We start from the raw sequence: 115,343 nt of genomic DNA on the forward strand, positions 1-115,343 counted from the left end.
GTCACGAGCCCTGGACGGGTCACGAGCCCGGCCACTGGGGTGGCCACGAACGCCGGCTCGAGTACGACGGGCGACATGGAGTTGATCGCCAGTCGGGCTACGGCTGGTAGCCCGCGCACGACGGCGGGCCGGGATCCGCGTTCCGCTGGCTGCCCGAGGGCGCCGTAACCTCCAGGCCGGGGTAGAAGCGGGTGGAAGGGAAGGATGGTCATGATCGTTGCGGTCATGGGGGCGGGACGGCTCGGCGGGGCGATGCTGTCGGGGCTGCTGCGGTCCGGGCATGCCGCTCAGGACATCGTCGTGGCCGAACGTGATGCCGACCGGGCTGGTGAGATCGTGGCGCGTCACGGCGTCGAGGTGCAGGCGCCGACGGTGGCCGCAGCCAAGGCGGATGTTCTGATCATCGGGGTGAAGCCCCAGGACGTCGGGACCCTGCTGGCCGAGATCGGGTCGGTGGTCGCGAACGGGACGCTCGTGGTGTCGTTGGCGGCGGGCATCACCACTGATCTTCTCGAGGAGCGGCTACCTTCGCTTCCCCCGGTGGTCCGGGTGATGACGAACACCCCGCTGCTCGTCGGGGAGGCGATGTCGGCGATCTGCGGGGGCCGCTACGCCGAGGAGAAGCACCTCGCCACGGCAGAAGCCCTGCTGACGCCGGTCGGCCGGGTGACGCGGGTGGCAGAGTCCCAGCTCGACGCGGTGACGGCCCTGTCCGGCAGCGGACCGGCGTACTTCTTCTATCTTGTCGATGCGATGATCGAGGCGGGTGTGCTCCTTGGGCTGCCCCGCACCCTGGCCGCGGAACTCATGACCCAGACCGCCCTGGGCTCGGCGCGGATGCTGCGCGAGAGCGGTGAGCATCCGGCGCTGTTGCGGGAGGCCGTCACCTCTCCGGCCGGGACCACGATCGCGGCACTGCGGGAGCTGGACCGTCGCGGTGTGCGCGCGGCGCTCATGGACGCCCTGGAGGCGGCGAGCAGTCGGTCGCGGGAACTCGGCCGTAGTTGAGGGCACCCGGGTACCGGAGCACCCGGGCTCCGATGGTTGCCCGCCGTGGCGGGTAGGCTCGCCCGGTAACTTCCTCAACATAGATCGGTCGGGNACGTGGGNTCTGTCATCAAGAAGCGTCGTAAGCGGATGGCCAAGAAGAAGCACCGCAAGTTGCTGAAGCGGACGCGCGTTCAGCGCCGCAACAAGAAGTAGGCCGCTGCCAGGAAGTCAGGCCGCTGCCAGGAAGTCAGGCCGCTGCCAGGAAGTAGGTAGCGCACTAGGACGCGGGTCGCCCACCGGGGGGTGGGGCGTACCCGGGAGTCCGGTCGTACCTGGAGACAGTCGGCCGATCCGCGGTCCCCGGCGTCCGGTGTCCACCCCGCACGTCGCGAGTTCGTACCGCCATGCCGTCTCGTATCATGTGGCTTTGCGTGCTGTAACTGTCACCGTGTGACAGGCTGTTTCCCTCGGGTGGCAGCGTGGCCGGCCCGCAGCCAGGGAGACGGCATGACGGGATCGTGGATCAATTTCCTGTCCGACTACGGCGTCGACGATGCCTCTGTAGGGGTGTGTCACGGGGTTATCGCGCGGCACGCCCCGTCGGCGCGCGTCCTCGACGTCTGCCACGCCATCGCGCCGCAGGACGTCGGGCATGCGGCCGTCACCCTGGTCGGCGCGATCGGTTATCTTCCGATGGGGGTTCATCTCGTCGTCGTGGAGCGGCTCGATGCCGACGGTTACACCCGCGGCGCGGCGATCCGGAGCACGGACGGCTCGACCTTCGTCTGCCCGGACAACGGCGTGGCGTCGCTGGCCTGGGATGCGCTCGGTGGCGTCGCCGCGGTGCACGAGATCTCCAACCGGGAGCTGTGGCTGCCGCTGCCCACCGCGGTGTTCCGGGGACGGGACGTCTATGCGCCGGTCGCGGCCCGGCTTGCGGCCGGACTCGCCCTCACCGACGTCGGCCCCCGGCTCGACCCCGACGCGCTCACGCGTTTCCAGCCGCGGGCGTGCAGCGTCGACGACGACCATGTGCACGGCGAGGTCGTGTCCGTCGACCACTTCGGCAATCTCTCGCTCAACATGACCCGGGCCGAGCTGGAGGCCGCCGGTATTCTGTTGGGAGATCTGGTCGAGGTCCGCGCCGGCAACCGCGTCATGCGGCTCACGTTCACGCATACCTACGGCGATGCGCCCCGCGGTGGAGTCACCTTGTGTGAGGACGCGTTGCGTCGAGTGATGATCGCAGTAAATTGTGGGCGAGCGGCCGACCTGCTGCGGCTGCGGCGCCAGGACGCGGTCGTCGTGGCGCAGCTGCCGAGGAGCCCGTCACCGGGACGCTCCATCCTGGATTTTCCGCTGCCGGCCCAGCGGTGATGCCGGCATCACCGCTGGGCCGGCAGCGTCGGCAGCGGCACCGGGCCTGGCCGGCGTCGATCCTCGTCCGGCTCGGACGGGTTGTTTTTCCCCTACTTTCCGTATTCGATGTGCGCGGCTGGCCTTACGCTGTGCAATGAGCGGTCGAGGGACGGGCGTACGATGAGCCCACGATCGGACCGCGTGAACCTTTCTCGGCCGGACATCGCGGCCCCCGGTCCCGGGGAACGGTGGCGCGCTCCGGTCGGCCTGGTTCGGGCTGCCCGGTCGCCCGGCCATCCGGTCCGGGTGCCGGGCTGGACCATGCGGGCGTTGCGGGAGACTGCCATGAGACCACGCCGTGTGTTGGTGACCGGTGTAGCGCGGCCGTTGGGGGCGCAGGTGGCGATGGCGCTCGCGGCTGACCCGGGGGTCGAGGCCGTCGTCGGGGTCGATACCACTGCTCCCACCAGCGACCTCGGGCGGACCCAGTTCGTGCGCGCGGACATCCGGCATCCGTTGATCGCAAAGGTGATCTCCACCACGGAGATCGATACGGTGCTGCATCTGAACGTGATCGCCACGCCGCTCGGTGCGGGTGGACGGGCCGCGATGAAGGAAATCAACGTCATCGGCACGATGCAGCTGCTGGCCGCGTGCCAGAAGGCGCCCAGTGTCACCAAGCTGGTCGTGAAGTCCACGACGTCGATCTACGGGTCGTCCGCTCGCGACCCCGCGCTGTTTACAGAGGACACTGAGCCGCGCGCCCTGCCCGCCGGTGGCTATGCCAAGGACGCCGTCGAGGTCGAGGGTTACGTGCGTGGATTCAGCCGGCGACGTCCCGACATCGCGGTAACCGTGCTGCGGTTCACCAACATCCTCGGTCCGCAGATCGACAGCCCGCTCGCGCGCTATCTGGACCTTCCGCTGGTTCCCACGGTCCTCGGCTTCGACCCCCGCATCCAGCTGCTGCACTCCGATGACGCGTTGGCCGTGCTGATGCGCGCGACCCGCCGCGCCCACCCGGGGACGTTCAACGTGGCCGGGGACGGTGTGCTCCTGCTTTCGCAGGCGATCCGCCGAGCGGGTCGGCCGTCCACGCCGGTGCCGTTCCCCGCGATCGGGGTGTTGGGCGGGATCGCCCGGCGGCTGCGGCTCGTCGACTTCTCCGCTGAGCAGCTTGACTTCCTCGCGCACGGCCGGGCCGTGGACACGACCCGGCTGAAGGAGATCTTCGGTTACCGGCCCCGGTACTCGACGATGGAGACCTTCGACAGTTTCGTCCGCCAGCGCGGGCTCCGGTTCACCATCGACCACGATCTGATCTCCCGAGCCGAGCACAGGATGCTCGATTCGCTGGCCCGACGCCGGCTGGTGGGAACAGGGTGATGGAGGGCGGTTGCGGCCCGCCGGGTGCGGGATCGGATAGGGGGGAGGCGGAACACGTGATAAAAGGTGACGAATCCCGGGGTGAAGCGCAGATCATGCCTTGGAAATCCGCCGCAGCCGATTCGGCTTCGCGTGACCCGGCTTCGCGTGACCCGGCTTTTCTCGACGAGGTTTCCCCCGACGAGGTCTTCCTTGGTCCAGCCGCCGCGTCCCCTCGCTCCTCGCTCAACGGTGCCGAGGCGACGCTGACCGAAAGCCGGTCGGCGGNGGGTGGGCCGTCCGNCCCGGCGACGGGTCCCACCGCCGCTGCCGGGCCCGATGGCGCTGCCAGGACGGACGGTGCGCCACCGCCGACGGCCGAACCCGGTGATCTGGAGACGGCCCTCGCGGGAGCGCTGGCCTTCCTGCGGCGGCGCATCACCGGCGACTACGTCGTCGACGAGCACGGGTTTGACCCGGACCTCACCGAACACGTCGTCGCTCCGCTGCTGCGGCCGATCTACCGGGACTACTTCCGGGTCGAGACCCGGGGGCTGGAGAACATCCCGGACACGGGTGGCGCTCTGGTGGTGGCCAATCACTCGGGCACCCTGCCAATGGACGCGCTGATGATGGCCGTGGCCATCCTCGATCATCATCCGGCCCATCGCCACCTGCGCATGCTCGCCGCCGACCTGGTGTTCGCGGTGCCGTTCCTGGCCCCGCTGGCTCGTAAGATCGGCAACACTCTGGCGTGTCAGGCTGACGCGGAACACCTGCTGAACACCGGGCACCTTGTCGGGGTCTGGCCGGAGGGCTTCAAGGGCGTCGGCAAGCCGTTCAGCGAGCGGTACAAGTTGCAGCGGTTCGGGCGCGGTGGATTCGTCTCGGCCGCGTTGCGGACGGGTGTGCCGATCATTCCGTGCACGATCGTCGGAGCCGAAGAAATCTATCCTATGATCGGTAACGCGAAGTCGCTCGCTCGCCTGTTCGGGCTGCCCTACCTGCCGGTTACACCGACCTTCCCGTGGTTCGGTCTGCTGGGGCTCATCCCGCTTCCGTCCAAATGGATCATCGAGTTCGGGGAGCCGGTCCCAACGAAGACGTACACCGCTGAGGCGGCGGACGACCCGATGCTGGTGTTCGAGCTCACCGACCGCATCCGGGAGACCATCCAGCATACGCTGTACAGCCTGCTGATGCAGCGCCGCTCGGTGTTCTTCTAGGTTCTTTCCCGGCGCCGAAGGTGCTCTAGGCGCCCGCGGCCCGGCGCCGCAACGCCATGCCGGCGGCGACCCCGCCGGCGAGCGCGCCCACCCCGGCTGCCGTCGGAATGCCGATCTTGGCTGCCTTGCGGGCCGTGCGAAAGTCCTTGATCGGCCATTCGCGTTCCCGGGCCACGGTCTTCAGGTCCGGATCCGGGTTGATCGCGACCGGGTGGCCCACCAGGGAGAGCATGGGCAGATCGTTGATCGAGTCCGAGTAGGCCCAGCACCGCGACAGGTCCAGGCCCTCCCGCTCGGCGAGCGCCTGCACGGCCTCGGCCTTCGCCTGGCCGTGCAGCAGGCCGCCGACCAGGTGGCCGGTGTAGGTGCCCTCGGCGGAGACCTCACTGACCGTGCCGAGGGCGCCGGTGAGGTTCAGCCGCCGGGCGATGACCGAGGCGAGCTCGACCGGGGTGGCCGTGACCAGCCACACTCGCTGGCCCGCGTCAAGGTGCTGCTGGGCGAGCGCGTGCGTACCCGAGTAGATCTGCTCGGCCATCCGTTCGTCGTAGATCTCCTCGCCGTAACGGACGATCTCGGCCACCGTGCGCCCGGCGACGAAGGCAAGCGCGGTCTCCCGAGCATCCCGGATGCCGCTCGGGTCCTCGAGCCCACGCAGCCGGTAGGTGATGTGCTGCCAGCCGAACCGGATCAGGTCACGCGAGTTGAAGAAGTCCCGGGCGGCCAGGCCGCGGGCGAAGTAGAAGATCGAGGCGCCCGCCATCATGGTGTTGTCCACGTCGAAGAACGCGGCCGCCGACTCGTCCAGCGGAGCCCGCGGAACCTCCTCGGCCGCGACCTTCAAGGCGGCGATCGCGGCGGCCTCGGCGGCCTGCCTCGTCGTGGCCAGGTCCCTGCGTCGTCGCACCCTCATCGTCAACTCCATGCTGTCCGGGGCGGAGCAAGGGCTCGGCTCGGGAAGTGACCGGGGCCGCCACCCACCCCTTGTCGCCACCTCCGCGCGCCGCGATCCACGCCATGGTTCGCCGGCACGCCGTCAGAGTACGGTGCGGCACGACTTCGCGGCGGCCGCCGCTCGAACGTGACGGCGGGAAAGTGCCGGTGGAACAACGACCGGGCCGGGGNTGCGACGTGATCTGGGATATCGCTCACGGCGAGGGGCCCGGAGGTCAGGCCGTGCCTGCTGCGGGAAGGGCGCGGGCAAGTGTCCGAATTGCTCTGAACTGCAAGGATTTGACCGCCCCTTCGTTGCGGCCCATGGCCAGCGCGGTCTCGCGGACCGACAGCCCTTCGAGGAACCGGAGCGCGACGCACTCCTGCTGGTCCGGGCGCAGTTCGCGGACGGCGTCGAGCAGCTCGCGGCGGGTCAGCACGGCCAGGATCGACTCTTCGGGGCTCGGCGCCGTCAGCGCCGTGGCTCGGTGCTCGGCCGCGGCGAGGATGTCCGCCGTCGGGATCTCGAACCGGCGCCGCGCCGAGCGGGCCTGATCGACCAGCAGGTTGCGGGCGATGGTGATGAACCAGGCACCGATGTCCCGTCCCTGCCACTGGAACGTGCCGATGGAGCGGAAGGCACGCAGGAAGGTCTCGCTGACGATGTCCTCGGCGGCCACCGGATCCCCGCCCAGCCGGTACAGCGCGTACCGGAACACGAGGTTGGCGTACCGGTCGTAGAGCAGCCCGAAGGCGTTGACGTCACCTCGCCGGGCCCGGGCGACGAGCGCCGTCCGGTCGTCGTCGGCCGGATCGCCCTGAGGGTCCCCGACTCGCTCGCGGTCCTCCCGGGCGCCCACCGGGGACATCGCGTCCTGCCGGCGGAGGGGGCCGCGGCGCGGGGCGGCGAGGTCGACGAGGTCGACGAGGTCGGCGAGCGTGCATTCGGTCACAGCCCGGGCTCCGGAGGATGCGGTCGCGGCAAGGTGGGCCGGAAGGCCCGGCGCACATGGTTCCGTTAGTAGCTGAGTGTAGCCGGAGGAGGGAGCGCGGGAAGTCGGAGATCGTCCGGGCGCAGGCAGAGGGCGTCTTCCGGCGAGGTCCGGACCGGACCGCACGCCGGGGCCGGGGCCGGGCCCCTGAACGGACCTCGGTCCCACCGAGCGGTTCGGAAAGCCACTCGGCGGCGACGGGGATCGCGCCTACCATCGGGGAATGGACGACGGGTTGGAACAGGCGGATTCCGGCCGCGACGGTGTGCGTATCACACTGCTCACCCGGACGGGATGTCATCTGTGCGACACCGCGCGGGCGGCGGTCGTCCGGGTCGCCGAGCAGGAGCAGGTCGGGTGGCGGGAGGCCGATGTCGACGCCGATCCCCAGCTTGCCGACGCCTACGGCGACCGGGTGCCGGTCATCCTGCTCGACGGCCGGGAACACGGTTACTGGCGGGTGGAGGAGGACCGGCTGCGGCGGGCGCTCGCCGGCGGCCGGTGGGCGCTGCGCCCTGCCAAGGGTGGTCGCTGATCAGGGGGCCGGCTCTCCTCGGCACTTCGTGAATCCCTTCACGAAGTCGTACACTGCCCGAGGACAGCCGACTTGTGGCGCCGACTACCGCACGCCGGGACTACCGCACGCTGGGTGTCGGCGGGGCCACGGATTCGGGCCCATAGCTCCGGGCGTAACCGCGCGCCTAGAGATCGGAGCCGCGGATGAGTCAGCCACGGCGTCGCCCGGCGGTGATCCGGCGACGTACACGTAGTGACACGGCTTCCAGGCGTTCCTCCGACGTTCCGGAGGCGACGGTCGCGCGGCTTCCGCTCTACCTCCGGGTGCTGACGACATTGGCGGAAAGCGGGGTTTATACTGTGTCTTCGGACACGCTCGCGGCCGCCGCCGGAGTCACTCCGGCCAAGGTTCGCAAGGATCTGTCCCATCTCGGTTCCTACGGCACGCGGGGCGTCGGCTACGAGGTGGATGTCCTGCTCGACTGCATCGCCGCGAAACTGGGCCTCACCGAGGACAGAGCGGTTGTGCTGGTGGGAGTCGGCAACCTCGGCCACGCCCTGGCGGGTTACGGCGGCTTTTATGCCAGGGGCTTTCGGATCGTGGCCCTGGTCGACGCGGATCCCGAGCGAGTCGGCGAGCGGGTCGGTGAGGTTGTCGTCAGTCCCGTCGGCGATCTCGAACAGGTGATCGTCCAGGGTCAGGTCACGATCGGGATGATCTGCACGCCGGCAGCCGCGGCGCAGGGGGTGTGTGATCGTCTGGTCGCTGCCGGGGTCACCAGCATCCTCAACTTCGCCCCCACGGTGCTTTCGGTACCCGACGGTGTGGACGTGCGTAAAGTCGACCTTGCCGTGGAACTGCAGATCCTCTCGTTCCATGAAGCACGTAAACGTCCGTCGCCGGCACGGGACACATCACCGAGACGGGGCGCGAGATCCACACCGGGCGCCGGCTCCGGGCGTGACGCCGTGCCGCCGCGCCGGGCGCGCCCGGCGCGGCGGGCGCCCTCGGCACGCGAGGCGCTGCCAGGCGGCGACGAGGTCCTCGCCGCGCTCGGGGCGGCGGGCCTGGACGGGGTGACGAGCGCGGACGGGACGGAGCCCTCCGCGGGCAGGCTGGAGACCGATACGGATGAGGTCGTGCGGGTGACTCGGCAAGTAGGCATGACTCGTCCGGCGGGGGCAGCTCGTCCGGCCGGGATGGCTCGGGACGATCGGCCGACCCGGGATGATCGGGAGGGGGAACCGGGCGCGGTGCGCCTGGAGCACACCCCGGAGCCTGGATCGCCGGCGCGCGGGACGCTGCCGGCCGCGGGAGCGCTGATGGCCGGAGGTGAGGCGTCGTGAGCCTCCTGGTGGTCGGGCTCAACCACCAGACCGCGCCCACGTCGTTGCTCGAACGCACCTCGGTCTCGGCCGAGGACATCCCGAAGGTCCTGCACGATCTGGCCGAGGGCACCCACGTCAGCGAGGCTGTGGTGCTCTCGACGTGCAACCGCATCGAGATCTATGCCGAGGTTGAGACCTTCCACGGCGGGGTCGCCGACATCTCCGACCAGCTCAGCCGGATCTGTGGGATCGACCTCGGTGATCTTGCCGGCCACCTGTACGTCCACCACGAGGCGCGGGCCATCGGGCACCTGTTCTCGGTGGTGTGCGGCTTGGACTCCATGCTTGTCGGGGAGAGCCAGATCCTCGGTCAGGTACGCACGGCCTTCCGGGCCGGTCAGGCCGCCGGGGTGGCGGGCAGCGCGCTGTCCGGCCTGTTCCAGGCCGCGCTGCGGGTCGGCAAGCGGGCCCACTCCGAGACGTCCATCGATGCCGCCGGCGCCTCCATTGTCTCGGTGGGTGTCCGGCTGGCCGCTTCCGGCCTGGGCCTCCACAGCGAGGTTCCGGCCGTGCCGGTGGCGCCGCCGGGCGGGCGGGCGCTGGACGGGGGAGGAGTCGCGGCCGAGGGGCCGCGACACGCCGTGACGCCCGAACCCCCGCCGTTGGCCGGGACCCGGGTGCTGCTCATCGGTGCCGGCGCGGTGGGATCGCTGGCCGCGCAGACCGTCCGGCGAGCTGGCGCCGGGGAGGTTGTGATCGCGAACAGGACCGCCGCCCGGGCGGCCCGCGTCGCCGAGGCCCACGAGGCCCGGGTCGTCGGTCTCACCGACCTGGCCCACGAGATCACCATGGCGGACCTGGTGATCTCCTCGACCGGCGCGAGCGGTCTCGTTGTCGAGCACGAGCTGGTTGCCGCGGCCCTGCCCGGCCGGGCAGGGCGCCCGCTGGTCTTCCTCGATCTGGCCCTGCCGCACGATATCGACCCGGGGGTGCGCGAGCTGCCCGGGGTGAGTCTGATCGACCTGGACGCACTGCGCATCGCGCTGGACGGCGCCCAGGTGACGCACGACGTGGAGGCGGTCCGCGCGCTGGTCGCCGCCGAGGTCGCGAGCTTCCTCGACCGCCGGCGGGCGGGCCGGGTGGCGCCGACCGTCGTCGCGCTGCGGGCCCACGCCGCCGCCGTGGTGCGTAGCGAGCTCGCCCGGTTGCACACCCGCCTGCCCGACCTCGACGATCGGGAGTGGAGCCTGGTGGAGGGCTCGGTCCGGCGCGTCGTCGACAAGCTGCTGCACGCCCCGACCGTGCGGGTACAGGAGCTGGCCGGGGCGCCCGGTGGGGACGCCTACGCCGAGGCCCTGCGGGAACTGTTCGATCTGCCGCGTGAGGTGCCCGCCGTGGTGTCCGCGCCTGACCTTGATCTGCTGGAGCGTTCGTGACGGGGATCGACCCGACGAGTACCGACCCGACGAGTACCGATCCGACGAGCATCGGCGCCACGGGTACCGGCGCCACGGGTACCGGCGCCGACCTGCTGGCCCGTTTCGCCGGCCGCCGGCTGCGGCTGGGAACACGGCGCTCGGCGCTGGCGCTGGCCCAGTCCGGGACGGTCGCTGCCACCCTGCGGGCGCGGGTGGGCTGCGCCGTCGAGCTGGTGCCGATCGTCACGGCGGGGGACCGCTCGTCCGGGGAGATCAGCCAGATCGGCGGGACCGGCGTCTTCGTCAGCGCGCTGCGCGACGCCCTGCTGTCCGGCGAGATCGACCTGGCGGTCCACTCGTTGAAGGACCTTCCGACGGCCACCCCACCCGGTCTGGTGCTCGCCGCGGTCCCGCCGCGGGCGGACCCCCGGGACGTGCTGGTCGCCCCGAGCGGGCGGCGCCTGGCCGAGCTCAGGGCCGGCGCCCGGATCGCGACCGGATCCCCACGTCGCGCCGCGCAGCTGCGTGCTCTCGGCCTCGGGCTGGAGGTCGTCACGATCCGCGGCAATGTCGACACCCGGTTGAAGAAGGCCATCGACGGTGAGGTGGACGCGGTCGTCCTCGCGCACGCCGGGCTGGCGCGGCTCGACCGGCTCGATGCCGTCACCGAGATCCTCGAACCCACGGTGATGCTGCCCGCGCCCGGCCAGGGAGCCCTGGCGATCGAGTGCACGGGCGGTGCCGGGCTCGTCGTGGCCGGTCCGGCGCGCGCTCTGGTGCCCGCCGGGCCGGGTTCAGGTCCCGCTGTGGGACAAACCGGTGGCGAAACGTGGTCAGATGGCGGCCAGCCCGTCGATACGGGCCTCGCCGAGCTGCTACGGTTTGTGCTCGATGACGCATCGTCGTCCGTCGCGGTCAGAGCGGAACGCGCGTTCCTCGCCGGCATCGAAGCTGGTTGTACTGCCCCGGTCGGCGCCTTGGCCGAGCTTCTTCCGGAGCTGGCCGAAGGAGCCGCGGCGGAGGCCGGCGGTGCGCCTCCCGCGGGTCGTCTGTGCCTGCGGGCGGTCGTCGCCGCGCCGGACGGAAGCGATGTCCTCCGGCGTGACGTCACCGGATCCGCCGTCGACCCGGAGGCGCTCGGGCAGCGCCTCGCGGACGACATGCTGTCCGCCGGAGCACACTCGCTGATGGGAACCCGCTGAGCATGGCCACCCGACGAACGAAGAAGCCCGTCTCCCCGGTCGCCCTGGTGGGTGCCGGACCGCGTGACCCCGGACTGCTCACCGTCCTCGCGGTCGAGACCCTGGCCGCCGCCGACCTGGTGGTTGCCGATCCCGAGGTGGCGCCGGCGGTGGTGGAGAACCTCACCGCCGAAGTGCTGCGCATCGGCGACCTCGAGGCGCCGAAGCCGGTCCGTGACGCGGAGGCGGCGACCGCCGCGGTGGTGAGCAGGGCCCGTGCCGGTGACAAGGTGGTCCGGCTCTACGCCTCCGATCCGTGGCTGACCCGCATCGGCGCCGCGGACGCCCAGGCGCTCGCGAAGGCCAAGATCCCCTATCGGGTGGTGCCCGGCATCCTCACCGGCGCCGCGGTCGCGACCTACGCCGGGGTCGCCCCGGGCGCGCCGGTCACCTTCGCCAGTACCTCCGGGGTCTTCTCGTCGTCGGGCACCGTGCCGGCGTCCTCGCCGTTCGGCGGGAGCGAGCCGGTGGGTCCGCTCACCGGTCCTCCGTTCGGGGCCTCGCGGCTGGGCGGACGGCCGATCGCCGGTCTCGGGGGCGGGCTCGGCGGTGGCCTGGGAACCGGCGGGTTCGGCTCGCCGCTGGGCCTCGGTGCCGCGGGCGGCTTCGGCGGGTTCGGTGCGCCGATCTCCTCCCCCGGTGACCTGGACTGGGGTGCCCTCGCCCAGACCCCGGGCACCCTCGTGGTCACGGCGGCACCGACGGAGGTCGGCAAGGTCGCGGCGGCGCTCGTCGAGCACGGGCGGCCCGGTGACACCCCGATCGCGGTGACCGTGGACGGCACCACCACCGACCAGCGCACCGTCACCTCGACGCTCGACCGGGTCGAGGCGGACACGGCACCGCTGTTGACCGCGGCCCCCACCCCGATCACCCAGGTCGTGCTGTCCATCGGCCCGGTGGTCGCGACCCGCGGCAAGCTCTCCTGGTGGGAGACCCGGGCGCTGTTCGGTTGGACGGTGCTGGTCCCGCGGACCAAGGAACAGGCGGCGATCCTGTCCGACCTGCTGCGTTCGCACGGCGCAAGCCCGCTGGAGGTGCCGACGATCGCCGTCGAGCCCCCGCGGACCGCCGCCCCGATGGAGCGCGCGATCACCGGTCTGGTCTCTGGGCGCTACCAGTGGGTGGCCTTCACCTCGGTCAACGCGGTCAAGGCGGTGCAGGAGAAGGTCGAGGAACGCAGCCTCGACGCCCGCGCGTTCGCGGGGGTCAAGGTTGCGGCGATCGGCGAGGCGACGGCCGACGCGCTGCGTACCTTCGGTATCCGGCCCGATCTCGTCCCGTCCGGGCAGCAGTCCAGCGAGGGGCTGCTGGCGGACTGGCCGGACTTCGACGACACCCTCGACCTGCTCGACCGGGTGCTGCTGCCGCGTGCCGACATCGCCACCGAGACCCTGGTCGCCGGCCTGAAGGAACGCGGCTGGCAGGTCGATGACGTGACGGCCTACCGCACCGTGCGTGCCGCTCCGCCGCCCGCATCCATCCGGGAGGCGCTGAAGGGCGGCCGGGTCGACGCGGTCGTCTTCACCTCATCCTCGACCGTGCGCAACCTGGTCGGCATCGCCGGCAAGCCCCACGAGACGACGGTGATCGCCGTGATCGGTCCGGCGACGGCCGCCACTGCCCAGGAGCTCGGGCTGCGCGTCGACGTGCAGGCTCCGGAGGCGTCCATCCCCGCCCTTGTCGGGGCGCTGGCGGAGTTCGCTGCCGAACACCGGGAGGAGCTCGGGAAGATCGGGCCGCTCGCTGCGCGGTTGCCGAAGCCACGGCGAGGCTCGCGGCGGTGAGGGCGCAGGCCCGGGGGAACGGGGCCGGGGCCGGGGCCGGCTATCCGACGGCACGTCCCCGCCGGCTGCGCCGCTCGTCCGCGCTGCGCCGGCTGGTCTCGAACGTGCGGTTGCACCCGTCCGACCTGGTGCTGCCGATGTTCGTCAAGGAGGGCGTGGCCGATCCCGTTCCACTGGCCTCGATGCCTGGTGTCGTCCAGCACACCCGCTCCTCGCTGCGGGGGGCGGCCGTCGAGGCCGCCGAGGCCGGCGTGGGCGGGCTCATCCTGTTTGGTGTGCCCGCGGAGAAGGACGCCCGGGGCTCGGCCGCCGACGACCCGGACGGCATCGTCCAGCTCGCGCTCGCCGATCTTGCCTCCGAGGTCGGTGGCGACGTCGTCCTGATGACGGACCTGTGCCTGGACGAGTACACCGACCACGGGCACTGCGGTCTGCTCACCGACTCCGGGGAGGTCGACAACGACGCCACCCTGGCGCGCTACGGCGCGATCGCCGTGGCGCAGGCCCGTGCGGGTGCCGAGGTCGTCGCGCCGAGCGGGATGATGGACGGCCAGGTCGGCGCGATCCGGGCCGCGCTGGACGCGGAGGGCTTCGTCGACCTGCCGATCATCGCCTACTCGGCTAAGTATGCTTCGGCGTTCTACGGGCCGTTTCGCGAGGCCGCCGAGTGCGCCCCGCAGTTCGGGGACCGGACCGGTTACCAGCAGGATCCGGCTCGCTCGGCCGAGGAGGCCCGGCGCGAGGTCGCGCTCGACCTCGCCGAGGGCGCGGACGCGGTGATGGTGAAACCGGCGCTGGCCTACCTGGACGTGCTGCGGGCGGTGGCCGACACGGTGGACGTACCGGTGGCGGCCTACCAGGTGTCGGGCGAGTACGCGATGGTGGAGGCCGCCGCGGCGGCCGGGTGGATCGACCGGGACCGGGCGATCGACGAGACGCTGACCGCGATCTCCCGGGCCGGGGCGGACATCATCCTGACCTACTGGGCCACCGAGGTTGCCCGCCGCTTGGCCGCCGCCCGCTGACTGTCCCCCTCGGTGACGATTCCTGTCCGCCGGCAGCTTTCTGGACAGGTATCCGGGCGGGAGGCCGCGCTCAACGGAGCGGGCCGCGCCGGGAGCGGGCCGCGCCGGGAGCGGGCCGCGCCGGGAGCGGGCCGCGCCGGACCGGTGGGTGACCACCGCGAGGCGGCGCCCCGACGTGCCGGGTCGTGGGTGCCCGGCTGATGTGCCGGTCGTCCGTCCGCGCAGGATCTGATGGACTCTGGACCATCCGGCCGTATTGCGATGCGCTGATGTGATGCGCTCCCGTCGCCCAGCTGGCCGCCCATCCGGTCACAGTCCCGTGCGCCTGCTCTCCACGATGGTGCCGGAAGCTCGACATGTGCGGAAAGTGTTCGGCATGTTGCCCGAAGTAGGCCGGCGGGTTGGCCAAGGTGGGGCTGTGCGTCGCGGCCTTCCTGTGTCGGCGTGGGTGGGATCTCCCCCGTGATGATCGACCATTGGTTCGGAAGATACCCCCACCGGGTACCGGTACACCATACGGGGGGAGGGTATGTTCGGGAGGTGGGACGGGCGCCGGTGGGCCGGTGGGTCGGGCAGATCCATTGGGGCNGGGGCGGCTTACAAGAGGAGACGAGGAGACGGGAACGGCCATGACGACAACCGCCTACACGACCACCTACACGGTGGCCGGGATGACCTGCCAGCACTGCGTCCGATCCGTGACCGAGGAGCTCGCGCGGCTGCCGACCGTGTCGGACGTCGCCGTGGACCTGGCCGAGGGTCGGGTCACCCTCGTCAGCGATGGCGTCGTCGAGGACGGCGCCGTCCGGGAGGCCGTTGCGGAGGCCGGATACGAGCTTGTCGGGCGGGCGTAGCGCTTCGGTGGTGCCAACGGTGCCGGTGGTCGGCGGGTGTGTCCGCTCCCACCGCCCGTGACCGGCGGTACCTTCCGGTCCGCCGTCAGGAATCCGCCGTAAGGGGAGAGCTGATGACCACTCTCGACGTCGGAAGGGGTCACCCCGCGCGGATCGAGCTCGCGATCGGCGGGATGACCTGCTCGTCGTGTGCCGCGCGGGNGGAACGCAAACTCAACAAGCTGGACGGCGTCACCGCTTCGGTGAACTACGCCACCGAGAAGGCCACCGTGACCCTCACGGACACGGAGGCCCCCGCGGTCCGTCTCGACGATCTGATCCGCGTGGTCCAGGCCGCGGGCTACTCCGCGGCCCCGGCCGCCGGACGCGCGGCTGACACCAGGGCCGAGACGGCGGCCTACACCGGGGCCGAGACGGCAGCCGATGCCGAGGCTGACACCGAGGTCGTAGCCGGCACCGCGGCCGAGCAGGTGGCGGGTGCGGCGGATGCCAAGGACGGCGGCGCGCAGGACGGCGGCGGCACGCAGGACGACGCACCCGGCGCGGCGCTGCGGGCGCTGCGCGTCCGGCTGGCGGTCTCGGCGGCGCTCGCCATGCCGGTGATCGTACTGGCCATGGTGCCCGCCTGGCAGTTCGACTACTGGCAGTGGGTCTCGCTGGCCCTGGCGACGCCGGTCGTGCTCTGGGGAGGCTGGCCGTTCCATCGGGCCGCGGCCCGGGGCGCCCGGCACGGTGTCGCGACGATGGACACCCTGGTCTCCCTCGGAACGCTGGCCGCCTTCGTCTGGTCGCTGTACGCCCTGTTCCTGGGCGGAGCGGGCGAGCCGAGGATGCGGCACTCGTTCTCGTTCACCGGCGGATTCCCGGGCCCGGAAGCCTCGGCCGGCGAGATCGTCCACTCGGGGAGTGGTCACGGCACCGGCGGGAGTGCCCACGGCGGCGCGGGCACGGCCCTCTACCTGGAGGNCGCCGCCGGGGNGACGGNGTTCCTGCTCGCCGGCCGATTCCTGGAGTCACGTGCCCGCCGGCGTTCCGGCGCGGCCCTGCGGGCGCTGCTCCACCTCGGGGCGAAGGACGTCACCGTGCTGCGCGTCCGGCCGGCGGACGGCGCGCGGGGGACTGGCCCGCGGCGGGTCGAGGAGCGGATCCCGGTCGAGGCGCTGCGGATCGGGGACGAGTTCGTCGTCCGTCCGGGCGAGAAGATCGCCACCGACGGCGTCGTGCTTGATGGGCTGTCGGCGGTGGACGCGAGCATGGTCACCGGCGAGTCGGTGCCCGTCGAGGCCGGCCCGGGTGACGCGGTTGTCGGGGCGACGGTGAACGTCGGCGGGCGGCTCGTGGTCCGGGCCACCCGGGTCGGTGCCGACACGCAGCTGGCGCGCATCGCCCGGCTCGTGACGGAGGCCCAGAGTGGCAAGGCCCGCGTCCAGCGCCTCGCCGACCGGGTCTCGGCGGTGTTCGTTCCGGTGGNGATCATTTTCGCACTCGTCACCCTCGGGGTCTGGCTGGCTCTCGGGCAGCCGGCGACCGACGCCTTCACCGCGGCCGTCGCCGTGTTGATCATCGCCTGCCCCTGCGCGCTGGGCCTGGCCACGCCGACGGCGCTGCTGGTCGGGACGGGACGCGGTGCGCAGGTGGGCATCCTTATCCGCGGCCCGGAGGTGCTGGAGTCGACGCGGCGGGTCCAGACCGTCCTACTCGACAAGACCGGCACGGTGACCAGCGGGCGGATGCAGGTTGTCGCGGTGCTGCCGGCTCCCGGCGAGGACGCCGCCGAGGTGCTCCGGCTCGCCGCGGCGGTGGAGGACGCGAGCGAGCACCCCATCGCCCGGGCGATCGCCGACGCGGCCAGGGAGCACGCGGTGGCCGCTGGTGCGGCTGGGGAGCACGCGGTGGCCGTCGGTGTGCTGCCGCCGGTCGCGGACTTCGCGAACACCGCGGGCCTCGGCGTGCGCGGCACCGTCGAGGGGCATGCGGTGCTCGTCGGGCGGCCCCAGGTGTTCGTGGAACTCCCGGACGCGCTCGCCGCCGAGCTGGACCGGGAACGGGCCGCCGGGCATACCGCCGTCGTGGTCGGCTGGGACGGCCGTCCCCGTGGACTGATCAGTGTCGCCGACACGGTGAAGCCCACCGCGGCCGCGGCCGTCGCCGATCTGCGTCGGCTCGGGCTGCACCCGGTCCTGCTGACCGGGGACGCCGAGGCGGTCGCCCGGTCCGTCGCCGCCGAGGTCGGCATCGCGGACGAGGATGTCATCGCCGAGGTCCTGCCCGAGGAGAAGGTCGCGGCGGTCCGTCGCTTGCAGGCGCAGGGCCGGGTCGTGGCCATGGTGGGCGACGGGGTGAACGACGCCGCCGCGCTCGCCCAGGCCGATCTGGGCCTGGCGATGGGCGGCGGCACCGACGCGGCGATCGAGGCGTCGGATCTGACGCTTGTCAACGCGGATCCCCGCCTGGTGGCGGATGCTATCCGACTGTCGCGCGCCACCCTGCGCACGATCAAGGGCAATCTGTTCTGGGCGTTCGCCTACAACGTGGCCGGGCTACCGCTTGCCGCGACCGGTCTGCTCAACCCAATGATCGCGGGGGCGGCGATGGCGTTCAGCTCCGTCTTCGTCGTCACGAACAGTCTGCGGCTGCGGCGTTTCACCGCACTGCGGCCGGCCTGAGCGGGTCCGGCCTGAGCGGGTCCGGCCGGAGCGGTTCCACGGCGTCGGTCAGGTCGTGGCCGGTTCGGCCGGCGGGGCCTCCAGGCGCGGGAACACCGGGCTGGGACCCGCGACCCGCGACCCGCCGTCGCCGCACTGCGCGGCGATGCGCGGTGCCGAGTCAGGCAGGAAGGGCGCGAGGTGCTCCGCCAGCTCCCGGCACGTGGCGACCAGTTCGGCGAGGACTGCGTCGAGGGCGTCGCGCGACGCTCCCTCCTTGCGCTCCGCCTTCGCGAGCTCCCAGGGCCGGGCAGCCTCCACGTAGCGGTTACCCTCGTCGCCGATCCTCGTGATGACCTCGGCCGCCCGGCGGAAGTCGAAGGCGGCGAAGGCGTCGTCGATCGTCCGGGGGGTCTCGTCGCGCACTGCCCGCAGCTTGGCGGCCGCGGGATTGTNGAGGGCGAGTGGGGGAATGAGCCCGTCCCGGTACCGCTTCACCATCGACACGGTCCGGTTGACCAGGTTGCCGATGTTGTTGGCGAGGTCTTCGTTCGCGCGGGTCACGAGCCGTTCGGTCGTGTAGTCGGTGTCGCCGGCTCGGGCGACGTCGCGCAGCATCCACCACCGCAGCGCGTCGGTGTTGAAGGCGGCGACGATGTCGGCGGGATCCTCGGCGTTGCCAGCCGACTTGCTGATCTTCATGCTGTCGGCGGTGAGATACTCGTGCACGAAGATGGTGTCGGGCAGGCGCACCCCNGCCGAGAGCAGCATCGCCGGCCAGTAGACGGCGTGAAAGCGGATGATGCCCTTGCCGATGACGTGCACTCGCCTGTCGGCGTCGTTCCACCAGTACTGGAAGCTGTCGTCGTCGTTGCCGTACCCGGGGGCGGTGATGTAGTTCCCGAGCGCGTCGAACCACACGTAGATGACCTGCTCGGGGTCGCCGGGGACCGGAATACCCCAGCCGCGGGCCCGGCTCATGCTCCGCGACGCGCTGAAGTCCTCCAGACCGGCCTCGATGAAGGACAGCACCTCCCGCTTGCGGGCGGCGGGCTCGATGCGCAGCCGGTCGGTGGAGATGAGCGCGTGGAGCTGGTCCTGATAGCGGCCCAACCGGAAGAACCAGTTGCTCTCCTCCACCAGGTCGGGAACGGTCCCGTGTTCCGGACAGCGGCCGTCCACCAGCTCGTCGGGCTGGTAGAACAGCTCGCATCCCACGCAATACAGACCGGCGTAGGTCTTGCGGTAGAAGTCCCCGCGGTCGGCGCAGGCCGACCACAGCTTCTCGACTCCCGGCCGATGACGGGGGTCCGTGCTCGTCTTGATGAAATCGTCGAACGAGAGGCCCAACGGACCGCGAAGGCCCACGAACCCGGTGGCGACCCGCTCGACGTACTCGGCGGGTGTAATCCCCTCGGCCTCGGCCGCCTGGACGTTCTTCAGGGCGTTGTCGTCGGTGCCGGTCTGGAACCGGACCTCGTGGCCGCGCTGACGAAGATGACGTGCGTACGCATCGGTCTCGATCAGTTCGAGAGCGTGACCTACGTGCGGCTTGCCGTTGACGTACGGAATCGCCGTCGTCACGAAGTAGCGGCCCATCTGGTGTGAGTCCTTCCGCCCCGGTAGCAGCCTCACCGACGAGGCTCCGTCAGGGCCTCATCGGTCAGTCTGTCAAGACGCGCGGAAGAGGCCGGACGGCATGTGCATCATCATCTGGCTGGCCGGCGTCTCGGCCGTGGCATGTGTCCTCGACACAGGGTGAATCCTACGCGACCTCGCGCCCGGTAGCCTCCCGGGGAGTGTGGCCCGATCCGCATGATTCGGATCATGGTTTCCGACTGAGGTCGCCATAGACGCTGACCACCGCGTTCATGCCCATGCGGGCCATCGCGGCCGGCGCTGCCGGCNCCCCCCGCCGGTCGGCCAAGCGTCGGCGTCGGTCGGCGCCGGGCTGCTTCCGCCGATCGTGACAACGATCGTCGGCGGAGGTACTTCGTAACCGTCGCCGTTCGCCAGACTAATCCGGGTCTCGACAACGATCCGCGGGATGTGGCGTTGATGTACTTTGTCCATCGAATTTTGGCTCCCGTCTTCAGGGTTTTCTAAGAATCACAGAAAGGCTTCATGAAAAACACACGAGAATCACATGTGATCTGCCGCCAAATGCTTCCGGCCATCTCTGGCGCGAACACGCCGGGCGCAATCCAGCCAGGCGCCGGTGCGTACGGCTAGTCTTCCCATCGCAAGTAGTCGATCGATATTTTTGATGACGGGAGAATCATGACAAGATCCCTGAAGAGGAAAGCGGTGGTCGCCTCCCTGTCCGCCGTGTCGGCAGTCTGTGTGACGGTGGGACCGGCGGCTTCAAGCGCCTGGGCCGACGACCGCGTTCCCGTGCGGAGTGTCAACCATTGGCACGCCACGGACGGCTGGAAGCGGAACGACTGGAACGGCTGGAACAAGGGCGGTCGGGGCATCGGGCGGCAGGACCAGGGCCGCGAGGACGAGCGACGCCACGACGACAGCCGCCAGAGCGGCGGTAGCCAGGACCAGTGGCGCCGGGACCATGGTCGTCAGGGCCGGGACCAGCTACAACGGGACCAGGGCCAACGGGACTGGGGTCGCCAGCCGGGTGGAATAGTTCGATAGAAAGGGCCGACGGGTGATCGGCCCGGCGCCTTTCCGCCGGCCGGTCGTGCGGGTGCCGGGACTAGCGGTAGCCGACACCCGCATCCGTCAGCTTTCTGTTGACGTCGGAGGGCGTGCCCCCGGTCGCCAGCCGGGTACGGGCTGGCCTCCCTCAGGCGTTCAGCCAGTTACGCCGGTCTCGTGGCGCGGGACGTCGGTCCGCCGGCGTCGGGCACCGCCGTGGGGCCGTTTCCGCCCGTGTCCGCCGGGCCGGTCTGCGGCGGCCCGTCCCCGGTCTGCGCTGGCCCGTCGTGCGAGTCGGCGGAGGCGGGACGGATCGACCACGGCACCTCACAGAACAGGCGGGGGAATTCGGCAAATAAACGCTAACCGCACTATCCGATTCTGCCAAGCGCGTGCATTCTGCCGACCACTCCCGCTCGTGACCATGATTAGATAGGATGCCAGTAATGGCATGACTCTTGGCCTACTCTTGGCCTACTCTTGGCCTACCCGGGTACGTGCCAGATGCTCGCTGAGCTGCACCGATGCGCCGCCTCAGACGTACCCAATTAGCGGGTACGCCGATGGGGGTCCGTTGGGGTGGTCGGGTACGNGTATGACGGTCTAGGGATCTGTAGGGATCGCGGACAGATGGCCACTCACCGTGATGGTTGGCCAGTAGATGGCCGCTGGCCGTGGTAGTTGGCCAATCTGCGGGAGACGTCGGGTGATGCCGGTCCGGAGCGATTCTGCCGCCGTCGCGGGTGCGGAAGGTCGGCGCGAGATCGTCGGCTCTCCGGCTGAATGGTTCGCGGGGTGCCAGCCTCGGATAATCGTCATTTCGATCTGTAGGAACTCGCTGATTGCCGTGTTCTCTGGGGCCGCGGGTGTGGTCCGAGGTGTGCCCTGCGATGCATTGCGGCGGTTCCGGCCTCCTGGCGCCCTACCTTTCGGACATCGACGGTGAACTGGTCGCGCAGAAGCGGGCTTCGGGTTCGGCCTGCGCGGACGGGGAGGACCTGCCTGAGCCGGTCGTGTTGTTGCGCACGGCGGAGGGTGAGGTCGAACGCCCGATACGGAACGTTACGGCAGCGCAGGTGATGGCGGCTGTGCCGTGGCGGACGGTCCGAAGCGTGCGAGGGCAGCCGCATTTTCCGGGTTGGTACTGGTCTGCGACGACGGGCGGTCATGTCGTCTACGAGAGCCGGTTGGAGTTGGCGCGGCTGCCGGTCGCGGACTTCGACACGCAGGTGGTCGGGATCGCGGCGCAACCGTTCCTGCTGCGGGCGACGGTCGGTGGCCGGGTCCGCCGGCACGTGCCGGACCTCCTGCTGGTGCATGCGGATGGGGCGGCGCGGCTGGTGAACGTGAAGCCGGTGTCTCGGCTGGAGGACCCGGTGGTCGCCGAGGCGCTGCGGTGGCCGGGCGTCGTGGCGCGGTCGCACGGCTGGGCGTATGAGATCTGGAGCGGCACCGAGGCGGTCTATCTCGCGAACCTGCGGTTTCTGGCCGGCTATCGCAGGCCGGGTCTGCTGCCCGACGGGTTGACGGATGCCGTCGTCGCGGCGTTCCGGCCCGGTGACACGATCGGTTCGCTTGTCGGTCGCGCGACGCGGGAAAGCCCGGCGGGGCAGGTCAAGGCCGCAGCGCTGACGCTGCTGTGGCAGCGAAGGCTGTCGACGGACCTGCACCGTCGGCTGGGCGACGACAGCACGCTGGAGACGGCGCTGTGATGGCGCAGGCGCGGGTGGACGTGGCGGTCGGTAGCCGGCTGGCGCACGACGGCCGGTGGTGGACGGTGACCGAGCTGACGGCGGGCTCGGTGCTGCTCACCGACGTCGGTGGCGGGGTCCGGCAGGTCGGGCTGGCTCATCTGCTGGCGCATCCCAGCACCCGGCTGCTCACCGACGTCCCGGTCGACGCGGTGGCGGGCGTGGGCGCGGATCTGGCGGGCTTGAACGCGGCTGGCCGTGAGGCGCTGGCCGATCGGGTCGGGCACGTGCAGGAGGTCCGCACGGGGTTCCGGCGGGGCTGGTCGACGAGCGGTGGCGGCGGCGACAGACAGCGCTGAGCGTGGTGGATGGCCGCTGGGTGGATACGGCGCGGGGCGTGCTCGCCGAGTTCAGCCACGCGAGCACGCCGACTCAGGACTTGGTTCTCGCGGCGATCGAGGCTCGGCTTGAGCAGGAGCACGGCCCGGGGGTGGTGCGCCTGCCGGGTCGGACCCGGGCGCGGGCCCTGCTGCGGGAGCTGAGCCGCGGCACCAGCGCGTTCGGTGGAGCCAAGGGCCGGCGGGAGATCGCCGGTCGCCCGGTGGCGCCTTACGGGAAGCTGCGGGCGCACCGGCCGGGTGAGTACCTGCTGGTGGACACGACCAGGTTGGACGTGTTCGCGATGGAGCGGGTGACGCTGCGCTGGGTGCAGGCGGAGCTGACGGTCGCGATGGACCGCTACGACCGGTGCATCACCGGGCTGCGGCTGACCCCGGTGTCGACGAAGGCGGTCGACGCCGCGGCGGTGCTGTTCGAGTCGGTCCGTCCGTTGCCGGAGCCGGCGGCGGGCTGGGTGGATGTCCGCCCGCCCTATCACGGTGTTCCTGGGCGGGTGGTGGTCGATGTCGAGCGGCTCGTCGACGCCGGCGGCGTCCCGCTGTTGCCGTCGGTGGCGGCGGAGACCCTGGTGGTCGATCATGGCCGGATCTATCTGTCGGAGCATCTGCTGTCGGTCTGCCAGCGGCTGGGGATCTCGGTGCAGCCGGCGCGGGTCGCGCAGGCCACCGACAAGGCCGCGGTCGAGCGGTTCTTCCGCACGCTGCGCGAGCAGCTACTCGTCGCGCTACCCGGCTACAAGGGCCCGGACGTCCACCACCGGGGCGCCGACGTCGAGGAGCAGGCGTTCTACTTCCTCGACGAGCTCGAAGAACTCATCCGCCAGTGGGTCGCGGACTGCTACCACCGCCAGGCCCACGGCGGGCTCGTGGTCCCCGAGGTGCCGGGGCTAGCAGTGTCGCCGCTGGAGATGTTCGCCCACGGGGTGGCGCGCGCCGGTCATCTCCAGGTGCCCGCGCGGGCGGACCTGGTCTTCGACTTCCTGGCGGTCGAATGGCGCACGATCCAGCACTACGGGGTGGAGATCGGCGGGCTGCGCTACGACGGGCCAGCTCTGTCGCCCTACCGCAACCGGACCAGCCCGCACACCGGCGTTCACACGGGCAAGTGGCCGATCCGGGTCTATGCCGAGGACGTCAGCCGGGTCTACTTCCAGGACCCGGCCGACCAGCGCTGGCATGTGCTGCGCTGGGAACACGCCGACGCCCTGGGCGGGCCGTTCAGCGCCGACGCGCTCGCCTACGCTCGCCAGCTCGCCACCGCGACCGACCGGTTCCCCGACACCCGCCGGGCGCTGGCCCGGCTGCTGGAACGCTGGGACGCGGGCCTGGCCGGGAACCGGGCCGAGCGGCGCATGGCGGTGCGCCTGTCCGAACGGCGGCTGCGTCTCGTCGGCGACACGGCCGTCCCGGACGAACCCGCCCCGGCGGTCGCCTCGCCCGACCAGGACCGTTCGGCCGAGGAGACGGCGGGCGATGACGACCGCGACGACGAGCTTGGCGCCCCGTTCCCTGGCGAAGACGACTTCTACGCCGACGCGATGGAGATCGTGTGACCGCACCGCCGGACGGCGGCGAACGCGCCTACAGCCTGTCGACGAAACAGGGATGGACGACGTTCGTGACCGCCCCGGACCGGCCACGCCCCGAAGCGTTGGACCGCGCCGGCCTGGCGGCGCTGTCGGCGACGGCGCGGGCGGACTACGACGAGCAGCGCACGGTCTGGCACGCCAACCTCGGCCCGATCCGCACCCCGCAGATGCGGGCTGTCCACGACGACCTCGATGACATCGTCGAGGCCAACCGGCAGGACGGCGACAAGGTCAAAGGCGCCGCGGTCATCGACGCGTTCCCCGGGCTGGGGAAGTCCACGGTCGCGCAGACGTTCGCCCGCGGCTTCCACCAGCGCCAGCTGGCCCGCTACGGGCCGACGACCACCGGCGGCCATGAGCGGGTCCCGGTCGCGCACGTCTGCCTGACCTCGTCGACGACGAAACGCACGTTCAACACGATGCTCTGCCGGTTCTTCCACCTGCCCGGCTCGGAACGCGGCAACGCCGAGCACCTCGGCCACAAGGCCGCCGATGCGGTCCTGGCCTGCGACACCCGGCTGATCGTGATCGATGACGTCCACTTCCTCGACCCGCGGCGCGCCGACGGCCGCGATGTGGCGAACCATTTCAAATATTTGGCGAACACCTTCCCGGTCACGTTCCTCTACGTCGGTGTCGGGATCATCCGCCGCGGCCTGCTCGCCGAGGGACTCGGCCCGTCCGAGGAGGAGCTCGCGCAGAACGGCCGCCGGTGGACGACGCTGTCCGTCGACCCGTTCGAGATCGAGACCGAGCCGGGCCGGCGCACCTGGCGGCGGCTGCTCCTGGCGATCGAGAAGAACCTGATCCTCGCCGAGGGCCATCCGGGGATGGTCGCCGACGACCTGTCGGACTACCTGTTCGCCCGCAGCACCGGCCACTTCGCCTCGCTGATGACGCTCATCGCCCGCGGCTGCCGCCGCGCGGTCCGCACCGGCCAGGAACGGCTCACTCCCGCCTTGCTCGACCAGGTCCGCAACGACGCCGCCGAAGCCGCCCGCCAGGAACTGCACGCCGCCTTCNCCCNCCGCCGGCTGACCAGCCGACCCGCCAGCACCCCACGCGCCGAGCCGGCGCTGCCGGCGGCGGGATAAGCCGGTGGTCGACAGCATCCCGATCCGGCTGGCCCCGCTGCCCGGTGAGGACCTCGACAGCTACCTGCACGCCTACGCCCGCCTGCTGCACGCCGAGGTCTCCGACATCCTCACCCTCGCGGGCCTGGCAGGTCAGCCGAGCACCGAGAAGCTCGGCCACCGGCCCTGGACCTACCGGCTCGACCCCGTCGAACGCGCCGCGCTCGCCACCGTCACTGGCCTTCGGCCACAGACTCTCACCGCGATGACCCTCGCCCGTTACGACGGCACCGGCCTACTCGGCGGTATCCGGCCGACCGGACGGCCCCGGCCGCCCCGCTGGTGGAACCAGCTCAAAGGATCACGGTTCTGCCCCCGGTGCCTCGCCGGCAACGGCGGACGGTGGATGCTGGCCTGGCGGCTGCCCTGGACCTTCGCCTGCACCCGTCATCATCTTCTGCTCGTCGACACCTGCCTCGCCTGCGGCCGGGCTCACCGCCCCGCCCTTGACCAGCCGCCCCGCGGCCCCGGGACGGTGCGACACGACCGGCCTGCCGCTCCCGTCACACCCGCGCGGACGCCAGCCGCCCGCCTGCACGGCCCCACCCGCCGACACCGACGCGGTCGCGCTGCGTCCCGATGGTCCGATCGTCACCGCGCAACGTCACGTAGACAATCTGCTCGCCGAGCTCGGCCGCAGCCATCCTGGCACCGTCGCCCGGCCGGCGGGTGTCGCGCAGCGCCTCGACGACCTGCACGCCGTCGCCTTCGACACCCACGGCGCCCCCATCGATTACGCCCGCCGCCGGCGATGGCGACGCCTGCGCCAGCCTGACTTCGACGAGACCGCCTGGCGCGATCGCTTATCTGCACGACCGCGCCGCACACATCCTGCGCCGCGGCAGGGTCGACGAACCTGTCACCTGGGAACCGCCCTTCGACTGGATCACCGGCATCACCTGGCCCGGCCTCGACCCCNCCCGCGTGCACCGCCGGGAACTCTGGGCCCACCGACCCCGCCCCCATCGAACCGCCCCACACTGTCCAGCCCCCGACCATCACGGAGCCCACCCAGCTGTCCGGGCGCGCGATCCTCGCCGCGGTCGATCCCGCCTGGCTACGCGAGCAATACGAAGTCAAGCGACGACACTTCGCCGACATCGCCGCCGAGCTCGGCATCCATGGCACCGACGTCAGCGCCCGAGCACGCGCCCTCGGCATCCCCNCCCGCCGCGGCACCGCCGCCCACACCCACCCCCTGGCCCCGCACGGAGGACCCGACGCGTTCACCCCGCTGACCTGGACCGTCCTCGACGGCCGAGGCGCCGAACAGCGTGTCCGCAGACTGCTCGCCACCCCCGGCCACGCCCACCTCCGCGACGCCGCCCGCGCCCTCGGCATCCGCACCGACGCCCTCAGACGGCAGATCCACCACCTTGAACACACCGTCGGCGCCGCACTGCTGCACACCGACGATCAAGAACACCTCATGCTCACCCCGCACGGCGAACACCTCGCCCACACCCTCCTGCCCATCCTTGATCTCCTCGACCGCACTCGGAATCCGGGGAGGACACCCTCCTGACCCACTCCGTCATGACTGTTCCTGGGGCGCGACGCCACGGGCATTCGTGATGAACCGGGTTAACGTCCGACGTCGTCGAGGAGGAACTCGCCGCCCCGGCCGAGGGCCGGTTCCGCATCGAACCGCTGATGTTCCACCTCGCCGCATCCCGTCCTCAGACAGGCCACGACGGTCGCAGCAGTGTCAGCCGTCGAACACTGACCAGCAGATGTCGTTGCGCAGTCGCTGATCGTCCAGAACCAGTTCGCGAATCGCGTCCGGGAGCTGTTCTCGCTGCCAACGGCACTCAAGCCGTGCGGCGGCCTCAGCTTCGCCGGCGGGCGCCGCCGCCCGCGCGGCCTTGATCGCGTAGGCCGCGGCACCGAGTTCGTGTGCGGCGACATGGGCGNCCNCCCCGGCCTGACCGGCGGCGAACGCCGCGTGACGAGCCGCTCCGCTCATCACCNTGGCGGCGGCCATGGCATGGCCGCCTGCCGAGCGGGACTGGGACATCGTGATCTCGCCTCGCGACCAGGCTCGAATCTGCTCGATCGCATGGCGGGGCCGGGGGTCCGACGGCTGCACCGACTCGAAGAGGTACAGAACGTGTTCTGCGCAGGCTGCCGCCCACACGGCCAGGAGCTGATGATCGGAGTCCGTGAGCGTGCCCCCACGGCGAACCGTGATGAACCGGGGGTCCCGCTCCTTGGGGAGGATCACGGGTTCCACCGTACGGCCACGCAGACATCGCAGGTCTGCCCGCAGACAGCGACGAACCGGCGGGCCCGATGGGACGATGGGTTCGAAGGAGGGGCAGCGTGGACGACCCGCATGTACATGTCGAGTGGGCCGTGCCGAACGCCAGCGCCGATCTGCGCGCGGTGACGGCATCAGTGTTCGGGCTCGTCGGCGACGCACCTCACGCGGTGCGGACGGGATGCGGCACGCAGGTCTCGTATGCCTCGACCTCCACCCATCCCGAACGTGTCACCTGCCTGCCGTGCCGGGACTACGCGCGAGACCGCTACCTGCGCTACGCGACCAGGATGGAGGAGTCAGCGATCCTGCCAGGCGGCGGTGATGTTCAGGACGTCCTCGCCGCGGCACGCAGACTGCGCGACCTCGCCGATCGGTTCACCTGACACCAGGTTCTGCATCACGACGAACAGCGCCTCCGCCGCCTCCTGGATCGCCAAAAATGGCCAAGTAGACGCTGCCCGTCGGCCCCTCCTCTGGCCGCGCCGAGCGACGGCGAGGGGGCCGGTTGCCTGAGGATGGGCTGTTTCGGATGTGAGGTGGTCTCGGTGCCGGTACGGGCGTAATCCGGTGGAGGCCTACGTCTGCTGGGGGCGGCGGGCCAGTAGCTGGGCCTGTCGGCCTCGTTCTTCGTCCGTCGGTGCTCGTACCAGCTGGGCGACCTCGACCAGTCCTGCCTGCCGTGCCAGCTCGGTGAGGTGGTCGGGCGGCCAGCGGTACGCGCCGGTGACCCGGTGGTCATAGGCGTGCACCCCGGCCGCGGGCTCGTCGGTGGCCAGAAAGCCGAGGAGCAGGTGGCCGCCGGGTGCAAGGAGGCGGTAGATCTCGGCGAGGATGGCGGGGATGTCGGCGGGCGGGGNGTGGATGAGCGAGTAGCGGCACAGGGCGCCGCTGAGGATGCCGTCCGGCAGGTCCAGCGCGGTCATCGTGCCCACCTCGAAACGCAGCTGTGGATGTGAGCGTCGAGCGATAGCGATCATCTTCGGTGACAGGTCCACGCCGAACACGTCCAGCCCCAAGCGGTGCAGGTGGGCCGTCGCATAGCCGGGCCCGCAGCCGAGGTCGGCGACCGGGCCGGGCAGGGGGCGCGTGAGGTCGGCGAACGCGGACAGCAGCGCACGCTCCAGCGGCTGGCGGTCGAGCACGTCGGCGAATAGCTCGGCATACACCTCGGCCACGCCGTCATACGCCGCCGCGACGGTCGTCAGATAGTTCGGGGCAGACTCGGCCATGGCCGATCATCCTAGGCGTGCCCCGGCTGGCCAACTACGGTGGCCAGCCGGGGCGCTGGCGCTGGCCAACAACCGCGACCTGCCAGCTCGGAGTGGCCAAGTAGATCCGTTTCCTACAACGGTCTAGGGATCGCAGATAGATGCCCGATCCGTTGAAGCCGGGCCAGGTCGTCGCTGCTGTAGCGGCGGGTCCCGCCGTCGGTGCGGGCCGGCTCCAGCAGCCCGCGCCGCTCGTACAGACGCAGGCTCTGCGGGTCCATCCCGACCAGATCGGCGGCCACCGAGATCCCGTACACCTCTCACCAGGCCCCGGGATGGCCAACGTCGCGCGATCCCTACAGACGGCGGGCTGTGGGGATCGGAACGGCCGCATTGTGCCGATCGCCGGTTCGGGGGCGCGGAGGGGTACGGACGTCCGAGCGAGTCTGGAAACGATCAGAAGCCTCGACTGGTGTGACGTCCGCCACTTTCACGGAGCGTGAAAACCTGCGTCGACTGGGTCGCTTGGGGGAGGGGTGGTGGAAGTTCCATCGGCACCGTCCCGGCCCGCGGCCTGAACCAACACCGCCGGGGCCTCGTCGGCTGCGTGCTGGCCCAGCCGCTGCACTCGTCCTCGCCCGGGTCGGACAGGGCGCTGGCGGACCGGGGCCGAGCGATGCTCCGACTGAGGGCTCGGATCGGCTGTGCCAGCCCGGCCACCGTGCCGACGAACCGCCACGAAATCGTCCGCACGAAGCCCAACGCCCAACATGAGGAACGGGCAAACACCGCCTCCACCAGCCAATCTATGCCGCCCTGATAAACTCTGAGCCGTGAATATGCTTGCCCAGGTGACCTCCACGCGTAGGCGTGATATCGAAGATCTCCGCGACCGGGTTCGCGGGTCTCGCCCCGCGGCCTTTCCTTCGTCACGCGACTATCCGCTGGCAAGGCTAAGTGCGATCGTCACGCAAGCATTGCAGGAGAAGTTTGCGCGTTCCGATCTCACGGCAGAGATCGAGTTGATCTCCCGAGAGAAGTTCGGCGCCGACGTGACGGTTAAGATGCCGATGCTCCTTAAAGAGGCGGGCGCGAAAGAGTTCGTTAGGACCTACATTCCGCGGGCCATCGAGGCCCTGCAGGTCGAGGAGCTCAAGAAGGTAATTTCCGAGGCCACCGCCAAAGGCATCTACATCAATCTCACGCTGTCCGATAACTGGCTGGCGCAGGCCGTCCAGGGGATCAACAGCCTTGGCGATAGATTCGGCGAGAACGACAGTGCCGCCAGGCGGACCCTCATCATCGAATACTCGTCGCCGAACGTCGCGAAGAAGCTTCACGCCGGACACGTCCGATCAACTATCATTGGGCATGTGCTCGGCAATCTACACCAAGCATGCGGTGCGCTCGTATACCGGTTGAACCACATCAATGACTTCGGCGGATTCGGTTTCATGCTGGAGGGGTTTCGCCGTTTCGGCGATATGTTTCCCGCAGCCATGACCGAGAACGATCGCCTGCTGGAGATCTACGCCATCCGCCGCGCGCTGGAGAGGGTGGTTGCCTCCGGCGGAGGGCTGGGCGGCGCCAGCGAATCGGACGCCGCCGTGCTCCAGCGCTATTTCCCGGGCGTGGACAGCAAGGATGCGCTTGAGTCTGCGTTCAAGGGTTACGTGGAGGCGTCGGATGCCCGCTTTGCGAGGCTGGAAGGCGGAGACTCCGAGGAGGTGGAACTCTGGTCCAAGATGGTGGACTGGAGCCTTGCAGATTTCCGTTCTTTCTATGAAGCACTCGACATCCACATCGACTTCACGATCGGTGAAAGCTTTTACTTCCAGGCCGGTAATGAGGTGATCGAGACCGCTCTGCGCGACGGCCGGGCATTCGAGTTCACGGAGAGTCGCCTGCGCGAGGAAATCGCCAAGATCGAGCAGGCCATGTCTGCCGGTGAGATCACCTCCGCCGTTCGCGACCGGACTGTGGAATTCGCCCGGAAGGATCTCGGAGCCATCGTCGTTCCTCTTCCAGGAAACGAGCGGTTCGTGGTCCGCAGGTCGGACGGCCGGAGCATCTACGCGACACGCGACGTCGGAGCCATCAAGCTCCGCCGTGATATCTTCGACCCGTCCGGCATCTACTATGTCGTGGGCCAAGAGCAGCGCGTCCATTTCGCGCGGCTCTTTCAAGCTGTCGAGGTCCTGGGCATCGCAAGCCGTGACGAACTGGACCTCCGACACATCTACTTTGGCTTCTACGTCGATGAGAAGACTGGCCGGAAGCTCTCAAGCCGAGACAGCGTCGCCGGAGTAAACGATCTACTGAAAATGTCATTCGAGCACTTTTGGAAGAGGTCTGCGGAGCGCGGCACGATGACGGAGGAGGAACTCTCCGTCGCCGCCCAGCAGTTGGCGGTCGGCTCGCTCGTCTTCAACGACCTCAAGCAGGACATGAAGACGACTGTCGCCATGGCTCGCGGAGATCTTTCTCCGACCTTGACGGCCTTCGAGAAGTCAGGAGGACCGTATGTTGTCTACACCGCATGCCGCGCACGGGCAATCCTACGGAAATGGGGCAAGCCCGTGCCGAGTCTGGTTGACCTGACACATTTCGAGGTCAGCGACCAAGAGGCGCAGCTCATTCTCAGGTTGCAGGAGTTGCCTAGCAAGATTACCAGAGCAACAGGCGAGGATAGCCCGGCCATTCTCGTCCGCTATCTACTGGATCTGGCAGCACTCTACAATTCCTACTATACGACCTCGCCGGTCCTTGCGGGTGAGGCCGCCAACGAATTTCGACTAATGATCACTCGGGCTGTTCAGTACACGCTGGTTAACGGACTGCGTCTCTGCCACGTCGAGTGTCCCCCGAAGATCTGACGTGTAGTACCCCGAAGACGGCGTGCCGCGAATTCTGAGGTTATCAGACGGGCCCACGGGCGAGTATTACCTGCCTCGGCGAGAAGCTCCTCATCCCGCGGCCGTCCCGAGACGGAATCCGTCCGGCGTGGGCCAGGCTTGCCTCAATGATCCCTAATGATCATTGACTGGAGTGGGTCGTGTGGGCGGCGTACCGGGCACCATTAGGGCAAGCAGCACCAGGACAACCACCAGGACAACCACCAGGACAACCATCGGGACAACGTCGTCGTCTTCCTTGTAGCCCTCGCGGTAGTCCTCGCCCATCGAGATCGGGCCGACCGGCGGTGGATCGCCGAACGCCGGGGCCTGGGAGGGACAGCGGCCGACCGACGGCCGCGGGTGTCCGGGGAGGACCGGGCGCACGAGCCGCCGTCGGTGGGCGGCCGGGGCAGACCCCCGTCCACCGGCGGCTTCCAGCGATGGCTTCCAGCGATGGCTTCCAGCGATGGTGGCGGGTGGGNCAACGCGGAGCATGGACCGGGGAGGAGGACGCGGCGTGCCACCGGACACGCGGGGCGCGGGAGGCGGAGCCGACCTGCGAGGATCGTGGGCATGGTGGTTCCGTCTGCCGCGCCGGCATCCGAGGAGCTTTTCCGGCGCGCCGAGCGTGTTGTTCCCGGTGGGGTCAATTCTCCGGTCCGAGCCTTCCGTGCCGTCGGCGGCACGCCGCGCTTCATGGTGGCGGGCAACGGCCCCTATCTGACCGATGCGGACGGGCGTACCTACATCGACCTGGTGTGCTCGTGGGGGCCGATGATCCTCGGGCATGCCCATCCGGCCGTCGTCGAGGCGGTGTCGCGCGCCGTCTCGGTCGGCACCAGCTTCGGCACCCCCACACCGGGGGAGGTGGAGCTCGCGGAGCTGATCGTCGACCGGGTCGGCCCGGTCGAGAAGGTGCGCCTGGTCAACTCCGGCACCGAGGCGACGATGAGCGCCGTGCGACTGGCCCGGGGTTTCACCGGCCGGTCGACCATCATCAAGTTCGCCGGCTGCTACCACGGGCACGTTGACGCGCTGCTCGCCTCCGCCGGTTCCGGAGTGGCGACCCTCGGGTTGCCGGACACCCCGGGAGTCACCGGCGCCGCCACCGCGGACACCATCGTTCTGCCCTACAACGATCTCGCGCTGGTCGAGGCGGTCTTCGTCGAGCGCGGTGAGACGATCGCGGCGGTCATCACGGAGGCCGCCGCCGCCAACATGGGGGTCGTCCCGCCGCTGCCCGGCTTCAACGCCGGGTTGCGCCGGCTGTGCGACATCCACGGCGCGCTGCTCATTCTCGACGAGGTGATGACCGGGTTCCGCATCTCACGCGCCGGCTGGTGGGGCAACGAGGGCGCGATCGAGGACTGGTCGCCGGACCTGTTCACCTTCGGCAAGGTGATGGGCGGCGGGCTGCCGGCGGCGGCCTTCGGCGGGNGGGCGGACGTGATGGCCAGGCTCGCACCCGCCGGCCCGGTGTACCAGGCGGGCACGCTGTCGGGTAACCCGATTGCCGTCGCCGCCGGACTCGCCACCCTGCGGGCCTGCACCGATGAGGTCTACGCCACCGTCGACACCCGCGCCGCCGACGTGGCCGGGATCGTCTCAACCGCGTTGACCGAGGAGGGCGTGGCCCACCTGCCGAGCAGCGCCGGATCGCTGTTCAGCTTCTTCTTCACCGACGCCGCCACCGTGGTCGACTACGCCGGCGCCCAGGCGCAGAACACCGCCCGGTACGCGGCGTTCTTCCACAGCATGCTCGACGCCGGGATCTACCTGCCGCCGTCGGCGTTCGAGGCGTGGTTCGTCTCGGCCGCGCATGACGACGAGACGGTGGAGCGGATCGCCGCGGCGGCACCGGCGGCCGCACGTGCCGCCGCGGCGGTACCCGAACCGGTGACCGTCTCCGCCTCTCCCGAGGGGCGGGCATGACGGAGCCGACTTCGTTGACCCGGGTGCATCTGGTCCGCCACGGCGAGGTCTTCAACCCGGAGAAGATCCTCTACGGCCGGCTGCCGGGGTTCCGGTTGTCCGACAAGGGCCAGCAGCAGGCGAAGGTCACCGCCGAGTTCCTCGCGGAGCTGGACGTCGCGGCCGTGGTCGCGAGTCCGCTGGATCGTGCCCAGCAGACCGCTGCGCCCATCGCCGCGGCGCACGCACTCGCCGTCCAGGTCGACCCGCGGCTGATCGAAAGCCGCAACGCCTTCGAGGGCAGAACGTTCGAGGCCGGCCCGGCGGTGGTCCGGTACCCCGCCCTGTGGCGCCTGCTACTCAATCCGTTCCGCCCATCCTGGGGCGAACCGTACGACGAGATCGCCGCGCGGATGCTCGTGGCCGTCGTGGAATGGCGCGACGCCCACCCCGGTCGGCACGTCGTGCTCGTCAGCCACCAGCTTCCGGTCTGGACGGCTCGGCGTGCCCTGGAGAGAGTGCCCCTCTGGCACCGTCCCGACCGGCGGCAGTGCGGGCTGGCGAGCGTCACCACGGCCGTCTACCGGGACTCCGAGCTCGTCGGCGTCGAGTACGCGGAGCCGAACGGGCCGACCGCGAACACGCCTGGATCGGTCGGCGCCTGACGAACTCCACCGGTCCCGAGTCACCGGCGCCGGCCGTCGCTGCCCCGCCGGCCGTCGCTGCCCCGCCGGCCCTCGCGGCCCTGCGGGCCGTGCTGCCGTTTCTGCGCTGCCCCGTGTGCGGCCACGCGCTGCACCCGGCGGACAGATCCCTGCGCTGTCCCGCCGGGCACGACTTCGACGTCGGCCGCGGCGGCTATGTCAACCTGCGCACCGGCCGGACTCGGCGGGTCGTCGGCGACAGTGCCGTCATGGTCGCCGCGCGGGNGNCCTTCCTCGGTGGTGGCCACTACGGGCCGCTCACCGCCCGGCTGGCCCAGATCGCGCATCCCGTCCCCGGGGGGCCATTCGGGCCGCCCGGTCGGGTGATCCTCGACATCGGTGCCGGGACCGGGCACCATCTGGCCGGCGTGGTCGGTGCGCGACCGGACGCCGTCGGCCTCGCCGTCGACGTCTCCAAGTACGCCCTGCGTCGCGCGGCGCGTGCCCATCCCCGGATCGGCGCGGTCTCCTTCGACGTCGCAGCCCCCTGGCCGGTGGCCGACCACGCCGTCGCCGTGCTCCTCGACGTCTTCGCGCCGCGCAACCTGGCCCAGATGCACCGGGTGCTGCGCCCCGACGGGCTGCTCATCGTCGTCACCCCCGGGCCGGGCCATCTCGCCGAGCTGCACGGCCCGCTCGGACTCGTCGGGATACAGACGGGCAAGAGCGACCGGCTCGACGAACGGACCACCGGACGGTTCGAGCCGATCATCGTCGAGCACGTTGACGTTCCGCTCACGCTGAACACCGAGCAGATCGTCGACCTGGCTCTGATGGGCCCGACCGGCCATCACCGGGCGCCCGACCAGCTGCGCCGACGGGCCGAAACCGCCTTCCCCGGGAGCGCCACCGTCACGGCCCGTTTTCAGATCCGCGGTTACCGTCCGCTCCCGGTCCCGCCGGTGGCCGGCGGCCGGTGAGGCGGCGGAACGGTGCCCGCCTGGCAGATGAAGCCCACAGGTGTCCTTCGTCGAGAAGCCCATGCGCGTCTCGCGGCCCCTCCACCTACCCTGAGTTGAGTTCTACAGTTGGTCGTAGACAGGTTCCCGGGTGGGAAGGGGCAGGGCACATACTGGTTCGCGTGGCGGAGAAGGGATGGCGGTCCGCGTCGGATGACAGGTCGGACCCGCCGGTGACAGGCATTGCCCCGATGCGGCGGACGCGCCGGGCCTGGTCGGCCCGCCGTGTCCGCCGGGCGGGACGCATCGCCTTGGCCGCCGTGGCGCTCGCGGCGGCCGGGCTGCTGGCCGCCTGCTCCCCCGGGGCGAACTCGGTCGACGCCACCGGTGGTGGGGGCTACGGCTTCGTCCAGCAGGCGGCCGGGCAGGACTTCGCCGCCCCCGGAAACCGGCATCCAGCACCCCCCCTGTCCGGTAAGACTCTCGACGGGACCTCCCTCGACCTCTCGTCCTACCGAGGGAAGATCGTTGTGATCAATTTCTGGGCCTCGTGGTGCGCTCCCTGCCGCGCGGAGACGCCAGGCCTGGTCCAGCTGGCCAAGGACAACCCCACGGTGGCGTTCCTCGGTGTCAACGAGAAGGACACCGTCTCCGGTGCGAAGGCCTTCACGCAGGACTTCGGCAGGTCCTACCCGAGCATCGTCGACAAGCTGGGCACCCTCGCCGCGGGCTGGCCGGTCGCTCCGGGCCTCCCGTCGACGTTCGTGCTCGACCAGAACGGGCGGATCGCGGCCCGGTTCACCGGTGGTGTGCTGCCCGACGACCTGAAGCCCGCGTTGAGCCGTCTGCAGGCCGAGGCGTGAGCGGGCACCGTTTGCCCGGGGCGGAGGACCCGCGGTGAGCGTGGTCGGGCTCATCACCGACGGGCCGGTCCTGCTCGCCGCGCCGGTCGCCGCCGCGGCGGGACTGCTCTCTTTTCTCTCCCCCTGCGTCCTTCCGCTGGTGCCGGGCTATCTCAGCTTCGTCACCGGCCTGTCCGGGGCGGAGCTTCAGGATCGTTCGAGGCGAGTTGCCGCCACCCCGGGCGGGCTGCCGGGCCGGGCACCGGCGATGCCGGCGGTGTCCGTAGCGGTGCCGGCGGTGCCGGGCATGGCGGTGGCCGGCGGGGCGGCGGTCTCCGGTGCCCTCGCCCGGGACGACGAGGGGACCGGGTCGCCCGGGCCGCGGCTGTACCGGCTGCGCGCGGGTGGGCGGGTCGCCGCGGGCACGGGTCTGTTCGTGCTCGGCTTCACCGCGGTCTTCGTGTCCTACGGCGCGGCGTTCGGTGGGCTCGGGCAGTGGCTCACCCGCCATCAGGTCGGCGTCAGCCAGCTTCTCGGGGTTGTCACCATTGTGATGGGACTCGCGTTCGCCGGCGTGTTCTCCCGGCTGTCCTGGGCGAACAGGGAGTGGCGCATCCACCGGTTGCCGGCGCCCGGCCTGCTCGGCGCGCCCGTGCTGGGGGTGCTCTTCGGAATCGGCTGGACGCCTTGCCTCGGCCCGACGTTGTCGGCCGTCCTGGGGCTGGCGGTGACGAGCGCGACGGCGCAGCGGGGAGCGTTCCTCTCCGCGGTGTACTGCCTCGGGCTCGGGCTGCCGTTCCTCGCCGTCGGACTGGCTTTCCGACGTGCCGTCGGCGCCCTGCGGGTGCTGCGACGGCATACCCGCATCCTGACCCTGCTCGGCGGCATGCTGCTCGTCACGGTCGGAGTGCTTCAACTCACGGGGGAGTGGGCNGACCTGGTTGCGAACCTACGGCCCTACGCCCCCGGCTTCTCGGAGACGCCGCTGTGACCTCCTCAACCCGTTCGAACGCCCGGCTCGCGCCTGCGTCCGGAACCGTCGATCCCGCAGCACTCGCCGTCGATCCCGCGCCACTCGCCGCCGGGTCCGTCGACGTCGAACCCATCGACACCGTCGAGGTCGAGTCCGACCTTGAGAAGTCCGACCTCGATTCCGCCGTCGAGTCCGCGGGATTCGACTCCGACGCGGCGGCCAGCGCGCGCCGTCTGCCCGAGGGGCACGCCGACGCCCGCGCCGCCGCCCCCGAGGCGTTCGATCCGCCGGACAGCGCGGCCGGTCCGTCGTCCGACGACCCCGGTACGCCGACCGGCGGACCGGGGCGCGCTCCCGGCGCCGGTGGCCGGTTCACCCGGCATCCGGCCCTTGCCCTCGCCGTCCGGTCCTGGCGTCAGCTCACCAGCATGCGCACCGCGCTGCTGCTGCTGTTCCTGCTGGCCCTGGCTGCCGTGCCCGGATCGCTGCTGCCGCAACGCGCCATCAACCCGATGCGGGTAGAGCAGTACCGCGCCGACCACCCCACCCTCGGTCCGCTGCTCGACCGGTTCTCCGGGTTTGACGTCTTCGCCGCGCCCTGGTTCGCGGCGATCTACCTGCTGCTGTTCATCTCCCTGATTGGCTGCCTGTCGTCCCGGATCCGCTGGCATGCCAGGGCGCTGTTCACCGCGCCGCCGAAGGCCCCGGCCCGGCCCGGCCGGCTGCCCGGCGGCAGCGCCTGGACGAGTCCGATGGAGTCCGCCGACGCGATGGCGGCTGCCCGGCAGGCGCTGCGCCGACGGCGCTTCCGGGCCACGGCCACAGCTGGGGAGGCCCACGACGCGAAGGGGACTGCCGACCACTCCGTCGCCGCGGAGAAGGGGTACCTGCGCGAGACCGGCAACCTCGTCTTCCACATTGCCCTGGTGGGGCTGCTCGCCGCGGTGGGCTTCGGTTCCTGGTACGGATACTCCGGGACCGTGCTCGTCGTTTCCGGGAGCGGGTTCGCGAACACGATCATCTCCTATGACCAGTTCAACGCTGGTCAGCGCGTCGACACCGCGAAGCTGCGTCCGTTCTCGCTCACGCTGGACCGGTTCAACGCCACGTTCCAGCCAAGCGGCCAGCCGTCCGACTTCCGCGCCGACGTCACGTATGCCGCCGCGCTGAACGCCCCGACCCGCAAGGCGACCATCCGCGTCAACCATCCGCTGGTGATCGGCAACGCCAAGATTTACCTCATCGGGCATGGATTCGCCCCGCACTTCGTGCTTCGCGACGCCGCACGCAAGGTCGTCTGGGAGGCGAACGTGCCGTGTACCCCGCGGGACGGCATGTTCACCTCAACCTGCACCGTCAAGATCCCCGACACCGGACTGCCCGCGCTGGGCGTCCGCAAGGAGCCCCAGCAGCTGGCCTTCAGCGGCGTGTTCACGCCGNCCNCCCGCCTCGACCCGACCCAGGGATACGTCTCCGCGTTCCCCGCCGCCCGCGCGCCCGGTCTGACGATCACGGGATTCGTCGGCAACCTCCATCTCAACGAGGGCATTCCACAGAACGTCTACACGGTCGACACCCGCGACCTGCGCCAGATCACGATGACGGGTCCGGCGGGCAGCGAGCGCACCGCGCAGGTCCTGGCCCTCGACAACCCGCGGCAGCGCACCCTTACCGGGCTACCCGGCGGGATGAGCCTCGAGGCCGACCGCGTAGCCGAGTTCGCCACCTTCCAGGTCAAGTCCGACCCGTTCAAGGGTGAGGCGTTGCTCTTCGCGGTCCTCATCATCGTCGGGCTGATCGCGAGTCTTCGGGTGCGCCGCCGCCGGGTATGGGTGCGGGCCCGGCCAGCGGCCGCCGGTGGGTGCACGGTGGAGATCGGTGGGCTGTCCCGCTCCGACGCCGACGGGTTCGCCGTCGAGCTGGCCCAGCTCACGACCCTGGTCCGCGAGGCCACCGGGCCCGCGGGCACCGACCGGTCCGTGCCGACCGCCTCGGAATCGAGCGGCGCCGAACCAGCCAGTACCGAACCAGCCAGTACCGAGCCGGGCAGTACCGAACCCAGTAGTACCGAACCGGGTGGCACCGCAGCCGGCGATGCCGCGTCGAGTGCCAGCGAACGGGAGCACTGATGGCGGTCAACGAGGGCGTAGCCAGCCTTTCCGATCATCTGTTTGGCAGCGGCGAGGCGGTGTACGCCACGGCGATGCTCGGCTACGCGGCCGAGTTCGCGTTCAGCCGGCTCGGCCTGCGCCACGACGTGGCTCAGGAGGCGGCGGCCGTCCCGGCACGGCAGGGGGCCGGGCTGCCGGCAGCGCTGATCGGGGCGGCGGCCGGCGGGATCGGCGGCGCCGCCGATCCCGCCGAGGCGGCCGGCCCGACCGACGGGGCCGCGACCCCGATCGACCCGTCCGACCCCGCCGCCGTGGCCCTCGCTGCGGCCCGGGCCCGGGAGATCGAGGCTGTCCGGCGGCGGGCGAACGCCGCGCACACGCTGGCCGCCGGTAACGACGGCGACGTGGCGGTTCCCGCGCGTGCCCGGTGGATCGGGCGGATCGCCGTCGCGCTGACGGTCGTCGGCTGGACGCTGCACCTGGGGTCCGTCATCACTCGTGGCCTCGCGGCGGACCGGGTGCCCTGGGGCAACATGTACGAGTTCTCGTCGATGATCTGCCTGATCGCGGTCACGACGTTTCTCGCCCTGATGATCCGGCAGCCGGTCCGGTGGCTGGGCGTCTTCGTCATGCTGCCGGTCGTGCTCTCGCTCGGTTTCGCCGGCACTGTGCTCTATGTCGCAGCGGGACCGCTGGTGCCCGCGCTCAACTCGTACTGGCTCAAGATCCATGTGGTCGGTGCGATCGTCGCCAGCGGGGTGTTCCTGGTCTCCGCCGTGACCACGGTGTTGTTCCTCGTCAAGGAGCGTTGGGAAAATCGGCTGGCCGAGGTCGCGGCCGGACGGGCTGACGCGAGCCAGGCCATGCAGCGCCGGGGCGGCATCGTCATGCGCCTGCCGTCGTCGGCGGCGCTCGACACCCTGTCCTACCGGGTCATCGCGTTCGCGTTCCCGATCTGGACCTTCGCGATCATTGCCGGGGCGATCTGGGCGGAATCAGCATGGGGCCGCTACTGGGGGTGGGACCCCAAGGAGACGTGGTCGTTCATCACCTGGGTCTGCTACGCCGCCTACCTGCACGCCCGCGCGACGGCCGGATGGCGTGGGCGGCGGGCCGCGGCGATCTCGCTGCTGGCCTTCAGCGCCCTGTTCGTGGACTACTACCTGGTGAATCTGGTCATCTCGGGGCTGCACTCCTACGCCGGCATCTGACCCTCCCCACGGCTGCTGCTCCCTGGTCCCGGCCTGGCCCCGCCGGGGAGAACGGGCGGGCCACCCGCAGCCTGCGGAGAACACCCCGCTCGGCCGCGTACCGGAACGACGGACCGCTGCTCGTCCCGGTGCGCGGAGCCGGTCAGCCGCGGGCTCGTGCCCCTGGATCCCCCGCGTCCATGCGGCTCAGCCGCGGGACGATGACGACGGAGGTCCGGCCTCGCCCTTGCGGATCCGGGCGGACAGCTCCCGCATGAAGTCCGGGTCGTCGTCGGGACCCTTCGGCCGGACGGCGGCCCGGCGGGTGCCCGTCCGCGCGCTGTACCGGCCGAAGCCGCCATCACGCCGGCTGTCGATGCCCCAGGACGATCGTTGCCCGAAGGCCGGATGGTCGGAGACCGGCCGGCGCAACGGCCGCTCGCCGACGCTGTTCGCGCGAGGTCGACCGAAGAAAAACCATCCGGCGGTGCCGAAGATACCAAGGAAGATCACTGCTACGATCCACGCGAGTTTGGGCATGATCCGAACCTCCTCGGGGGGTGTCCCGAAGACATCGATGATCGCGTAAGCCCAAACACCAATGATCACAAACGTCAGCGCGAGGCCCAGCACCGGCCGGTCGCTCCTTCCTGCTTTTCTTGATCGTTATGTCCGTCTTGGCCTGTCAGGTATGGAACATCCGATCCGCGGGCATCTAATCCCCGACCCGTGGCGAAACCCCCGACCCGTGGCGACGTCACGGACGGATGGCGCCACGGACGGGCGACCTCACCAGATGGGTCAGGCGAGCACGTACCGTCCGCTATGGCCCGCGACGGACGTACATGTCGTGGTGATGGCCGGCCCGTGTATCTCTAGTGTGCCTTCCGCGCCGGCTCCTCGTCCTCCCGGTCCGTTATCCGACGAGGCCGTGCCCGGGACGTGACGTGTTGAACTGGGATCGTGACCACCTGTGGGCGGTCGGGCATCCACCCGTGGCGACTGCGAGGATGGAGCTCATGGCCTGGGCGGATCTGCGTGCGTTCCTTGCTCATCTCGAAAGGCGGAAGGATCTGCGCCGCGTCACCGTACCCGTCGACCCGCGTCTCGAGGTCACCGAGATCGTGACCCGGGTGGTACGGGAGCGCGGGCCGGCTCTGCTGTTCGAGTCCCCGGCCGGCGCCGACATGCCGCTGGCGATCAATGTGTTCGGCACCGAGGAGCGGATGGCTGCCGCGCTCGGCGTCGAGGCGCTGGACGACATCGGTGAACGGCTCGGCGCGCTGCTGCGCCCGCAGCTGCCGATCGGCCTGTCCGGGTTGCGTGAGGCGTTCGGCAAGGCAGCGTCGCTCGCCTCGGTCCCGCCCCGCCGGGTCCGGACCGCGCCCTGCCAGGACGTCGTCCTCAAGGGTCCGGACGTCGACCTGTTCCGGCTGCCGGGGGTGCACGCCTGGCCGAACGACGGCGGGGCCTTCCTCAACCTCGGTCTGACGCACACGAAGCACCCCGAGACCGGGGCGCGTAACCTCGGGATGTACCGGTTGCAACGCCATGACGCACGCACCGTCGGCATGCACTGGCAGATCCACAAGGACTCCAACGCGCATCACGCGGTCGCCGAGCGGCGTGGGGAGCGGCTGCCGGTCGCCATCGCGTTCGGGTGCGACCCGGCGGTCACCTACGCCGCGTCCGCCCCCCTGCCTGCCGACCTCGACGAGTACCTGTTCGCCGGTTACCTGCGCGGCGAGCGGGTGGAGATGGTCGACTGCCTCTCCGTCCCGCTGCGGGTGCCCGCGAACGCACAGGTGGTGATCGAGGGCTGGCTCGAGCCGGGGGAGCGGCTGCCCGAGGGGCCGTTCGGCGACCACACCGGCTTCTACACGCCCGTCGAACCGTTCCCGGCGCTGCACGTCGACGTGATGACGATGCAGCGTGACCCGGTGTTCCAGACGATCGTGGTCGGTCGGCCGCCGCAGGAGGACGGTCCGATGGGCAAGGCCACCGAACGGATCTTCCTGCCACTGGTCAGGATGATGATTCCCGAGATCGTCGACTACGACCTGCCCGAGGCGGGGGTGTTCCACAATTGCTGCATCGTCTCCATCGAGAAGCGTTATCCGAAGCACGCGCAGAAGGTGATGAACGCGGTCTGGGGGGCCGGGCTGCTGTCGTTGTCGAAGCTGATCGTGGTCGTCGACGCCGACTGCGACGTGCACGACTACCACGAGGTCGCTTGGCGCGCCTTCGGCAACGTCGACTATGCCCACGACCTGATCACCACCATCGGGCCGGTGGACCATCTCGACCACGCCGCCTACGAGCAGTTCTGGGGCGGCAAGGTCGGTGTGGACGCGACCCGCAAGCTACCGAGCGAGGGTTACCGGCGCGACGGCGGCTGGCCGGAGGAGATCGTCATGGACGAGGCGGTCCGCGAACGGGTCACCCGCCGATGGAAGGAGTATGGCCTGTGACCGTCCTCCGTTTTTCTTGCCTAGCCAGAGGGACAAAAAGGACGCTGGGGCCTCTGGCTGGGCAAGGAACAAGGAGTGGTGATCGCGGTGAGTGACGCCGCGTGGGTGCCTGGCGCGTCGGAGTCGGTCGGGCGAGGGTCGGGAGCCGGCCCGGGACACGCCACCGGCCGGGTACGGGCGTTTCTGCGGCTCGTCGTCATCGAGCACTCGGTCTTCGCGCTGCCGTTCGCCTACATCGCGGCGCTCGCCGCCTCGTTCGCGGATTCCCGGTCGGTGCACTGGTCGGACCTCGCCCTCGTCACCGTGGCGATGGTCGCGGCCCGAACTTTCGCCATGGCCGCAAACCGGGTCATCGATCGCGCGATCGACGCCCGTAATCCGAGGACGGCGAACCGAGAGCTGGTCACCGGCGTGGTCTCGGTGCGTACGGCGGTCGTCGGCGCCGCGGTCGCGCTCGCCGTCTTCCTCACCGCCGCCGCGGCCTTGTCCTGGCTCTGCCTGCTGCTCGCGCCGGTCGCCGTCGCGCCGCTTGTCGTCTACCCCTACGCGAAACGGTTCACCGACTTCCCGCACGCCGTGCTCGGCATCGCCCAGGCGGTGGCCCCGGTCGGCGCGTGGATCGCGGTCACCGGTGAGTGGTCCTGGGCCGCACTGGTGCTCGGCCTTGCGGTCGGTAGCTGGATCGGCGGCTTCGACGTGATCTACGCCTGCCAGGATGCCGAGGTCGACCGGCGCATCGGCGTGCGTGCGGTGCCGGCCCGGTTCGGGGTGCGGGCCGCGCTCATTGGTTCCACGGTTACGCATATGATCACCTTTGCGTTGTTCATCGTCTACGGGCTGATGGACAACGCCGGTCCGTGGTGGTGGGCTGGGCTCGTGCTGACGGCGGCGGCATTCTGCTATGAGCACGCCATCGTGTCCCCGAACGACCTGTCGCGGGTCAACCGGGCCTTCCTCACCGCGAACGGATTCGTCGGCATCGTCTTGTTCCTCTTCGCCGTTGTCGATCTCGCCAGCCGTGGTCTGGCCGTCTGAGCATCGGATTCGTCATGGCCGATGTGTTCAGTGCCCCCGAGGAGGGGGCCGGAGCGCGCCTGCCGTGGGTGGTCGGGGTGAGCGGCGCCAGTGGAACCCCCTACGCGGCCGCGGTGCTGCGTGGCCTGCTGGCCGCTCGGCTGCCAGTCGATCTGGTGCTGTCCCGCGCGGCCCGCCTGACCCTGCTCGATGAGACGGGTATCGCCTGGCGTGACTCCGCCTGGGCGAAAGCCCTGGTCACGTGGCTGTCCATGCCCCTGGGCGGGGTGTCACCTCCGGAGGGTCTGTCGGCGCGGCTGGCCGATCGTGACGTGCTGGCCGATACGGTGTCCACCCTCGTCGCGGTACATGCCCCTGGTGATCTGGGGGCGCCGACGAGCAGCGGTTCGTACCCGACTCGCGGGATGATCGTCGTCCCGGCGAGCACCGCCTGCCTGGCCGGCATCACCCTGGGACTGTCCAAGGATCTGTTGCAGCGGTCGGCGGATGTCACGCTCAAGGAAGGCCGCCGTCTGATCGTCGTCCCGCGGGAGATGCCCTACACCCGCGCGACGCTGCGCCACATGCTGGACCTGCACGACGCCGGGGCGGTGGTGGCCGCGGCGAGCCCGGGGTTTTACGCGGGTGTGCGGACGGCCGGCGATCTCGTCGACTTCGTGGCCGGGCGGGTGCTCGACGCCGCCGACGTGCCGCACACGCTCTTCCGGCGTTGGACCGGCGAGCTCGGCGGCGCCCGCCGTGACCTGGCGGACCGCCGTGACCTGCTGGAGGTCGAGACGGCGCCACCGGCCGGGTGACGTCTGTTCCCCCTGGCGCAGGCCCCACCCGGACAGGCACAGTTGTCGGGAACGGGCCCCGACCGGGGCCGCGGTGCCGGCGGGATGAGGACGATATGGCGACGGGNGGGCGCGGACCGACGAGGAACCGGGGCCGGGGAACCGGNGGGGNGGACGGGGCCACGGCACGCAGATCCGCCTCGGCGCGGCCGGGTCGTCCCACTCGCGCCGAGCGGCCCGCGCCGCAGGACGTGAACCTGCGTGCGCAACTGCCGTATTTCCTGATCCGCGTCGCAGCCCTCGCCGTGATTACCGTGATCCTGGTGGCCGTCGGGCTGAACCTGCTGATGGCGCTGCTCGTTGGGTTCGCTGTCGCCGGACTGCTGACCTGGCCGCTCGGGCGGATGCAGCGCAGGGCCGCACAGCGGGCCGCTCAGCGCCCGGATGCGAGGAACGCCGGGAACGCCGGGAACGCCGGGAACAGCGGGAACAGCGGGAACGCCGGGTAGCCGCGAGTAGTCGGACGCCCCGCCGGATCGCGGGGCGGATCGCGGGGCGGCTGTGACCGGGCAGCCGTGCTCGCCTCCGAGGACACCGAGACCGGCGGGCTAGGNTGGNAGGNATGGATGNTGGGNTCAANCGGGNGATCGAGGNCAAAGTTTCCGCCGGCGAGAGACTGAGCCGTGCCGACGGGGAGGCGCTGTACGCCAGCGACGACCTCGTCTGGTTGGGCGGTCTCGCCCACGAGGTTCGCACCAGAAAGAACGGCGACAAGACCTTCTTCAACGTCAACCGGCATCTGAACCTGACGAACGTCTGCTCGGCGTCCTGCGCGTACTGCTCGTTCCAGCGCAAGCCCGGTGAGTCCGATGCCTACACCATGCGCATCGAGGAGGCTGTCCGGCTGGCGAAGGAGATGGAGCCGGCCGGGATCACCGAGCTGCATATCGTCAACGGTCTGCATCCGACGCTGCCCTGGCGTTACTATCCGCGCTCGCTGCGGGAGCTCGGCAAGGCGCTGCCCGGCGTCGCCTTGAAGGCGTTCACCGCTACCGAGATCCACTGGTTTGAGAAGATCAGTGGCCTGTCCGCCGATGAGATCCTCGACGAGCTCATCGACGCGGGACTCGAGTCGCTCACCGGCGGCGGCGCGGAGATCTTCGACTGGGAGGTCCGCCAGAAGATCGTCGGTCACGAGACGCACTGGGAGGACTGGTCGCGCATCCACCGGCTCGCCCACGCCAAGGGCCTGCGCACTCCGTGCACGATGCTGTACGGGCACGTCGAGGACCCCCGGCACCGGGTGGACCACGTGCTGCGGCTGCGTGAGCTGCAGGATTCCACGGGCGGGTTCACGGTCTTCATCCCGCTGCGCTTCCAGCACGACGCCGCCGGCGACCCGCGCAACCGGTTGATGAACCAGCCGATGGCGACGGGGGCCGAGGCGTTGAAGACGTTCGCCGTCTCCCGGCTGCTGTTCGACAACGTGGACCACATCAAGTGCTTCTGGGTGATGCATGGTCTCACCACGGCGCAGCTCGCGTTGAACTTCGGCGCCGACGACCTCGACGGTTCCGTTGTCGAGTACAAGATCACGCACGATGCGGACCGGTTCGGGACGCCGCACACCATGACCCGCGAGGATCTGCTCGCAATCATCCGCGACGCCGGCTTCCGCCCGGTCGAGCGGGACACCCGCTACCGGGAGATCCGTGTCTACGACGGTCCCGACCCGGCTCGGCGTGACGTCCCGACCTCGATCGACGCCTGACCGGTGGACCGGATGGGCACCGGGGAGGGGCCGGGGCCGGCCCGCGGATCCGAGGAGTCGCCGGCGCCCGGGGGTTCCGGGCCTGTCCGGCCCCACGGAGCACCCGGCATCGGATCGATCTTTGTGCTGGCCTTCCTGGTGATCCTGTTTCCGGGGGTGGCCGGGTATGTGGTGCTCGACTGGATCGGTCTGCCGATCGGTGCCGCCGGCCTGCTGGGTCTGTTCGTCGTCTTCCTGGGGCTGGGCTTCTTCCCGACCGTGCTGCGCCGGCTCGGCTGGGTGCCGACGAAGAGACGGAGGACGTGATGGCGCAATCGCGTAGGCGGCTGGTTTCGTGGCCACAGCGGGTTTCGTGGCCACAGCGGGCGATGCCCGACTCGCCGACCGAATCGGGCCAGGCGGGCGAGCGCGGCCTGCTCGGCATCAACCTGCGGTACTTCGCGGTACGCGTGGTGCTCTTCGGAGCGGTGCTGGCCGTGGTCCTGCTGCTGGGGGTGAACGGGCTGCTGGCCTTCGCCCTGGCCGTGGTGTTCAGCGGGCTGCTCAGCTATCCCCTGGCGTTGCGCCAGCGCCGCGCGGTCATCGAGGTCATGGAGGAGCGCCGGGGCGGACGGTGTTGACCGGAGCCGGAGCGGACGACGACGGCGATACCCAGGCCCGTCCCCGGGTGGGGCACATCCAGTTTCTGAACTGCCTGCCGCTGTACTGGGGACTGGTCCACTCCGGTGCTCTGCTCGACATCGAGCTGACGAAGGACACCCCGGACCGGCTGAACGACGCGCTGATCGTCGGCGATCTCGATATCGGTCCGATCAGCCTGGTGGAGTACCTCCGGCATGCCGACGAGCTCGTCGTGCTGCCCGACCTCGCGGTCGGCTCCGACGGTCCGGTCCTGTCCGTCGTGCTGAGCACGGCGGCGCCGCTCGCGGAGATCCGGACCGTCGCGCTCGGCTCGACGTCCAGGACCAGCGTGCTGCTCGCCCGGATGTTGCTGGAGGAGCGCCACGGCCTGCGACCGGAGTACGTGACGATGCCGCCGGACCTGCCGTCGATGCTGCGGGAGGCGGATGCCGCGGTGATCATCGGGGATACCGCGCTACGGGCGACCTACGACGCCGAGCGGGGCGGTCCGGACCATCCTCTCCGGCTCATCGATCTCGGTGCCGCCTGGCAGGAGTGGACCGGCCTGCCCATGGTGTTCGCCGTGTGGGCCGCCCGACGGTCCTTCGCCGAACGCCGTCCCGGGGTGGTCAAGGAGGTGCACGGCGCGTTCCGCTCCGGACTCGACCTGGCGCTGCGTGATGTGGACGAGGTCGCGGCGCGGGCGGCCCGTTTTGAGGTGTTCGACCCGGGCACGCTGGCCCGGTATTTCACCACTCTCGACTTTCGGCTTGGTGCGCGCCAGCAGGCGGGGATTATCGCCTTCGCCGGACGTGCCGCGCGGCGAGGTGATGTTCCGGCGCTGCGCGAACTGCGTTTCGCGGACGTCTGAGCGCCACTCAGGCCGGCGGTCGGAACCCCGCTCAGACCGGTGGTCGGAACGCGCGGGAGATACTGGTCGGCGGAATCGGAACCGCTCGGCGCGTACTCGCCGTGGCGAAGCGCGCGATACGGCCCTTNACCAGCGCGATCAACCGGGGCGGGGTGGCTCGCCCGCCCGGCGCGATCAGCATCTCGTCGAGAGTCTCGCCACCGGAATCATCCCCGTCGGCCAGAGCATACCTCGGAGCGCTGGGCTCACCTGGCGGCCCGGACCGTGGGTCCGGTGGCACGGGGGCCCCGGGGCCGTCGCCGGACACGATGCCGGGTTCGGTGCCGGGTTCGGTGCCCTCGCAGACCTGCCGGGCGGCCGCGTCGATGAGGCTGTTGACCGCGAGGGTCCAGGCCCGTAGTCCTTCGTGACCGGTCAGCTCGGTGAACACCGCCGCCTCGAGGCAGCAGGTGCTGGCTCCCGCGAGCTCGTCCACGTCCAACAGGGAGATGGCGAGCAGCCCGGCCAGGTGACCCGCGAGCATGAACAGCCGGAACTGCTGGTGCGGCAGCATGGGCGTGTGTAGCAGGTTGTCGACGACGTTCTGCTGCTCCAGCACCTGGGCGGTGACGTCCTGTGGATCGAGCCGATCGGCCTTGGCGATCAGATCGGCCACCAACCGATCGAGGTAGTCCAGTTCGGTGTCCGACCGGCGGTGGTCGAGCAGATCCGAAACCCGGCGGCGGGACTCCCGCTCCGGATCGGGCCTGCGACGCAGGCGTTCCGCCCGGGCGGCGACGGCTGCCTCACGCAGGTCGATGAGGGCGCCCCCGGCCTCCAGCGCCGCGTCGACTGCGGCGATCACCGGCCGGGAGGGGATGCCTCGGCTGGGNTGTTCGAGCTGACCGATGTACTGGCGGCTGTAGCCGGTGCGTCGGGCGAGCTCCTCCCGAGAGAGGACACGTTCACAGCGCCGCCGTCGGACCTCAGCGGGTAGCAGGTCTTCGGCGGTCGCCGCATCGTGCCGGCCTCGGCTCCGTTGCCGCATCTGTGACGTCCTTCCGCGTGGCAAGGTCCCGCCTCCCGAGGAGGGAAGCTCAGCAGTCGTGTGCTGTCTCTGCCCGCCCGCCTGACGGTCGCCCGCCCGATGGCCAGCAGAGAGTCACCGATAGTGATCAGATTACTCCAGACTGCACCCTAGTAGACTAGAGGTCAAAAGTCCCATACACATCCAGTTCCAATGATTACTCTCAGCTGTCGGGTGGCAGGCGAAGTTGNTCGGCGTCGCGCTTCGTGGTCGACCGATTGATCGTAGCGTGGAAGTCGTCCGTCGTACCGCGCCTCCGTCGAGACATTATGCCGACCTTCTTGGGTTATTGTTGGGAAACGCGAGCGTTGCCACGGAAGTGTTGGCAGAAAGCGGCGGAATCGCCGAGGGCTCGTCCGGACGGGCTATTCCCGCATGGTGTGCTATCGCGGCCGCGTCCAGGCTGCGGTGCTTCGCGACGGTCTGCGGGTATCGGCCTGATGGCCAACGTGGGTCATCCTCGGAAACCATCCTGAATGACGATGCGCGGGGTCGGGCGGGGCGCGTACAAAAGAATGGTGGATACCGGCCGTTCGGTGGATGCCGACACCGTCGGGCTCGTCGGGGAGAAGGCCGTCGGCCTGGCCGGCGGTTCCGCTGTGGGCCGTGGTTCCCCTCCGGGGGAGCAGGTGCCTCCGCCCGGTCCACGGCGCGTCGTCGTCGTTGACGACGCGGACGGCGTGCGCGAACTATTGTGCCTGTTGCTGGAGACCGAACCCGACTTCGTGATCGTCGGCGCCGCGTCCAACGGCGCGGAGGCGATCGACGAGGTCGTCCGCACCGAGCCGGACCTCGTGCTGCTTGACCTGGCCATGCCGGTCCTCGACGGCATCGCCGCCCTGCCGCGGATCCGGCGGGTCGTGCCGCGGGCCACGGTGGTGATTTTCACGGGATTCTCTGAGGATGCGTTGCTCGACCAGGTGCTGGAACTCGGCGCGGACGCCCTGCTGGAGAAAGGGCTGGCCACCGGTCCGCTGGTGGAGCAGCTTCGACGGCTGTGCGCCGTCCACCGGACGATCTGAGCGATCTTGCGACTGGCAGAATTGTTCATTTTCTCCACTGGCATGATAGAGTTTTATGTTCGGTGGCTGTCATGGTTGCCGCATCGGTCGCATCGGCCATGATGGACGATCTCGGGGCTGGCTGTCCGGTTTGTTGCAGTTTGGAGCAGCATGGCGGGTCGAAGTAGGCCGGACAGTGCCCCGACTTGCCCATCGGCCGTACTTCTGTGGAAACATGGGCTCGTGACTACGTGCGCCCTCGCTGGTGGGGTGCCGGTTGGGCAGGCGTCGGGCCTTCCGGTCGATGCCTCCCGCCGGCGCCGGGCTGCGTCGTCCCCCGCGGTGCCGTGCCTGGTGATCGAGCCGATGCTCGTCGCCCGTCTGCACGTCGACCTGCTGCGGGTTTCCAGCGCCGGCTGTCGCCGCCCCCGCTGACGTCTCCGTTCGTGGCGCCCGCTGTCGGCGCCGCGACTTCCTCGCGCACCGAGAGATCTCATGACTTCTCCTGCTCGTCCTGCCCGGTCCGCGCGCCCGTCCCGACCCAAGGGAGCGGGCCAGTGGGCGTTGGGATATTCCGAGCCGCTCAACGCGAACGAGCGGATGAAGAAGGACCAAGGCGGCCTGGAGGTGCGGGACCGCATCCTCAACCTCTACCCGCGCACCGGTTTCGACGGGATCGATCCCCAGGACCTGCGGGGCCGGTTCCGGTGGTGGGGTCTGTACACCCAGCGCCGGCCGGGGATCAGTGGCGGGCGGNCGGNGNTCCTCNAACCCNAGGAACTGGACGACTCCTACTTCATGCAGCGCATCCGGCTCGACGGCGGCCGGATGACCTCGGATCAGCTCCGGGTGATCGCCGACGTCTCCACCTGCTACGGCCGGGACGTCGCTGATGTCACCGACCGGCAGAACATCCAACTCCACTGGATCCGGATCGAGGATGTGCCGGCGATCTGGGCGGCGCTGGAGAACGCCGGCATGACCACCGCCGAGGCCTGTGGCGACACCCCCCGGGTGATCCTCGGTTGCCCGCTCGCCGGGGTCGACGGTGACGAGATCATCGACGGGAGCGAGGCGATCGACGAGGTCGTCCGCCGGTTCGTCGGCGACCCCACGCTGGCCAACCTGCCCCGTAAGTTCAAAAGCGCCATCTCCGGCTGCGCCGACCACTGCACGTTGCACGAGATCAACGACATCGCGTTCGTCGGGGTCGTCCATCCGGAGCTGGGAGCCGGCTACGACCTGTGGGTCGGTGGCGGTCTGTCGACGAACCCACGGCTCGGCGTGCGGCTGGGCGCGTTCGTGCCGCCGGCGCGGGTTGCCGAGGTCTGGCACGGCGTCGTATCGCTGTTCCGAGACTACGGCTACCGACGGCTGCGCACCCGCGCCCGGTTGAAGTTCCTGGTCGCGGACATGGGCGCCGAATGGGTGCGCGCGACTCTGGAGAAGGAGTACCTGGCTTCGGCGCTGCCCGATGGCCCGCCGCCGGCCCCNCCGCGCAGCGAGGGGCGCGACCACATCGGGGTGCACCGCCAGCGCGACGGCCGCAACGCCGTGGGGTTCGCACCGCGGGCGGGTCGGCTCAGCGGGACCACGCTGAGCGCGGTGGCGGACCTCGCCGACCGGTTCGGGCAGGGCCGCATCCGCGCCACGACGACGCAGAAGCTCGTCATCCTCGATGTCGCCGACGCGGACGTCAACGCGCTGGAGGCCGAACTCGGTGCGCTCGACCTGGTGGTCCGCCCGAGCGTGTTCCGGCGCGGCACGATGGCCTGCACCGGTATCGAGTTCTGCAAACTGGCGATCGTCGAGACCAAGGGTCGGGCCCGCGACCTCATCGACGAGCTCGAACGCCGGCTGCCCGACTTCGACGAGCCGATCGGGATCAACGTCAACGGCTGCCCCAACGCCTGCGCCCGCTTTCAGGTCGCCGACATCGGGCTCAAGGGCTCCCTGGTACCGGACGACGCCACCGGTGAGATGGTCGAGGGCTTCCAGGTCCACCTCGGCGGGCACCTGGGCACCAGGTCGCGGCTGGGCCGCAAGTCGCGTGGTCTGAAGGTGACCGCCGACGGCCTCGTCGACTACGTCGTCGCGGTGCTGGAGACCTACCGGGCGGACCGGACCGCGGGGGAGAGCTTCGCGGACTGGGCGGAGCGGGCCGACGAGGCCCAACTGACGGCGCTCGGTGCCGCAGATGGCTAGCGGTGAGCGGGTGGTGCCCTTCTACTGCCCGTATTGCGGCGAGGAGGACATCGTCCCGGACACGCCGCCGGAGGGCTCCGGCGCGGGACATGGTCACGGGTACTGGGCGTGCCGGTCCTGCCTGCGGGGCTTCCGGCTGAGCCTGACGGCCCTCGCGGTCGCCTCGGGCGGGACCGCCGTCATCACGGGCGGGGCGTTCGGCGCGGCGGAAGAGCAGGCGGCACGGTGATCGGCAATGGACAGCACCCGGGCGGCTGCCCGGTGGACGACCGCGGCATCCGCCTGCGGCGTCGCCGGAGCCGGGTTGCGTGACGACGAGGAGACGAGCTGATGGATGCCGCGTTGCAGGCCCGGGCGCTGCGGGCCGGGGACGACCTCGAGGGCGCGCCGGCGGAGGAGATCCTGCGCTGGGCGGTCGGGGAATTCGGGACGAAGCTGGCGATCGCCGCCTCGATGGCTGAGGCGATCCTCGTGGACATGCTCGCCCGGATTCGGTCCGACGTCCCCGTGGTTTTCATCGACACCGGTTATCACTTCCCCGAGACCGTCGGTACCCGGGACGCGGTGGCCGGAACCTACGACCTGCCGATCATCAGCGCCCGTCCGCAGCTCACCGTCGTCGGCCAGGACGCCGTCTACGGCCAGGACCTCTACCGGACCGACCCGGACCTGTGCTGCCGGATGCGCAAGGTCGTTCCGCTGGATCGGGCCCTGGCGCCCTACCGTGCCTGGGCCGCGGGGTCGCGGCGGGCGGNGNCGCCCNGCCGGGCGAAGCTCCGGGNCGTCGACTGGGACGCCCGACGGGGCAAGGTGAAGATCCACCCGCTCGCGGCTTGGACCGACGAGGACGTCGAACGCTACGTGGCCGAGCACGGCGTCATCGTCAACCCGCTCCTCTCCGATGGTTACGACTCGGTCGGCTGCTGGCCGTGCACCCGGCGGGGCGCCGGCCGGGAGGGCCGGTGGGTCGGTTCGATCAAGACGGAGTGCGGCATCCACTGACCTCCTCGGGCCTGCCGGCTGCCGGTGTTCGAAGGCAACCGAGCAGGTACGGTGCACGCCGTGACGGACGGGCGAAGTGTGGGTGAGGTCTGGCTGGTCGGCGCGGGTCCGGGCGATCCCGGTCTGCTCACCGTTCGCGGCCGTGAGGTGCTGGCGAACGCGGACGTCGTGGTCACCGACCGGCTCGCCGCGGCCGTCCTCCTCGGCGCCGCCCCGGCCGGCGCCGAGATCATCCACGTGGGCAAGAGCCCGGCCGCCCCGTCGTGGACCCAGGAGGAGATCAACGCGGTCCTCGTCGACCGGGCGCGCGCCGGTGCGCGCGTCGTCCGCCTCAAGGGCGGCGATCCCTACATGCTCGGGCGAGGCAGCGAGGAGGCGCAGGCCTGCGCCGCGGCGGGGGTCGCGTGCACCGTCGTGCCCGGCGTCACCTCGGCGCTGGCCGTACCCGCCTGTGCCGGCATCCCGGTCACCCATCGTGGTCTCGCGCAGGAAGTTGCCATCGTCTCGGGGCACCTGCCACCCGGCCATCCGGAGTCGACGGTGGACTGGGCCGCTCTCGCGGCCTCCCGGGCGACCATCGTCATCCTGATGGGGGTGGCGCGTCTCATGGACATCGCCGACGCGCTGCTCACCGGCGGTCGCCCCGAGGCGACGCCGGTCGCGGTCATCGAGCGCGGGGCGACCCCGGCGCAGCGGGTCCTGCGGACCACCCTGGACGCGCTGGCGATCGACGCGATCGCGGCCGGTGTGCGGTCTCCCGCGGTGATCGTGGTCGGAGAGGTCGCGGCGCGCCGGGACGCGCTGGCCTTGGAGGCGGGGCCGCTCACCGGGATCCGGGTACTCGTGGCCCGTACCCGGCCGCGGCCGGGTCTGCTGGCTCGCCGGCTGCGGCAGCTGGGCGCGGATGCGGTCGAGACCGTCGTTGCCCGGCCCGCGCCGGTCGAGGACGCCGGTGCCGCGCTGGTGGCGGCGCTGCCGGGAGCGGGCGGCCTGCTGCTGGCCGATGCGGACGAGGTCGCCGCCGTGGTGACCCTGCTGCGTCGAGCCGGCACCGACGTGCGGGCGTTGGCCGGCCTGACTCTCGTCGCGGCCCGCGAGGACGCCGCGGAAGCGCTTGACGGCCTGGGCCTCGCCTCGGTGCCCGTCGCCGAGCTGTCCACGGATCCGCTGTCCGCGGATCCATCGTCGACCGGTCCCGCCGGTCCGACCGGCTCGTCGCGGGTGCTGATCGCCGGCGCGGCGGACCCGCCGGACGCGGTGTGTTCCCTGCGCCGGGTGCCGCTGCTCACCGACGTGACCGCCGAGCCGGATCCCCGGATCGCCGAGGAGCTCCGGCATGGCGACTTCGACGTCGCGGTCTTCGCGTCGTCCACCGCCGCCCGCGGCACCGCCGAGATCTACGGACCTCTCCCGCCCGATCTGCTCATCGCGGCGATGGGTCGACGCAGCGCGCTGGCCTGCGCGGCGGCGGGCATGCGGGTGGACATCGTGCCCACCGAACCCGGGGTCCATCCGCTCGCGGCCGCCGTCGCGGACTTCGTCGTCACCAGCCGGTCCACCGGCTCGCCTGGGGGTTGATCTTCAGGGTGGCNGCATCGGCTTCGCGGACCAGGAGACGCAGGGTGTCGTCGAGTCGCGCGCGGACCGCGTCGACGACGCTCGCGTGCAGCCCGAGCGGCTCCGACAGCACCCATCGGGTCGTCGGGTGCCGGCACCGGGCGCCCTCCAGTGCCGCCGGGATGTCCCGGCGGGTGTGGTTGCCGTCGAACAGGAAGAACGGGTAGGCGACGATTTCGGTGCATCCCGCGTCGGCCAGCGTGGCGTACCCGGTGGCGATGTCGGGCTGGGCGATTTCAAGGAAGGCGGCTTCGACCGCCCCCCACGTCCATGGCGCGGCGGCATGGCCGGGATCGACCACATGGCCGGGATCGACCAGGAGCCGGTGGGCGAGTTCCCGAACCGTCGCGTTCGCCTCGTCCCGCCGGGATCCGTGACCGATCACCAGTAGACCGCGCATGTTCCCAGTGTGCGCCGCGGGTCCGCCGGTGCCCGGTCGGAAACGGCCACATCCGTCGGCCGCATCCGTCGGCCACGCCTGTCGGCCACGCCCGCCGGGCGCTCAGCCGCCGGTGCCGTCGTCGGAGCTGTGCCCCGGGAAGATCTTTGCCGACGGGTCCACCAGCGGCGCCGCGTTGTTGACCGCCGTCGCGGCCTCCCCGAAACCCGTCGCGATCAGGCGGACCTTCCCCGGGTACTCGGTGATGTCGCCGGCCGCGAAGATCCGCTCGACCCCGGTCGCCATCGTCGGGTCGACGACAATGTGCCGCTTGTCAATGGTCAGATTCCAGCGGGTCAGCGGTCCGAGGTCGGCGGTGAATCCGAGCGCGGCGACGACCGCCTGCGCGGGTCGGACATGTCGGTCGCCGGTGCGGGTCTGCACCAGTTCGACCTTCTCGATCCACTCCTCACCGTGGACCATGGCGACCTCGGTGAAGGTCAGGATCTCGACGGAGGACGCCTCGACCCGCTCGACTGTGGACATATGCGCCCGGAACCGGTCCCGCCGGTGCACGAGGGTGACCGAGCGGGCGATCGGCTCCAGGGCCAGCGCCCAGTCGAAGGCGCTGTCCCCGCCGCCGACCACGATGACGTCCTGGCCGGTGTGGACGTCGAGCTTGGGCACGAAGTAGACCAGGCCGCGGCCCAGATGCGCGGTGCCGGTGGGCAGCGGGCGGGGGGCGAAGGTGCCGAGACCGCCGGTGATGACGACGACCTTGGCGCGTACCCGAAGGCCCTGGCTGCTGGTCACCACCACGGCGTCCGGCTTGTGGGCCAGCTCGGCGGCCTGCTGGCCCAGCAGGTAGGTGGGGGAGAACTGGTTCGCCTGGATCAACAGGGCGTCGATCAGTTCCCGCCCCCGGACGGCCGGCAGACCCGCGATGTCGTAGATCACCTTCTCCGGGTACATCGCGGTGACCTGACCGCCGGCCTCGGGCAACGAGTCCATGAGCGCGACCGACATGCCGCGGAATCCGGCGTAGTAGGCGCCGTAGAGACCGGCCGGACCGGCGCCTACGATCAGCATGTCGACGTCGGTGTCGACCGGGGACGTCCCCGACCGCACGGCGCCGGTGACGCTCGCTCCGGCCGCGGGGTCGGTCTCCGTGACCGCGTTCGCGGGCTGGTGCGCATCGGCGGACTGCGTGACCACGGGTGACTCCCTAGGCTTGGCGGCCGACCGGCGCTGTCGGGGCAGCCGGTCGGTAGCAGTGGATGTTCCCTCCCTCATCCTGCCGGAGACACACCTCACCCGCCTTCATCCGCGGAATGGTGAGTCGTCGACCACCTGTGGTTGTTGTCGACCACCTGCGGTCTCCTCGGATACGGCTGGCGGGAACGATCGGATCCGCCGCGTCGGCTGGCGGACAACGCTCGACATCGATTTACTCGAGAGGGTTAGCGTGACTTCCGCGCCGTTGCGGATGCCCGTAGGGACTGGGCGACGACGGACTGTGGCGTGATGATGGGTTCATCTCCCTGCACGGGGAGACAATTGCGGCACCGGTGACGGCTCCCAGGCCGGAACGGTACCTGGGCCGCGGCCGGAGGTATAACACGGGCGGGAGAACAGTGACGGAACGATCGGCGCGTCGGGTTTCGCCTATCGGCGGATATCCGGCCGAGGCGCCGCATCCCGATGATCCGACCACGATCGGTGTTTACCAGGTCGTCGGTCGGCTGGGCGCGGGTGGGATGGGAACGGTGTTCCTCGCCCAGGACGCGGCCGAGAAGTTCGTTGCGATCAAGGTGATCAGGTCGGACCTCGCCGCCGACCCGGAATTCCGGGCACGTTTCCGGGACGAGGTGGCGGCCGCTCGGCGGGTCGCGCCCTTCTGCACCGCCCAGGTACTCGACGCCGATCCCGACGCGCGTCGTCCTTATCTGGTCACGGAGTACATCGACGGCGTCCGGCTTGATCAGGCCGTCACCGAGTCCGGTCCGCTGCCGCTGTCGACACTGCAGGGCGTGGCGGTCGGCGTGGCGTCCGCGCTCACCGCCATCCACCGGGCCGGCATCGTGCACAGGGATCTCAAACCGAGCAACGTCATGCTGTCGTACTCCGGCCCCCGGGTCATCGACTTCGGGATCGCCCGCACGCTCGACATGACGAAGGGCCGCACCCAGACGGGTCTGGTCCTCGGCTCGGTCGGCTGGATGGCGCCCGAGCAGATGGAGGGCGCTGCGCTCGGTCCGGCGGTCGACGTCTTCGCCTGGGGACTGCTGATCGGCTACGCGGCCACCGGCGGTCACCCCTACGGCCACGGCACCTACCTGGAGATGTCGGAGAAGATCCTGACGGGTCAGCCGGACCTGCGGGCCATGCCGCCGGATCTCACGCCGATCGTCCGGTCCGCGCTCGCCCGCGACCCCCGGGACCGGCCCTCCACCGAGAACCTGCTGCTCACCCTACTCGGCGAACGCGGCCGGGCCGGTGACGCGCGGGACGCCGCGACCGCACTGCTCGACGGGACCTGGCCACGGGGGCGCAGTACCGCCGGGGCTGGGGCGGCCGCGCTCGCCGGGGGTGCCGGGGCCGGTTGGCCGGATCCGACCCACGTTGCGACCCCGTATGAACAGCGGCGCTGGTGGGAGAATGAGCCCCGGCCCCTCGGCGGCGACCGTTGGTGGAACGACTCGGCCCGCGACAGGCCCCCGCCGGCCGGTCCGCCTGTGCCGCCACCCGCGCTGGCACCGCCACCGGCCGCCGACCGTGCCGCGGGCCCGCGGCACGGGGTGCCGCGGGCCCGTCGACGGCGCCGCGGCGGATTCGTCCAGTACGACGATGAGGCCGACGGGAACGGCCACCGATCGGGTTTCGACAATTCCGGCGAGGGGGGCCATCCGCCGCCGGCGCCGGACGCCCGCCCGAGGCACGGCGGCCAGCCCCGGGTGGATTCTCCGCACGCCGGTCAGCCCTACCCGGACCAGGCCCACGCGGGTCGGCCCTACGCCGGTCGGCCCTACGCCGGTCAGCCCTACGCCGGCCGTGCCGCGGAGGCGGCACCGTCTCCCCAGGCGCCGGCCCGGCCCCGCCCCGTGGCCCAGCAGCGGCCCCCGTCGGCGCCCGCGGGTCCCGCGCCTGCCCCGGCCCCGCGGGTGGCCGAGGCGCGGCCGGCGCCGCGCGGACGCGCGCCGGCTCCCTACGCCGAATCGGTGCCGCGACCGCGTCCCCGGCGTCGGTTCCGGCTGCGGATCCCTTTCAAGCGCACGATCCTGTTCGTTCTTGTCGTCCTGCTGCTGCTCTCCGCGGCGGACCAGATCGCCTTGATGGTCGACGAACAGCGCCAGCGGTTGTGGAACAAGGTCGTCACGTCCGTCAAGGATGACACCCATGACCAGCTCGACAGCCTGTGGAACCGGGTGAGGGACACGTTCGGCGGCTCCTCGGGCGGGTCGTCGAACGGGTGACCGGCAGGCGTAAACCCCTGCCCGGATAGGTACACCGTTGTCATGGCCAGTTTCTCGAACAAGATCACGGACTTCCTACACAGCCCGAAGACCAAGGAGATGGTCAACAAGGCCAAGGCCGCGGCCAACCGGCCGGAGAACCGGGCCAAGATCAAGCAGCTCCAGGCGAAGCTCACCAGCCGCGGCCACGGTCACCACGACGCCGGTCCCGCCAGCCCGGCCGGCTCCTCGACAGCCGGCTACACTGACGCCACCCGTGGTGGCTCCAGCCCGGTGGACCCGAGGACGCGATCCGGACACTGACCGTTCATCCCCCGCGTCGCGCGGAAGGCTCCGACGGCTACCCTGGGAGGATCGCCGAAGGTGATTCGACGGAGACCCCGAACGGCGCCCGATGCCAGGGGTCCCCGCGTCGCGCCGAAGGCGCTACGCGGGGAGGGCCGTATGGATGTCGATGGTGAGATTCCGGTGGGTCGGGGTGGTGGCGAGATCCGGTCTGTGCTGGACCGGGCCGCAGCCGGCGGGCGTATCTCCGCGGAGGAGGCGCTGCTCCTCTATACGAGGGCGCCGCTGCACGCGCTCGGCGGCGCGGCGGACACGGTCCGTCGGCGCCGTTTCCCCGATGGCATCGCGACGTACATCATCGACCGGAACATCAACTACACGAATGTCTGCGTGACCGCCTGCCGGTTTTGCGCCTTCTACCGCGCTCCGAAGCATGCCGAGGGCTGGGTCCGCGACGTCGAGGACATCGTCGCCAAGTGCGGGGAGGCGGTCGAGCTCGGCGCCACGCAGATCATGCTGCAGGGCGGGCACCATCCCGACTTCGGCATCGAGTGGTATGAGCGTACCTTTGCCGCCATCAAGAAGGCATATCCCCAGTTGGCGCTGCACTCGCTGGGCGCCAGCGAGGTTGTGCACATCGCCCGGACGTCCGATCTGACTTTTCCCGAGGTCATTACCCGGCTGCGGGACGCGGGCCTGGACAGCTTCGCGGGCGCGGGAGCGGAGATTCTCACCGAACGGCCCCGGCAGGCGATCGCTCCGCTGAAGGAGCCCGGTCACGTCTGGCTGTCCGTGATGGAGACCGCCCACAACCTCGGCCTGGAATCCACCGCCACCTTCATGATGGGCACGGGGGAGACGAACGCCGAGCGCATCGAACACCTGACGATGATCCGGGACGTCCAGGACCGGACCGGCGGGTTCCGTTCGTTCATCCCCTGGACCTACCAGCCGGAGAACAATCATCTCGGCGGGCGCACCCAGGCGACGACCCTGGAGTACCTCCGCCTCGTCGCGGTCGCGCGGCTGTTCTTCGACAACATCACGCACCTGCAGGGCTCCTGGCTGACCACCGGCAAGGAGATCGGCCAGCTCACCCTGCACATGGGCGCCGACGACCTCGGCTCGGTGATGCTGGAGGAGAACGTCGTCTCCTCCGCCGGGGCGCGCCACCGCACCAACCGGTCGGAGCTGATCTCCCTGATCCGTGCTGCCGGCCGCATCCCCGCTCAGCGCGACACCCGCTACCAGCACCTCGTCGTGCACCGCGACCCGGCGCAGGACCCGGTTGACGACCGGGTGGCCTCGCACTTCTCCTCCACCGCGCTACCGCTCATCTCCGCGTAGCCGGGCGCACCATACAGTGACCGGGTGAGTGACCCCTCCGGATTCGCGGTCCCGTCCCCGACCGGGCCGAAGATCGAACTCCACGTCCATCTGGAGGGCACGGTCCGTCCCGCCACCCTGCTGGAGATGGCGCGCCGCAACTCCGAGGCGCTGCCTGCCCGCACGGTCGAGGGCCTCGCGGACCTCTACCGCTTCCGCGACTTCGACCACTTCCTGAAGGCCTGGATCCTCACCACCCACGTGATGCGGACGGAGGCCGACTTCCGCCAGGTGGTCGTCGACTACGCCGCCGAGGCGGCCCGGGCGGGCGCCGTCTACCTGGAGGGCATCTTCTCGCCCTGGTTCCGGGTCCATCGGGGGGTCCGCGTCGAGGAGATCTTCCACGGCTACGCCGACGGGGCGATCGAGGCCCGGGAACGCTATGGCGTCGAGGTGCGCCTCACCCCGGACATCGAGCGGGTGCTGCCGGTCGAGGCCGCGATGGAGGTGGCGCGGTGGGCGGTGCGGTTCGCCGATCGCGGTGTCGTCGGCATTGGGCTCGGCGGACCGGAGGTCGGTCATCCCCCCGAGCCGTTCGCGCCGGCGTTCGCACTGGCCGCCGACGGCGGGCTCGCCGCGGTCCCGCACGCGGGGGAGACGGCGGGCCCGGTGTCCGTACGGGGCGCGCTCGACGCGCTGGGAGCCAGGCGGATCCGGCATGGGATCCGGGCCGCCGAGGACCCCGAGCTGATGCGACGGCTGGTCGATCAGGGGATCGTGCTGGACGTCTGCCCGGTGTCCAACCTGCGGACTCGGTCGGTGGCATCCCTCGACGACCACCCCTTGGCGGCGTTGCTGCGGGCCGGGGTCGCGTGCTCGCTTGCCACCGACGATCCCGCTATGTTCGGCACCGATCTGGAGACGGAGCACGCGGTCGCGGCAGGGCTCGGTGCCCGGGCCCGCGACCTGTACACCGCCGGGGTCGCGGGCGCGCTGTGCGACGAGCCGACCCGCACGCGGCTGCGGCGGATCGGCGAGAGCACCGACTGGGACACCGTCGAGAGGGCCGCCCGCGACGCCTCGGCGGCGGCCTCGGCGCGGTTCGGCGGCGGGGAAGGGGCATGGTGAGCGGGGAAGGGGCATGGTGAGCAGAGCGGGACTCGACAAACGTCCGCGGGACGTCGCGTCGATGTTCGACGGGGTGGCCAACCGGTACGACCTGACCAACACCGTGCTCACCGGCGGGCTCGACCGGACCTGGCGGCGCGCCGCGGCGGGCGCGCTGGACCTGCGGCCGGGGCTTCGGGTCCTCGACCTCGCCGCCGGGACGGCGACCTCGTCACGAGCCTTCGCTCTCGCCGGGACCGATGTGGTGGCCTGTGACTTCTCCCTGGGGATGCTGCGGGCCGGGCAGCGTCGGCTGGCGTCGCGGCCGTTGCCGGGGGAGGCTGGGCGGATCCTGCTGACCGCCGGGGACGGGCTGCGGCTGCCGTTCCGGGACGAGACCTTTGACCGGACGACGATCTCGTTCGGTCTGCGCAACGTCGCCGACACGTTCGGCTGCCTCACCGAGCTGCGTCGGGTGACCCGTCCGGGCGGGATGCTCGTGGTGTGCGAGTTCAGCCGCCCGGTCTGGGCGCTCTGGCGGACGGTCTACGTCGAGTACCTGATGCGGGCCTTGCCGGCCGTGGCCCGCGCGGTGAGCAACAGCCCGGACTCGTATGTCTATCTCGCCGAGTCGATCCGGGCCTGGCCCGCCCAGGCGGAGCTGGCTGGCCTGCTGCGGGAGGCGGGCTGGTCCCGGGTCGGCTGGCGCAACCTCACCGGCGGCGTGGTGGCGTTGCACCGGGGTCACGTCCCGGACTGACGGTCCTGGACCGGTCATGGTGCTGGACCGGTTATGGTGCTGGACCGGCCGGCGCCACGGCAGGCGGGGTGGGCTCAGCCGGGAACATGCGAGTCGAACCAGGTCAGCATGCGTGACCAGGCGTCCTTCGCCGACGGGCCGTGGTAGGCGCCGGCGCGGGCGTCGTTGTGGAAGCCGTGCCCGGCCTGTGGGTAACGGACGATCTCGGCGGGCACGGACGCCTTCCGTGTCGCCGCCCGCAGGTCCTCCACCTCCGAAGCGAGGATGCTCGGATCCTGGTCGCCGTACAGGCCGAGCCACGGTGCCTGCAGGCGGTCGGCGAGATCCAGCTGGGCGGGTTCCCCGAAGCGGCGCATGGTGATCCCGCCACCGTAGAAGGTGCTCGCGGCGCCGAACGGCCGGGCCACCGCAGCCTGGAAGGCGATGCTCCCGCCGACGCAGAAGCCCACGACGGCGCAGCGGTCGATGGCGGTGCCCTCCTCGGCGAGGATGGCCAGCGCGGCGTCGATGTCGGCGAGAAGGTCGGTGCCGTTGAGCTCATCGAGGATCTTCACCGCGGAGGCGAGGTCGTCGTAGTCGAAGACGGGCGAGCCCGCGCGGTGGAACAGGTCGGGGGCGATGGCCCGCCAGCCCGCGCGCGCGAACCTCGAGCAGACATCGGTGATGTGCTCGGTGAGGCCGAACGCCTCGTGGAGGACGACGACGCCGCCGCGTGCGGGACCATCGGGTTCGGTGAGCGTGGCCGGGGCGGGCCCGTCGGGGGTGGGGATGACGACGGTCTCTGCGGTGGTCATCGCGTTCTCTCGTTCCCAGTCCGTGCTGCTTTGGGTGACGGTGTTCGGGTGACGGCGTTCGGGTGATGATGCGTCCGTGTCGTCGGGACACCGGCGGCGACCGCGGACGAGCCACCGCGTTTCGGGTGACCTGTGGAGGGACTACCCCGCACGGGCGCTGATCCCACCCCGGGGGCGAATATGGGCCACCGGCGGGCGGTGGGGCCCGGCTTCGTGGTTTCTCCGTTGCGCTTCACGCTCCGGGCGAGTGTTGCGGACCGACACCAGGCGGGTGAGCTGGCCTGATCCAGGCTGATCGGGCGAAGATTTTNCCCGCCGCTCACGATGGCGATCGGCGGCCGAGCCCCGGCGGCGGGCGNCCGGCGCCGCGAACTATCGCTCACGGTAACGATAGGGTGTACGAAATCAACCCGTCCGTTCTTCGCAGCATCCTGGTTGGTGCGATTGACCTGTGCAAGGCCTACACTCGCCGGGAACGCTCGTGAAGAATTTCACGAGCACNCAGGTGGAGGGCCCCCGGTGGGGCGCCCCCGGGACGAGTGGTCTAGCAGATCCGGAGCAATTCGTGACCATGGCGACGACAAGGGCTGATGGTGCGGCCGGCCGGTCGAAGGCCGACGCCGACGTCATCGTGGTCGGCGCGGGTCCGGGTGGCTCCTCGGCCGCCTACCATCTCGCCAGCGCCGGGCTCGACGTGCTCCTGCTGGAGAAGACGACCTTCCCCCGCGAGAAGGTCTGTGGCGACGGGCTGACCCCGCGGGCCGTCCGCAGCCTCGTGGACATGGGTGTCGACACCTCGCCCGTGGCCGGATGGGCCCGTAACCGGGGGCTTCGCATCATTGGCGGCGGCGTCCGCCTGGAGTTGCCCTGGCCGGAGCTGGCGAGCTGGCCCGACTACGGCCTGGTCCGTCCGCGGCTTGACTTCGACGATCTGCTGGCCCGCCACGCGGTGAAGGTTGGTGCCCGGCTGCACGAGGGGACCGCCGTGACCGGTCCGCTGCTCGACGAGCGCACCGGACGGGTCGTCGGCGTGCACGCCAGGACCGGCACTGACCGGGCACCTGTGACGTTCCGGGCGCCATTGGTCGTCGCGGCGGACGGTAACAGCGCCCGCATCGCGCTCGCCCTCGGTATCCGCCGCCGGGAGGACCGGCCGCTCGGGGTCGCGGTCCGCCGCTACTACCGCAGCCCCCGCACGCACGACGACTTCCTCGAGTCCCATCTGGAACTGTGGGAGGGCAGGCCGCGCGAGAGCCGACTGCTGCCCGGCTACGGCTGGATCTTCGGGGTCGGTAACGGCACGAGCAACGTGGGCCTCGGCCTGCTGAACACCACGGACGCCTTCCAGAACACCGACTACCGGGACCTGTTGCGCCGCTGGCTCGCCGCATTGCCGCCGGAGTGGGGATACACCGAGGACAACGCCATCGGCCCGGTGCGTGGCAGCGCCCTGCCGATGGGCTTCAACCGGACCCCCCATTACCGCGACGGCGTGCTGCTGGTCGGTGACGCGGGCGGGATGGTGAATCCCTTCAACGGCGAGGGCATCGCCTACGCGCTCGAATCCGGTCGGTACGCCGCCGAGATCGCCGTGCAGGCCCTCGCCCGCCCGGATGGTCCGGCGCGGGAGCGGGCACTCGGCCAGTACCCGGAACTCATGCGGGCCCGGTACGGGGGCTATTACACCCTGGGCCGGTTCTTCGTCCAGCTCATCGGCAATCCGACGATTATGGCGTTCGGTACCCGCTACGGGTTGCCGAGACCGGTCCTCATGCGTTTCGTTCTCAAGATCATGGCAAATCTCACCGACCCCCGGGGAGGGGATGCGATGGACCGGCTGATCAACGCGATGACCCGGCTCGCTCCCGCGGCCTGACGTGTCCGAAATGGCCACTGGTTCCGCGGACCGAGTCCGGACCGTTTGCGGTCCGTTCACCGGCGAGCCGTTTCACCCCAACGTCCGGTAACAAACTCTCGAAGGAGAGGAGTTCGGCATGCTCTCGAACTATGTGCCGATCCTCGTTCTGCTCGTGATCGCGGCCCTGTTCGCGGTCGGTTCGGTCGCGGCCGGTGCGCTGATCGGCCCGCGCCGGTTCAACCGTGCGAAGATCGACGCATACGAGTGCGGGATCGAACCCTCCCCGGCCCCGGCCGGACCGCAGCGTTTCCCGGTGAAGTACTACAACACCGCGATGCTCTTCATCGTCTTCGACATCGAGATTATCTTCCTCTTCCCCTGGGCGGTCGCCTTCGACAGTCTGGCGGTATTCGGTCTCGGCGCGATGGCGTTGTTCATGGCGACCATTTTCGTCGCGTACGCCTACGAGTGGCGGCGTGGAGGTCTGGAATGGGACTAGAGGAGAAGCTGCCGGGCGGTGTGCTTCTCGCCAGCGTCGAGAAGCTCGCCAACTGGTCACGGCGCTCGTCGCTGTGGCCGGCGACCTTCGGGTTGGCCTGCTGCGCGATCGAGATGATGTCGACGGGAGCCGGCCGCTACGACCTGTCCCGATTCGGCATGGAGGTCTTCCGGGCCAGCCCGCGCCAGGCCGATCTCATGATCGTTGCCGGCCGGGTGAGTCAGAAGATGGCGCCGGTGCTGCGGCAGATCTACGACCAGATGCCCGAGCCCAAGTGGGTGCTGTCGATGGGTGTCTGCGCCAGCAGCGGCGGCATGTTCAACAACTACGCGATCGTGCAGGGTGTGGACCACATCGTCCCGGTCGACATGTACCTCCCCGGCTGCCCACCGCGGCCGGAGATGCTCATGGATGCCATCATCAAGCTGCACGAGAAGATCCTCGCCGGCCCGATCTCTGGCCGGATCGAGCACACGAAGATCGGCTCCTCGCCGTATCCGAAACCCATCGAGGTGGCCACCGCCCGGGCCGGTCTGCCGGAGGGCGCGTTCGACACCCGGACCCTCTCGGTGAACGACCGCAAGCGCTTCTCGATCCCGGCCGGGGCGCCGGCGCCGACGGGTGGCGGGGCGGTCGAACCCGCCCTGGACNCCCGCCGCCCCGCCGCCCTCGCGCCGCCGTCGGTGTTCGGGCGCGCCAAGCGGATACCGGTCGACCCCAAGCCGAGTGACGAGGCCCGGGCGCACGGGCCCGGTCCAACCACCGAGAGCATCGGTGATGTCGACGGCCCGGATCGGGGGATCTAGGCAGTGAGCGACGAGAGCACAGCCTCCGCCGACCTGATACCGGGCGCCGCCGGCGTGCCCGGCGGTCCGGGTGGGCAGCGCCGGGACGCGTTCGGCGCCGGTGACAGCGGTGACACCTCCGGGTTCGGCGGGCTCGTCACGCCCGTTCCGATCCTGAGCTCCACCGCCCGCCCGTTCGGTGACGCCGACGCCGACGCCGTCTACGACGCGCTCGAACGTGCCTTCCCCCAGCTCGGCGACGCCGTCGAACGGGTGGTGGTGGACCGCGGGGAGCTGACCGTCCACGTGCGCCGGGAGAGCCTCGTCGCCGTCGGGCAAACCCTGCGCGACGACCCCGACCTGCGGTTCGAGCTGCTGTCCTCGCTGTCCGGCGTGGACTACCCGGACGACGTCACCGGCCGTCGCCTGCACTCGGTGGCCCACCTGACCTCGATGACGCACCGTCGCCGGGTCCGGGTCGAGGTGTCCGTCACCGACGCCGATCCCACCGTGCCGAGCCTGACCTCGGTGTGGCCCACCGCGGACTGGCACGAGCGCGAGACCTACGACATGTTCGGCATCGTCTACACGGGTCATCCGGGCCTGACCCGGATCATGATGCCGGACGACTGGATCGGGCACCCGCAGCGCAAGGACTACCCGCTGGGGGGCATCCCCGTCGACTACAAGGGTGCCACGATCCCGCCGCCAGACGAGCGCCGGAGCTACTCGTGACCCCGCGTCCGGCCCCGGCCGGCCGGCGGCACCGCCAAGGCGATATCCCACGAGGCGACATCCCACGAGGCGACATCCGAGGTTCGCTATGACGACCAACACGTCGACTTCCTCCACCACGGACGATCTGACCACCGGGGCTCCCAACGGCACCGGGGCCCCCGACGGCGCGAACGGCGTCGGGGGCCCGACCGGGACCGTCGGCGGACCCGGGGAGCATCCGGCCTACGAGGCCGGCTTCACCGAGTCGGCGAACGGGCGGGTCTACACCGTCACCGGCAGCGACTGGGAGCAGATCCTCGGCGTCGGCGAGGAGGAGAACGAGCGGATCGTCGTCAACATGGGGCCGCAGCACCCGTCGNCCCACGGGGTGCTCCGCCTGGTCCTGGAGATCGAGGGCGAGACGGTCACCGAGACCCGCCTCGTCATCGGCTACCTGCACACCGGCATCGAGAAGAGCTGTGAGTACCGCACCTGGACTCAGGCGGTCACCTTCCTCACCCGGGCGGACTACCTCTCGCCGCTGTTCAACGAGGCGGCCTACTGCCTGTCGGTGGAGAGGCTGCTGGGCATCACCGAGCAGGTACCCGAGCGGGCCACGGTGATCCGGGTGATGGTGATGGAGCTCCAGCGGATCGCCTCGCACCTGGTGTGGCTCGCGACCGGCGGCATGGAGCTCGGCGCCNCCACCGCCATGATCTTCGGTTTCCGGGAGCGGGAGAAGGTCCTCGACCTGCTCGAGCTCATCACCGGGCTGCGGATGAACCACGCCTACATCCGGCCCGGGGGCCTCGCCCAGGATCTCCCCGACGGCGCCGAGCGGGCCATCCGGGCGTTCCTCGCGGACATGCCGAAGCGGATCAGGGAGTATCACGCGCTGCTCACCGGCCAGCCAGTCTGGAAGGCCCGGATGGTCGACGTCAACGTTCTCGACGCGGCCGGCTGCATCGCGCTGGGGACCACGGGCCCGGTGTTGCGCGCCGCGGGCCTGCCGTGGGACCTGCGCAAGACCATGCCCTACTGCGGCTACGAAACCTACGAGTTCGACGTGCCGACCGCGCTGGAGGGCGACTCCTTCGCCCGCTACCTGGTGCGGCTGGAGGAGATGGGCGAGTCACTCAAGATCGTTGATCAGTGTCTGGACCGGCTGCGTCCCGGCCCGGTCATGGTCGCCGACAAGAAGATCGCCTGGCCGTCCCAGCTTTCTGTCGGGTCCGACGGGACGGGCAACTCACTCGCGTACATCCGGAAGATCATGGGGACCTCGATGGAGGCCCTGATCCATCACTTCAAGCTGGTGACCGAGGGATTCCGCGTCCCGGCCGGTCAGGTCTACACCCAGATCGAGTCGCCGCGCGGAGAGCTCGGCTACCACGTGGTCAGCGACGGCGGCACGAGACCCTTCCGCGTCCACGTGCGGGATCCAAGCTTCGTCAACCTGCAGGCCGTCCCGGCGCTGACCGAGGGCGGCCAGGTGGCGGACGTGATCGTCGGGGTCGCCTCAGTCGACCCGGTGCTCGGGGGAGTTGATCGTTGATGGCGTTCTCGCCGGAGACCCATGCGGCCGCGCAGGAGATCATCGCCAGGTACCCAGCCGGCCGATCCCGTTCGGCCCTGCTCCCGCTGCTGCACCTGGTACAGGCCGAGCAGGGATGCGTGACCGCGCAGGGCGTCGCGTTCTGCGCGGACGTGCTGGGCATCACCCGGGCCGAGGTCGGCGCGGTGGCGACCTTCTACACGATGTACAAGCGGCATCCGGTCGGGGACTACCTCGTCTCGGTCTGCACGAACCTGTCGTGCGCGCTGCTCGGTGGCGAGGACGTCTACGAGCGGGTCTCGAAGCTCCTCGGGGTCGGCCATGACGAGACGACGCCGGACGGGTCGATCACCCTCGAGCACGCCGAGTGCCTCGCGGCCTGCGACTACGCACCGGTCATGACGGTGAACTACGAGTTCTACGACCAGGTCGACCCCGACTCCGCCCAGGCGATCGTCGAGGACCTGCGAGCGGGGCGGCGGCCGGCGCCGACCCGCGGCGGTCCGCTGTGCTCGTTCGCCGAGGTCTCCCGCCAGCTCGCCGGGTTCGGCGATCCGAGACCGGAGGGCGTCGCGGGCCCGGGGGTCGGCGAGCCGTCGGTCGTGGGTCTCCTCGTGGCCGAGGCGGCCGGCTGGAGCGCCGAGCAGGCGCCCGCGCCGCTGGTCACCCACGGCGTGGTGGCCGACGCGGCGGCGCCGCGGCCCGCCGCCCCACCGCCTGCCGGGCCGCCGCCCGCGGTGGTTCCAGCGCCGACGACCCCGGCCTCCTCGGAACGGAAGGGGAGCTGACAATGCCCGTCACCCCGGTCCTCACCCGGCGCTGGAACACGCCGGAGTCGTGGACGATCGAGACCTACACCCGCCTCGACGGCTACACCGCGCTGCGCACCGCCTTCGCGATGGCCCCGGACGACCTCATCAAGCTGGTGAAGGACTCCGGGCTGCGGGGGCGCGGCGGCGCCGGCTTCCCCACCGGGATGAAGTGGGGCTTCATCCCGCAGGGCGACGGCAGGCCGCACTACCTCGTCATCAACGCCGACGAGGGGGAGCCGGGCACCTGCAAGGACGCGCCGCTGATGATGGCGGACCCGCACTCGCTCATCGAGGGGATCATCATCGCGGCCTACGCGGTGCGGGCCGGCCGGGCGTTCGTCTACCTGCGCGGCGAACTGATCCACGCGGCCCGTCGGCTGCAGGCCGCCGTGGCCGAGGCCTACCGGGCCGGCTACCTCGGCCGGGACATCCTCGGCAGCGGCTTCGACCTCGACCTCGTCGTGCACTCCGGCGCGGGCGCCTACATCTGCGGCGAGGAGACAGCCCTGCTCGACTCCCTGGAGGGCCGTCGCGGCCAGCCGCGGCTGCGCCCGCCGTTCCCCGCGACGCACGGCCTGTACGCCTCCCCGACGGTGGTCAACAACGTCGAGACGATCGCGTCGGTGCCGTACATCGTGAACTACGGCGTGGACTGGTTCCGGTCAATGGGCCGGGAGCGCTCGCCGGGGCCGAAGATCTACAGCCTGTCCGGGCACGTGACCCGGCCCGGCCAGTACGAGGCCCCGATGGGCACCACGCTGCGGGAGCTGCTCGACTTGGCCGGCGGCGTGCGGGGCGGTCACGGGCTCAAGGCGTGGACCCCGGGCGGGTCGTCCACTCCGATGCTGACCGCCGAGCACCTCGACGCGCCGCTCGACTTCGAGGGCATGCAGGAGGCCGGGTCGCTGCTTGGCACGGCCGCACTCATGATCATGGATGACACGGTCGACATGCTCAAGGTCGTCCGCCGGCTCACCCAGTTCTACGCGCACGAGTCGTGCGGCAAGTGCACTCCGTGCCGCGAGGGCACCACCTGGATGGTGCAGATCCTGTCCCGGATGGAACGGGGCCAAGGCGACGCCGAGGACGTGGACACCCTCGTCGACGCCTGCGACAACATCTTCGGCCGGGCATTCTGCGCGCTGGCCGACGGGGCCACCTCCCCGATCGTCTCGGGGATCAAGTACTTCCGGGACGAGTTCATCCCGGTGAGTGCGGTGACCACGAAGCCGAACCCCACCCCGGGAGACGCCACGGCCGGCGACGGCTCGCCCGCGTCCGCCCCGGGTGCCTACGCGGGNGCGCACTGACCATCATGACCGTCGCCCCATCCAGGCCTCGCGCCTCCGAGCCGGCCCAGCCGGCCGCACCCGACCTCATCACCCTCACCATCGACGGGCTGTCGGTGAGCGTGCCCAAGGGCACCCTCATCATCCGCGCGGCCGAGCTGCTCGGCATCGAGATCCCGCGGTTCTGCGACCATCCGCTCCTCGACCCCGTCGGAGCCTGCCGGCAGTGCATCGTCGAGGTGGAGGGCCAGCGCAAGCCGGTCGCCTCCTGCACCACGACGGTGGCCGCCGACATGGTCGTGAAGACCCAGCTGACCTCGCCGGTCGCCCGCAAGGCCCAGGCCGGCACGCTTGAGTTCCTGCTCCTCAACCATCCGCTCGACTGCCCGATCTGCGACAAGGGCGGCGAGTGCCCGCTGCAGAACCAGTCGATGGCGAACGGCGGCGCGGTCTCCCGGTTCAAGGAGACCAAGCGGGTGTACCCGAAGCCGCTGGCGATCTCCACCGAGATCCTGCTGGACCGGGAGCGCTGCGTGCTGTGTGCCCGCTGCACCCGGTTCTCCGCCCAGATCGCCGGGGACCCGTTCATCGAGCTGTTCGAGCGGGGCGCCGCCGAGCAGGTCGCGGTGAGCGACGGGCAGCCGTTCTCCTCCTACTTCTCCGGCAATACCGTGCAGATCTGCCCAGTGGGGGCGTTGACCAGCGCCGCCTACCGCTTCCGGGCCCGGCCCTTCGACCTGGTCTCCACGCCCACGGCGTGCGAGCACTGCGCGTCGGGCTGCTCCCTGCGCACCGACCACCGCCGGGGCAGGGTGACCCGTCGCCTCGCCGGCGACGACCCGGCGGTGAACGAGGAGTGGAACTGCGACAAGGGCCGGTTCGCCTTCACCTACGCGCGCGCGGCCGATCGGCTCACCACCCCGCTGATCCGCGACGACGACACCGGGCAGCTCGTCCCGGTCTCCTGGAGCGAGGCGCTCAAGTACGCCGCGCGGGGGCTGGCCGAGTGCCGGGACCGGCGCGGGGTCGGGGTGCTCACCGGCGGGCGGCTGACCCGCGAGGACGCCTACGCCTACGCGAAGTTCACCCGGGTGGCGCTGGCCAGCAACGACGTGGACTTCCGGGCCCGGCCGCACTCCGCCGAGGAGGAGCAGTTCCTCGGGTATGCCGTCGCCGGTACCGGCATCGGCGTCACCTACGCCGATCTCGAGGCCGCCCCGGCCGTGCTCCTGGTGGCCTTCGAACCGGAGGAGGAGTCGCCCATCGTCTTCCTGCGGCTGCGTAAGGCCGTGGACAAGCACGCCGCGGCCGTGCACGCGCTCGCCCCCCTGGCGAGCCGGGGGCTGACCAAGCTCGCCGGCACCCTCGTGCCGACGCGGCCGGGCGAGGAGGCGGCCGTCCTCGACGCGCTCGCCGCCCCCGACCGGGGCGGGCCGGAAGCACCGACCACGCGGGCCCTGCGGGCGCCGGGGGCGGTGATCCTGGTGGGCGAGCGGGCCGCGGAGTTCCCCGGGGCCCTGTCCGCGGCCGTCCGGCTGGCCGAGGCGACGGGTGCCTCGCTCGCCTGGGTTCCGCGGCGGGCCGGTGACCGCGGCGCGGTCTCGGCCGGACTGCTTCCCTCGCTGCTGCCCGGCGGTCGCCCGGTCACGGATGCCGCCGGGCGCGCCGAGGTCGAGGAGGTCTGGGGGGGTCCGCTGCCCGGCGCGCCCGGCCGCGACACCGACGGCATGCTGGCTGCCGCCGCGGCCGGGCGGCTCGACGGGATGATCGTCGCCGGCGTTGACGCGGAGGACCTGCCGAATCCGGCGAGTGCGCTCGCGACGCTCGCCCGGATGCCGTTCTGCGTCTCGATCGAGCTGCGCCGGTCGTCGATCGCCGAGGTCGCGGACGTGGTTCTGCCCATCGCCCCGGTGGCGGAGAAGGCCGGCTCGTTCGTCGACTGGGAGGGCCGGCTGCGACCGTTCCAGCGGGCCCTGGACACCCCGGCCCTGCCAGACGTCCGGGTGTTGCACCTGCTTGCCGCCGAGATGGGCCTCGACCTCGGCCTGCCCGACGCCGGCGCGGCCGCCCGCGAGCTGCGCGCCCTGGGTCGGGCCGGCGACGGCGTGAGCCGGGTGCCCGCACCGTCGGAGCCGATCGCCGAGCCGCCCGTCGCGGGGGTGGGTGAGGCGGTGCTCGCGACCTGGCACCAGCTCGTCGACGACGGCGCTCTGCAGGCCGACGAGCCCTACCTGGCGGGCACCGCGCGCCCGGCGGTGGCCCGCCTGTCCGCCGCGACCGCCGCCGAGATCGGCGCCGTGGCCGGGAGACGGGTGACCATCACGGCCTCCCGTGGCTCGATCACCCTGCCCGTCGAGGTCACGGCGATGCCCGACCGGGTGGTCTGGGTGCCGACCCACTCGCCGGGCTCGCACGTGCGCCGGGCGCTCGCCGGGGACGCCGGGGTCCTCGTCCGGGTGGGCCCCGCCGAGGACGATCCCCCTGCCGAGGACGGCACCCCCGCCGGGGACGACACTCCCGGAGGCCGCGCATGAGCGCCACCCCGTCCACGCTCGTCTGGGCCGCGGCCGCGGATCCGGACCTGCACGCGTTCGCCGACGACCCGTTCTGGCTGATCCTGCTCAAGGCCGTGGCGGTGTTCGCCTTCCTGCTGCTGATGACGCTGTTCGCGATCGTGTTCGAGCGCAAGGTCGTCGCGAAGATGCAGCAGCGGGTCGGCCCGAACCGCCACGGCCCGAGGGGCTGGCTGCAGAGCCTCGCCGACGGCGCCAAGCTGATGCTCAAGGAAGACCTCATCCCGGTACTCGCCGACAAGCCGATCTTCATCCTGGCGCCGATCGTCTCCGCGGTGCCGGCGTTCCTCGCCTTCGCGGTGATCCCCTTCGGCCCGGAGGTCTCGATCTTCGGGGAGCGGACCACGCTGCAACTGGCGGACCTGCCGGTGAGCGTGCTCTACCTGCTGGCAGCCGCCTCCCTCGGCGTCTACGGGCTCATTCTGTCGGGCTGGTCGAGCGGGTCCACCTACCCGCTGCTCGGCTCGCTGCGTTCGGCCGCGCAGATCATCTCCTACGAGGTCGCGATGGGGCTCGCGTTCGTCGCGGTGTTCATCTACGCCGGCACGCTGTCGACCTCCGGCATCGTGGCGGGCCAGTCGGGTCGCTGGTACATCGTGCTGGTGCCGTCGTTCGTCCTGTACTGCATCTCGATGGTCGGCGAGACGAACCGGACCCCCTTCGACCTCCCCGAGGCCGAGGGCGAACTGGTCGGCGGGTTCCACACCGAGTACAGCTCCATCAAGTTCGCGTTCTTCTTCCTGGCCGAGTACATCAACATGGTCACCGTCTCGGCGATCGCGACGACCTTGTTCCTCGGGGGCTGGCAGCCTCCGCCCATCCCCGGCCTGTCCGGTCTGAACTCCGGCTGGGTTCCGCTGATCTGGTTCGTCCTCAAGCTGCTGGCGTTCCTGTTCTTCTTCATCTGGCTGCGCGGGACGCTGCCGCGGCTGCGGTACGACCAGTTCATGAGCTTCGGCTGGAAGGTGCTCATCCCGGTCGGTCTGGTCTGGGTGCTGGCCGTCGCGACCTTCCGCGTCTACCAGAAGCACGTGGACGACCGCACGCCCTGGCTCGTCGGGTTTGGCGTGGTCGTCGGCATCCTGCTGATCGTCGCGCTCATCGATCCCGGCGGCGCGAGGCACCAACGGGAGCTGGAGGAGGCCGAGCAGCGCAAGCTGGCCGAGGCGCCGAGCCTCGACCGCATCCCGTGGCCCCCCCCACCGCAGGCCGCTGGACGGGGTCGTCCGGCGGTGTCCGCCGGTGCCTCGGCCAATGGGTCGTCCACTGTCATCCCCGCGGACCCCGGTCCGCGTCAGGAGCGTTGAGTCATGGGGATCCTCGACCCGTACAAGGGGTTCGGCGTCACCTTCGGGACGATGTTCAAGAAGCCGACGACCGAGCAGTACCCGGAGGAAAAAAAGGAGACCGCTCCGCGTTTCCACGGCCGTCACCAGCTCAACCGGCATCCCGACGGCCTGGAGAAGTGTGTCGGGTGCGAGCTGTGCGCCTGGGCGTGCCCGGCCGATGCGATCTATGTCGAGGGCGCGGACAACACCGAGGCCGAGCGGTACTCCCCGGGCGAGCGGTACGGCCGCGTTTACCAGATCAACTACCTGCGGTGCATCCTGTGCGGGCTGTGCATCGAGGCCTGCCCCACCCGGGCGCTGACGATGTCCAACGACTACGAGCTCGCCGACGACAGCCGACAGGATCTGATCTTCACCAAGGAACAGCTGCTCGCTCCGCTGCGCGAGGGTATGGAGGCGCCGCCGCATCCGATGCGGCTCGGCTCCAGCGAGACCGACTACTACACTCGCGACCCCGACGCCCCGCTGCCCTGGCAGGCCTCGGGGCAAGAGCAGGTCGCGGGGCAGGCCGCGGAGCTGGAGGCAGCAGACGTCATTGCCCGGCGGACGGCGGGCGAGCACTCCCGGGCGGATGAGGTTCCCGCCCACGGCGCCGGTTCGGAGCGACCACGATGAACCACGAGATCCTCGCCGCGGCGGGGGACATCACCAGCACCTCCACCGGTGAGGCCGCGACCTTCTGGATTCTCTCGCCGGTCGCGGTGCTGGCCGCACTCGGCATGGTGATGGTCCGCAGCGCCGTGCACTCGGCGTTGCTGCTGGTGGCCAACCTGTTCTGCGTCGCGGTGTTCTACCTGATTCAGGAGGCACCGTTCCTCGGGTTTGTGCAGATCATCGTCTACGCGGGCGCGATCATGGTGTTGTTCCTGTTCGTGCTGATGCTCGTCGGGGTCGACTCGTCCGACTCGTTGGTGGAGACCATCCGTGGTCAGCGCCTCGGCGCGATCGTCTTCGGCCTCGGCTTCGCGGGCCTGCTGGCCTTCCCGATCGGTTCGGCGATCGACGGCGGGAGCGCCAAGGGCCTGTCCGAGGCGAACACCGGCGGCAACGTCCAGGCGATCGGCCGTCTGCTGTTCACCGACTACGTCTTCGTCTTCGAGGCGATCTCGGCGCTGCTCGTCGTCGCCGCGATCGGCACGATGGTCCTCGGCCACCGGGAACGTGAAGGCGGCCGGATCAGCCAGCGGGAGTGGATGCGGCGGCGCTTCACCGAGGGCCGTCAGGTCACCCCGTTGCCCGGGCCGGGCGTCTTCGCCCGGCATGACTCCGCCGACACGCTAGGGCTGTTGCCGGGCGGCGGGCGCGCCTCGGGCATCGGGGGCGTCCCCGGGACGCCCGACGAGCCGGGCGGCGGCATCTCCCGGGACGCGGACGGCTCGGCGCCCGTCGGCGCCGGTAAGGGGGACGGTCGATGAACCCCGCGAACTATCTGATCCTCTCCGCGCTACTGTTCACCATCGGCACGGTCGGGGTCCTCGTCCGGCGCAACGCGATCGTCGTGTTCATGTCGGTGGAGCTCATGCTCAACGCCGTGAACCTGACCCTGGTCACGTTCTCCCGCATTCACGGGACCCTCGACGGGCAGATCATGGCCTTCTTCGTCATGGTCGTCGCCGCGGCCGAGGTCGTCATCGGCCTGGCCATCATCCTCAGCATCTTCCGAACCCGTCGCTCGGCGTCGGTGGATGACGTGAACCTGCTGAAGTACTAGATCCCAGCCAAGCACGAGTACGAGCGCGAGCACCAGATCTTGACCAGCACTCCCACCGCGGACCGGGTCGGGTGGACTCTCCGGTCCGCTCCCGCCGCCGGAACGCGGCTGCGACCGGCCGTCGGCCACGGAAGAACGGACGACACTGCAGTGACGCATTATCGCCAATGGCATCCGCGGCGGAGTCGCGATGAACGCTGACCCGCTTCTGCTCGCTGCCGCCGAACATGGCGGCAGCAAGATCCATTATGCGGCCGCGTCGGGGGTCTTCTCGCTGACCTGGCTGCTCATCGCGCTTCCATTGGCCGGAGCCGCGGTGCTGTTGCTCGGCGGTCGGCGGACCGACGGGTTCGGGCATCTGCTCGGCACACTGACCTCCGCCGCCAGCTTCGTGATCGGTCTGGTGCTGTTCGCCGGCCTGCTCGACCGCCCCGGTGACGACCGGGCGCTGTCCCAGCAGCTGTACTCCTGGATTCCGGTCAACGGTTTCCGGGTGGACGTCGGTCTGCTGGTCGACCAGCTCTCGGTCGTCTTCGTGCTGCTGATCACCGGGGTCGGGACACTGATCCACATCTACTCGATCGGCTACATGGCGCACGACCCGGCCCGGCGGAAGTTCTTCGCCTACATGAACCTCTTCCTGGCGTCGATGCTGCTGCTCGTCCTGGGCGACAACTTCCTGTCGCTCTATGCCGGCTGGGAGCTGGTCGGGCTGTCGTCCTTCCTGCTCATCAAGTTCTGGGAGTACAAGCCGGCCGCCGCCACCGCGGCGAACAAGGCCTTCTACATGAACCGGGTCGGGGACGTCGGGCTGGCGCTCGCGATCATGTTCATGTTCGCCACCGTCGGGTCGACGAGCTACGCCGACGTGTTCGGCTCGGCCGCCGCGGGCGTCATCGGTTACGGCACGATCACCGCGATCGCGCTGCTGCTCCTGCTCGCTGCGTGCGGCAAGTCCGGCCAGTTCCCGTTGCAGGCCTGGCTGCCGGACGCCATGGAGGGCCCGACCCCGATCTCCGCGCTCATCCACGCGGCGACCATGGTCACCGCCGGGGTCTATCTCATCGTGCGGGCCGGGCCGATCTTCAACGAGACGCAGGCCGCCCGTACCGTCGTGGTGATCATCGGGGCGGTCACGATCCTGATCGGCTGCGTCATCGGCTGTGCCTACGATGACATCAAGAAGGTGCTGGCCTACTCGACAGTCAGCCAGATCGGGTACATGTTCCTCGCGGTGGGGCTGGGACCGGCCGGCTACGCGATCGGCATCATGCACCTGCTCGCCCACGGCTTCTTCAAGGCCGGTCTGTTCCTCGGATCCGGCTCGGTGATCCACGCGATGAATGACGACCAGGACCTGCGTCACTACGGCGGGCTCTGGCGGNATATGAAGATCACCTGGGTGACCTTTGGTGTCGGCTACCTGGCGATCATCGGGTTCCCCGGGTTCTCCGGCTTCTTCACCAAGGACCGGATCATCGAGACCGCCTTCGACAAGGGCGGGACGTCGGGATACCTGCTCGGCTCGATCGCGCTGCTGGGCGCGGGCATCACCGCCTTCTACATGTCCCGCCTGTTTCTGATGACCTTCCACGGCAGGCCGCGCTGGACGACGGAGGGCGAGCACGCTCGGCATCCGCACGAGTCCCCGGGGTCGATGACCGGTCCGATGATCCTGCTGGCCGTCGGCTCGCTCCTCGCCGGTGGCCTGTTCGTCCTCGGCCATTCGCTGCAGGACTGGCTCGAACCGGTCGCCGGGGCGGGGGTCGAGGGNGTCCACACCTTCTCGCCGCTCGTCCTCACCCTGCTCACGCTGGTGGTCACCGCCGGCGGCTTTGCCGGGGCCTATGTGCGCTACCAGCTGCGCCCGGTCGAGGCGACGGCCCCGCCGGACTCCGAGGTCACCCTGGCCACCGTCGCCGCCCGTCACGACCTGTTCGCGAACACCTTCAACGAGACCGTCGCGATGCGGCCCGGCCAGTACCTGACCCGTTTCCTGGTCTGGCTGGACCTCGTCGGCGTTGACGGGCTCGTGCGGGGCAGCGCCGCCGCCATCGGCGGCCTGTCGGGGCGGATGCGCCGCCTCCAGACCGGCTTCGTCCGGTCCTACGCTCTGTCGATGTTGGGAGGTGCCGTCCTCGTGGTCGGCGCTCTGCTGCTGGTGAGGGCGGGCTGACATGCACACAGTCCCCTGGTTGACGATCATGTTGANCGTCCCGGCCGCGGGTGCGGTGGTCGTCGCCGCTCTGCCCCGCCGGCTGTCGACCCTCGCCAAGCAGCTCACCCTCGGGCTCTCGCTGGCGGTTCTGGTGCTCGCGGTCCTTGCGACCGCGGCCTACAACCCGGACAAGGCCGGCTTCCAGTTCGCCCAGTCCTACGACTGGATCAAAACCTTCGGCATCTCCTACTCGGTGGGGGCCGACGGCATCTCGCTGGTGCTGATCCTGCTTGCCGCGCTGCTGGTGCCGGTCGTGGTCCTGGCGTCCTGGGACGAGGCAGGCGCGGATGGCGGGACGACCGGTGCGACGGATCCGACCGGCGCGGCCGCCGTCGGCGCGGCCGCCGTCGGGGTGGACGGCGCCGGGACGCGGAGCAGGCGGTCGGTCCCGGCGTTCTTCGCGCTGCTGCTGGCGCTGGAGGCCGGGATGATCGGCGTGTTCGCCGCTACCGACGTCTTCCTGTTCTACGTCTTCTTCGAGGCGATGCTCATCCCGATGTACTTTCTCATCGGGAGCTACGGCCCGGTCCGGGAGCAGGCCCAGCGCTCCTACGCGGCGGTCAAGTTCCTGCTCTACAGCCTCTTTGGCGGCCTGCTGATGCTCGCTGCCGTGATCGGACTGTACGTCGTCTCCGCCGACAACCTCGGCAGCGGAACCTTCGACTTCGCCACCCTGCGGCAGATGGACATCACCCCCGGGGTGCAGAAGCTGCTGTTCCTCGGTTTCTTCCTGGCGTTCGCCATCAAGGCCCCCCTGTTCCCGTTCCACACCTGGCTGCCCGACGCCGGCGCGCAGTCGCCCACCGGCGGCGCGGTGCTGCTGGTCGGGGTGCTGGACAAGGTGGGCACGTTCGGACTGATCCGGTACTGCATCCCGCTGTTTCCCGACGCGGCCGACTACTTCGCCCCGCTGGTGCTTGGTCTGGCGGTGATCGGCATCTTCTACGGCGCCCTGCTCGCCATCGGGCAGCGGGACATGAAACGGCTGGTCGCCTACACCTCGCTGGCCCACTTCGGCTTCATCGCGCTGGGCACCTTCGCCTTCACCTCCCAGGCGGGCAGCGGCGCGGTGCTTTACATGGTCAACCACGGCCTGTCCACCGGCCTGCTTTTCATGGTCGTGGGCTTCCTGGTGGCGCGCCGCGGCACTCGTGACGTCGGTGCTTACGGCGGCCTGGCCAGGGTGACGCCGGTGCTTGCCGGGGTGTTCCTCGTCGCCGGACTGTCGTCGTTGGCGTTGCCTGGAACGAACAGCTTCGTCAGCGAGTTCCTGGTGCTGGTGGGGACGTTCACCCGGAACAGGCCGCTGGCGATCGTCGCGACCACCGGCATCGTGCTGGCCGCGATCTACATCCTGTACCTCTACCAGCGGACGATGACCGGACCGGTGGTGCACGAGGAGAACAAGGTCCTGGTCGACCTCAGCCTGCGCGAGAAGCTCGTCGTCGCCCCGATGGTCGCGCTCATCGTCGCGCTCGGGGTCTACCCCAAGCCGCTGCTCGACATCATCACGCCGACGGTGACGGCGACCTACGCCGATATCGGCAAGTCTGACCCGGCTCCGACGCACTCGGTGGCCGCGGAGTCCGGAGGCCACTCGTGAGCGCCACACCCGACCTTCTCCTGGCGCAGGGATCGAACCCGATGATCACACCGCCGTCGATCGAGTACTCCTCGCTCAGCCCGATCCTGATCGTGTTCGGGGTCGCGCTCGTCGGGGTGCTCGTCGACGCCTTCGCCACGAAGCGGGCCCGGCGGACCTTCCAACCGATCCTGGCGGGTGCGGGCTTCGTCGCCGCGCTCGTGGCCGTGGCGGTGCTGCACGGCCGGCAGGCCATCCTCGCCTCCGGTGCGCTGGCGATCGACGCGCCGACCTTGTTCATGCAGGGCACGATCCTGGTCTTCGCCCTGCTGTCGGTGCTGCTGGTGGCCGAACGCCAGCTTGACTCGTCCGGCGGGGCTATTGTGGCCTCGGCCGCGATCACCCCGGGCTCGAAGGGATCGACGGCGCAGCAGACCTCGGCAGACGTGCAGACCGAGGCGTATCCGCTGATGGTCTTCTCGGTCACCGGGATGATGCTCTTCGTCGCCTCGAACAACCTGCTAGTGATGTTCGTGGCGCTGGAGATCCTCTCGTTGCCGCTGTACCTGCTGGCCGGGCTCGCCCGGCGCCGTCGGCTGCTGTCGCAGGAAGCGGCGATGAAGTACTTCCTGCTCGGGGCGTTCTCCTCGGCCTTCTTCCTCTACGGCGTCGCGTTCGCCTACGGATTTGCCGGCAGCGTGGAGCTCGGGGCGGTCGCGGACGCGGTCAGCAACGCCGGTGCGAACGACACCTACCTCTATCTGTCGCTCGCGCTGCTGGCGGTGGGGCTGTTCTTCAAGATCGGCGCCGTGCCGTTCCACTCCTGGACGCCGGACGTCTACCAGGGCTCGCCGACGCCGGTTACCGCGTTCATGGCGGCGGGGACGAAGGTCGCCGCGTTCGGTGCCCTGTTGCGGGTCTTCTACGTCGCCTTCGGAGGGCTGCGCTGGGACTGGCGACCAATCCTGTGGACGATCGCCATCCTCACCATGGTGGTCGGCGCGGTGCTCGCCCTGACCCAGCGTGACATCAAGCGTATGCTGGCCTACTCGGCGATCGCGCACGCCGGGTTCCTGCTGGTGGGCCTCGCCGGCACCAACACCGACGGCCTGCGCGGCTCGATGTTCTACCTGGTGACCTACGGCTTCACGACGATCGCCGCCTTCGCCGTGGTCTCCCTGGTCCGTACCGGCGACGGCGAGGCCGGCGACCTGTCCCAGTGGCGGGGGCTCGGCAGGACCTCGCCCCTGCTGGCCGGGACGTTCTCGTTCCTGCTGCTCGCGCTCGCGGGGATCCCGCTGACGAGCGGGTTCACCGGGAAGTTCGCGGTGTTCCAGGCCGCGATCGCCGGGGACGCCACCCCGCTGGTAGTCGTTGCACTGGTGTGCAGCGCCATCGCCGCCTTCTTCTACGTGCGGGTCATCGTGCTGATGTTCTTCTCCGAGCCGCTTGCCGAGGGACCGGTGGTGGTGACCCGCCCGACGCTGACCTTCGCCGCGGTCGCCATCGGTACCGTGGCTACTCTTGTACTGGGAGTAGCGCCACAGCCACTCCTGGACCTCGCGACGACCGCCGCGACGTCCGGCTTCGTACGCTGACGGTGGTATGAGCGCTATCGGGCTGGACGTCGTGGGGATCAGGACCGATCCTGATCTGGAAAAGGCCGTGCGGGTGGGTCTCGCCCGGGTGGAGGATCTGCTGCGCGAGTCGGTGCGCAGCGAATCCGCCTTCGTGACCGAGACCTCCCGCCATCTTGTCGACGCGGGGGGGAAACGTTTCCGTCCGATCGTCGTGCTGCTGGCGGCGCAGTTCGCCGATCCCGAGGCCGTCGGCGTGGTGCCGGCGGCGGTGGCGATCGAACTCACCCATCTGTCGACGCTCTACCACGACGACGTGATGGACGAGGCGCCGCGGCGGCGGGGAGCGGCCTCCGCGAACACGCGGTGGACGAACACGGTCGCCATCCTCACCGGGGACTACCTGTTCGCCCGCGCTTCCGACATCACGGCGGACCTCGGCCCGGAGGCGACCCGCATCCTCGCCCGGACGATCGCGACCCTGTGCGAGGGGCAGATCCGGGAGACCGTGGGCCCGGCGCCCGGGCAGGACCCGGTCGAGCACTATCTGCGGGTCATCACGGACAAGACCGCCTCGCTGATCGCGACCTCGGGTCGGCTCGGTGCCATGCTGGCGGGCGCGGACCCGATCACCGTCGATACCCTCGCGACCTTCGGGGAGCTTTTCGGGGTGGCTTTCCAGCTGTCCGACGACATCATCGACGTTGCCTCGGACCCGGTGGACTCCGGCAAGACGCCCGGCACGGATCTGCGGGAGGGAATCCCGACCCTGCCGGTGCTCTACGCGCTGCAGGCCGACGACCGGGCGGCGGGACGGCTCCGGGAGCTCATCACCACCGGATTCGCCCCCGGCGACGGGAACACGGAGGACCGGGTGGGCGAGGCTCTCGATCTGCTACGCGGCCACGTGGGCATGGCCCGGGCCCGGGCGGAACTTATCTCCTGGTCGAGCCGGGCGCGGGAATGCCTCGCGTCGTTGCCGGACAACCCGGCGAAGACCGCCTTGGAGTCCCTCGCGGACTTCGTGGTTGACCGCACCGGCTGAGCGTGGTGTGGGGAGCGCCCGGAAATCCGGCGACCTGGCCGCATCTGGTGAGATCCGGCCAGGTCGCGAGGTCGCGAGGTCGCGAGGTCGCCAGGTCGCGAGGTCGCCAGGTCGTCCTGGGTCAGTGTCCCGACGCGACCGCCGCCGTGGCGGTGCTCGCGGACTGCGTACAGGTGTATGTGGTTCCGGCTGGGTCGGCGTGGCCCTTCGTGGCACCGGTCTGCGTATCGAAGAATGTCTCGAGCAGCGGAGTGACGTCGATCGGCGTTGGATGGAACGGCAGGGAGCCACCGGCCGAAGTCGGCGTCGGGCTCGTTGAGGGGGTCGGGTCGCCCCACGGCCACGAGTCGGTCGGCGACGGCGATGTCGTGGCCGCGCCGGCGCTCTCCGTCGGACTGGGCGCGATGGTACGCAGGTCGGTGGGGCTCGTGCTGGGTGAGCTGAGCTCGTCCCGCGGCGTCAGTGGCACGATCGGGATCGGCGAGGTGCCGGGGCCCAGATAGGCCTCGCCGGTGGCGTGGGAGGAACCTGACCGCCCGGACGGACTACCGGGGTGGGCGCCCAGGCCGGACTGGCTCGTGCTCGGCGCCAGCAGCGCCTGGGACGGAGTGGGCAAGGCGGCCTGCGGACGGTCGCGGGAGGCCTGCGTCTGGGAGGAACCGAAGGCGGTCCCGCCCGTGTACTGGACCCGAGGCGCCTCGCCGGCGTTCGGGCCGGTCGTGGCGCCCGTCGGATCGCCGCCCAGGGCTACGCCGGCGACCAGCGCGGACAGCCCGGCGAGCGAGACGGTTCCCGCCGCGGCGAGCCGCACCCGCCCGCTGCTTCGCCGATCGGCTGGTGCCCGGTGCGCGCCGGGCATCCGGCCGGGGCTCCCGGCGGACGGGTTCGTCGGATGGACGTCGGCGGGCCGGTGGCTCGCGGCGGGGGAGGCGGGCCCGGGAACGTGGAAGGGATTGTAGAGGGTGCCGAGGGTGCCGCCGGCTTGCACCCCGGCGGCGGCTGTCGTGGCTGTCGTGGCGAACCGTGGCCGGCCGGTCCGGGACAGCGTGTCCAGCGGCCGGCGACGCTGGGCGGCATCGCCGACCCGGCTGGCCGTGGCCTCCCGGGCCCGGCGGGCGGAGGNGCTCACCGACAGCGGGCCGGTAATCGTGTCGAGCTCGCCGGGTGGGGCGACCGGGGGCCGTGGCGGGGTCGGCGGTGGGAACGACGCGGCCGCCGCGGNGGAGGNCGTCGGCGCCGCGGCCGAATGGCGGCCGGTGGCCTGCCTGGCGGCTCCCTGGCGCTGGCGTGAATGCCGACCGGCCGAATGATTACCCACGGCGACCTCCGGGAGCGGTCCGGACGACGACGCCGACCGAGCCGCGGGGTTGCCCGGCGCGACCGGCCGTGATCGGAACGGTCANGTTGATGGTGCCCCTGGGCGAACGCGGACTCGCCACGGACCGCGGGCATAGGGCTCGATGAACCCGCACTGCGCCTCCGGCTGCATCGGTGTTGTGAGCCCCCCCGGGCCACACGGCACCCCCACGCGCGATGTCACCTTACCGGAAGGTGCCGGAGTGGCGCACTCCCCGGCAGATAGCTGCCAAGCGGCATTATCAATGACATAGTTCTGTGGTAATGCGGGCTCTGCCCGGCCGTCTGGGGCGCGGGGCCGCGCGCACGCCCCGGCCGGCCGGGCCACGGGCTGTGGAGTGCTGATCAGATCAGCGGACGGCTTTCAGATCACTCGATGGTCCAGGTCTCCCCACCAGCGACCAGCGACATCAGGTCCCCGTCGCCCTGGCGGGTCTTGGCGTCGGCGATCTGGGCGTTCAACGCCTCGTCGTAGGTCGGCGCGTCGACGTCGCGGAAGATGCCGATCGGGGTGACGCCGTGCGAGTCACCGGTGAGCCGGGACAGCGCGAACGCCTGGCTCGGATCGGCCGCCCAGGCGTCGTGGACGAGGACGTCCGGGCTGCCCGCCGGGACCACCTCGAGGCTGCCGTCCGGCGCCCGTCGAATGGCCTTGTCGCCCTCGGTGCCGAAGACGAGGGGCTCGCCGTGGGCCAGCTTCAGCGTCACGTCGTCCCGGCTGGTCCGGTCCTTGAGCGGGTCGAAGGCGCCGTCGTTGAAGATGTTGCAGTTCTGGAAGATCTCCACGAAGGCGGTGCCGGGGTGCTCCGCGGCCGCGCGCAGCACCGAGGTCAGGTGCGCCCGGTCGGAGTCGATGGACCGTCCGACGAACGTGGCCTCCGCCCCCAGCGCCAGCGACACGGGGTTGTACGGCCGGTCCAGCGAGCCGAACGGCGTCGACTTGGTGATCTTGCCGATCTCGGACGTGGGGGAGTACTGCCCCTTCGTCAGTCCGTAGATCCGGTTGTTGAACATGAGGATCTTCAGGTTGACGTTGCGGCGCAGCGCGTGCAGCAGGTGGTTCCCACCGATCGACAGGGCGTCGCCGTCCCCGGTGACGACCCAGACCGACAGGTCGGGACGGGAGGCGGCGAGCCCGGTGGCGATCGCCGGTGCCCGGCCGTGAATGGAGTGCATCCCGTACGTCTGCAGATAGTACGGGAACCGTGAGGAACAGCCGATTCCGGAGATGAAGACGATGTTCTCCCGGGCCACCCCGAGATCAGGCAGGAACCCCTGGACGGTGGCGAGAATGGCGTAGTCGCCACATCCCGGGCACCACCGCACTTCCTGGTCGGAGGTGAAGTCCTTGCGGCTCTGCTGGGCCGGCGCGGCCGGCACCAGGTCGAGCAGCCGGTTACTGATGCCGCTGCGATTCGTCGTGACGGTCACTGGTTGATCACGTCCTCCAAGACGCCCGCCAGCTCCGCGGCCTTGAAGGGCAGCCCGCGAACCTGGTTGTAGCCGATCGCGTCGACGAGGTACTCGGCCCGGATCAGGGTCCTTAGCTGCCCGAGGTTCATCTCGGGAATCAGCACCTTGTCATACGACCGCAGGATGTCCCCGGTGTTGGCGGGGAAGGGGTTGAGATGACGCAGGTGTGCCTGAGCGACGTGCATGCCCTTGGCGCGGACCCGGCGGCAGCCGGCCGCGATCGGGCCGTAGGTGGAGCCCCAGCCGAGGACGAGCAGCCGGGCCTGCCCGGACGGGTCCTCCACCTCCAGTGGCGCGACATCGTTCGCGATACCGTCGATCTTCGCCGCGCGCAGCCGCACCATCCGGTCGTGGTTGGCCGGATCGTAGGAGATGGCACCCTGGCCGTCCGACTTCTCGATGCCGCCGATGCGGTGCTCCAGGCCCGCCGTGCCGGGGACTGCCCACGGCCGGGCGAGGGTCTCCGGATCACGCAGGTAGGGCCAGAACTCCGGCCCCTTCGGCCCGGTGTGGTTCGGCTCGGTGGCGAAGGCGACGCTCAGGTCCGGCAGCTCCGAGCGGGTCGGCAGCAGCCACGGCTCCGAGCCGTTCGCCAGGTAGCCGTCGGAGAGCAGGAACACCGGCGTGCGGTACTTGGTAGCCAGGCGGGCGGCCTCGATCGCGGCGTTGAAGCAGTCCGCCGGGGAGCGCGGCGCGACGATCGGAACCGGAGCCTCGCCGTTGCGGCCGAACATCGCCTGGAGTAGATCGGCCTGTTCGGTCTTGGTGGGCAGGCCGGTGGACGGGCCGCCGCGCTGGATGTCGACGATCACGAGCGGCAGTTCGAGACTGACCGCGAGGCCGATGGTCTCGCTTTTGAGCGCGACACCCGGGCCGGAGGTCGTCGTCACGCCGAGTGATCCGCCGAAGGAGGCACCGAGCGCGGCGCCGATGCCGGCGATCTCATCCTCGGCCTGGAAGGTCCGCACGCCGAACCGCTTGTGCCGGCTCAGCTCGTGCAGGATGTCCGAGGCCGGGGTGATCGGGTAGGAGCCGAGGAACACCGGCAGGCCGGTCAGCTCGCCGGCGGCGATCAGACCGTAGGACAATGCCGTGTTCCCGGTGATCCGTCGGTAGGTACCAGCCTTCATCCGGGCCGGCGCCACCTCGTAGGTGACCGAGAAGGACTCGGTGGTCTCGCCGTAGTTGAAGCCGGCACGGAAGGCCGCGACGTTCGCCGCGGCGATCTCGGGCCGTTTGGCGAACTTCTTCTCCAGGAAGCCGACGGTGCTCTCGGTCGGCCGGTGGTACAGCCAGCTCATGAGGCCCAGGGCGAACATGTTCTTCGCTCGTTCGGCCTCCTTCTTGTTGACCCCGGCGCCGACACCCTCGGCGGCGTGCACCGCGTTGATGGTCATCGAGGTGAGCGGCACCCGATGCACCGTGTAGGCATCCAGCGTGCCGTCGGTCAGCGGATCCGTCGTATAGCCGGCTTTCTTGAGGTTGCCGCCGGTGAATGCATCGGTGTTGACAATGAGATTGGCCCCCGGCGGCAGATCCTTCAGATTCGCCTTCAGGGCCGCCGGGTTCATTGCAACCAGTACGTCCGGTGCGTCACCCGGGGTGAGAATGTCGTGATCGGAAAAATGTAGCTGGAAGCCGGACACACCGGCCGGCGTGCCGGCTGGGGCGCGGATTTCGGCAGGGAAGTCCGGAAGCGTCGACAGGTCATTGCCGAATGCTGCCGTCTCGCTGGTGAACTGTTCTCCGGTGAGCTGCATACCGTCGCCGGAGTCGCCCGCGAAGCGCACGACGACCCGGTCGAGCCGGCGGGTCTCCCTCTCCCTGACCTGCTCTGACACCTTCAGTGACCTCCTCGGGTACCGTTCCAGCCTACCGGCCGTATCAATGATGCGCGCGCACCGTGCCGCCGAGTTCGATCGCTCCATCCTCGTCGACGATCGACGATCGACCTCGGTCTCCGTAGCCGTCGCGCCGTATGGTGATTGTTTGCCAACTCTACGTATATAGTCTTTGTCGTTGCGATCGTCCGGCTGGCGTGTCTTGACCCTGATATCGCTGGTCAGAAGGGGTGTACCGCCCGATGGAGGTGATCGGCCGGATCCGGTTCAATGCGCTTCCGGTAATGCTTTCCACAATTTCGGGGGAGGCCCGGCCTGTCAGGGAATCGACAGGGTGATCTTTACGTCGGGCGCCCGGAGTGGTGAGCTCGCTCTTGCCGGCGACCTGGCCCGATCCGCGATGTTACCGATTGTAGCTATTTGGTGGCTTGTGGCTGTATGTCCGGTGAGGCCCGGCATCGGGGCATGCTGGCTGTGCGGGCGGCCGGGGTCGGCGGGTGGTCAGGTATCAGGGGCGGCCCCCTCGGAAGCGGCCGGCTCCGGAACGGGGAGCATCGGGACATGACGCATCGCCCGCACGAGCAGTCGGATGCCGCGAGCGGCCCGGATGACGGTCGACCCGACGCCGCACCTTTGTCCACGGCGGCGAGTGCCGGGCCGCGGGAGGCCGGGCCGCGGGAGAAGGTGGGAATCGTCGGGCCGGGCCGGGCCGGCACGGCGCTGGGCCTCGCTCTGGCAGCGGCCGGATATCCGGTGGTGGCCGTGGGAGTGCGCTCGCCGCGGCACCGATCGAGGGCCGTGAACCTGTTTCCGGACGCGGGGGTCGGCGGGGTGGCCGAGGTCGCCGGGCGGGCCGAGGTCCTCCTCGTCTCCGTGCCCGATGACGCGATCGGGCCGGTCGTCACGGACCTGGTCGCGGCGGGAGCCGTCGGACCCGGCCGGACACTCGTGCATCTCAGTGGGCGCCACGGCCTGGGCGTCCTGGCGGCAGGCGGTGACGTGGGCGCGGCCCGTATCGCGCTTCATCCGATCATGACCCTGCCGGGGATCATCGAGGACTCCGGTCTCCTCGTCGGTGTCCCGTTCGGGATCACCGCCGATCCCGTGGCCGAGGGGCTGGCCCGCCGCCTGGTCACCGACGTCGGCGGCATCGCTCTGCCCGTCGCGGATGACCGGCGGGATCTCTACCACGCCTCTCTCGTGCTCGGCGGGAACTTCCTGACCACCCTGGTGGCAGCTGCCGGCGAGGTGCTGGCCGCGGCGGGCGTGCCGGATCCGGCCGCGGCGCTCGGTCCGCTGCTGCGGGCATCGCTGGCGAACACCCTGACCGACGGCTGGTCGGCGTCGACCGGACCGGTGCGACGCGGTGATCTCGGCACCGTCGTGGCACATCTGACCGCGCTCGACCGGCTGGATCCACAGATCGCCGCCGTGTACCGACGATTGGCGATCTTCACCGCGGAGGAGCTCGAACGGGTCGGGCTGCTCGCCCCGGCCGTGGTCGCACGCCTGCGCGAAGCCGTCCCGGACGAGCCCGGCGACCGACCGGGCGAGGCCCGCCGCGGGCCGGCAGCCGTACGGGTCGGGGGCGGCGGCCACACGTCCGACGGGAACGTTCGGCCAGCGCCGTCGCGTTGAGACAGGTGTACCGGTTCGACAGGACGGACACTCGATCGCCATGCCACACCGCCACTTCAACGGTCTGAAGACCGCGCTGCTGCTGGGCGTGCTGTCCGCCGCCATCATCGTGGTGGGTTCGCTGTTCGGGCGCGGAGGTCTGGTCATCGCGCTCGTGCTCGCGGTCGGTATGAACGGCTTCGCCTACTTCTTCTCTGACCGGATAGCCCTGCGGGCCATGCGGGCCTATCCCGTGACGCAGGTCGAGCAGCCCCGGCTCTACGCGATCGTCGGGGATCTCGCCCGCAATGCCCGGATGCCCATGCCGCGGCTGTACCTCAGCCCGACCCGGGCGCCCAACGCCTTCGCTACCGGCCGTAACCCGCGAAACGCGGCGGTCTGTTGCACTGAGGGCATCATGGAGATTATGGACGATCGTGAGCTACGCGGCGTTCTCGGTCACGAGCTCAGCCACGTCTACAACCGGGACATCCTGATCGCATCGGTGGCCGGTGCCCTCGCCAGTGTTATCGTCTATCTGGCGAACATGGCCCAGTTCCTGGCTATTTTCGGTGGGCGGAACGATGAGGACGGTCCCGGCATCTTCGAGCTTCTGCTGCTGATGATCCTGGGTCCCGTCGCGGCGACGATCATCCAGCTCGCGATCAGTCGGTCCCGGGAGTACCAGGCCGACGAGTCCGGCGCGACGCTCACCGGTGACCCGATCGGGCTGGCGAACGCGTTGCGCAAGCTGGACGCCGGCACCGCGGCGCGGCCCCTGCCGCAGACCTCCAAGCTCGGTCCCGCCGCCGCGCTCATGATTGCAAATCCGTTCCGGGGTGGGGGGGTCGGGAAGCTGTTCTCCACCCATCCGCCCATGAACGAGCGGATCGAGCGTCTCGAACAGATGTCACGCATGAATCCGTATCGGTGACCGGGCCCGATGGCCACGATGTTGTCCGCGGCGCGTCGTCGCGGTAACACCCCGAAGTACTCGGAGTACGCTTTAACCGCGAACTGCCGGCCGAAACGGCGTCGGTTCACAACCAGGACCGCGGCGGAGCAAACCCCCCAGGTTCCGCCGCAAGCACCCCGCCCGAAACCCCCCATCGGGCGGGGTGCACCCTGTCTCCAGCTTTTCCGTCGCGTCAGCGGTAGTTGACGAACTGGAGGGGAACTTCGAAGTCCTCGGTTTTGAGTATCTGGATCACGCGCTGCAGGTCATCGCGCTTCTTCCCGGTCACCCGTAGCTGATCACCCTGAATCTGGGCCTGTACCCCCTTCGGGCCATCCGTCCGGATCTTCTTGGCGATGGCCTTGGCCTTGTCCTCCGCGATGCCCTGCTGAACGGTGACGGGCAACCGGAACTCCTTGCCCGACGGCTTGGGCTCGTCGAAGGTCAGGGCCTTGAGGGAAATGCCGCGTTTGACGAACTTCTCCTGCAGTACGTCGAGCACCGCCTTGACCCGCTCGTCCGTGTTCGCTACAAGCAGAATCGACTCGCCGGACAGCGTCGCGGATGCGCCGGTGTCACGGAAGTCGAAGCGGGTCCGGATTTCCTTGACCGTCTGGTTGACGGCGTTGTCTATCTCCTGGGCGTCAACTTTGCTGACGATGTCGAAGGATGGATCTGCCACGTGTGCGGACCTCCTGGTCGGTTCGATGTGGGTGAGGATCGTGTGGAGTCGAGTGCTGTGCGTGATCGTGGTGCGCGGCCTTCGTTTCGTGAGCCGCTACTCACCGTTGTAATCGATCGTCGGCGGCCGCAGCGGGGCGGTGCGGCATCACGATGCTCCGTCGGGACCGGTATGCTCCTCTACGACGGCAGGTTGCCCGAGCGGCCAAAGGGAGCGGTCTGTAAAACCGTCGGCTCAGCCTACGATGGTTCGAATCCATCACCTGCCACCATCCCGGAGTTCCCGGGGNTCATGCTTCTACACGGGCTCGGATCCACAGGCCCGGAGCATCGCTCCGGGCCTGTGGATGTGCGGCCGCGGATGGTCCTCGTCGCCGGGCGGTCAGGTGTCCGCGGCTGCGGCCTCCAGGTCCGCCCGGGTCAGGACGGGATGCAACGTCAGACCGAGCTCGGCGAGTCTCTCCCGGCCGCCCTCCTGCCGGTCGATCACACAGAGCACGTGTTCCACGACCGCTCCGGCATCCCGCAGTACCCGGGTCGCGTCGAGCACGGCACCACCGGAGGTGACCACGTCCTCGACGAGGGCGACGTGGCGTCCGGTGACGTCGCCGCCCTCCGCGATGCGTCGGGTGCCGTATTCTTTGGCCTTCTTCCGGACGAACCGGGCGGGNAGACCGGTGCGCTGGGAGAGCAGAGTCACGAGGGGCACTCCGCCGAGTTCGAGTCCGGCGAGGATCTCCGCGCCGGGCGGCACCAGTTCGGTGAGCCCGGCCACCACCGCAGCGAGCAGCGCCGGGTCGGCTTCGAAGAGGTACTTGTCGAAGTACTCGGTGCTTGTCCGGCCCGACCGGAGCAGGAATGTCCCGGTCAGCTGGGAAGCAGTCCGAACCTGGGCGGCCAGCGCCGCGTTGTCGTTCACGTCTGCTCACTCTAGGACCGGTTCCCCGCCGGGATGCCGGCCGTGGACGGTCACCCATGGGCCGCCATGGCCGGGGCACTACCGTTGCCTCATGTCATCGGCTGAGGCGGAGCGCGCGGTCCCGCTGTTCGTCTACGGGACGCTGCTGTTCCCCGAGGTCGTGCGGGCGCTCATCGGACGCGTACCCGAGGTGGGGCCCGCCACGGTCACCGGCTGGCGGGCCGCCCGGCTGCGTGGTCGGCTCTATCCGGGCCTCGTGCCCACGGCCGAGGCGGACGGGCCGGATCGGGCCACCGCCGGCCTCGTCCTCCTGGGGCTTGCCGCACGGGAACGGGCGATCCTCGATGCCTTCGAAGGCGAGGCCTACGAGACCCGTCCGCTGCTCCTGACCGACGGGCTACCCGCCATGGCCTACCTTTGGCGTGATCTCGCCGAGGCGATGCCGGAGAACTGGGACGCCCGGGTCTTCGCCGACCGTCATCTCACCGACTACGCCCTGCGGTGCGCCACCTGGCGGGCGGGGCTGGCCGATCCGGCACCCTAACCGCGAGCTGACCGCCTGACCGCGAGCCGCCGTTCAGCCGGTGGTGGGCGGCCGCGGACCCTCTTCGCGCCGGACGCCGCCCCCGGAGGTCACCCGGGTGCCACCGGTCTCGGTGAGGCGACCGACTCCGGCCTCACGCCCGGCGGAGACCCCGGCCTGGTCGCTCGGATACGGCTCCTCGTACCCGGCTCTGGCCCGAGGAGCATCGTAGGTGCACAGTACGTAGATGACGACTACGTCGATCGCGATGATGACGACGGACCAGACCGGGAACGCCGCAAGGAACGCCAGCTGCCCGATGGCGTTGATCGTCGCGATTGCGACCCCTCCCCAGCGGGCGGCCTCGTTACGGGCCGCGATGCCGAAGGCGATCAGTATCTCGACGACGCCGACCACGATCCACAACCAGCCCCAGAAGGTGGTGTCGGCGTAGATCACGCTGGTCCCGCCGTTGAGGTTGTTCACCACGACGGTGTAGTCGCGCAGGGACGCAATGCCGTAGATCAGGTTGTGGAAGCCGACGATGAACATGATGACGGCGGCGAAGGTGAGCCATCCGTTCAGCGGGCGTGCCACCCGTGTTCCTGCCATCTCATCCTCCCCGGTCGTACTCGCGGCGGATCGCTCTGCCCGCATGGTGCGGTCCGTCGTTGTTCGGTAGTCATACGACCACCTCTCCGCCGCGTAGGTGCGATACCCACGGTAGGCCGCCGTCACCCATCGTTGTGTCCGTCGGGCCGGAGGCGGTTCTCTCCGGCCCGGGACACGATCAGGGAGCGGTGCCGGCGCCACCCGCCACACCCACGCCACTCTTGCCGGTGCCGTTCTTGCCGGCCGGCAGTGTCGTGACCGCGTTCGTCGCCGCGCTCCAGCGGAGCTTGCCGAACTGAAAGGTGCNCTCCCGTCCGCCCGGGACCGAGTACTCGTCGGTGATCGGAAGCCCGAGGCTCGACGTCGTGCCACCGAGGCCCAGATAGGTCCGCAGGATGCGGCCGTGGACCTCGTGCGCGCCGATGGCCGGGTGCCAGTAGATCCAGCCACCCTGGAACTTCGCCTGAAGCGTCTCCGGGGCCGTGGCGTACTCGACACCGCTCACCGGCCGGCGCAGGAAGCTGTTCGTTCCGCCCAGCTCCAGGAACTTCGTCGCGATGGATCCGTGCAGGGCCTGTACGCCGGTCGCCACGGACCAGAAGGCCAGGCCGTTGGAGTAACGCTGCCAGCGACCGCCACCGCCGGCGGGCAGTTCGCTGTCGACGGGCGTCCCAACGGCCAGGCGGGTCAGCCCGGCGGTCGCGTACCACTTCTCGATCTCGCTGCGGGTGCCGTCGGCCTGTGCGGCGAGCGCGGTCAGCGTGCAGCACAGCACGTTCAGATCGACATTTCCCATGATCCCCGGGACATTTCCACTCGAGGTGTACTGCCACAGCGCCCACTTGGTCCAGCCGCCGGGCAGCCAGCCCGGGGTCGCCTTGTTGTTGTAGATGGCGAACCAGAACGGATACCGGGCGAAGCTGTGGTTGTCCGCCAGCTTCTTGGTCCAGAACGAGCGGTACGTGTAGAGGATGGGCGCCCGGCCGGTCTCGGTCTCGATCTTCTCGAGGAACGCCCGCGTCCAGGCGGCCAGCGCGGCGGGATCGAGTCCTCCGTCGTCCTCGAGGTCGAGCACGGGGGCCAGCTGCCCGGCGGCGCGGGTCAGCCCGCTCACCGTGATGAAGCGCTGTGCCTGGTCCACCGCGGTCGAGATCGGCCGCGCCGGCCGCGCGTAGTGATAGGCCCCGACCACCAGACCGGCTTTGGCGGCCGCGTCCCGGTCCGCGGCAAAGTACGGATTGGTGTAGTTCGGTCCTTCGGTGGCCTTAATGATCGCAAAGCTCAGGCCGGAGCCGCGCGCTGCGGTCCAGTCGATGGGGCCGCCGCCGGGATGCTGCCAGGAGGCCACGTCGATCCCCCGTGGCCAGGTCGGGGACGGCACCGCGCCCTGGGCGACTCCGGTGGTCGCGGTCAACGCCCCCGCGGTGATGGCCAGCGCCGCGATGCTCGTCACCCGCCGGGGGAGGGGGATTGGCAGCAGGGACGGGCGGGTGTCGACCCGCCGCCGCGTCGACCCCGGAGGAGGGCCGTGGCCTTCTTCATCCGGGTGGCCAGACGTGGGGGTGGTGGTCGGCAGGGTGGTGGTCGTAGGCACGGTGTCGCCGGCGGTGGGACCGGGCCGGACCTCGCGTGTCGTCGGATACCGGCTGGAACGGTGCATAGGACGCATGGGCAACCCTCGATGCTCGGGAGGCGATGCTGGGGAGGCTCGCCAGGCGGTTGGCCACGCCGGCAGCGGCGCACCAACGGGTGCTCCACACGCTAAGCATCGAAGAGATTACTTACAGCTATCAGTGTGAGTGGCGTCCAGGTAGGTCGCTACGGATAGTTGTTCCCGTCGGCAATCTCCGCATGTTTCGATGGAACGGAGTGAGGGTCGGGCGTACTGGCGTGTCATGGGGCGGACCTGGCGGTCAGGGCAGGGGGGTCGTTTCCGGCCGGCGTAGCGCCGACGGGGCCAGCGGGGGCCCTCACGCCGGTCGCCGGGAGGACCGGTCGCCGGGAGGACCGGCGGGTTCGGGGACGAAGTGGGTGAGGGGGTCACCCAACCCCGCCTGTCGTCGTGTAACCTGAGCTCCGCGGCCTCGCCCCTTTAGCTCAGTCGGCAGAGCGTCTCCATGGTAAGGAGAAGGTCTACGGTTCGATTCCGTAAAGGGGCTCCACGTTCCGCCTTCGGGTGGGTTCGTGTCCGGGGGGATGTCCGCCGGTCCTCCCGCGGGGTAAGATGTTGGTCGGGCCGCCGCAAGCAGGTGGACCATCCTAGCGGTGTAGCTCAGTCTGGCAGAGCAAGCGGCTCATAATCGCTGTGTCGCCGGTTCAAGTCCGGCCACCGCTACCAGCAGTGTGCGGCCTACCGCGGAGCCCGTGCGGGATCGCGGTTCGCCGCGCCGCCTGACCTGTTCAGCAACCGACTTAGGAAGAGGCATCACGCCGTGGCCGCCACTGACGTACGCCCGAAGATCACGATGGCGTGTCAGGTGTGTAAGCACCGGAACTACATCACGCGCAAGAACCGTCGCAACGACCCGGACCGCCTCGAACTGAAGAAGTTCTGCCCGAACTGCGGCAAGCACACGGAGCACCGCGAGACGCGCTGACGTTGCTCCGGCGGCTGCCCATCGGCGCGTCCGGGCGCCCGTCCCCACCTGGACGGGCGGAGTCGCTGAATCCTCCGTGCACGTATCTACGTTCCGCACCGGTAGCCGGTCAGGGAAGTCCTTGGCCGGCTTCCTGGCATGCCAGCCAAGATTATCGACCGATGGCGGGCGATGTGGTAACCACGTAGAGACACCCTGGTCATCCCGCTGATGGCGCGATCGGAGTTGCGATGCCGCTCAATCAGGACTTCGTGGGACGAAGCTCGGTTTCCCCCGCCCCGTTCCAGGTCGGGCGCGAGCACATCCGGAGGTTCGCCGAAGCGATCGGGGACGACAACCCGCTGTACCACGATCTGGAGGCCGCGAAGGCCGCTGGTTATCCCGATCTCGTGGCTCCACCCACGTTCCTCATCACAGTGATCCCCGGAACCCTCGGGGTGCCCACCGACGATCCGGAGCTCGGCCTCGACTTCTCTCTGGTCGTCCACGGCGAGGAACGTTTCGTGTTGCTTCGGCCGGTGGTGGCCGGCGACGAGCTGATCTGCACCTCGACCCTGACCGGCATCCGGTCCGTGGGGACCAACGAGGTGCTCGTCGTCAACTACCAGTTCGCCACGATCTACGGAGAGCAGGTCGCCACCGGCGTGTGTGGGCTGGTCTCGCGCGGGACGGCTCCGCCGAGGCGCCAATGACACCTTTGCCGACAGGGTTGTCGGAGTCCCACCGGCCCCGCTCGGCTCCGGCGACCGCGCGTTGCGCACGTTCCGGGCGACCCCGGGCGTCCTCACGATCTGGAGAACGATGACCGCCACGGTGAGCTACGACGACGTCGAGGTCGGCACCGAGCTGCCGGAGCGACTTTTCCCGTTGCGTCGGGATGATCTTGTCCGGTATGCCGGTGCGTCCGGCGACTTCAACCCCATTCACTGGAGCGATCGGGCGGCCGCCGAGGCCGGCCTACCGGGAGTGCTGGCGCACGGCATGCTGACCATGGCGACGGCCGCGCGGTTGGTCACGGACTGGCTCGGGGACCCGGGCGCCGTGGTCGAGTTCGGGGTGAAGTTCTCCTCCCCGGTGATCGTGCCCGACGACGGCGCCGGCGCGACGGTGTCCGTGCGTGGCATGGTCGAGAAGAAGCTCGACGACAACCTGGTGGTGGTGAATCTCACCACCCGATGCGACGGAAAAAAGGTCTTGATGGCGGCCCGGGCGACCGTCCGGCTGCGCTGAGGCCTGCCGCGCGGCAGGTCCGGCCGCTGAGCCGCCCGGCGGCCTCAGGCCGCCTCGGCGAGCAGGGCGGAGAGGCGGCTGACTCCCTTGACGAGATCGTCGTCGCTCAGCGCGTAGGACAGCCGGGCGAAGCCGGGAGTGCCGAAGGCCTCACCCGGCACGATCGCGACCCCAGCCTCCTCGAGGATCAGCTGGCACAGATCCGCGGACGTGGTGGGGATACGGCCGCGCAGGGTGCGCCCGAGCACGTCCCGCACCGACGGATAGCAGTAGAACGCCCCGTCGGGCAGTGGGCAGCGGATCCCGGGCGTCTGCGACAGCAGGCGGTGCATCGTCTGCCGGCGGCGGTCGAAGGCGGTGCGCATCGTGGCGACCGCATCCAGCGGGCCGGCGACCGCGGCAAGCGCGGCGGCCTGGGCGACGTTCGAGACGTTCGACGTCGCGTGGGACTGGAGGTTGGTCGCGGCGGCTACGGCGTCCGCCGGCCCGACCAGCCAACCGACCCGCCATCCCGTCATCGCGTAGGTCTTCGCGACCCCGTTGACGATGATGCAGCGTTCGGCGAGCTCAGGTACCTCGGCGAGAACGGAGGCGAACCTTGTCTCGCCGTAGACCAGATGCTCGTAGATCTCGTCGCTGATGACCCAGATCCCGGCCTGCTCGGCCCACCGTCCGATCGCGCGGACCTCCTCGGGGGTGTGGACGGCGCCGGTCGGGTTCGACGGGGAGTTGAACAGCAGAACCTTGGTCCGCGGGGTGCGTGCCGCCTCCAGTTGTTCCACCGTCACCCGGTACCCGGCTTCCGGACCGGTGACGACGTCGACCGGGACACCCCCGGCCAGCCGGATCGACTCCGGGTAGGTCGTCCAGTACGGGGCGGGCAGGAGCACCTCGTCCCCCGGGTCGAGCAGCGTCGCGAACGCCGCGTAGACAGCCTGCTTGCCGCCGTTGGTCACCAGGACCTGGCTCGGCGAGACGATCACCCCCGAGTCTCGGGCGGTCTTCTCGGCGATGGCCTGCTTCAGCTCCGGCAGGCCCGCGGCCGGGCTGTAGCGGTGCATGCGGGGCTCACGGCATGCCTTCNCGGCGGCGGCGACGATGTGGTCCGGGGTTGGGAAGTCCGGCTCCCCGGCGCCGAACCCGANCACGTCGCGGCCCGCGGCGCGCATCGCCTTGGCGGTGGCGTCGACGGCGAGCGTTGCGGAGGGGGCGATTCCCCCGATGCGGTGCGAGATCCTGCTCATGGCCGCCATGCTGCCACGGCTGTCACACGCGTGTCGGATGCACGTCGGACGTACCGTGGGATCCGTCCGGACCCTCCGGCAACGGTCCTCCGGCCCGTCCGGCCGCATCCATTCGAACCTCCGTGACAGGCTGCCAGCCCCCTCGCCCCCCGCTACCCCCTCGACGCGATCGCCGTACGCGGAGTCCAGGCGGCAAAGGGGTATGCTCGATCCGCTCGGGTACCCATTCCGGTACATCGCCGTGCGGCTGGGCTATGCGCTACGTAGCGCATAGCCGGGGTATGGTGGCGTAGCGGTCGCAAGGATCCGGGTGTGTGTCTAGGGGCGTGGCTCAATTGGTAGAGCACCGGTCTCCAAAACCGGCGGTTGCAGGTTCGAGTCCTGTCGCCCCTGCGCTGTTCGACAGTTGGCTGGTTCGATGACGCTGGTTCGATGACGGAGTGGGTGGAGTTGAGTGGCGACCGATACCCGTGACGCGGCACCGCGCCCCAAGCGGGCTACGCGTGCCGCGGGTCGACGTCGGTATCGGCCACTTGTGTTCATCCGCGAGGTCATGGCGGAGTTGCGGAAGGTCGTCTACCCCGGGCGGAGTGAGCTGATCACCTATGTGCTGGTCGTGCTTGTCTTCGTCAGCGTGATGACGGCGTTCGTGGCTACCCTCGACTTCGGCCTCACGAAGGCGGTCCTCGCGATCTTCGGCTGACGGGTCCCACCGCCGGACAGGCCGGGGCCGAAGCAGGCGGTGGTCGCTGGAGCTGCCCATCGGCGAGCTGGCTGCCCGTCCGGCCCCACGCCCGCGCAGCGCCGCTTCGCGGGTCCACAGCAGCAGAAGTGTTCACGAGAGTAAGGATCGTCCGCGTGTCCCAGTCGCCCGAGCACGCCTCCTCCGAGCAGGGGGAGGCCCTCGCCCGTCTCGATCCCCTCGCGGCGTTCGAGCACGACGAGGTGGCGAGCACGGACGCCGGCGCCGAGCTCGGCGACGTCTACGCCACCGCCGAGGCCGATCCCACCGCCGAGGCCGATCCCACCCCCGAGGCCGATCCCACCCCCGAGGGTGCTTTCCCGGTCTCCCCGGCGGTCGGGACGGTGCCGCCGGCCCTGACCGACGACGATGCCGACGACGACGATGCCGACCTGCGGCGGGCGATCGAGGACGCGCCTGGCGAGTGGTACGTCGTGCACTCCTATGCGGGGTACGAGAACAAGGTCAAGACCAATCTCGAGACCCGGATCTCCAGCCTCAACATGGAGGACTACATCTTCCAGATCGAGGTGCCCACCGAGGAGGTCCCGGTGGTCAAGAACGGCAAGCGGCAGCTTGTCCAGCAGAAGAAGTACCCGGGTTACATCTACGTCCGGATGGATCTGACCGATCAGTCGTGGTCGGCGGTCCGTAACACCCCGGGTGTGACCGGGTTCGTCGGGCTCACCAACCGGCCCTCCCCGCTGCGCCGGGAGGAGGTCCTCTCGATCCTCGCCCCGGTTGTGCCGAAGGAGAAGAAGGTCGAGACCGTCCGGGTGCAGGAGTTCGAGGTCGGCGAGTCCGTCACCGTCATGGACGGCCCCTTCGCCACGCTCCCGGCGACCATCAGCGAGATCAACCTCGACGCCCAGCGACTGAAGGTGCTGGTCTCGATCTTCGGTCGGGAGACGCCCGTCGAGCTGCAGTTCAATCAGGTCGCGAAGATCTGATCCGCTCCGTAGAACCCCGGTAGGAAGACGAGCACATGCCTCCCAAGAAGAAGAAGATCACTGCGATCATCAAGCTCCAGATCAACGCCGGCAAGGCCACCCCGGCGCCGCCGGTCGGCCCCGCGCTGGGTCAGCATGGCGTGAACATCATGGAGTTCTGCAAGCAGTACAACGCGGCGACCGAGTCGCAGGCCGGCAACGTCGTGCCGGTCGAGATCACCGTCTACGACGACCGGTCCTTCACCTTCGTCACGAAGACCCCGCCGGCCGCGCGGCTCATCCTCAAGGCCGCGGGCGTGGAGAAGGGCAGTGGCACCCCGCACCGGGACAAGGTTGCCAAGCTCACCACGGCGCAGATCCGCGAGATCGCCCAGACCAAGCTCCCGGACCTCAACGCCACCTCGATCGAGGCCGCCGAGAAGATCATCGCCGGCACCGCTCGATCCATGGGTATCACGGTCGGCGAGTAGTACGCCCTCGCGTTCCCCCCACCACCGGACCGACCAGTGGGAGGGCGGCCGGGCGCAGGTGCCGGGTGGACAGGATGTGTCCACGTCGCCGCGTCCCTTCGACGGCCGTCCGCCATCACCACGAGGAGACAGACAGTATGAAGCGCAGCAAGGCCTACCGTGCCGCGGCCGAGAAGATCAACCCGGAGAACTTCTACAGCCCGCTGGAGGCGGTCCGCCTCGCGCAGCAGACCTCGACGACGAAGTACGACGCGACGGTCGAGGTTGCGATCCGGCTCGGGGTCGACCCTCGCAAGGCCGACCAGATGGTCCGTGGCACGGTCAACCTGCCGCACGGCACCGGGAAGTCCCCCCGCGTCGCTGTCTTCGCAGCCGGGGAGAAGGCCGCTGAGGCGAGCGCGGCCGGGGCCGACATCGTCGGTAGCGATGACCTGGTCGCCCGGATCCAGGAGGGCTTCCTGGAGTTCGACGCGACCGTCGCGACGCCCGATCAGATGGCGAAGGTTGGTCGGATCGCTCGGGTCCTGGGCCCCCGCGGCCTGATGCCGAACCCTAAGACCGGCACCGTGACGCTGGACATCGGCAAGGCCGTCTCCGACATCAAGGGCGGAAAGATCAACTTTCGGGTGGACAAGCAGGGTAACCTGCACATCGTCATCGGGAAGACGAACTTCACCGACACCCAGCTGATCGAGAACTACACGGTTGCCCTGGATGAGATCGTCCGGGTGAAGCCGTCCGCGGCCAAGGGCCGGTATCTGAAGAAGATCACCTTCACGACCACCATGGGCCCGGGTATCCCGGTCGACCCGAACCGCACCCGCAACCTTCTCGACGAGGGTGCCGCCGCCTGATCCGAGCCGTCCGGCGGCTCTCGCTCGTCCGGAGGCATCGCCGCACGAAGCCATGCGTGCGGCCGCCGGGCGAGCGAACAGGGGCGAGAACAGCGACGAACAGTCGCGTACACTGATATCCAGTTCCACACCGAAGACCGCTGGTTGCCGTCTCCGTTCCCGTCGAGGGCCACTCCTCGTCCGGTTCGACCGACGGCCGAAGGCCCCGGGTTNCCCGGGCGGCCCGCGCAGGTGACGGACGGGAAGTTCCGTGACGGATGCACGCAGCCGGGTGACACACCCGGTAGCGCCACCGCCGCCCTTCACGCCCCGTGCGCCTGCGCCGGGGCGTTCGTCATGTTCCAGGGGCGTTTCCGTATGACCAGCCGACACCCCGAAGGAGCCCCATGGCGAAAGCTGAGAAGACCGCCGCGGTGGCGGAGATCGTCGAGGAGTTCCGTGGCTCGACCGCTGCGGTGCTCACGGAGTACCGCGGTTTGACGGTGAGCCAGCTCACCGAGCTGCGGCGTGCCCTCGGCGAGGGCACGCGCTACTCCGTGGTCAAGAACACCCTGACCAAGATTGCGGCGGAGCAGGCCGGGGTCACCGGACTCGACGACCTGTTCGTCGGGCCGACCGCCGTCGCCTTCGTCAGCGGCGACCCGGTCGAGGCGGCCAAGGGCCTGCGCGACTTCGCTCGGGCGAACCCGGCACTGGTGCTCAAGGGCGGCTTCGTCGAGGGCAAGCCGATGACCGCCGACGAGATTCGCAAGCTTGCGGATCTTGAGTCCCGCGAGGTCCTGCTGGCGAAGCTGGCCGGGGCGATGAAGGGCACGCTGGCCGGGGCCGTCGGGCTCTTCGCCGCTCCGCTGTCCCAGGTGGCCCGGCTCGCCGAGGCGCTGCGCGAGCAGCGCGAAGGCCAGTCCGCCGGCGTCGCCGAGCAGCCGGCCGCCGAGGCTGCCGCCGAATAGCCGAGCGGCGCCACCATGGTGCCGCTCCGAGATCACAATCAGGTCGCTCGCAGTCACGAGCAGGCCACCCCGAATCAGGCATGACGAGGAAGGAACCGCCACCATGGCGAAGCTGTCGACCGAAGAGCTGCTGGACGCCTTCAAGGAACTGACCCTGCTGGAGCTCTCGGAGTTCGTGAAGCAGTTCGAGGAGACCTTCGGTGTCACCGCCGCGGCTCCGGTCGCCGTGGCCGCCGCTCCGGCCGCCGGTGGTGCGGGCGGCGAGGCGCCGGCCGCCGAGGAGCAGGACGAGTTCGACGTCATCCTTGAATCCGTCGGTGACAAGAAGATCCAGGTCATCAAGGAGGTCCGCGCGCTGACCAGCCTCGGGCTGAAGGAGGCCAAGGACCTCGTCGACGGGGCTCCGAAGCCAGTCCTGGAGAAGGTCGCCAAGGAGGCGGCGGACAAGGCGAAGGCGGCCCTCGAGGGCGCCGGCGCCACGGTCACCGTCAAGTAAGTACCGGCAGTCCGAGCAGTACTGGCAGCACCCCGCTGCCCTGGACGCCCCGTCCGGCGATGCCCGTCGCCGGACGGGGCGTCCCTTGCGGCCACCCGGCGTGGCCGTGGCGGACACCCCCGTGCCGGGGCACCCCTCTGCGGTGCCCCGGCACGTGCTGTCTGGAAGGCCCGAAAGGTCCACCGCAGGCGGCCCGATGCACAGATGGGCAGGTCGGGTCCGTTCGTGACGTTTTCCGAAGGGGGTTGACGGCCTCTGTGGATCGGAGTTCCATCAAGTTTGCGAACCCTCGTCGGGAGCGGATGCGGTGCGCTACGTCCTCCCTGCGTGGTCCCATCACGCAGGTCCTTGCCAGCGGTGTGCCCTTCGGCTACACTGCTAGTTTGCGCTGCCCTTCTCGTTGTATCGGCCTCGTCGACGTCGTGCCGTTGGTGATGGTCGGCCCTGTTCGGGGGCTGGTATGCACCGCGAGGCGGTTCCGGTTACGTGGTCCGGAGCGGTACTCGCGGTCAGTCCGGGACGATGTGGGGGCGCGCTGGTCGTGCCGGAGTGTGGCACGGCTGTACGGCTGCCACACCGAGGACCCTGAGCGAGACCCTTGCCCATACACCGATCCGTTGTTCTCAGCGGACACTCGTGTCGCCGCGCGCACATGCCGTGGCGAGGCTTCCGCGTGCCCGTTGTCGGCTTGTCGGCCGCACATCCGCTACGCAGGACGCCCGGGGGTCGGCCTCCACGTCCCGCGGCCATCATCTCACCGGTGGGGCACCCCCCGCCGCCGTTCCTGACAACCGTAGCGAGACACTGATCACCTGACCATTCCCCGACGGATACTTGACGTCCGCGACGCCAGCCCGACGATCAGGCCACCGGAAGGACCACCTTGGCCGCCTCGCGCTCTTCCTCCCGCATCTCGTTCGCTAAGATCATCGAGCCCCTCGAGGTCCCGGATCTCCTTGCTCTTCAGACGCAGTCCTTCGATTGGCTGATCGGTAGTGACGCCTGGGCGGAGCGGGTGCAGGAGGCCATCGATTCCGGCCGTGACGACGTTCCGATCACCTCGGGTCTCGAGGAGGTCTTCAAGGAGATCTCCCCGATCGAGGACTTCTCCGGCTCGATGTCACTGTCCTTTCGGGACCACCGGTTCGAACCGCCCAAGTACTCCGTGGAGGAGTGCAAGGACAAGGACATGACCTTCTCGGCCCCGCTGTTCGTCACGGCCGAGTTCACCAACAACAACACCGGCGAGATCAAGAGCCAGACGGTGTTCATGGGTGACTTCCCGCTCATGACCCCGAAGGGCACCTTCGTCATCAACGGCACTGAGCGCGTGGTGGTCAGTCAGCTCGTGCGCTCTCCGGGGGTCTACTTCGAGCGCAGCCTCGACAAGGCTTCCGACAAGGACCTGTACTCCTGCAAGGTGATCCCCTCCCGGGGAGCCTGGCTGGAGTTCGAGATCGACAAGCGCGACACCGTGGGCGTGCGGATCGACCGCAAGCGCCGTCAGTCCGTCACGGTGCTGCTCAAGGCGCTCGGCTGGGACGAGGCCCGCATCCTCGAGCGGTTCGGTGACTTCCCGTCGATGCGGATCACCCTGGAGAAGGACCACACCGCCGGCCAGGACGATGCGCTGCTCGACATCTACCGCAAGCTGCGCCCGGGTGAGCCGCCGACACGGGAGTCGGCGCAGACCCTGCTGGAGAACCTCTTCTTCAACCCGAAGCGTTACGACCTCGCCAAGGTCGGTCGCTACAAGGTCAACAAGAAGCTTTCCCTGGGTGTTGCCCACGACGTCGGTGTCCTCACCGAGAACGACATCGTGCGCACGATCGAGTACGTCGTCAAGCTGCACGCGGGTGCCGACCCGGCCGAGTACGAGGTCGACGACATCGACCACTTCGGCAACCGGCGCATACGCACCGTCGGCGAGCTTATCCAGAACCAGGTCCGCCTCGGCCTGGCCCGGATGGAGCGTGTCGTCCGCGAGCGGATGACGACCCAGGACGTCGAGGCGATCACCCCGCAGACCCTGATCAACATCCGGCCGGTCGTCGCCTCCATCAAGGAGTTCTTCGGCACCAGCCAGCTCTCGCAGTTCATGGACCAGACCAACCCGCTCGCCGGTCTGACCCACAAGCGCCGCCTGAACGCGCTCGGCCCCGGTGGTCTGTCCCGGGAGCGGGCCGGCTTCGAGGTCCGTGACGTGCACCCCAGCCACTACGGCCGGATGTGCCCGATCGAGACGCCGGAAGGCCCGAACATCGGCCTGATCGGCTCGCTGTCGACGTTCGCGCGGGTCAACCCGTTCGGCTTCATCGAGACCCCGTACCGCAAGGTGGAGAACGGCCGGGTCACCGGCCAGATCGACTGGCTGACCGCGGACGAGGAGGACCGGCACGTCAAGGCGCAGGCGAACACCCCGCTGCGGCCCGACGGCTCGTTCGCGGAGGACCGTGTCCTGGTCCGCCGCAAGGGCGGTGAGGTCGAGTTCATCCCGCCGGACGAGGTCGACTACATGGACGTCTCGCCGCGGCAGATGGTGTCCGTGGCGACCGCGATGATCCCGTTCCTCGAGCATGACGACGCCAACCGCGCGCTGATGGGCTCCAACATGCAGCGCCAGTCGGTGCCGCTGCTGCGCTCCGAGGCGCCGCTGGTCGGCACCGGGATGGAGGCCCGCGCGGCCAAGGATGCCGGCGACGTGGTCGTCTGCGCCCAGGCGGGGGTGGTCGAGGATCTCTCGGCCGACTACATCACCGTCATGCACGACGACGGCACCCGGCGCACCTACCGGCTGGCGAAGTTTCGCCGGTCGAACCAGGGCACCTGCATCAACCAGAAGCCGATCGTGAACGAGGGCGACCGGGTCGGGGCCGGCCAGGTCATCGCGGACGGCCCGTGCACCGACAACGGTGAGATGGCGCTCGGCAAGAACCTGCTGGTCGCCTTCATGCCGTGGGAGGGGCACAACTACGAGGATGCGATCATCCTGTCCCAGCGTCTCGTCCAGGACGACGTGCTGTCCTCGATCCACATCGAGGAGCACGAGGTCGACGCCCGCGACACCAAGCTCGGCCCGGAGGAGATCACCCGGGACATCCCGAACGTCGCCGAGGAGGTTCTCGCCGACCTCGACGAGCGGGGGATCATCCGGATCGGCGCCGAGGTCTCGCCCGGCGACGTCCTGGTCGGCAAGGTCACGCCCAAGGGCGAGACCGAGCTGACCCCCGAGGAGCGCCTGTTGCGCGCGATCTTCGGGGAGAAGGCCCGGGAGGTCCGTGACACCTCGCTGAAGGTGCCGCACGGTGAGTCCGGCAAGGTCATCGGCGTGCGGGTGTNCTCCCGCGAGGACGGCGACGAGCTCCCGCCCGGGGTCAACGAGCTGGTCCGGGTCTACGTCGCCCAGAAGCGAAAGATCACCGACGGGGACAAGCTTGCCGGCCGGCACGGCAACAAGGGTGTCATCGCGAAGATCCTCCCGGCCGAGGACATGCCCTTCCTCGAGGACGGGACCCCGGTCGACGTCGTGCTCAACCCGCATGGTGTGCCTCGGCGGATGAACATCGGCCAGATCCTGGAGACCCACCTCGGGTGGGTGGCCAAGACCGGCTGGCAGGTCGACTCCGGCACCGAGGACTGGAAGGAGCGGCTGCGTGGCATCGGCGCGGACGCCGCCTCGGCCGGCACCAATGTGGCGACCCCCGTCTTCGACGGTGCCCGCGAGGAGGAGATCACCGGTCTGCTCGACTCCACCCTGCCCAACCGCGACGGCATCCAGCTGATCGGCTCCTCCGGCAAGGCCAAGCTGTTCGACGGCCGGACCGGTGAGCCGTACCCCTACCCGGTGGCGGTCGGCTACATCTACATCCTCAAGTTGCTGCACCTGGTCGACGACAAGATCCACGCTCGGTCGACCGGTCCCTACTCAATGATCACCCAGCAGCCCCTGGGTGGTAAGGCGCAGTTCGGTGGCCAGCGGTTCGGCGAGATGGAGGTGTGGGCGCTGGAGGCCTACGGCGCCGCCTACGCCCTGCAGGAACTACTGACCATCAAGTCCGACGACGTCGTGGGCCGGGTCAAGGTCTACGAGGCGATCGTCAAGGGCGAGAACATTCCGGAGCCCGGTATCCCGGAGTCGTTCAAGGTGCTCATCAAGGAGATGCAGTCGCTGTGCCTCAACGTCGAGGTGCTCTCCAGCGATGGCGTGCAGATCGAGATGCGTGACACCGACGAGGACGTCTTCCGTGCGGCGGAGGAACTCGGGATCGACCTGTCCCGGCGTGAGCCGAGCAGCGTCGAGGAGGTCTGACGGACGCCGGGGGTCCGACGCACCCGCCCTGATGGGCGGCGAGGCCCCCGGCGGCTCCATCCGACTCCAGCGTCCCGACCGAGAAAGAGAGAGCAGGCGACAGTCTTGCTGGACGTCAACTTCTTCGACGAACTGCGCATCGGTCTCGCCACCGCGGATGACATCCGCCAGTGGTCGCACGGTGAGGTCAAGAAGCCCGAGACGATCAACTACCGCACCCTGAAGCCGGAGAAGGACGGGCTCTTCTGCGAGAAGATCTTCGGTCCGACCCGGGACTGGGAGTGCTACTGCGGCAAGTACAAGCGGGTCCGGTTCAAGGGCATCATCTGTGAGCGCTGCGGCGTCGAGGTGACCCGGGCCAAGGTCCGCCGTGAGCGCATGGGCCACATCGAGCTGGCTGCGCCGGTCACCCACATCTGGTACTTCAAGGGTGTCCCGAGCCGCCTCGGCTACCTGCTGGACCTCGCGCCGAAGGACCTCGAGAAGGTCATCTACTTCGCCGCGTACATGATCACAAAGGTGGACACGGACGCCCGCCACCGCGATCTGCCGACCCTCGAGGCCCGCATCGGCGTCGAGAAGCAGCAGCTCGAGGACAAGAAGAACGCCGACGTGGAAGTCCGGCAGAAGCGGCTCGAGGCCGACCTCGCACAGCTCGAGGCCGAGGGCGCCAAGGGTGACGCGCGACGCAAGGTCCGCGAGTCGGCCGAGCGCGAGATGCGCCAGCTCCGGGACCGGGTGCAGCGTAAGATCGACGATCTCGACCGCGTCTTCGACCGGTTCAAGAACATGAAGGTCCAGGACCTGGAGCCGGACGAGCTGCTTTATCGCGAGCTGCGCGACCGCTTCGGTGCGTACTTCGACGGCGGTATGGGCGCCGAGGCGCTGCAGCGGCGGCTGGCCGACTTCGACCTGGCCGCCGAGGCCGAGTCGCTGCGCGAGACCATCCGCAGCGGCAAGGGGCAGAAGAAGGCCCGCGCGCTCAAGCGGCTCAAGGTCGTCTCCGCGTTCCTGAACACCCGCAACTCCCCGATGGGGATGGTGCTCGACTGCGTCCCGGTGATCCCACCCGATCTGCGCCCGATGGTGCAGCTCGATGGTGGCCGGTTCGCCACCTCGGACCTCAACGACCTGTACCGCCGGGTGATCAACCGGAACAACCGGTTGAAGCGGCTGCTCGACCTCGGCGCGCCCGAGATCATCGTCAACAACGAGAAGCGGATGCTGCAGGAGGCCGTCGACGCGCTGTTCGACAACGGCCGCCGCGGCCGGCCGGTCACCGGCCCGGGTAACCGCCCGCTGAAGTCGCTGTCCGACATGCTCAAGGGCAAGCAGGGCCGGTTCCGCCAGAACCTGCTGGGCAAGCGGGTCGACTACTCCGGCCGTTCGGTCATCGTCGTCGGTCCGCAGCTCAAGCTGCACCAGTGCGGTCTGCCCAAGCAGATGGCGCTGGAGCTGTTCAAGCCGTTCGTGATGAAGCGCCTGGTGGACCTCAACCACGCGCAGAACATCAAGTCGGCGAAGCGGATGGTCGAGCGGGCCCGCCCGGTCGTGTGGGACGTGCTCGAGGAGGTCATCACCGAGCACCCCGTGCTGCTCAACCGGGCGCCGACCCTGCACCGCCTCGGCATCCAGGCCTTCGAACCGCAGCTCGTCGAGGGCAAGGCCATCCAGATCCACCCGCTGGTCTGCACGGCGTTCAACGCCGACTTCGACGGTGACCAGATGGCGGTGCACCTGCCGCTGTCCGCCGAGGCGCAGGCCGAGGCGCGGATCCTGATGCTGTCGAGCAACAACATTCTCTCGCCCGCATCGGGCCGGCCGCTGGCGATGCCGAGCCTCGACATGGTGACCGGGGTGTTCCACCTGTCCCGCCTGGCCGAGGGGGCGCTCGGCGAGGGGCGGTCGTTCTCCAGCGTCGCCGAGGCGCAGATGGCCTTCGACGCCCGGGAGGTCGCCCTTCAGGCGAAGATCAGGGTGCGGTTGCGGGACACCACCCCGCCGTCGGACTGGGTCCCGCCCGCCGACTGGGTCACCGGGGACGTGTTCACCCTGGAGACCACGTTCGGTCGTTGCCTGCTCAACGAGGCGCTGCCGGAGGGCTACCCCTTCATCAACGCCCAGCTGAACAAGAAGGCCCAGGCCGCGATCGTCAACGACCTGGCCGAGCGGTACCCGAAGATCCAGGTAGCGGCGACCCTGGACGCCCTGAAGAGCGCCGGTTTCTACTGGGCCACCCGGTCCGGGGTCACCGTCGCGATCGAGGACGTCGTCGCGCCGCCGAACAAGGCCGAGATCCTCGACGACTACGAGCAGCGTGCCGACCGGGTCCAGAAGCAGTTCGACCGCGGCTTCCTGTCCGACGAGGAGCGCCGCAGCGAGCTGGTCCAGATCTGGACCGAGGCGACCAACAAGATCGCCGAGGCGATGGAGGAGAACTTCCCGGAGACCAACCCGGTCTACGTGCTGGTCAACTCCGGAGCCGCTGGAAACATGATGCAGATCCGGCAGCTCGCCGGCATGCGTGGTCTGGTCTCCAACCCGAAAGGTGAGATCATCCCGCGGCCGATCAAGGCGAACTTCCGCGAGGGCCTGACCGTGCTGGAGTACTTCATCTCCACCCACGGTGCCCGTAAGGGACTCGCCGACACCGCCCTGCGCACCGCGGACTCGGGGTACCTGACCCGGCGGCTCGTCGACGTCAGCCAGGATGTCATCGTCCGCGAGGAGGACTGCGGCACCGAGCGCGGCATCCTCACTCGGATCGCCCGCAAGGGCGCCGACGGGGTGCTGGTCCGGGACCGGTATGCCGAGACCTCGGCGTACGCGCGGACGCTGGCCTCCGACGCGATCGACGCGAACGGCGAGGTCATCGTGCCCGCCGGCACCGACGCCGGGGACGTCGCGATCAGCCAGATCATCGAGGCCGGCATCGAGCAGGTGCGGGTCCGCTCGGCGCTGACCTGCGAGTCCCGGATGGGGGTGTGCGCCCAGTGCTACGGGCGCTCGCTCGCCACCGGCAAGCTGGTTGACGTCGGTGAGGCCGTCGGCATCGTCGCCGCGCAGTCCATCGGTGAGCCCGGCACCCAGCTGACGATGCGTACCTTCCACAGCGGTGGCGTCGCCGGCGACGACATCACCCAGGGTCTGCCGCGTGTCGTCGAGCTGTTCGAGGCGCGCAGCCCGAAGGGCAAGGCCCCCATCACCGAGGTCTCCGGCCGGGTGAAGATCGAGGAGACCGAGAAGACCTTCAAGGTCGTGGTGGTGCCGGACGACGGCAGCGACGAGATCGCCTACCCGGTCTCGCGGCGTTCGCGCCTGCGGGTCCGCGAGGGCGACCACATCGAGGTCGGCAGCCAGATTGTCGACGGTGCCGTCGACCCGCACGAGGTGTTGCGCATCCTCGGGCCGCGCCAGGTCCAGCTCCACCTGGTGGACCAGGTCCAGGAGGTCTACCGGTCGCAGGGTGTGTCGATCCACGACAAGCACATCGAAATCATCATCCGCCAGATGCTCAAGCGGGTGAACGTTCTCGAGTCGGGCGACACCACCCTGCTGCCCGGTGAGCTCTGCGAGCGGGCCCGGTTCGAGGCGGAGAACCGTCGGGTGGTGGAAACCGGTGGCCAGCCGGCCTCGGCCCGCCCGGTCCTCATGGGAATCACCAAGGCGTCGCTGGCGACCGAGTCGTGGCTGTCGGCGGCCTCCTTCCAGGAGACGACTCGGGTGCTCACCGACGCGGCGATCAACGCCCGGTCGGACTCGCTCGTCGGCCTGAAGGAGAACGTCATCATCGGAAAGCTCATCCCGGCCGGCACCGGGATCTCCCGGTACCGCAACATCCGGGTCGAGCCGACCGAGGAGGCACGTGCGGCGATGTACTCCGTCGGTGCCTACGAGGACGGCGGCGTCGAGTACGGTGCGTTCGGCACGGGCTCCGGCCAGGCGGTCCCGCTGGACGAGTTCGACTACCGCAGCTCGGGAGACTTCCGCTGAGCAGGCCGCGCGTAAGCAGGTCGCGAGGCTGACCGAGCGGAGCTGACCAGAGCCCGACCGAAGCCCGATCGATCAGGACCGGCCCGGCGCCCTCACCAGGGTGCCGGGCCGGTTGCGCGTCCAGGTCCGAAGCCCGCTGGTGGGACAGCGCGCAGAGGCGAAAATCGGCAGGACAGGGGCAGGTACATGCGGTGGCGGTGGAAGGTGGCGGCGGCGTGATTCTGACCGGCGACCACGACGACCTGAGTCGGTTGGCCGCGCCTTATCGGACAGTGGTCATCGAAGCGCTCCCCGGCAGTGGACGTGACCGGGGCTGACCGCGAGTGGACCGAGATTCGCCGGGAACGAATGATCTACGAGGATGAGGCCATTCTCGTGCTCGACAAACCCGTCGGCATCTCGGTCATGGGAGAGCGGCACGACACCGATCTCGTCACCCTCGCCGGGGATGACGGCGAGGAGCTGTTCCCGGTGCACCGCATCGACAAGGTCACCTCGGGCCTGGTGCTCTTCGCCCGGCAGTTGCGGTTCCACGGTGATCTCACCCGGCAGTTCCAGCGCCGCACGGTGGACAAGCGCTACCTCGTCCTGACCCGCACCCGCGGACTGCCCGCCTCGGGGACCGTCGACCTGCCGCTGAGTGTGGGGCGCAAGAGTCGGGTCCGGGTGGCGGCGAACCGGGCCGACATCATGGCCGACCTGGCGGAGGTGGCCCCCTTGGCGGAGGTGGCCGACCTGGGGGAGGTGGCCCCCTTGGCGGAGGTGGCCCCCTTGGCGGAGGTGGCCGACCTGGGGGAGGCGGCCCCCTTGGCGGAGGCGGCCCGGGCAGAGGTTGGCCCGACCGGCGCCGGCGCCGGCGCCGGCGTCGGACGCTGGACGGTTCCGCCCGCCGCGGTGTTTCCCCACGTCCGGACATACCCGTCCGTCACGACCTTCATCCGGGTGTGGGAGGGCGGTGAGTACACCCTGCTCGCGGTCACGCCGGTCAGCGGGCGGCGCCACCAGATCCGGGTGCATCTGGCCTGGATCGGGCACCCGATCGAGGGCGATCCGCTGTTCGGCCGCGATGCCACCGCCCGCACCCTGCTGCACTCGTGGCGGCTCGCCTTCGATGCGGCTTGGGCCGGCGGCTCCCNCATCGAGGNCGAGGCGCCCCCCNGAGCCGACTTCTGGGCCCCGGTACGCACGCATCTGCCGGCCGGCCTGGCGGCGACCCTCCTCGGAAACGTGGCGGGTGGGTCAGGAATAGGCGGTTTCGCGTAGCTCGCCGTAGACCCGGACCAGGTCGGGCAGCTGGTAGTGCGCGTTCAGGCCGCTCGGATTGGGCAGGAGCCAGACGCCGGCGGATCCCAGGGTCTCCGCCNGGCGGCCGACCTTCGCGCCGCGGCGTCCGAACCCGATCCGGTAGGCGGCCAAGCCGAGGAAGGCCACCCACCGGGGTGCGACCCGTTCGACGAGTTCGGTGAGCCGGGGCACGCCGGCGCGGACCTCGTCATCGCTGATCTCGTCGGCGCGCGCGGTGGAGCGGTGGACGAGATTGGTGATGCTGATGCCCCGGCGGACCAGTTCGTCGGTCTCGCTGGGATGCAACCGGCGTGGGGTGAAGCCGGCGAGGTGCAGCACCGGCCACAGCCGGTTGCTCGGCGTGCCGAAGTGAAAGCCGGTGGCCCCGGACTCGAGGGACGGGTTGATCCCGCAGAGCAGCACGACGGTGGCCGGGGCGACCAGGTCCGGGACGGTGGTCCCGTAGGCCGCGAGCAGCGCGTCCCGGCTCGGCCGGCGTCGGGTGGGGGCGGCCGCGAATCGTGCGCCGGCTGCGTCAGACATGTCCTCGCGGGCCCTCCGATGCCGGTATCGTGCTGTCCCGTACAGCGTGCCAGTAGGTACAGCGTGCCAGTACGGGGGGCCGTGCTGGTGCCCGCCTGTGCCGCCCGTCGAGTGCGTACGCCCGTCGAGTGCATAGTGCGCGTGGGGTCTGCGTGGGATTTCGCCGGACACCCCCGTTCGACACCTGGCGCGGGCGTGGAGTACTGTTGAGCCCTGTGGTCGGAGTCCACGTGGCTCCGGCGTGCGTCCTGCACTTCGATGTGGCGCCGTGGTGCTCGCTAGGTTGACGTAAAGTCACTGTTCGGGTATCCGTCGGCGACTGTCGAGCTCGGTTCCGCAAAGCGGACGGGCGGGCTGGCGTGCTCCTCACCGGAACTGGATCATCGCATCGAGGTTTCGGTCGAATGGCGCGACACGCCCGACCGCGTGGGTCGGAGAAGCCGCTCGAGGACACTCCGGTGGATCGGGTGCGGACCACAGCAGCAGGTAGGCCGGCGTACCGGTCTGGTTGCCCAAGGCAGTACGACGAGGCGTGACAGGAACGGGAGCGGCGTTGCCCACGATCCAGCAGCTGGTCCGCAAGGGCCGGCAGGACAAGGTCGAGAAGACCAAGACCCCGGCACTCAAGGGAAGCCCTCAGCGTCGTGGTGTGTGCACCCGCGTCTACACGACCACCCCGAAGAAGCCGAACTCGGCCCTGCGCAAGGTGGCCCGGGTCCGGTTGAACAGCGGGATCGAAGTCACCGCCTACATCCCCGGGGTCGGCCACAACCTGCAGGAGCACTCGATCGTCCTGGTTCGCGGTGGCCGAGTGAAGGATCTTCCGGGTGTCCGGTACAAGATCGTCCGAGGCGCTCTCGACACGCAGGGCGTCCGTAACCGTAAGCAGGCTCGTAGCCGCTACGGCGCGAAGAAGGAGAAGGGCTGATGCCGCGCAAGGGGCCTGCGCCCAAGCACACCGTGGTGGTCGACCCGGTGTACGGGTCGCCGCTGGTGACCGCGCTGGTGAACAAGGTGCTGTTGAGCGGTAAGAAGTCGGTCGCGGAGCGCATCGTGTACGGCGCACTCGAGGGTGCGAAGAACAAGACCGGCAACGACCCGGTCGTCACGCTCAAGCGCGCGCTGGACAACGTCAAGCCGACGCTGGAGGTGCGCAGCCGCCGGGTGGGTGGTGCCACCTACCAGGTTCCGGTCGAGGTTCGCGCCGGCCGGAGCACTACCCTCGCGCTGCGCTGGATCGTCGGCTACTCCCGGGCTCGTCGCGAGAAGACGATGACCGAGCGGCTGATGAACGAGCTCATCGACGCAAGCAACGGCCTCGGCGCCAGCGTGAAGCGCCGGGAGGACACCCACAAGATGGCGGAGTCCAACAAGGCCTTCGCCCACTACCGCTGGTGATCCGACATGCCATCTGACGTACGTTCCTTGCTGGCCGNGACCCGCAACATCGGGATCATGGCCCACATCGACGCGGGCAAGACCACCACCACCGAGCGCATCCTCTTCTACACCGGTGTGAACTACAAGATCGGTGAGGTCCACGAGGGCGGCGCCACGATGGACTGGATGGAGCAGGAGCAGGAGCGGGGGATCACCATCACCTCCGCGGCCACCACCTGTCTCTGGCGCGACCACACCATCAACATCATCGATACCCCCGGCCATGTCGACTTCACCGTCGAGGTGGAGCGCTCGCTGCGGGTCCTTGACGGTGCGGTCGCGGTCTTCGACGCGGTCGCCGGAGTCGAGCCGCAGAGCGAGACGGTCTGGAAGCAGGCCGACCGTTACAACGTCCCGCGTATCGCCTTCGTCAACAAGATGGACCGGGTCGGTGCCGAGTTCCACCGCTGCGTGGAGATGATGATCGACCGGCTCGACGCGACGCCGGCCGTGATCCAGCTCCCGTGGGGCGTGGAGGCCGACTTCCGCGGTGTCATCGACCTGGTCCGCATGAAGGGCCTCCTCTGGAAGACCGAGGACAAGGGCGCCTCTTACGAGACCGTCGACATCCCGCGGGATCACCTTGAGGCCGCGCAGGAGTGGCGCGACAAGCTCCTCGAGACCGTCGCTGAGAACGACGACGAGCTCATGGAGCTCTACCTCGAGGGTGAGGAGCCCTCCACGGAGCAGCTCGTCGCAGCCCTGCGCCGCGCGACCCTGGCGAGCAAGGTCAACCCGGTGCTGTGCGGTTCGGCGTTCAAGAACAAGGGCGTCCAGCCCATGCTCGACGCCGTCGTCGACTTCCTGCCGAACCCGCTGGACATCGGCGCCACCGTCGNCCATGCGGTCGGTGACGAGGAGACCGAGGTCCGCCGGGAGCCGAGCGAGGACGAGCCGTTTTCCGCGCTCGCCTTCAAGATCATGAGTGACCCGTACGTGGGTAAGCTGACCTACATCCGGGTGTACTCCGGCAAGCTGACTGGTGGTTCGCCGGTGCTGAACTCGACGAAGGACCGCAAGGAGCGTGTCGGCCGCATCCTGCAGATGCACGCCAACCACCGGGAGGACCGGGAGGGCGTCGGCGCGGGACAGATCGTGGCCGTGGTGGGGCTGAAGAACACCACCACGGGTGACACGCTCTGCGACCCGAACGCCCCGGTGATCCTGGAGTCGATGACGTTCCCGGCGCCGGTCATCCACGTCGCGATCGAGCCGAAGACCAAGGCCGACCAGCAGAAGCTGGGCACCGCCATCCAGCGGCTCGCCGAGGAGGACCCGACCTTCCAGGTCCGCACCGACGAGGAGACCGGTCAGACGATCATCGCCGGCATGGGCGAGCTGCACTTGGATGTGCTGGTCGACCGGATGCGCCGCGAGTTCGGTGTCGAGGCGAACGTCGGCAAGCCGCAGGTGGCCTACCGGGAGACGATCCGCCGCAAGGTGGAGAAGGTCGACTACACCCACAAGAAGCAGACGGGTGGATCCGGCCAGTACGCCCGGGTGATCATCAACCTGGAGCCCTCCGGCGGCGACGGCGGTGGCTACGAGTTCGAGAACAAGGTCACGGGTGGTCGCATCCCCCGGGAGTACATCCCCTCGGTGGATGCGGGCTGCCAGGAGGCCATGGAGTTCGGCGTGCTCGCCGGCTATCCGCTGGTGGACGTCAAGGTCACCCTGCTCGACGGCCAGTTCCATGACGTCGACTCGTCCGAACTCGCATTCAAGATCGCCGGTTCGATGGCGTTCAAGGACGCGGCCCGCAAGGCCGACCCGGTGCTGCTCGAGCCCCTGATGGCCGTCGAGGTCACCACCCCCGAGGACCACATGGGTGACGTGATCGGCGACCTGAACTCCCGCCGTGGGCAGATCCAGGCGATGGAGGAGCGGGGGGGCTCCCGGATCGTACGGGCGCTGGTGCCACTGTCGGAGATGTTCGGCTACGTTGGTGATCTTCGCTCGAAGACCTCCGGCCGGGCGAGCTACTCCATGCAGT

The 115,343-nt window shown here is 70.0% G+C and carries 102 protein-coding genes, 4 tRNA genes and 2 pseudogenes (1 of these 108 cut by a window edge); 86 read left to right on the plus strand and 22 right to left on the minus strand.

From position 1 onward, the window contains the following. Nucleotides 1–212, minus strand: a 212-nt coding sequence (locus tag ALLO2_RS26865; protein ID WP_232234847.1) for a hypothetical protein, incomplete at its 3' end; no start/stop codon positions are given. On the opposite strand from ALLO2_RS26865, the gene proC reads away from it, so the two are divergent. The 5 genes from proC (at nucleotide 211) to ALLO2_RS02685 (ending at nucleotide 4,940) form a co-directional block, all read left to right on the plus strand. Then, entirely contained in the window at nucleotides 211–1,008 is a 798-nt protein-coding gene (proC, locus tag ALLO2_RS02670) for a pyrroline-5-carboxylate reductase (RefSeq protein WP_023839823.1), read from the plus strand. The genes ALLO2_RS26865 and proC overlap by 2 nt on opposite strands. 96 nt (nucleotides 1,009–1,104) lie before the next feature. Next, entirely contained in the window at nucleotides 1,105–1,203 is a 99-nt protein-coding gene (locus tag ALLO2_RS23875; RefSeq protein ID WP_003948845.1) for a 30S ribosomal protein bS22, read from the plus strand. A 294-nt stretch (nucleotides 1,204–1,497) separates the two neighbouring features. Then, a complete protein-coding gene (locus ALLO2_RS02675; RefSeq protein ID WP_023839822.1) occupies nucleotides 1,498–2,367 on the plus strand; it encodes an S-adenosyl-l-methionine hydroxide adenosyltransferase family protein in 870 nt (289 codons plus the stop codon). A gap of 327 nt (nucleotides 2,368–2,694) precedes the next feature. Next, entirely contained in the window at nucleotides 2,695–3,735 is a 1,041-nt protein-coding gene (locus ALLO2_RS02680) for an NAD-dependent epimerase/dehydratase family protein (RefSeq protein ID WP_023839821.1), read from the plus strand. Between the two features lie 95 nt (nucleotides 3,736–3,830). Then, the gene (locus ALLO2_RS02685) at nucleotides 3,831–4,940 is read left to right on the plus strand and encodes a lysophospholipid acyltransferase family protein (protein WP_035729500.1); all 1,110 of its coding nucleotides are present in this window, start codon (nucleotides 3,831–3,833) and stop codon (nucleotides 4,938–4,940) included. 25 nt (nucleotides 4,941–4,965) lie between these two features. Here the strand turns inward: ALLO2_RS02685 and ALLO2_RS02690 are convergent, their stop codons facing one another. Both ALLO2_RS02690 and ALLO2_RS02695 read right to left on the minus strand, forming a co-directional pair. After that, nucleotides 4,966–5,853: an HAD family phosphatase gene (locus ALLO2_RS02690; protein WP_011434943.1), complete on the minus strand. Its 888-nt coding sequence runs from the start codon at nucleotides 5,851–5,853 to the stop codon at nucleotides 4,966–4,968. 256 nt (nucleotides 5,854–6,109) lie between these two features. After that, nucleotides 6,110–6,826, minus strand: coding sequence for a sigma-70 family RNA polymerase sigma factor (locus ALLO2_RS02695; protein ID WP_011434944.1), 717 nt, complete (start codon nucleotides 6,824–6,826; stop codon nucleotides 6,110–6,112). A 262-nt stretch (nucleotides 6,827–7,088) separates the two neighbouring features. Here ALLO2_RS02695 and ALLO2_RS02700 point away from each other — a divergent pair, with 262 nt between their 5' ends. The 9 genes from ALLO2_RS02700 to ALLO2_RS02735 all read left to right on the plus strand — a co-directional run bounded on the left by ALLO2_RS02700 (nucleotide 7,089) and on the right by ALLO2_RS02735 (nucleotide 17,701). Next, nucleotides 7,089–7,400 carry a glutaredoxin family protein gene (locus ALLO2_RS02700; protein WP_011434945.1) on the plus strand — a complete coding sequence of 104 codons (312 nt, stop codon included), beginning with the start codon at nucleotides 7,089–7,091 and terminating at the stop codon, nucleotides 7,398–7,400. A gap of 185 nt (nucleotides 7,401–7,585) precedes the next feature. Further along, entirely contained in the window at nucleotides 7,586–8,728 is a 1,143-nt protein-coding gene (locus ALLO2_RS23880; RefSeq protein ID WP_011434946.1) for a redox-sensing transcriptional repressor Rex, read from the plus strand. Then, a complete protein-coding gene (locus tag ALLO2_RS02710; protein ID WP_011434947.1) occupies nucleotides 8,725–10,146 on the plus strand; it encodes a glutamyl-tRNA reductase in 1,422 nt (473 codons plus the stop codon). The genes ALLO2_RS23880 and ALLO2_RS02710 overlap by 4 nt, the downstream gene beginning before the upstream one ends. After that, nucleotides 10,143–11,330, plus strand: coding sequence for a hydroxymethylbilane synthase (gene hemC, locus ALLO2_RS02715; protein WP_011434948.1), 1,188 nt, complete (start codon nucleotides 10,143–10,145; stop codon nucleotides 11,328–11,330). The genes ALLO2_RS02710 and hemC overlap by 4 nt, the downstream gene beginning before the upstream one ends. A 2-nt stretch (nucleotides 11,331–11,332) precedes the next feature. After that, nucleotides 11,333–13,156, plus strand: a complete 1,824-nt coding sequence (locus ALLO2_RS02720; RefSeq protein WP_011434949.1) for a uroporphyrinogen-III synthase — start codon at nucleotides 11,333–11,335, stop codon at nucleotides 13,154–13,156. Next, a complete protein-coding gene (hemB, locus tag ALLO2_RS02725) occupies nucleotides 13,153–14,181 on the plus strand; it encodes a porphobilinogen synthase (RefSeq protein WP_023839819.1) in 1,029 nt (342 codons plus the stop codon). The genes ALLO2_RS02720 and hemB overlap by 4 nt, the downstream gene beginning before the upstream one ends. A gap of 12 nt (nucleotides 14,182–14,193) precedes the next feature. Further along, nucleotides 14,194–14,382, plus strand: a complete 189-nt coding sequence (locus ALLO2_RS25340; RefSeq protein WP_139168573.1) for a hypothetical protein — start codon at nucleotides 14,194–14,196, stop codon at nucleotides 14,380–14,382. Nucleotides 14,383–14,810: 428 nt separating this feature from the next. After that, nucleotides 14,811–15,035, plus strand: coding sequence for a heavy-metal-associated domain-containing protein (locus tag ALLO2_RS02730; RefSeq protein WP_011434951.1), 225 nt, complete (start codon nucleotides 14,811–14,813; stop codon nucleotides 15,033–15,035). A 113-nt stretch (nucleotides 15,036–15,148) separates the two neighbouring features. Then, nucleotides 15,149–17,701 carry a cation-translocating P-type ATPase gene (locus ALLO2_RS02735; RefSeq protein ID WP_035729502.1) on the plus strand — a complete coding sequence of 851 codons (2,553 nt, stop codon included), beginning with the start codon at nucleotides 15,149–15,151 and terminating at the stop codon, nucleotides 17,699–17,701. Nucleotides 17,702–17,749: 48 nt separating this feature from the next. Here the strand turns inward: ALLO2_RS02735 and ALLO2_RS02740 are convergent, their stop codons facing one another. Next, complete coding sequence (locus ALLO2_RS02740; RefSeq protein ID WP_035729676.1) at nucleotides 17,750–19,279, minus strand: methionine--tRNA ligase; 1,530 nt, start codon at nucleotides 19,277–19,279, stop codon at nucleotides 17,750–17,752. Nucleotides 19,280–21,222: 1,943 nt separating this feature from the next. Here ALLO2_RS02740 and ALLO2_RS02750 point away from each other — a divergent pair. The 5 genes and pseudogenes from ALLO2_RS02750 to ALLO2_RS28015 form a co-directional block, all read left to right on the plus strand. Further along, the gene (locus ALLO2_RS02750; protein WP_011434955.1) at nucleotides 21,223–22,044 is read left to right on the plus strand and encodes a TnsA-like heteromeric transposase endonuclease subunit; all 822 of its coding nucleotides are present in this window, start codon (nucleotides 21,223–21,225) and stop codon (nucleotides 22,042–22,044) included. After that, on the plus strand, nucleotides 22,044–22,382 hold the full coding sequence (locus tag ALLO2_RS23070) for a hypothetical protein (RefSeq protein ID WP_011434956.1): 339 nt from the start codon (nucleotides 22,044–22,046) through the stop codon (nucleotides 22,380–22,382). The genes ALLO2_RS02750 and ALLO2_RS23070 overlap by 1 nt, the downstream gene beginning before the upstream one ends. 20 nt (nucleotides 22,383–22,402) lie before the next feature. After that, on the plus strand, nucleotides 22,403–23,974 hold the full coding sequence (locus ALLO2_RS02755; protein WP_023839815.1) for a Mu transposase C-terminal domain-containing protein: 1,572 nt from the start codon (nucleotides 22,403–22,405) through the stop codon (nucleotides 23,972–23,974). Next, a complete protein-coding gene (locus ALLO2_RS02760) occupies nucleotides 23,971–25,104 on the plus strand; it encodes an ATP-binding protein (protein ID WP_035729509.1) in 1,134 nt (377 codons plus the stop codon). The genes ALLO2_RS02755 and ALLO2_RS02760 overlap by 4 nt, the downstream gene beginning before the upstream one ends. Nucleotides 25,105–25,108: 4 nt before the next feature. Then, nucleotides 25,109–25,534, plus strand: a pseudogene (locus tag ALLO2_RS28015) (TniQ family protein); the annotation flags it as partial. Between the two features lie 112 nt (nucleotides 25,535–25,646). On the opposite strand, the gene ALLO2_RS26870 reads toward ALLO2_RS28015, so the two are convergent. Further along, complete coding sequence (locus ALLO2_RS26870) at nucleotides 25,647–25,862, minus strand: hypothetical protein (protein ID WP_023839813.1); 216 nt, start codon at nucleotides 25,860–25,862, stop codon at nucleotides 25,647–25,649. A gap of 620 nt (nucleotides 25,863–26,482) precedes the next feature. On the opposite strand from ALLO2_RS26870, the gene ALLO2_RS28020 reads away from it, so the two are divergent. Beyond that, entirely contained in the window at nucleotides 26,483–26,668 is a 186-nt protein-coding gene (locus tag ALLO2_RS28020; protein WP_369807771.1) for a hypothetical protein, read from the plus strand. Nucleotides 26,669–26,851: 183 nt separating this feature from the next. On the opposite strand, the gene ALLO2_RS02775 is transcribed toward ALLO2_RS28020, so the two are convergent. Further along, entirely contained in the window at nucleotides 26,852–27,367 is a 516-nt protein-coding gene (locus ALLO2_RS02775; protein WP_035729680.1) for a putative immunity protein, read from the minus strand. Nucleotides 27,368–27,465: 98 nt separating this feature from the next. Between ALLO2_RS02775 and ALLO2_RS02780 the strand changes: the two genes are divergently transcribed. Further along, nucleotides 27,466–27,789, plus strand: a complete 324-nt coding sequence (locus tag ALLO2_RS02780; RefSeq protein ID WP_023839810.1) for a hypothetical protein — start codon at nucleotides 27,466–27,468, stop codon at nucleotides 27,787–27,789. Nucleotides 27,790–27,981: 192 nt separating this feature from the next. On the opposite strand, the gene ALLO2_RS02785 is transcribed toward ALLO2_RS02780, so the two are convergent. Both ALLO2_RS02785 and ALLO2_RS02790 read right to left on the minus strand, forming a co-directional pair. After that, nucleotides 27,982–28,635, minus strand: a complete 654-nt coding sequence (locus ALLO2_RS02785; RefSeq protein ID WP_035729511.1) for a class I SAM-dependent methyltransferase — start codon at nucleotides 28,633–28,635, stop codon at nucleotides 27,982–27,984. Between the two features lie 131 nt (nucleotides 28,636–28,766). Further along, a pseudogene (locus tag ALLO2_RS02790) lies at nucleotides 28,767–28,931 on the minus strand (MerR family transcriptional regulator); the annotation flags it as partial. A 534-nt stretch (nucleotides 28,932–29,465) separates the two neighbouring features. Here ALLO2_RS02790 and argS point away from each other — a divergent pair. Then, a complete protein-coding gene (gene argS, locus ALLO2_RS02795) occupies nucleotides 29,466–31,490 on the plus strand; it encodes an arginine--tRNA ligase (protein WP_232234848.1) in 2,025 nt (674 codons plus the stop codon). Between the two features lie 153 nt (nucleotides 31,491–31,643). On the opposite strand, the gene ALLO2_RS02800 is transcribed toward argS, so the two are convergent. Continuing rightward, nucleotides 31,644–31,895, minus strand: a complete 252-nt coding sequence (locus ALLO2_RS02800) for a hypothetical protein (RefSeq protein ID WP_035729516.1) — start codon at nucleotides 31,893–31,895, stop codon at nucleotides 31,644–31,646. A 189-nt stretch (nucleotides 31,896–32,084) separates the two neighbouring features. Here ALLO2_RS02800 and hemL point away from each other — a divergent pair, with 189 nt between their 5' ends. The 7 genes from hemL to ccsB all read left to right on the plus strand — a co-directional run bounded on the left by hemL (nucleotide 32,085) and on the right by ccsB (nucleotide 40,162). Next, nucleotides 32,085–33,443, plus strand: coding sequence for a glutamate-1-semialdehyde 2,1-aminomutase (gene hemL / locus ALLO2_RS02805; protein WP_035729518.1), 1,359 nt, complete (start codon nucleotides 32,085–32,087; stop codon nucleotides 33,441–33,443). Then, entirely contained in the window at nucleotides 33,440–34,087 is a 648-nt protein-coding gene (locus ALLO2_RS02810) for a histidine phosphatase family protein (RefSeq protein ID WP_011434968.1), read from the plus strand. The genes hemL and ALLO2_RS02810 overlap by 4 nt, the downstream gene beginning before the upstream one ends. Before the next feature lie 89 nt (nucleotides 34,088–34,176). After that, on the plus strand, nucleotides 34,177–35,046 hold the full coding sequence (locus ALLO2_RS02815) for a putative RNA methyltransferase (protein ID WP_232234849.1): 870 nt from the start codon (nucleotides 34,177–34,179) through the stop codon (nucleotides 35,044–35,046). Nucleotides 35,047–35,258: 212 nt separating this feature from the next. Next, nucleotides 35,259–35,888, plus strand: a complete 630-nt coding sequence (locus ALLO2_RS02820; RefSeq protein WP_011434970.1) for a TlpA disulfide reductase family protein — start codon at nucleotides 35,259–35,261, stop codon at nucleotides 35,886–35,888. A gap of 34 nt (nucleotides 35,889–35,922) precedes the next feature. Further along, nucleotides 35,923–36,858: a cytochrome c biogenesis CcdA family protein gene (locus ALLO2_RS02825; RefSeq protein ID WP_011434971.1), complete on the plus strand. Its 936-nt coding sequence runs from the start codon at nucleotides 35,923–35,925 to the stop codon at nucleotides 36,856–36,858. After that, nucleotides 36,855–38,969: a cytochrome c biogenesis protein ResB gene (locus tag ALLO2_RS02830; protein WP_035729520.1), complete on the plus strand. Its 2,115-nt coding sequence runs from the start codon at nucleotides 36,855–36,857 to the stop codon at nucleotides 38,967–38,969. Before ALLO2_RS02825 ends, ALLO2_RS02830 begins: the two co-directional genes overlap by 4 nt. Beyond that, the gene (gene ccsB, locus ALLO2_RS02835) at nucleotides 38,969–40,162 is read left to right on the plus strand and encodes a c-type cytochrome biogenesis protein CcsB (RefSeq protein WP_011434973.1); all 1,194 of its coding nucleotides are present in this window, start codon (nucleotides 38,969–38,971) and stop codon (nucleotides 40,160–40,162) included. Before ALLO2_RS02830 ends, ccsB begins: the two co-directional genes overlap by 1 nt. Nucleotides 40,163–40,348: 186 nt before the next feature. Here the strand turns inward: ccsB and ALLO2_RS02840 are convergent, their stop codons facing one another. Beyond that, nucleotides 40,349–40,774, minus strand: a complete 426-nt coding sequence (locus ALLO2_RS02840; RefSeq protein ID WP_011434974.1) for a PLD nuclease N-terminal domain-containing protein — start codon at nucleotides 40,772–40,774, stop codon at nucleotides 40,349–40,351. A gap of 386 nt (nucleotides 40,775–41,160) precedes the next feature. Between ALLO2_RS02840 and ALLO2_RS02845 the strand changes: the two genes are divergently transcribed. From ALLO2_RS02845 to ALLO2_RS02880, 8 genes are all read left to right on the plus strand, one after another. Then, nucleotides 41,161–42,612, plus strand: a complete 1,452-nt coding sequence (locus ALLO2_RS02845) for a menaquinone biosynthesis decarboxylase (RefSeq protein WP_023839804.1) — start codon at nucleotides 41,161–41,163, stop codon at nucleotides 42,610–42,612. Between the two features lie 87 nt (nucleotides 42,613–42,699). Further along, a complete protein-coding gene (gene mqnP, locus ALLO2_RS02850) occupies nucleotides 42,700–43,647 on the plus strand; it encodes a menaquinone biosynthesis prenyltransferase MqnP (protein WP_035729685.1) in 948 nt (315 codons plus the stop codon). Between the two features lie 14 nt (nucleotides 43,648–43,661). After that, entirely contained in the window at nucleotides 43,662–44,444 is a 783-nt protein-coding gene (locus tag ALLO2_RS02855) for a UbiX family flavin prenyltransferase (RefSeq protein ID WP_023839802.1), read from the plus strand. 230 nt (nucleotides 44,445–44,674) lie between these two features. After that, the gene (locus tag ALLO2_RS26875) at nucleotides 44,675–44,932 is read left to right on the plus strand and encodes a hypothetical protein (protein ID WP_232234850.1); all 258 of its coding nucleotides are present in this window, start codon (nucleotides 44,675–44,677) and stop codon (nucleotides 44,930–44,932) included. A 113-nt stretch (nucleotides 44,933–45,045) separates the two neighbouring features. Further along, nucleotides 45,046–46,194 carry an aminofutalosine synthase MqnE gene (gene mqnE / locus ALLO2_RS02865; RefSeq protein WP_035729522.1) on the plus strand — a complete coding sequence of 383 codons (1,149 nt, stop codon included), beginning with the start codon at nucleotides 45,046–45,048 and terminating at the stop codon, nucleotides 46,192–46,194. Nucleotides 46,195–46,206: 12 nt separating this feature from the next. Further along, the gene (locus ALLO2_RS02870) at nucleotides 46,207–46,500 is read left to right on the plus strand and encodes a hypothetical protein (RefSeq protein ID WP_011434980.1); all 294 of its coding nucleotides are present in this window, start codon (nucleotides 46,207–46,209) and stop codon (nucleotides 46,498–46,500) included. Nucleotides 46,501–46,562: 62 nt separating this feature from the next. Continuing rightward, the gene (locus ALLO2_RS02875) at nucleotides 46,563–46,814 is read left to right on the plus strand and encodes a DUF4229 domain-containing protein (RefSeq protein WP_051868632.1); all 252 of its coding nucleotides are present in this window, start codon (nucleotides 46,563–46,565) and stop codon (nucleotides 46,812–46,814) included. After that, on the plus strand, nucleotides 46,811–47,686 hold the full coding sequence (locus ALLO2_RS02880; protein WP_035729688.1) for a menaquinone biosynthetic enzyme MqnA/MqnD family protein: 876 nt from the start codon (nucleotides 46,811–46,813) through the stop codon (nucleotides 47,684–47,686). The genes ALLO2_RS02875 and ALLO2_RS02880 overlap by 4 nt, the downstream gene beginning before the upstream one ends. Before the next feature lie 31 nt (nucleotides 47,687–47,717). Here the strand turns inward: ALLO2_RS02880 and ALLO2_RS02885 are convergent, their stop codons facing one another. Beyond that, a complete protein-coding gene (locus tag ALLO2_RS02885) occupies nucleotides 47,718–48,713 on the minus strand; it encodes a helix-turn-helix transcriptional regulator (protein ID WP_035729525.1) in 996 nt (331 codons plus the stop codon). 575 nt (nucleotides 48,714–49,288) lie between these two features. Between ALLO2_RS02885 and ALLO2_RS02890 the strand changes: the two genes are divergently transcribed. From ALLO2_RS02890 to cobA, 6 genes are all read left to right on the plus strand, one after another. Further along, complete coding sequence (locus ALLO2_RS02890) at nucleotides 49,289–49,774, plus strand: response regulator transcription factor (protein WP_035729690.1); 486 nt, start codon at nucleotides 49,289–49,291, stop codon at nucleotides 49,772–49,774. A gap of 222 nt (nucleotides 49,775–49,996) precedes the next feature. Next, a complete protein-coding gene (locus ALLO2_RS02895) occupies nucleotides 49,997–50,188 on the plus strand; it encodes a putative leader peptide (RefSeq protein WP_035729528.1) in 192 nt (63 codons plus the stop codon). Between the two features lie 60 nt (nucleotides 50,189–50,248). Beyond that, nucleotides 50,249–51,958, plus strand: coding sequence for a nitrite/sulfite reductase (locus tag ALLO2_RS02900; protein WP_035729531.1), 1,710 nt, complete (start codon nucleotides 50,249–50,251; stop codon nucleotides 51,956–51,958). Beyond that, nucleotides 51,951–52,187 carry a hypothetical protein gene (locus tag ALLO2_RS02905; protein WP_011434986.1) on the plus strand — a complete coding sequence of 79 codons (237 nt, stop codon included), beginning with the start codon at nucleotides 51,951–51,953 and terminating at the stop codon, nucleotides 52,185–52,187. The genes ALLO2_RS02900 and ALLO2_RS02905 overlap by 8 nt, the downstream gene beginning before the upstream one ends. A 101-nt stretch (nucleotides 52,188–52,288) precedes the next feature. Next, nucleotides 52,289–52,960: a phosphoadenylyl-sulfate reductase gene (locus tag ALLO2_RS02910; RefSeq protein ID WP_035729533.1), complete on the plus strand. Its 672-nt coding sequence runs from the start codon at nucleotides 52,289–52,291 to the stop codon at nucleotides 52,958–52,960. A gap of 60 nt (nucleotides 52,961–53,020) precedes the next feature. Then, nucleotides 53,021–54,538: a uroporphyrinogen-III C-methyltransferase gene (gene cobA, locus ALLO2_RS02915; protein WP_035729696.1), complete on the plus strand. Its 1,518-nt coding sequence runs from the start codon at nucleotides 53,021–53,023 to the stop codon at nucleotides 54,536–54,538. On the opposite strand, the gene ALLO2_RS02920 is transcribed toward cobA, so the two are convergent. Together ALLO2_RS02920 and ALLO2_RS02925 are read right to left on the minus strand one after the other, a co-directional pair. Then, nucleotides 54,504–54,977, minus strand: a complete 474-nt coding sequence (locus ALLO2_RS02920) for a sirohydrochlorin chelatase (protein ID WP_011434989.1) — start codon at nucleotides 54,975–54,977, stop codon at nucleotides 54,504–54,506. The two genes, cobA and ALLO2_RS02920, sit on opposite strands and share 35 nt — an antisense overlap. A gap of 102 nt (nucleotides 54,978–55,079) precedes the next feature. Beyond that, on the minus strand, nucleotides 55,080–56,045 hold the full coding sequence (locus ALLO2_RS02925) for an NAD(P)/FAD-dependent oxidoreductase (RefSeq protein WP_011434990.1): 966 nt from the start codon (nucleotides 56,043–56,045) through the stop codon (nucleotides 55,080–55,082). A gap of 545 nt (nucleotides 56,046–56,590) precedes the next feature. On the opposite strand from ALLO2_RS02925, the gene ALLO2_RS02930 reads away from it, so the two are divergent. From ALLO2_RS02930 to ALLO2_RS02950, 5 genes are all read left to right on the plus strand, one after another. Next, nucleotides 56,591–58,429, plus strand: coding sequence for a serine/threonine-protein kinase (locus tag ALLO2_RS02930; RefSeq protein WP_011434991.1), 1,839 nt, complete (start codon nucleotides 56,591–56,593; stop codon nucleotides 58,427–58,429). Between the two features lie 42 nt (nucleotides 58,430–58,471). Beyond that, nucleotides 58,472–58,732: a hypothetical protein gene (locus ALLO2_RS02935; protein ID WP_011434992.1), complete on the plus strand. Its 261-nt coding sequence runs from the start codon at nucleotides 58,472–58,474 to the stop codon at nucleotides 58,730–58,732. A 141-nt stretch (nucleotides 58,733–58,873) separates the two neighbouring features. After that, nucleotides 58,874–60,061 (plus strand): cyclic dehypoxanthinyl futalosine synthase, encoded by a 1,188-nt coding sequence (mqnC, locus tag ALLO2_RS02940; protein WP_011434993.1) that lies wholly within the window; start codon nucleotides 58,874–58,876, stop codon nucleotides 60,059–60,061. A gap of 24 nt (nucleotides 60,062–60,085) precedes the next feature. After that, entirely contained in the window at nucleotides 60,086–61,168 is a 1,083-nt protein-coding gene (gene add, locus ALLO2_RS02945; RefSeq protein ID WP_011434994.1) for an adenosine deaminase, read from the plus strand. Nucleotides 61,169–61,184: 16 nt separating this feature from the next. After that, nucleotides 61,185–61,907, plus strand: a complete 723-nt coding sequence (locus ALLO2_RS02950; protein ID WP_035729704.1) for a demethylmenaquinone methyltransferase — start codon at nucleotides 61,185–61,187, stop codon at nucleotides 61,905–61,907. A gap of 74 nt (nucleotides 61,908–61,981) precedes the next feature. Here ALLO2_RS02950 and ALLO2_RS02955 read toward each other — a convergent pair whose 3' ends face one another. Next, on the minus strand, nucleotides 61,982–62,701 hold the full coding sequence (locus ALLO2_RS02955; protein ID WP_011434996.1) for a dienelactone hydrolase family protein: 720 nt from the start codon (nucleotides 62,699–62,701) through the stop codon (nucleotides 61,982–61,984). Nucleotides 62,702–63,272: 571 nt separating this feature from the next. Between ALLO2_RS02955 and ALLO2_RS02960 the strand changes: the two genes are divergently transcribed. The 16 genes from ALLO2_RS02960 to ALLO2_RS03035 all read left to right on the plus strand — a co-directional run bounded on the left by ALLO2_RS02960 (nucleotide 63,273) and on the right by ALLO2_RS03035 (nucleotide 82,271). Further along, nucleotides 63,273–64,577: a geranylgeranyl reductase family protein gene (locus ALLO2_RS02960; RefSeq protein ID WP_011434997.1), complete on the plus strand. Its 1,305-nt coding sequence runs from the start codon at nucleotides 63,273–63,275 to the stop codon at nucleotides 64,575–64,577. A 118-nt stretch (nucleotides 64,578–64,695) separates the two neighbouring features. Then, entirely contained in the window at nucleotides 64,696–65,058 is a 363-nt protein-coding gene (locus ALLO2_RS02965) for an NADH-quinone oxidoreductase subunit A (protein ID WP_011434998.1), read from the plus strand. After that, the gene (locus ALLO2_RS28025; RefSeq protein WP_035729535.1) at nucleotides 65,049–65,864 is read left to right on the plus strand and encodes an NADH-quinone oxidoreductase subunit B family protein; all 816 of its coding nucleotides are present in this window, start codon (nucleotides 65,049–65,051) and stop codon (nucleotides 65,862–65,864) included. Before ALLO2_RS02965 ends, ALLO2_RS28025 begins: the two co-directional genes overlap by 10 nt. 3 nt (nucleotides 65,865–65,867) lie before the next feature. After that, nucleotides 65,868–66,578: an NADH-quinone oxidoreductase subunit C gene (locus tag ALLO2_RS02975; protein WP_011435000.1), complete on the plus strand. Its 711-nt coding sequence runs from the start codon at nucleotides 65,868–65,870 to the stop codon at nucleotides 66,576–66,578. A gap of 88 nt (nucleotides 66,579–66,666) precedes the next feature. Beyond that, nucleotides 66,667–68,115, plus strand: coding sequence for an NADH-quinone oxidoreductase subunit D (locus ALLO2_RS02980; protein ID WP_035729537.1), 1,449 nt, complete (start codon nucleotides 66,667–66,669; stop codon nucleotides 68,113–68,115). Next, nucleotides 68,115–68,903 carry an NADH-quinone oxidoreductase subunit NuoE gene (gene nuoE / locus ALLO2_RS02985; protein ID WP_011435002.1) on the plus strand — a complete coding sequence of 263 codons (789 nt, stop codon included), beginning with the start codon at nucleotides 68,115–68,117 and terminating at the stop codon, nucleotides 68,901–68,903. Before ALLO2_RS02980 ends, nuoE begins: the two co-directional genes overlap by 1 nt. Before the next feature lie 2 nt (nucleotides 68,904–68,905). Further along, a complete protein-coding gene (nuoF, locus tag ALLO2_RS02990; RefSeq protein ID WP_011435003.1) occupies nucleotides 68,906–70,237 on the plus strand; it encodes an NADH-quinone oxidoreductase subunit NuoF in 1,332 nt (443 codons plus the stop codon). Nucleotides 70,238–70,242: 5 nt separating this feature from the next. Next, a complete protein-coding gene (locus ALLO2_RS02995; protein WP_023839798.1) occupies nucleotides 70,243–72,750 on the plus strand; it encodes an NADH-quinone oxidoreductase subunit G in 2,508 nt (835 codons plus the stop codon). Continuing rightward, complete coding sequence (gene nuoH, locus ALLO2_RS03000) at nucleotides 72,747–74,096, plus strand: NADH-quinone oxidoreductase subunit NuoH (RefSeq protein ID WP_011435005.1); 1,350 nt, start codon at nucleotides 72,747–72,749, stop codon at nucleotides 74,094–74,096. Before ALLO2_RS02995 ends, nuoH begins: the two co-directional genes overlap by 4 nt. Nucleotides 74,097–74,099: 3 nt before the next feature. Next, the gene (gene nuoI, locus ALLO2_RS03005) at nucleotides 74,100–74,753 is read left to right on the plus strand and encodes an NADH-quinone oxidoreductase subunit NuoI (RefSeq protein ID WP_011435006.1); all 654 of its coding nucleotides are present in this window, start codon (nucleotides 74,100–74,102) and stop codon (nucleotides 74,751–74,753) included. Next, nucleotides 74,750–75,553 carry an NADH-quinone oxidoreductase subunit J gene (locus tag ALLO2_RS03010; protein ID WP_011435007.1) on the plus strand — a complete coding sequence of 268 codons (804 nt, stop codon included), beginning with the start codon at nucleotides 74,750–74,752 and terminating at the stop codon, nucleotides 75,551–75,553. The genes nuoI and ALLO2_RS03010 overlap by 4 nt, the downstream gene beginning before the upstream one ends. Next, the gene (gene nuoK, locus ALLO2_RS03015) at nucleotides 75,550–75,849 is read left to right on the plus strand and encodes an NADH-quinone oxidoreductase subunit NuoK (protein WP_011435008.1); all 300 of its coding nucleotides are present in this window, start codon (nucleotides 75,550–75,552) and stop codon (nucleotides 75,847–75,849) included. The genes ALLO2_RS03010 and nuoK overlap by 4 nt, the downstream gene beginning before the upstream one ends. 190 nt (nucleotides 75,850–76,039) lie before the next feature. Then, complete coding sequence (gene nuoL, locus ALLO2_RS03020) at nucleotides 76,040–78,025, plus strand: NADH-quinone oxidoreductase subunit L (RefSeq protein ID WP_035729540.1); 1,986 nt, start codon at nucleotides 76,040–76,042, stop codon at nucleotides 78,023–78,025. A 1-nt stretch (nucleotide 78,026) separates the two neighbouring features. Beyond that, complete coding sequence (locus tag ALLO2_RS03025; protein WP_035729542.1) at nucleotides 78,027–79,670, plus strand: NADH-quinone oxidoreductase subunit M; 1,644 nt, start codon at nucleotides 78,027–78,029, stop codon at nucleotides 79,668–79,670. 41 nt (nucleotides 79,671–79,711) lie between these two features. Next, on the plus strand, nucleotides 79,712–81,247 hold the full coding sequence (gene nuoN, locus ALLO2_RS03030) for an NADH-quinone oxidoreductase subunit NuoN (RefSeq protein ID WP_011435011.1): 1,536 nt from the start codon (nucleotides 79,712–79,714) through the stop codon (nucleotides 81,245–81,247). Between the two features lie 7 nt (nucleotides 81,248–81,254). After that, nucleotides 81,255–82,271 carry a polyprenyl synthetase family protein gene (locus ALLO2_RS03035; RefSeq protein ID WP_011435012.1) on the plus strand — a complete coding sequence of 339 codons (1,017 nt, stop codon included), beginning with the start codon at nucleotides 81,255–81,257 and terminating at the stop codon, nucleotides 82,269–82,271. Nucleotides 82,272–83,996: 1,725 nt separating this feature from the next. On the opposite strand, the gene ALLO2_RS03045 is transcribed toward ALLO2_RS03035, so the two are convergent. Continuing rightward, entirely contained in the window at nucleotides 83,997–85,058 is a 1,062-nt protein-coding gene (locus ALLO2_RS03045; RefSeq protein ID WP_011435014.1) for a 2-oxoacid:ferredoxin oxidoreductase subunit beta, read from the minus strand. After that, nucleotides 85,055–86,941: a 2-oxoacid:acceptor oxidoreductase subunit alpha gene (locus ALLO2_RS03050; protein WP_011435015.1), complete on the minus strand. Its 1,887-nt coding sequence runs from the start codon at nucleotides 86,939–86,941 to the stop codon at nucleotides 85,055–85,057. Before ALLO2_RS03050 ends, ALLO2_RS03045 begins: the two co-directional genes overlap by 4 nt. 561 nt (nucleotides 86,942–87,502) lie before the next feature. Between ALLO2_RS03050 and ALLO2_RS03055 the strand changes: the two genes are divergently transcribed. Both ALLO2_RS03055 and htpX read left to right on the plus strand, forming a co-directional pair. Continuing rightward, nucleotides 87,503–88,579: a Rossmann-like and DUF2520 domain-containing protein gene (locus tag ALLO2_RS03055; protein WP_023839795.1), complete on the plus strand. Its 1,077-nt coding sequence runs from the start codon at nucleotides 87,503–87,505 to the stop codon at nucleotides 88,577–88,579. A gap of 40 nt (nucleotides 88,580–88,619) precedes the next feature. Next, nucleotides 88,620–89,492, plus strand: coding sequence for a zinc metalloprotease HtpX (htpX, locus tag ALLO2_RS03060; RefSeq protein WP_011435017.1), 873 nt, complete (start codon nucleotides 88,620–88,622; stop codon nucleotides 89,490–89,492). A 214-nt stretch (nucleotides 89,493–89,706) separates the two neighbouring features. Here htpX and ALLO2_RS03065 read toward each other — a convergent pair whose 3' ends face one another. Continuing rightward, on the minus strand, nucleotides 89,707–90,195 hold the full coding sequence (locus tag ALLO2_RS03065; RefSeq protein ID WP_011435018.1) for a YajQ family cyclic di-GMP-binding protein: 489 nt from the start codon (nucleotides 90,193–90,195) through the stop codon (nucleotides 89,707–89,709). A 186-nt stretch (nucleotides 90,196–90,381) separates the two neighbouring features. Between ALLO2_RS03065 and ALLO2_RS03070 the strand changes: the two genes are divergently transcribed. Beyond that, nucleotides 90,382–90,466 (plus strand) — tRNA-Tyr (locus ALLO2_RS03070). Nucleotides 90,467–90,576: 110 nt separating this feature from the next. Here the strand turns inward: ALLO2_RS03070 and pyrE are convergent. Then, nucleotides 90,577–91,113: an orotate phosphoribosyltransferase gene (gene pyrE, locus ALLO2_RS03075; protein ID WP_011435019.1), complete on the minus strand. Its 537-nt coding sequence runs from the start codon at nucleotides 91,111–91,113 to the stop codon at nucleotides 90,577–90,579. Between the two features lie 91 nt (nucleotides 91,114–91,204). Here pyrE and ALLO2_RS03080 point away from each other — a divergent pair, with 91 nt between their 5' ends. After that, nucleotides 91,205–91,657 (plus strand): gamma-glutamylcyclotransferase family protein, encoded by a 453-nt coding sequence (locus ALLO2_RS03080; protein ID WP_011435020.1) that lies wholly within the window; start codon nucleotides 91,205–91,207, stop codon nucleotides 91,655–91,657. A gap of 33 nt (nucleotides 91,658–91,690) precedes the next feature. Here the strand turns inward: ALLO2_RS03080 and ALLO2_RS03085 are convergent, their stop codons facing one another. Next, nucleotides 91,691–92,248, minus strand: a complete 558-nt coding sequence (locus ALLO2_RS03085; RefSeq protein WP_011435021.1) for a hypothetical protein — start codon at nucleotides 92,246–92,248, stop codon at nucleotides 91,691–91,693. A 178-nt stretch (nucleotides 92,249–92,426) separates the two neighbouring features. Beyond that, nucleotides 92,427–93,701, minus strand: a complete 1,275-nt coding sequence (locus ALLO2_RS03090) for a GH25 family lysozyme (protein ID WP_369808116.1) — start codon at nucleotides 93,699–93,701, stop codon at nucleotides 92,427–92,429. 633 nt (nucleotides 93,702–94,334) lie between these two features. Between ALLO2_RS03090 and ALLO2_RS03095 the strand changes: the two genes are divergently transcribed. The 5 genes from ALLO2_RS03095 (at nucleotide 94,335) to ALLO2_RS03115 (ending at nucleotide 96,075) form a co-directional block, all read left to right on the plus strand. Beyond that, a tRNA-Thr gene (locus ALLO2_RS03095) sits at nucleotides 94,335–94,410 on the plus strand. 99 nt (nucleotides 94,411–94,509) lie between these two features. Next, nucleotides 94,510–94,586 (plus strand) — tRNA-Met (locus ALLO2_RS03100). A gap of 127 nt (nucleotides 94,587–94,713) precedes the next feature. Beyond that, a complete protein-coding gene (gene rpmG / locus ALLO2_RS03105) occupies nucleotides 94,714–94,845 on the plus strand; it encodes a 50S ribosomal protein L33 (protein WP_070131962.1) in 132 nt (43 codons plus the stop codon). A 230-nt stretch (nucleotides 94,846–95,075) separates the two neighbouring features. Beyond that, the gene (locus ALLO2_RS03110) at nucleotides 95,076–95,537 is read left to right on the plus strand and encodes a MaoC family dehydratase N-terminal domain-containing protein (protein ID WP_011435023.1); all 462 of its coding nucleotides are present in this window, start codon (nucleotides 95,076–95,078) and stop codon (nucleotides 95,535–95,537) included. A gap of 109 nt (nucleotides 95,538–95,646) precedes the next feature. Beyond that, nucleotides 95,647–96,075, plus strand: a complete 429-nt coding sequence (locus ALLO2_RS03115) for a MaoC family dehydratase (RefSeq protein WP_011435024.1) — start codon at nucleotides 95,647–95,649, stop codon at nucleotides 96,073–96,075. Between the two features lie 44 nt (nucleotides 96,076–96,119). Here ALLO2_RS03115 and ALLO2_RS03120 read toward each other — a convergent pair whose 3' ends face one another. After that, the gene (locus ALLO2_RS03120; protein WP_035729549.1) at nucleotides 96,120–97,328 is read right to left on the minus strand and encodes a pyridoxal phosphate-dependent aminotransferase; all 1,209 of its coding nucleotides are present in this window, start codon (nucleotides 97,326–97,328) and stop codon (nucleotides 96,120–96,122) included. Between the two features lie 311 nt (nucleotides 97,329–97,639). Between ALLO2_RS03120 and ALLO2_RS03125 the strand changes: the two genes are divergently transcribed. The 10 genes from ALLO2_RS03125 (at nucleotide 97,640) to ALLO2_RS03170 (ending at nucleotide 111,346) form a co-directional block, all read left to right on the plus strand. Then, a tRNA-Trp gene (locus tag ALLO2_RS03125) sits at nucleotides 97,640–97,712 on the plus strand. Between the two features lie 61 nt (nucleotides 97,713–97,773). Next, complete coding sequence (gene secE, locus ALLO2_RS26885) at nucleotides 97,774–98,022, plus strand: preprotein translocase subunit SecE (protein WP_011435026.1); 249 nt, start codon at nucleotides 97,774–97,776, stop codon at nucleotides 98,020–98,022. Nucleotides 98,023–98,177: 155 nt separating this feature from the next. Continuing rightward, entirely contained in the window at nucleotides 98,178–99,011 is an 834-nt protein-coding gene (nusG, locus tag ALLO2_RS03135) for a transcription termination/antitermination protein NusG (protein WP_011435027.1), read from the plus strand. 35 nt (nucleotides 99,012–99,046) lie between these two features. Then, nucleotides 99,047–99,481, plus strand: coding sequence for a 50S ribosomal protein L11 (rplK, locus tag ALLO2_RS03140; RefSeq protein ID WP_011435028.1), 435 nt, complete (start codon nucleotides 99,047–99,049; stop codon nucleotides 99,479–99,481). A gap of 137 nt (nucleotides 99,482–99,618) precedes the next feature. Then, complete coding sequence (gene rplA, locus ALLO2_RS03145; RefSeq protein ID WP_023839793.1) at nucleotides 99,619–100,335, plus strand: 50S ribosomal protein L1; 717 nt, start codon at nucleotides 99,619–99,621, stop codon at nucleotides 100,333–100,335. 386 nt (nucleotides 100,336–100,721) lie between these two features. Next, nucleotides 100,722–101,285, plus strand: coding sequence for a 50S ribosomal protein L10 (gene rplJ / locus ALLO2_RS03150; RefSeq protein ID WP_011435030.1), 564 nt, complete (start codon nucleotides 100,722–100,724; stop codon nucleotides 101,283–101,285). Nucleotides 101,286–101,388: 103 nt separating this feature from the next. Next, nucleotides 101,389–101,781 carry a 50S ribosomal protein L7/L12 gene (gene rplL, locus ALLO2_RS03155; protein ID WP_011435031.1) on the plus strand — a complete coding sequence of 131 codons (393 nt, stop codon included), beginning with the start codon at nucleotides 101,389–101,391 and terminating at the stop codon, nucleotides 101,779–101,781. 883 nt (nucleotides 101,782–102,664) lie between these two features. After that, nucleotides 102,665–106,090, plus strand: a complete 3,426-nt coding sequence (gene rpoB / locus ALLO2_RS03160; RefSeq protein WP_035729553.1) for a DNA-directed RNA polymerase subunit beta — start codon at nucleotides 102,665–102,667, stop codon at nucleotides 106,088–106,090. Nucleotides 106,091–106,195: 105 nt separating this feature from the next. Next, on the plus strand, nucleotides 106,196–110,083 hold the full coding sequence (locus ALLO2_RS03165; RefSeq protein WP_011435033.1) for a DNA-directed RNA polymerase subunit beta': 3,888 nt from the start codon (nucleotides 106,196–106,198) through the stop codon (nucleotides 110,081–110,083). A gap of 348 nt (nucleotides 110,084–110,431) precedes the next feature. Continuing rightward, nucleotides 110,432–111,346: an RluA family pseudouridine synthase gene (locus tag ALLO2_RS03170; RefSeq protein WP_051874834.1), complete on the plus strand. Its 915-nt coding sequence runs from the start codon at nucleotides 110,432–110,434 to the stop codon at nucleotides 111,344–111,346. Here ALLO2_RS03170 and mug read toward each other — a convergent pair. After that, a complete protein-coding gene (mug, locus tag ALLO2_RS03175) occupies nucleotides 111,323–111,910 on the minus strand; it encodes a G/U mismatch-specific DNA glycosylase (RefSeq protein WP_035729555.1) in 588 nt (195 codons plus the stop codon). The genes ALLO2_RS03170 and mug overlap by 24 nt on opposite strands. Nucleotides 111,911–112,463: 553 nt before the next feature. Here mug and rpsL point away from each other — a divergent pair. The 3 genes in view from rpsL to fusA are tightly spaced (at most 6 nt apart) and all read left to right on the plus strand, a layout consistent with a single transcriptional unit that may run on beyond the window. Then, nucleotides 112,464–112,838, plus strand: coding sequence for a 30S ribosomal protein S12 (gene rpsL / locus ALLO2_RS03180; protein ID WP_009740532.1), 375 nt, complete (start codon nucleotides 112,464–112,466; stop codon nucleotides 112,836–112,838). Next, nucleotides 112,838–113,308 (plus strand): 30S ribosomal protein S7, encoded by a 471-nt coding sequence (gene rpsG / locus ALLO2_RS03185; RefSeq protein ID WP_011435036.1) that lies wholly within the window; start codon nucleotides 112,838–112,840, stop codon nucleotides 113,306–113,308. Before rpsL ends, rpsG begins: the two co-directional genes overlap by 1 nt. Nucleotides 113,309–113,314: 6 nt before the next feature. Next, on the plus strand, nucleotides 113,315–115,343 hold the 5' portion of the coding sequence (gene fusA / locus ALLO2_RS03190) for an elongation factor G (RefSeq protein WP_035729560.1). It continues 68 nt past the right edge of the window; 2,029 of the gene's 2,097 nt are visible here — the first part of the coding sequence; the start codon lies at nucleotides 113,315–113,317; the stop codon falls past the right edge of the window.

The sequence above is a fragment of the Frankia sp. Allo2 genome (genome assembly GCF_000733325.1).
In the GTDB taxonomy this organism is placed as follows: domain Bacteria; phylum Actinomycetota; class Actinomycetes; order Frankiales; family Frankiaceae; genus Frankia; species Frankia casuarinae.

Excerpts from the sequence above, each read along its gene's own strand:
- ALLO2_RS02875 (WP_051868632.1), top strand. The coding sequence starts at position 46,563 with ATGCCCGACTCGCCGACCGAATCGGGCCAGGCGGGCGAGCGCGGCCTG.
- ALLO2_RS02955 (WP_011434996.1), bottom strand. The coding sequence starts at position 62,701 with ATGACCACCGCAGAGACCGTCGTCATCCCCACCCCCGACGGGCCCGCC.
- ALLO2_RS02845 (WP_023839804.1), top strand. The coding sequence starts at position 41,161 with ATGGCCTGGGCGGATCTGCGTGCGTTCCTTGCTCATCTCGAAAGGCGG.
- htpX (WP_011435017.1), top strand. The coding sequence starts at position 88,620 with ATGCCACACCGCCACTTCAACGGTCTGAAGACCGCGCTGCTGCTGGGC.
- nuoN (WP_011435011.1), top strand. The coding sequence starts at position 79,712 with ATGATCACACCGCCGTCGATCGAGTACTCCTCGCTCAGCCCGATCCTG.
- rplJ (WP_011435030.1), top strand. The coding sequence starts at position 100,722 with ATGGCGAAAGCTGAGAAGACCGCCGCGGTGGCGGAGATCGTCGAGGAG.
- mqnC (WP_011434993.1), top strand. The coding sequence starts at position 58,874 with ATGGATGTCGATGGTGAGATTCCGGTGGGTCGGGGTGGTGGCGAGATC.
- ALLO2_RS03115 (WP_011435024.1), top strand. The coding sequence starts at position 95,647 with ATGACCGCCACGGTGAGCTACGACGACGTCGAGGTCGGCACCGAGCTG.
- proC (WP_023839823.1), top strand. The coding sequence starts at position 211 with ATGATCGTTGCGGTCATGGGGGCGGGACGGCTCGGCGGGGCGATGCTG.
- nuoK (WP_011435008.1), top strand. The coding sequence starts at position 75,550 with ATGAACCCCGCGAACTATCTGATCCTCTCCGCGCTACTGTTCACCATC.
- rplK (WP_011435028.1), top strand. The coding sequence starts at position 99,047 with ATGCCTCCCAAGAAGAAGAAGATCACTGCGATCATCAAGCTCCAGATC.
- ccsB (WP_011434973.1), top strand. The coding sequence starts at position 38,969 with ATGGCGGTCAACGAGGGCGTAGCCAGCCTTTCCGATCATCTGTTTGGC.
- ALLO2_RS02925 (WP_011434990.1), bottom strand. The coding sequence starts at position 56,045 with ATGCTGATCGTAGGCGCCGGTCCGGCCGGTCTCTACGGCGCCTACTAC.
- ALLO2_RS02995 (WP_023839798.1), top strand. The coding sequence starts at position 70,243 with ATGACCGTCGCCCCATCCAGGCCTCGCGCCTCCGAGCCGGCCCAGCCG.
- ALLO2_RS02935 (WP_011434992.1), top strand. The coding sequence starts at position 58,472 with ATGGCCAGTTTCTCGAACAAGATCACGGACTTCCTACACAGCCCGAAG.
- ALLO2_RS02960 (WP_011434997.1), top strand. The coding sequence starts at position 63,273 with ATGGCGACGACAAGGGCTGATGGTGCGGCCGGCCGGTCGAAGGCCGAC.
- rplL (WP_011435031.1), top strand. The coding sequence starts at position 101,389 with ATGGCGAAGCTGTCGACCGAAGAGCTGCTGGACGCCTTCAAGGAACTG.
- ALLO2_RS02905 (WP_011434986.1), top strand. The coding sequence starts at position 51,951 with ATGGCTAGCGGTGAGCGGGTGGTGCCCTTCTACTGCCCGTATTGCGGC.
- ALLO2_RS03110 (WP_011435023.1), top strand. The coding sequence starts at position 95,076 with ATGCCGCTCAATCAGGACTTCGTGGGACGAAGCTCGGTTTCCCCCGCC.
- rplA (WP_023839793.1), top strand. The coding sequence starts at position 99,619 with ATGAAGCGCAGCAAGGCCTACCGTGCCGCGGCCGAGAAGATCAACCCG.
- ALLO2_RS02730 (WP_011434951.1), top strand. The coding sequence starts at position 14,811 with ATGACGACAACCGCCTACACGACCACCTACACGGTGGCCGGGATGACC.
- ALLO2_RS02675 (WP_023839822.1), top strand. The coding sequence starts at position 1,498 with ATGACGGGATCGTGGATCAATTTCCTGTCCGACTACGGCGTCGACGAT.
- ALLO2_RS02750 (WP_011434955.1), top strand. The coding sequence starts at position 21,223 with ATGCATTGCGGCGGTTCCGGCCTCCTGGCGCCCTACCTTTCGGACATC.
- nuoH (WP_011435005.1), top strand. The coding sequence starts at position 72,747 with ATGAGCGCCACCCCGTCCACGCTCGTCTGGGCCGCGGCCGCGGATCCG.
- ALLO2_RS02720 (WP_011434949.1), top strand. The coding sequence starts at position 11,333 with ATGGCCACCCGACGAACGAAGAAGCCCGTCTCCCCGGTCGCCCTGGTG.
- rpsG (WP_011435036.1), top strand. The coding sequence starts at position 112,838 with ATGCCGCGCAAGGGGCCTGCGCCCAAGCACACCGTGGTGGTCGACCCG.
- ALLO2_RS23070 (WP_011434956.1), top strand. The coding sequence starts at position 22,044 with ATGGCGCAGGCGCGGGTGGACGTGGCGGTCGGTAGCCGGCTGGCGCAC.
- ALLO2_RS02690 (WP_011434943.1), bottom strand. The coding sequence starts at position 5,853 with ATGAGGGTGCGACGACGCAGGGACCTGGCCACGACGAGGCAGGCCGCC.
- ALLO2_RS02680 (WP_023839821.1), top strand. The coding sequence starts at position 2,695 with ATGAGACCACGCCGTGTGTTGGTGACCGGTGTAGCGCGGCCGTTGGGG.
- ALLO2_RS03010 (WP_011435007.1), top strand. The coding sequence starts at position 74,750 with ATGAACCACGAGATCCTCGCCGCGGCGGGGGACATCACCAGCACCTCC.
- ALLO2_RS02700 (WP_011434945.1), top strand. The coding sequence starts at position 7,089 with ATGGACGACGGGTTGGAACAGGCGGATTCCGGCCGCGACGGTGTGCGT.
- nuoE (WP_011435002.1), top strand. The coding sequence starts at position 68,115 with ATGGCGTTCTCGCCGGAGACCCATGCGGCCGCGCAGGAGATCATCGCC.
- ALLO2_RS03085 (WP_011435021.1), bottom strand. The coding sequence starts at position 92,248 with ATGGCAGGAACACGGGTGGCACGCCCGCTGAACGGATGGCTCACCTTC.
- ALLO2_RS02810 (WP_011434968.1), top strand. The coding sequence starts at position 33,440 with ATGACGGAGCCGACTTCGTTGACCCGGGTGCATCTGGTCCGCCACGGC.
- ALLO2_RS03080 (WP_011435020.1), top strand. The coding sequence starts at position 91,205 with ATGTCATCGGCTGAGGCGGAGCGCGCGGTCCCGCTGTTCGTCTACGGG.
- ALLO2_RS03055 (WP_023839795.1), top strand. The coding sequence starts at position 87,503 with ATGACGCATCGCCCGCACGAGCAGTCGGATGCCGCGAGCGGCCCGGAT.
- rpmG (WP_070131962.1), top strand. The coding sequence starts at position 94,714 with ATGGCGTGTCAGGTGTGTAAGCACCGGAACTACATCACGCGCAAGAAC.
- ALLO2_RS02870 (WP_011434980.1), top strand. The coding sequence starts at position 46,207 with ATGGGCACCGGGGAGGGGCCGGGGCCGGCCCGCGGATCCGAGGAGTCG.
- nuoI (WP_011435006.1), top strand. The coding sequence starts at position 74,100 with ATGGGGATCCTCGACCCGTACAAGGGGTTCGGCGTCACCTTCGGGACG.
- ALLO2_RS02965 (WP_011434998.1), top strand. The coding sequence starts at position 64,696 with ATGCTCTCGAACTATGTGCCGATCCTCGTTCTGCTCGTGATCGCGGCC.
- ALLO2_RS03035 (WP_011435012.1), top strand. The coding sequence starts at position 81,255 with ATGAGCGCTATCGGGCTGGACGTCGTGGGGATCAGGACCGATCCTGAT.
- ALLO2_RS02855 (WP_023839802.1), top strand. The coding sequence starts at position 43,662 with ATGGCCGATGTGTTCAGTGCCCCCGAGGAGGGGGCCGGAGCGCGCCTG.
- ALLO2_RS23880 (WP_011434946.1), top strand. The coding sequence starts at position 7,586 with ATGAGTCAGCCACGGCGTCGCCCGGCGGTGATCCGGCGACGTACACGT.